General features: G+C 40.2%; 71 protein-coding genes, 4 tRNA genes and 2 pseudogenes (1 of these 77 cut by a window edge). 32 read left to right on the plus strand and 45 right to left on the minus strand.

Features of this window, described 5'->3' with window-relative positions:
* Positions 1–3,504 carry the 5' portion of an exodeoxyribonuclease V subunit gamma gene (locus tag I7H67_RS12520; RefSeq protein WP_198307994.1) on the minus strand. It extends 132 nt beyond the left edge of the window, so 3,504 of the gene's 3,636 nt are visible here — the first part of the coding sequence; its start codon is at positions 3,502–3,504; its stop codon lies off the left edge, out of view.
* 169 nt (positions 3,505–3,673) lie between these two features.
* Between I7H67_RS12520 and I7H67_RS12525 the strand changes: the two genes are divergently transcribed.
* On the plus strand, positions 3,674–4,180 hold the full coding sequence (locus tag I7H67_RS12525) for a hypothetical protein (RefSeq protein ID WP_005301888.1): 507 nt from the start codon (positions 3,674–3,676) through the stop codon (positions 4,178–4,180).
* A gap of 22 nt (positions 4,181–4,202) precedes the next feature.
* Here I7H67_RS12525 and I7H67_RS12530 read toward each other — a convergent pair whose 3' ends face one another.
* Positions 4,203–5,621, minus strand: a complete 1,419-nt coding sequence (locus I7H67_RS12530) for a phosphate--AMP phosphotransferase (RefSeq protein WP_151988897.1) — start codon at positions 5,619–5,621, stop codon at positions 4,203–4,205.
* Positions 5,622–5,828: 207 nt separating this feature from the next.
* Here I7H67_RS12530 and I7H67_RS12535 point away from each other — a divergent pair, with 207 nt between their 5' ends.
* From I7H67_RS12535 to I7H67_RS12605, 15 genes are all read left to right on the plus strand, one after another.
* On the plus strand, positions 5,829–6,536 hold the full coding sequence (locus I7H67_RS12535; protein ID WP_107880643.1) for an FFLEELY motif protein: 708 nt from the start codon (positions 5,829–5,831) through the stop codon (positions 6,534–6,536).
* Between the two features lie 147 nt (positions 6,537–6,683).
* Entirely contained in the window at positions 6,684–7,631 is a 948-nt protein-coding gene (gene ubiE, locus I7H67_RS12540; protein ID WP_198307995.1) for a bifunctional demethylmenaquinone methyltransferase/2-methoxy-6-polyprenyl-1,4-benzoquinol methylase UbiE, read from the plus strand.
* A gap of 11 nt (positions 7,632–7,642) precedes the next feature.
* The gene (locus tag I7H67_RS12545) at positions 7,643–8,311 is read left to right on the plus strand and encodes an SCP2 domain-containing protein (protein ID WP_151988898.1); all 669 of its coding nucleotides are present in this window, start codon (positions 7,643–7,645) and stop codon (positions 8,309–8,311) included.
* A gap of 12 nt (positions 8,312–8,323) precedes the next feature.
* Positions 8,324–9,943, plus strand: a complete 1,620-nt coding sequence (locus I7H67_RS12550; RefSeq protein ID WP_004794982.1) for an ABC1 kinase family protein — start codon at positions 8,324–8,326, stop codon at positions 9,941–9,943.
* A gap of 122 nt (positions 9,944–10,065) precedes the next feature.
* Positions 10,066–11,379 (plus strand): FAD-dependent oxidoreductase, encoded by a 1,314-nt coding sequence (locus tag I7H67_RS12555; protein WP_151988899.1) that lies wholly within the window; start codon positions 10,066–10,068, stop codon positions 11,377–11,379.
* 26 nt (positions 11,380–11,405) lie between these two features.
* A complete protein-coding gene (locus I7H67_RS12560; RefSeq protein ID WP_198307996.1) occupies positions 11,406–11,792 on the plus strand; it encodes a VOC family protein in 387 nt (128 codons plus the stop codon).
* Between the two features lie 174 nt (positions 11,793–11,966).
* The gene (gene hisIE, locus I7H67_RS12565; protein ID WP_005301863.1) at positions 11,967–12,740 is read left to right on the plus strand and encodes a bifunctional phosphoribosyl-AMP cyclohydrolase/phosphoribosyl-ATP diphosphatase HisIE; all 774 of its coding nucleotides are present in this window, start codon (positions 11,967–11,969) and stop codon (positions 12,738–12,740) included.
* Between the two features lie 9 nt (positions 12,741–12,749).
* Positions 12,750–14,252 carry a UvrD-helicase domain-containing protein gene (locus I7H67_RS12570; RefSeq protein WP_005301860.1) on the plus strand — a complete coding sequence of 501 codons (1,503 nt, stop codon included), beginning with the start codon at positions 12,750–12,752 and terminating at the stop codon, positions 14,250–14,252.
* A gap of 23 nt (positions 14,253–14,275) precedes the next feature.
* Entirely contained in the window at positions 14,276–15,667 is a 1,392-nt protein-coding gene (locus I7H67_RS12575) for an AAA family ATPase (protein WP_198307997.1), read from the plus strand.
* 316 nt (positions 15,668–15,983) lie between these two features.
* Positions 15,984–18,836, plus strand: coding sequence for a monovalent cation/H+ antiporter subunit A (locus I7H67_RS12580; protein ID WP_192455191.1), 2,853 nt, complete (start codon positions 15,984–15,986; stop codon positions 18,834–18,836).
* Positions 18,833–19,201, plus strand: a complete 369-nt coding sequence (locus I7H67_RS12585) for a Na+/H+ antiporter subunit C (RefSeq protein ID WP_003654595.1) — start codon at positions 18,833–18,835, stop codon at positions 19,199–19,201. Before I7H67_RS12580 ends, I7H67_RS12585 begins: the two co-directional genes overlap by 4 nt.
* Positions 19,201–21,012 carry a monovalent cation/H+ antiporter subunit D gene (locus I7H67_RS12590; protein ID WP_198307998.1) on the plus strand — a complete coding sequence of 604 codons (1,812 nt, stop codon included), beginning with the start codon at positions 19,201–19,203 and terminating at the stop codon, positions 21,010–21,012. The genes I7H67_RS12585 and I7H67_RS12590 overlap by 1 nt, the downstream gene beginning before the upstream one ends.
* 2 nt (positions 21,013–21,014) lie before the next feature.
* Positions 21,015–21,542 (plus strand): Na+/H+ antiporter subunit E, encoded by a 528-nt coding sequence (locus I7H67_RS12595; protein ID WP_005301847.1) that lies wholly within the window; start codon positions 21,015–21,017, stop codon positions 21,540–21,542.
* Positions 21,539–21,814, plus strand: coding sequence for a monovalent cation/H+ antiporter subunit F (locus tag I7H67_RS12600; RefSeq protein ID WP_004795001.1), 276 nt, complete (start codon positions 21,539–21,541; stop codon positions 21,812–21,814). The genes I7H67_RS12595 and I7H67_RS12600 overlap by 4 nt, the downstream gene beginning before the upstream one ends.
* Before the next feature lie 12 nt (positions 21,815–21,826).
* On the plus strand, positions 21,827–22,231 hold the full coding sequence (locus tag I7H67_RS12605; RefSeq protein WP_013199076.1) for a Na+/H+ antiporter subunit G: 405 nt from the start codon (positions 21,827–21,829) through the stop codon (positions 22,229–22,231).
* Between the two features lie 54 nt (positions 22,232–22,285).
* Here I7H67_RS12605 and I7H67_RS12610 read toward each other — a convergent pair whose 3' ends face one another.
* The 9 genes from I7H67_RS12610 to tpiA form a co-directional block, all read right to left on the minus strand.
* Complete coding sequence (locus I7H67_RS12610) at positions 22,286–22,687, minus strand: ribosome-binding factor A (protein ID WP_005301838.1); 402 nt, start codon at positions 22,685–22,687, stop codon at positions 22,286–22,288.
* A complete protein-coding gene (gene infB / locus I7H67_RS12615) occupies positions 22,687–25,386 on the minus strand; it encodes a translation initiation factor IF-2 (protein WP_005301836.1) in 2,700 nt (899 codons plus the stop codon). Before infB ends, I7H67_RS12610 begins: the two co-directional genes overlap by 1 nt.
* 10 nt (positions 25,387–25,396) lie before the next feature.
* Positions 25,397–26,881, minus strand: a complete 1,485-nt coding sequence (gene nusA / locus I7H67_RS12620; protein WP_003654584.1) for a transcription termination factor NusA — start codon at positions 26,879–26,881, stop codon at positions 25,397–25,399.
* Between the two features lie 36 nt (positions 26,882–26,917).
* Positions 26,918–27,445: a ribosome maturation factor RimP gene (rimP, locus tag I7H67_RS12625; protein WP_004795010.1), complete on the minus strand. Its 528-nt coding sequence runs from the start codon at positions 27,443–27,445 to the stop codon at positions 26,918–26,920.
* Between the two features lie 215 nt (positions 27,446–27,660).
* Positions 27,661–27,737: transfer RNA gene (locus tag I7H67_RS12630), tRNA-Met, on the minus strand.
* Positions 27,738–27,825: 88 nt separating this feature from the next.
* Positions 27,826–27,902, minus strand: a tRNA-Met gene (locus I7H67_RS12635).
* Between the two features lie 38 nt (positions 27,903–27,940).
* Positions 27,941–28,025 (minus strand) — tRNA-Leu (locus I7H67_RS12640).
* A gap of 56 nt (positions 28,026–28,081) precedes the next feature.
* Positions 28,082–28,411 (minus strand): preprotein translocase subunit SecG, encoded by a 330-nt coding sequence (gene secG, locus I7H67_RS12645; protein WP_004795012.1) that lies wholly within the window; start codon positions 28,409–28,411, stop codon positions 28,082–28,084.
* A 12-nt stretch (positions 28,412–28,423) separates the two neighbouring features.
* Positions 28,424–29,218 (minus strand): triose-phosphate isomerase, encoded by a 795-nt coding sequence (tpiA, locus tag I7H67_RS12650; protein ID WP_198307999.1) that lies wholly within the window; start codon positions 29,216–29,218, stop codon positions 28,424–28,426.
* Between the two features lie 291 nt (positions 29,219–29,509).
* Here tpiA and pilB point away from each other — a divergent pair, with 291 nt between their 5' ends.
* Genes pilB through coaE form a run of 4 tightly spaced genes read left to right on the plus strand, consistent with a single transcriptional unit; the run spans position 29,510 to position 33,934 of the window.
* Complete coding sequence (pilB, locus tag I7H67_RS12655; protein WP_151766787.1) at positions 29,510–31,222, plus strand: type IV-A pilus assembly ATPase PilB; 1,713 nt, start codon at positions 29,510–29,512, stop codon at positions 31,220–31,222.
* Positions 31,223–31,249: 27 nt separating this feature from the next.
* The gene (locus tag I7H67_RS12660) at positions 31,250–32,476 is read left to right on the plus strand and encodes a type II secretion system F family protein (protein WP_198308000.1); all 1,227 of its coding nucleotides are present in this window, start codon (positions 31,250–31,252) and stop codon (positions 32,474–32,476) included.
* Entirely contained in the window at positions 32,476–33,336 is an 861-nt protein-coding gene (locus tag I7H67_RS19775; RefSeq protein ID WP_198308001.1) for a prepilin peptidase, read from the plus strand. Before I7H67_RS12660 ends, I7H67_RS19775 begins: the two co-directional genes overlap by 1 nt.
* 1 nt (position 33,337) lies before the next feature.
* Entirely contained in the window at positions 33,338–33,934 is a 597-nt protein-coding gene (gene coaE / locus I7H67_RS12670; RefSeq protein ID WP_198308002.1) for a dephospho-CoA kinase, read from the plus strand.
* Here coaE and I7H67_RS12675 read toward each other — a convergent pair.
* The 4 genes from I7H67_RS12675 to I7H67_RS12690 all read right to left on the minus strand — a co-directional run bounded on the left by I7H67_RS12675 (position 33,931) and on the right by I7H67_RS12690 (position 37,446).
* Complete coding sequence (locus I7H67_RS12675; RefSeq protein ID WP_192834289.1) at positions 33,931–34,845, minus strand: DMT family transporter; 915 nt, start codon at positions 34,843–34,845, stop codon at positions 33,931–33,933. The two genes, coaE and I7H67_RS12675, sit on opposite strands and share 4 nt — an antisense overlap.
* Positions 34,846–34,880: 35 nt before the next feature.
* A complete protein-coding gene (gene rlmB / locus I7H67_RS12680; RefSeq protein WP_004795029.1) occupies positions 34,881–35,630 on the minus strand; it encodes a 23S rRNA (guanosine(2251)-2'-O)-methyltransferase RlmB in 750 nt (249 codons plus the stop codon).
* A 102-nt stretch (positions 35,631–35,732) separates the two neighbouring features.
* Positions 35,733–36,059: a pyrimidine/purine nucleoside phosphorylase gene (locus I7H67_RS12685; protein ID WP_004795031.1), complete on the minus strand. Its 327-nt coding sequence runs from the start codon at positions 36,057–36,059 to the stop codon at positions 35,733–35,735.
* Between the two features lie 76 nt (positions 36,060–36,135).
* Positions 36,136–37,446: a tetratricopeptide repeat protein gene (locus tag I7H67_RS12690; RefSeq protein WP_192835756.1), complete on the minus strand. Its 1,311-nt coding sequence runs from the start codon at positions 37,444–37,446 to the stop codon at positions 36,136–36,138.
* A 114-nt stretch (positions 37,447–37,560) separates the two neighbouring features.
* Here I7H67_RS12690 and recN point away from each other — a divergent pair, with 114 nt between their 5' ends.
* The 3 genes from recN to ruvX all read left to right on the plus strand — a co-directional run bounded on the left by recN (position 37,561) and on the right by ruvX (position 40,348).
* Positions 37,561–39,228, plus strand: coding sequence for a DNA repair protein RecN (gene recN, locus I7H67_RS12695; RefSeq protein WP_005301808.1), 1,668 nt, complete (start codon positions 37,561–37,563; stop codon positions 39,226–39,228).
* A 125-nt stretch (positions 39,229–39,353) separates the two neighbouring features.
* A complete protein-coding gene (locus I7H67_RS12700; protein ID WP_003654562.1) occupies positions 39,354–39,908 on the plus strand; it encodes a YqgE/AlgH family protein in 555 nt (184 codons plus the stop codon).
* Positions 39,908–40,348, plus strand: coding sequence for a Holliday junction resolvase RuvX (ruvX, locus tag I7H67_RS12705; protein WP_151988911.1), 441 nt, complete (start codon positions 39,908–39,910; stop codon positions 40,346–40,348). Before I7H67_RS12700 ends, ruvX begins: the two co-directional genes overlap by 1 nt.
* Positions 40,349–40,403: 55 nt before the next feature.
* Here ruvX and I7H67_RS12710 read toward each other — a convergent pair whose 3' ends face one another.
* The 4 genes and pseudogenes from I7H67_RS12710 to I7H67_RS12725 all read right to left on the minus strand — a co-directional run bounded on the left by I7H67_RS12710 (position 40,404) and on the right by I7H67_RS12725 (position 43,865).
* Positions 40,404–41,405: an HlyD family secretion protein gene (locus I7H67_RS12710; RefSeq protein ID WP_004795040.1), complete on the minus strand. Its 1,002-nt coding sequence runs from the start codon at positions 41,403–41,405 to the stop codon at positions 40,404–40,406.
* A gap of 39 nt (positions 41,406–41,444) precedes the next feature.
* Positions 41,445–41,651: a DUF1656 domain-containing protein gene (locus I7H67_RS12715; RefSeq protein ID WP_004795042.1), complete on the minus strand. Its 207-nt coding sequence runs from the start codon at positions 41,649–41,651 to the stop codon at positions 41,445–41,447.
* The gene (locus I7H67_RS12720) at positions 41,644–43,743 is read right to left on the minus strand and encodes an FUSC family protein (protein ID WP_192455195.1); all 2,100 of its coding nucleotides are present in this window, start codon (positions 43,741–43,743) and stop codon (positions 41,644–41,646) included. Before I7H67_RS12720 ends, I7H67_RS12715 begins: the two co-directional genes overlap by 8 nt.
* Positions 43,734–43,865: pseudogene (locus tag I7H67_RS12725) on the minus strand (hypothetical protein). Before I7H67_RS12725 ends, I7H67_RS12720 begins: the two are co-directional and overlap by 10 nt.
* 367 nt (positions 43,866–44,232) lie before the next feature.
* Between I7H67_RS12725 and I7H67_RS12730 the strand changes: the two are divergent.
* Entirely contained in the window at positions 44,233–45,006 is a 774-nt protein-coding gene (locus I7H67_RS12730) for an IclR family transcriptional regulator (protein WP_004795045.1), read from the plus strand.
* Positions 45,007–45,190: 184 nt separating this feature from the next.
* On the opposite strand, the gene I7H67_RS12735 is transcribed toward I7H67_RS12730, so the two are convergent.
* From I7H67_RS12735 to lpxO, 7 genes are all read right to left on the minus strand, one after another.
* Positions 45,191–45,802 carry an alpha-ketoglutarate-dependent dioxygenase AlkB family protein gene (locus I7H67_RS12735; RefSeq protein WP_004795047.1) on the minus strand — a complete coding sequence of 204 codons (612 nt, stop codon included), beginning with the start codon at positions 45,800–45,802 and terminating at the stop codon, positions 45,191–45,193.
* Positions 45,799–46,653 (minus strand): methylated-DNA--[protein]-cysteine S-methyltransferase, encoded by an 855-nt coding sequence (locus I7H67_RS12740; protein WP_005301791.1) that lies wholly within the window; start codon positions 46,651–46,653, stop codon positions 45,799–45,801. The genes I7H67_RS12735 and I7H67_RS12740 overlap by 4 nt, the downstream gene beginning before the upstream one ends.
* 125 nt (positions 46,654–46,778) lie before the next feature.
* Positions 46,779–47,366 (minus strand): CDP-diacylglycerol--glycerol-3-phosphate 3-phosphatidyltransferase, encoded by a 588-nt coding sequence (gene pgsA / locus I7H67_RS12745; RefSeq protein WP_004795051.1) that lies wholly within the window; start codon positions 47,364–47,366, stop codon positions 46,779–46,781.
* Positions 47,367–47,484: 118 nt separating this feature from the next.
* Positions 47,485–48,279 (minus strand): thioesterase family protein, encoded by a 795-nt coding sequence (locus tag I7H67_RS12750; protein ID WP_198308003.1) that lies wholly within the window; start codon positions 48,277–48,279, stop codon positions 47,485–47,487.
* Between the two features lie 120 nt (positions 48,280–48,399).
* Positions 48,400–50,199: an excinuclease ABC subunit UvrC gene (gene uvrC, locus I7H67_RS12755; RefSeq protein WP_198308004.1), complete on the minus strand. Its 1,800-nt coding sequence runs from the start codon at positions 50,197–50,199 to the stop codon at positions 48,400–48,402.
* 133 nt (positions 50,200–50,332) lie between these two features.
* Positions 50,333–50,863, minus strand: a complete 531-nt coding sequence (locus I7H67_RS12760; protein WP_198308012.1) for a CHAP domain-containing protein — start codon at positions 50,861–50,863, stop codon at positions 50,333–50,335.
* A 168-nt stretch (positions 50,864–51,031) separates the two neighbouring features.
* Positions 51,032–51,946, minus strand: coding sequence for a lipid A hydroxylase LpxO (gene lpxO / locus I7H67_RS12765; RefSeq protein ID WP_198308005.1), 915 nt, complete (start codon positions 51,944–51,946; stop codon positions 51,032–51,034).
* Positions 51,947–52,519: 573 nt separating this feature from the next.
* Between lpxO and fadB the strand changes: the two genes are divergently transcribed.
* Entirely contained in the window at positions 52,520–54,673 is a 2,154-nt protein-coding gene (gene fadB / locus I7H67_RS12770; RefSeq protein WP_198308006.1) for a fatty acid oxidation complex subunit alpha FadB, read from the plus strand.
* A gap of 12 nt (positions 54,674–54,685) precedes the next feature.
* Positions 54,686–55,858: an acetyl-CoA C-acyltransferase FadA gene (gene fadA, locus I7H67_RS12775; protein ID WP_004795064.1), complete on the plus strand. Its 1,173-nt coding sequence runs from the start codon at positions 54,686–54,688 to the stop codon at positions 55,856–55,858.
* A gap of 51 nt (positions 55,859–55,909) precedes the next feature.
* Here the strand turns inward: fadA and I7H67_RS12780 are convergent, their stop codons facing one another.
* Complete coding sequence (locus I7H67_RS12780) at positions 55,910–56,401, minus strand: hypothetical protein (protein WP_198308007.1); 492 nt, start codon at positions 56,399–56,401, stop codon at positions 55,910–55,912.
* 279 nt (positions 56,402–56,680) lie between these two features.
* Between I7H67_RS12780 and I7H67_RS12785 the strand changes: the two genes are divergently transcribed.
* Positions 56,681–57,397 (plus strand): hypothetical protein, encoded by a 717-nt coding sequence (locus tag I7H67_RS12785; RefSeq protein WP_005301771.1) that lies wholly within the window; start codon positions 56,681–56,683, stop codon positions 57,395–57,397.
* Between the two features lie 69 nt (positions 57,398–57,466).
* Here the strand turns inward: I7H67_RS12785 and I7H67_RS12790 are convergent, their stop codons facing one another.
* Positions 57,467–58,111: an RBBP9/YdeN family alpha/beta hydrolase gene (locus I7H67_RS12790; RefSeq protein WP_198308008.1), complete on the minus strand. Its 645-nt coding sequence runs from the start codon at positions 58,109–58,111 to the stop codon at positions 57,467–57,469.
* 71 nt (positions 58,112–58,182) lie between these two features.
* On the opposite strand from I7H67_RS12790, the gene I7H67_RS12795 reads away from it, so the two are divergent.
* A complete protein-coding gene (locus I7H67_RS12795) occupies positions 58,183–58,548 on the plus strand; it encodes a MerR family transcriptional regulator (protein WP_151823012.1) in 366 nt (121 codons plus the stop codon).
* A gap of 22 nt (positions 58,549–58,570) precedes the next feature.
* On the opposite strand, the gene I7H67_RS12800 is transcribed toward I7H67_RS12795, so the two are convergent.
* Positions 58,571–59,329 carry a hypothetical protein gene (locus tag I7H67_RS12800; RefSeq protein WP_198308009.1) on the minus strand — a complete coding sequence of 253 codons (759 nt, stop codon included), beginning with the start codon at positions 59,327–59,329 and terminating at the stop codon, positions 58,571–58,573.
* A 177-nt stretch (positions 59,330–59,506) separates the two neighbouring features.
* Here I7H67_RS12800 and I7H67_RS12805 point away from each other — a divergent pair, with 177 nt between their 5' ends.
* The 3 genes and pseudogenes from I7H67_RS12805 (at position 59,507) to I7H67_RS12815 (ending at position 62,733) form a co-directional block, all read left to right on the plus strand.
* Positions 59,507–60,208 (plus strand): DsbA family oxidoreductase, encoded by a 702-nt coding sequence (locus I7H67_RS12805; protein WP_198308010.1) that lies wholly within the window; start codon positions 59,507–59,509, stop codon positions 60,206–60,208.
* A 360-nt stretch (positions 60,209–60,568) separates the two neighbouring features.
* Positions 60,569–61,711, plus strand: a complete 1,143-nt coding sequence (locus tag I7H67_RS12810) for a hypothetical protein (RefSeq protein WP_151766802.1) — start codon at positions 60,569–60,571, stop codon at positions 61,709–61,711.
* A gap of 125 nt (positions 61,712–61,836) precedes the next feature.
* Positions 61,837–62,733, plus strand: a pseudogene (locus I7H67_RS12815) (selenocysteine synthase).
* 83 nt (positions 62,734–62,816) lie between these two features.
* Here the strand turns inward: I7H67_RS12815 and htpG are convergent.
* From htpG to I7H67_RS12840, 5 genes are all read right to left on the minus strand, one after another.
* Positions 62,817–64,736 (minus strand): molecular chaperone HtpG, encoded by a 1,920-nt coding sequence (gene htpG / locus I7H67_RS12820; RefSeq protein WP_198308011.1) that lies wholly within the window; start codon positions 64,734–64,736, stop codon positions 62,817–62,819.
* Between the two features lie 102 nt (positions 64,737–64,838).
* On the minus strand, positions 64,839–65,192 hold the full coding sequence (locus I7H67_RS12825; RefSeq protein ID WP_192455207.1) for a lysozyme inhibitor LprI family protein: 354 nt from the start codon (positions 65,190–65,192) through the stop codon (positions 64,839–64,841).
* Positions 65,193–65,381: 189 nt separating this feature from the next.
* Positions 65,382–65,963: an OmpW/AlkL family protein gene (locus I7H67_RS12830; RefSeq protein WP_151823017.1), complete on the minus strand. Its 582-nt coding sequence runs from the start codon at positions 65,961–65,963 to the stop codon at positions 65,382–65,384.
* Between the two features lie 328 nt (positions 65,964–66,291).
* Positions 66,292–67,716 carry a Na+/H+ antiporter family protein gene (locus I7H67_RS12835; RefSeq protein ID WP_151828286.1) on the minus strand — a complete coding sequence of 475 codons (1,425 nt, stop codon included), beginning with the start codon at positions 67,714–67,716 and terminating at the stop codon, positions 66,292–66,294.
* 101 nt (positions 67,717–67,817) lie between these two features.
* Positions 67,818–68,696 (minus strand): alpha/beta fold hydrolase, encoded by an 879-nt coding sequence (locus tag I7H67_RS12840; protein WP_192455208.1) that lies wholly within the window; start codon positions 68,694–68,696, stop codon positions 67,818–67,820.
* Between the two features lie 117 nt (positions 68,697–68,813).
* On the opposite strand from I7H67_RS12840, the gene I7H67_RS12845 reads away from it, so the two are divergent.
* A complete protein-coding gene (locus I7H67_RS12845; RefSeq protein ID WP_192455209.1) occupies positions 68,814–69,299 on the plus strand; it encodes a DUF4442 domain-containing protein in 486 nt (161 codons plus the stop codon).
* Positions 69,300–69,343: 44 nt separating this feature from the next.
* Here the strand turns inward: I7H67_RS12845 and I7H67_RS12850 are convergent, their stop codons facing one another.
* From I7H67_RS12850 to I7H67_RS12900, 11 genes are all read right to left on the minus strand, one after another.
* The gene (locus I7H67_RS12850) at positions 69,344–69,700 is read right to left on the minus strand and encodes a hypothetical protein (protein WP_004795095.1); all 357 of its coding nucleotides are present in this window, start codon (positions 69,698–69,700) and stop codon (positions 69,344–69,346) included.
* Between the two features lie 215 nt (positions 69,701–69,915).
* Positions 69,916–70,281 carry a hypothetical protein gene (locus I7H67_RS12855; RefSeq protein WP_005301737.1) on the minus strand — a complete coding sequence of 122 codons (366 nt, stop codon included), beginning with the start codon at positions 70,279–70,281 and terminating at the stop codon, positions 69,916–69,918.
* 180 nt (positions 70,282–70,461) lie between these two features.
* Positions 70,462–74,655, minus strand: a complete 4,194-nt coding sequence (rpoC, locus tag I7H67_RS12860) for a DNA-directed RNA polymerase subunit beta' (protein ID WP_013199106.1) — start codon at positions 74,653–74,655, stop codon at positions 70,462–70,464.
* Positions 74,656–74,741: 86 nt separating this feature from the next.
* Positions 74,742–78,830: a DNA-directed RNA polymerase subunit beta gene (gene rpoB / locus I7H67_RS12865; RefSeq protein WP_005301734.1), complete on the minus strand. Its 4,089-nt coding sequence runs from the start codon at positions 78,828–78,830 to the stop codon at positions 74,742–74,744.
* A 305-nt stretch (positions 78,831–79,135) separates the two neighbouring features.
* Complete coding sequence (gene rplL, locus I7H67_RS12870) at positions 79,136–79,501, minus strand: 50S ribosomal protein L7/L12 (protein WP_005037257.1); 366 nt, start codon at positions 79,499–79,501, stop codon at positions 79,136–79,138.
* Between the two features lie 48 nt (positions 79,502–79,549).
* The gene (gene rplJ / locus I7H67_RS12875; protein WP_004699170.1) at positions 79,550–80,056 is read right to left on the minus strand and encodes a 50S ribosomal protein L10; all 507 of its coding nucleotides are present in this window, start codon (positions 80,054–80,056) and stop codon (positions 79,550–79,552) included.
* A gap of 313 nt (positions 80,057–80,369) precedes the next feature.
* Positions 80,370–81,065, minus strand: a complete 696-nt coding sequence (gene rplA, locus I7H67_RS12880; protein ID WP_005301727.1) for a 50S ribosomal protein L1 — start codon at positions 81,063–81,065, stop codon at positions 80,370–80,372.
* 3 nt (positions 81,066–81,068) lie between these two features.
* On the minus strand, positions 81,069–81,497 hold the full coding sequence (gene rplK, locus I7H67_RS12885) for a 50S ribosomal protein L11 (RefSeq protein WP_001074682.1): 429 nt from the start codon (positions 81,495–81,497) through the stop codon (positions 81,069–81,071).
* Positions 81,498–81,606: 109 nt separating this feature from the next.
* Positions 81,607–82,140, minus strand: coding sequence for a transcription termination/antitermination protein NusG (nusG, locus tag I7H67_RS12890; protein WP_003654499.1), 534 nt, complete (start codon positions 82,138–82,140; stop codon positions 81,607–81,609).
* Positions 82,141–82,147: 7 nt separating this feature from the next.
* Positions 82,148–82,588, minus strand: coding sequence for a preprotein translocase subunit SecE (gene secE / locus I7H67_RS12895; protein ID WP_004795106.1), 441 nt, complete (start codon positions 82,586–82,588; stop codon positions 82,148–82,150).
* Between the two features lie 75 nt (positions 82,589–82,663).
* Positions 82,664–82,739: transfer RNA gene (locus I7H67_RS12900), tRNA-Trp, on the minus strand.
* Between the last annotated feature and the right edge of the window lie 88 nt (positions 82,740–82,827).

Here is an 82,827-nt window from a genome sequence, read left to right on the forward strand (position 1 = left end):
TTCATTTTGAGTCATATCCATTGTGGTAAATGACCCTGTCTCATTCCAGTATTTTAACAGCTCAGTGTAGCTCTTCTCATCCAGTTTTGCTTTTTCTGCCTGATTTGTTGTTTCCCACTGATATGCTTTGGCTTTTTCTAATGGCTTTAATAATAAGGCTGCTGGTAGAACCAATGGTTGTTGCTGTGCATGACGCCAGATTTTAAACCATGGCTGTAAATATTGCCGAGCTTGCTCAGAACTTACACCACTACAAATCACAGTTTGATCGCTAAAAATCACAATACGGCGCTTTTCAGCTCCTGCACTTCCCTCATTCAAATAAGCTAACCAAAGTAGGTGTTCCAACCAGACTTTGGCTCGTCTTTTTGCCCGAGCGCTTGAAGGTTCCATACTCACCCAATCCCGAGTTTCAGACTTTGGAACCGTAATATTCATATGAAGTTGTTTAGCAATTCGCCAAATACGCTGAGTCGTTGGTGTCACTGCTGGTGCATAATGGTGAAGGCGTTCAAGCAAACATTCTTGCTCAAACACACCTTGTTGCCATGCGCTATATTTGACTTTACCTACAGGCAGCTGATCAATTAATACTTCAGGTTGTGCGTGCTGGTCAGATTGTTGTAAAAAATGTCGGATCGCATAGCGCCCTAAACCATCTAATAATAACGGTTCATTTTGGTCGAGCACTCCGACACTTCCTAAGTTTTCTACCCCTAAAGTTTTCAAATATAAACGTGCAGGGAACGTCACATCCTGTATCCACTGCTGGCTCTCTAAAACCAGCATATCAGGAGCTTGTAGCGGATAGGTCGTATTTGCCCAAGGTTGGCGGTTTCCTGAGACTTGCTGAATTTGTGAAGCGACCTTAAACCAGTGATCTTGATAACGGATCACACTTTTTTCTACAGTAAAACCTTTCGGGTCGAAGGGCTGTAAATGATGTAGGTGATAGAGTTGTTTTAATTGTGATGGAATCTCAATCCCTTCCACAACTACATTGTCAGGTACATCGTCTTCAGCTTTCACAATCAAGGCAAGGTGTTCACGGAACTCTTGAAGAATACTAGATGGTTCTCGTACCTCACCATCATTCACATCAAAACCGTTATAAAACAGCCATAAATTGTCTTGGGCTAATAATAAAGCATCTAAAAACGCACCTTGATCATCTTCAAGTCGAGAGCGGTCACCTAACTGTTGACGCAGTGCATCCATTAAATCAAATGGAACGTGTGTATCACGGTTTGGAAATTGCCCTGCATCCAGATTTAGCATGACCATTAAACGATAAGGTAACGGCCGAATATGTCCAATTTGAGCAAAGGTAATCTGCCCTGTTGGTTCAGCTTGTGCACTTTGGCTTTCTAAAGTTCGCTGAATTTCTTCAATAATATAAGGCAGAGGTAAGGTAATTTTGCGCAAAGTTCCTGTTTCTGTCTCGGCGTAATAGCTTGCGAGCGTCAACATTCGCTCTTGTTTCTTAACAATTTCCCGAACAGCTTTTAAAGCAGCAACACCGACCTGTTCAAACTCAACAATATCTTTGCCCAATACCTGAAGCCAATATTCAACCGTGTAGACTTTCCCCTGTTCATGCAGAGTCAGCCAATCACGGCGCTCATTCAAATCTTGATAAATTTGAATGAGTGTACCAATCAGCTCGAAATCGCTCGGTTGGACTTTGGCATAACTCAACACCTGATTAAATGTCGCATGCACAGGCACGGCAATACCAAGAGCCAATCGCTCTAAGGCAAATTTAAAGCTATATCGGTAATCATCATCACCGTCACACAAACTTCGCTTGAGATGTTCTGCATCAAGCCCTCGTTTAAAGCCTGCATCGGCGAGTAAATTTAAAATTCGCTCAACCTGAACATATTCAAGTTCATAACGTTGCTGAGTCGCATGTAAGCATAACCAGTCAGCAAAATCATCAAAGCTAAAACGTCCCTGCATCAGTTGAATACGCCCAATCACGGCGCGCCATGCATTCAGTGCATCAAGTGATGCAACACCTGCGATTTTCACAGGCAAATGCACACCTTGCTCTGTGGCCGTAGCAGGAAATACACTTCGAATTAAAGGCTCTATGTCAGCCAAATTAGGAACTAAAACTAAAATATCGTTTGGTCTGCGCGGCTGCTCATGCGGTTTAGCCAGCCAACCAATCAATTGCTCTTTTAATACTTCAAGTTGACGTAGCGTCGAATGACAAACATGAATCTGAATAGAGTCATCATCGGAAGCAAGCTCATATTGTTTAGCTTGGGGCTCCACTAAATGCAAAATATCTGACTGAACTTTACCGAGTAAACTTTCTGGGAAATCATCCACAAAAGCATCAACCCACTTACCTTCTTCACCCGTAGACAAATTCGATAATAGTGAAAAGTGGTCGCGGGCTTGTTTACCCAATCTGGTTAAAAGCGGATGTCTAGACTCACGCGCTTCAGCATTAAAGTTGAGTGTAAATTTATTAAAGAAATCACTAATTTCAGCATCTGTAGCCTTCGGGTTTTTCGCAATAAAACGTTCTTTTACCCCTAGGTCATAACGCTGTTTCCACAGTGGATCGACACTATCGGCCCAATATTCTTGTGAAGGGTTATAGTGCAAAATCAAGACATCAATATATTGGCCTAAACGGCGCAAGAACTGTAACTGGCTTGGCGGTAAATCTAATAACGTAAAGATCACTACTTGATTAGGTAATCTTGAAATAGCGCGCTTACTGCGATCCGGATGATCTAACTCTTGCCAGAACAACGCATCAATTTGCTGCATCTGCACAAAATCATCATGAAAATGTTGCTGCCACAACCAACGCTGCCAGCGTTCTAACTCCTCAGTTTGGTGCAATGCAAAAGCAGTCACTTCTTCATCTTTTTGTACAATATATTTTTCAATATCGAGTGCTCGACCCTGCCCCCAAGCAGACAACCAGTTTTCAGGACAAGTGCAACTATTTTCACAACCACGCTGGCACTGTCCACGATAAATCATATAGTTGCTAAATAAATCAGCAACCTGCTCAGCGACCCAATACAGCATTTTTTGTTTTTTTAATTGTTTATCTATGCCTTGTTCGAGTCGATCTGCGCTGTCATAAATACGCTGAACAATAGAATGTAAAGGATGTGATGTGTCTATGCTCATCGTGTCAGGTTGAATAAACTCATGCAAAGCCTGATGAACCCGCCATTTAAAAATCAAACGTGGGATGTTGGCTTTACGGACCTGTTCTTTATGCGCAGTTAAAACTTGCTGGTAGGCATACCATTGGAAGCCACGTACTCGTTGGTGAAACTGGTAATTGGCACTCATGCCTTGCTGTTCTGCAAGTTTTTGTATCAGCCACTGCTCGACCGCAGGACTTGGAACAATAAAATGCTGGGTTTTCAAAACCTGTAATGGATGCGTTGAAGCTTGAGATGTAGACGCTAATACACCTTGCAACAACACATCAATACGTTGACTTTGAATAACATGGATCCCCATTTATTTCATTTCCTGCTTGCATAATTTATGCACAAAATCATAAACATTCATTACTATACAACTGAATCTGACTATGTCACGTTGGTTTAAACACAGCATAATTTAACTTCAGGTGTCACTTACACTTGGTTTGAATGACGCCATCAAGAAATTTATACAGGTAGACATTATGAAAATTGACAAGATTCCTGACTATATTGATCCTAGCCTAAATCTGGAACAAATTCGCGATGAGTGCCATGATCTCATCAAAAAAAGAGCTTACGTCTCAGCAGGGGCGGCAATTGTACCGATCCCTTTTTTTGACGTGGTGATAGATTTGGGAATTTTGTCGTACCTGATTCCAGATATCAATTCCCGTTTCGGTTTAGCCCCTGAACACGTAAGTGTCTATGACCCAAAAACTAAAACAATTCACTGGGATGAGCTACGTAAACGTGGTTTTGAATTTTCAGGCTTTGTAGTGGCACGCACGACCGTTAAAAAAACATTTAACGGCTTCTTTGGCAAAATCGTAACGAAACAAGTGACTAAATTTATACCACTAGGCGGACAAATTGTAGCAGCTAGTTTAGGCTATTTCATGATGAAAAAAATAGCAGAAACGCATCTTACTGACAGTTACAATCTTGCAAAACGTATTCAGCAAAAAAGCCGTACCACCATTGTAAATTAATCTATGCCTTATGGCTGAGAGCTTAATCTGCTCTCAGCTGTTTTAAAACCGCCCTTAATACTTCTAGACGTGCCGTATATTTATCATCAGTTGCAACAATATACCAAGGTGCGTAGTCAGTACTGGTTCGCTCAAACATATCTGCTGCGGCTTTTAAATAATCATCCCACTTATCACGATTACGCCAATCTTCTGCGGTAATTTTAAAACGTTTATGCGGTGTCTCTTCTCTGGCCTTAAAGCGCTGCTCTTGCTCATCTTTGCTAATCGCAAGCCAAATTTTTACTACAATCGTTTGGCTATCAAATAAATCTCTTTCAAAACGATTAATTTCGTCATAGGCACGCTGCCACTCTAAAGGCGAAGCAAAACCTTCAACACGTTCAACAAGTACACGCCCATACCATGTCCGGTCAAAGATTGTGATTTTCTCGGCTTCATTAATGCGGTTCCAAAAGCGCCATAAGTAAGGATGACGTGCTTCAAAGCGTTCAGGTGCTCCAATACAGTGAATATCATATTCACGTGGGTCTAGGTTTTTAACAATTCGCTTAATTGCCCCCCCTTTACCGGCAGCATCCATTCCTTCAAAAGCAATGACAACATTACGTTTATCGAAACGCATGGCATCAGCAATTTTTTTGCTTAATTTATCGAGCTCTTTTTTATATTCAGCTTTATCAAGTGGTTCATCAGCAGGTTTTAATAAACTCTCTGGAATTTTAGCCTGCTGCCATTTCCCTTTGACTTCGGTTTCATGATCAGGAAGTTGGCGCATGTGTTGTAAAAGGTATTGCGCAAAAAACTGATCACGCTGCTTTTCATCTTCGCCATCAATAATGTACCAGTCGTCGGTAAAGCGACGGCGTAACTTTTGCAAAGTGTCATATTGTTTCTTGTTACGCCAGTCTAGGCCATGGAGCTTATGCCAGTGTTGCTCAGATGGGTCAATTTTGTCTAAACGTTTTTGTAGTGATTTCCATGAAAGATCGAACCAGACTTTAACCACATCGACATAGTTATTTTTTAGATCTTGCTCAAATGCCCGCATATTTTCAACATAAGCATCAAAGCGTGCCTCATCTAAAGGTTCAGATACATGCGTTGCTGTAACGAGCAAATCGCTATACCAATTGCCAAACATCACCACAATTTGGCCTTCGGTAGGAATAAACTCCGAATAAGATTGCCAAAATGCTTCTGTATCTGTCAGCACACGTGGCGCATCTGCTTTTACTCGTAAGTATCGAGGGTCCAACCACTCGCGAAGCTGCTTAACAGCCTCGCCTTTTCCAGCCAGTTCAATACCACTCATTAAAATGAGTGTGCTTTTAGCGTTGGGTTTTCCCCGACTTTCTTTTAACGCATATTGTGCTTCAATCAAGTCAACTGAAAGCAGTTCTTCATCTCGAATTTCAAATTTTGGTTGTTGTTCACTCATAGTCCACGGCTCTAATATTTTATTGTTTAATTTCGATGATCTTTAACTTATGCGGTTAAATGATGAATTGCTATACAAATTATGTCATTGCGACAAAAATCTGTCTAAGAATTGACGCATGAATCATTTTTTTTACATCTTCTCGCCATAGTACAAGGTTACAATGCCTCTTATGATTTTTTGCAAATAGCCCAATTAGAGCCTTAAATGTCTAAACTCGCTGCTTTTGATGATCTTTTACAACAATATAAAACATTTAATTATCACGATAATCCAGTGCTTGCCCAGCGTTTGCAAGATGTACAAACATGGCTAAAAGAGCGGATGAAAGATACACATCACGACTTTTTTAACTTGCCTGAACATAAACTCATGTCAGAGTATTTTTTAAATCGTTTATATGGTGGTCCAGAGTTTGATGCTCTGGCGGCTCAAATTGAACGCTTATTGAAATATGCCCATAAAGCCGAAAAAGTATTGCCTGAAAATGCAATTAAAACTGGCACTAAATCGGTAAGTTTAGCTGTACTTGCAACTCAACTTGATGAGCAAGTAGCTATGCAGCTTCTTGAGGACTATCCGGCAGATACAGTACTCACTGATGAGATTATGCGTTTAACCTTAATCAAGCTTGATCAGGCAGAAGCTCGTTATCAACAGCTTGCTCTTCTTGATGATTTAGGCGCAGCACTCGATAAATACATGCGCTCATTTATGATGTTTACGGCCTTTAAAATGTGTAAAGGTATTGCCCAGAAATATCACTTCGAATTGATGTATGATTTTATCCAAGATGGTTTTAGTGCGATGAAACCGTTAAAATCAGCCGAGAACTTTATCAAGACTTTTACTGAAAAAGAACGCCAAATTATTGAAAATGTACATTCAGGGCATCCGAATCCGTTTAGAGTGTGATAAGGTCGGCACAGAGAAAAAATCAACCTCGCGAAGTTGAGATTTTATTCATTATATTTGCATGATGATGCCTGTAAAAATAGACAAAATCTGTCATCATGCAGAACTTATTCCGTTTCACTTGAGTTTGAGTCTAGGAGAGACAATATGTCTAACGAAAACCAAAAGCCAACATCTCCAACTGAGCAGGCACAAAGTTCAGACAAAGTTAGCCCATTCCTAAGCTCACCTTTACCGTCAGGTACCCCTCAAGGGCAACAACAATCTTTACAACAAACCTTAACCGACACACCTATTAATGGTTCTGTACCGAAATATAATTTACCACGTGGTGCTGGCAATACTGGCAACGTTGGTGAAACCACCCACTTCGGTTACTCAACAGTTAGAACTGAAGATAAAGCTCAAAAAGTTGCAGAAGTATTCCACTCGGTTGCAAGCAAATATGACTTGATGAATGACTTAATGTCATTTGGTATTCACCGTCTATGGAAACGCTTCGCAATTAACATGTCTGGCGTACGCCGTGGTCAACACGTGTTAGATATTGCTGGTGGTACAGGCGACTTAGCAAAAGTATTTAGCCGTGAAGTTGGTCCTCAAGGTCATGTCGTTCTTTCAGACATTAACGAATCTATGCTTAATGTTGGTCGCGACCGCCTCATTGACGCAGGCTGTACCAATGTTGACTTCGTACTTGCTAATGCAGAAACTTTAGAGCCTTTTGCAGATAACAGCTTTGACTTACTCACCATTAGCTTTGGTTTACGTAACGTGACAGATAAAGATGCAGCGCTTGCTTCTATGTTCCGTGTGTTGAAACCAGGTGGTCGTTTACTTATTCTTGAATTTTCTAAACCTGTATTTGAGCCATTCTCAAAACTTTATGACCTCTATTCATTCACTGCTTTACCAATTATGGGTAAATTGGTTGCGAATGACTCAGAAAGTTATAAATATTTGGCTGAATCAATTCGTATGCATCCAGACCAACGTACCTTAAAAGGTATGATGGAAAATGCTGGCTTCCAGAACTGTGACTATCACAACCTTACTGCTGGTATCGTTGCCGTTCACCGTGGCTTCAAACTGTAAGGGATAACGATATGTGGTCGATTCTGGCACTCGGTGCAGTCGAACGTATCATTCATCATCTGATCGATCTGGATGCGGTTACACGCATTCAGCTTAATCAGTTACAGGGCAAAATGTTGCGTGTTGTGATTGATAGTCCGCAGCTTTCTGTCGATGTATTCTTTGACCAAGAAAAAGTACGTCTTGAACCTACTGCAACAGGGCACAGTGAAAAGCCTTCTATTTTTGAACAACGCCCTTTTGATGCGCAATTCAAAATTTCTGAAGCAACAGCAACTTTGCATGTTAAAGATGTCGTCGAACTGATTAAATTATTGGTCAGCGATCCAGATCAGATTGGCAATATCCCATTGCAAGGTGATTACCACCTGCTACAGGATATTCAAAAGATTATGCAGCAAGCTGAACCAGATTTAGCTGCGCACTTATCAAGATGGGTAGGTCCTCAACTGGCCCACGAAATTGGCAAGATTCAACTTGCACCAAAACATTTAAAACGCTCTCTTCAAAGTCATCTATTTTTTGCAGAAGACGCATTAAAAGAAGATAGTGGTCTATTTGCCCCTCGTTGGGAAATGGATGATTTAACTCAAGCAACTCGCAAGCTTAATCAAGACATTGACCGTCTAGAAGCAAGATTGCAGCAACTCAACATACAACTACAACCCTCTCAAGATTAGGTAAGACCGTATATGATTCCGCACGTTTCACGTTTACTCGAACTTTGGCGTATTGCAGCGCACTATAGACTCGATACGTTGTTCCCTGCGGATGAATTACCAGTTAAAGCTCAACGTGCATTAAGTGTTATTAAAATGCACCCAGCTGCATGGTCTAGTCGCGAACGTAAAAATCCTTTAAAGCTCAAAGAAGCTTTGGAAGAGATGGGGCCGCTTGCAATTAAGCTTGGACAATTACTGTCAACTCGACGTGATTTAATTCCACCTGAAATACTCGCTCAATTGGTCTTACTTCAAGATCAGGTAAAACCTTTTGATAGCAATGTTGCCAAACAACGTATTCAAGAATCATTAAAAGCTGACGTAAATACCTTGTTTGCACGATTTGATGACCAGCCATTAGCAGCTGCTTCAATTGCACAAGTTCATACTGCTGCTTTGCACGATGGTCGAGAAGTTGTTGTTAAAGTGACTCGTCCTGACATTCGCAACCAAATTTTGCAAGACTTTGAAATTTTGGCATGGTTAGGCAACACATTAGAAAGTCGCCTTGAAGCTGCTCGTGCCTTACATCTCTCTGAAATTATTCAAGACTACCGTCAGATTATCTTAAATGAGCTGGACTTGAGTATTGAAGCAGACAACACCCGTCGTATGCGCCATTATTTTACTGGCTCAACCATGATGTATGTGCCTGAAGTCTACATGGACACCAAAGATGTCATGGTAGCAGAGCGCATTACAGGTGTTCCTATTTCAGATACGGCAACCTTTGACCGTCTAGGCATGGACCGTGCACAACTTGCAGAAAAAGGATTAACCATTTTCTTTACGCAAGTATTCCGCGATAACTTTTTCCATGCCGACATGCACCCTGGCAATGTCTTTGTAGAAACAATTAATCCAAGCAATCCACGCTTTATTGCACTCGACTGTGCAATTATGGGTGAGTTATCTAAGCATGACCAGATGACCATTGCCCGCATGTTGCTTGCTGTAATGAACAGCAACTTTATGCAGCTCATTCAAATTGTGCATCAAGCTGGTTGGATTCCACCGGGTACAGACCAAGATGCGCTATCGCGTGAAATGCGTCGCACCGTTGGCCCAATGGTATCTAAACCAATGGATCAACTTGATTTTGCTGGCATCTTGATTCAAGTGATGGATATTGCCCGTCGCTTCCATTTAGAGATTCCACCACAACTTATGTTGTTGCTAAAGACTTTAGTGCATGTCGAAGGCCTAGGGACCGATCTTTACCCGCAGCTCGACATCTGGAAATTGGCAAAACCAATTTTGACTGAATGGGTCAAAGCCAACATGAACCCAGTCAAAAATATAAAAGAGTTAGGACAGCAACTACCTGACCTGCTTTTAGGTGCTCAAGATTTCCCAAGCTTAATTGTCGATAGTTTAAATGGTTTAAAAAATCAGTCTGCTTGGCAAGACCGTCAGTTACGCGAAATGCAGCAACTTCGTTTGCAAATGGAACATCAACAACGCCGCAGTTGGATGTTCGGTAGTAGCATGCTGATTTTACTCACCATCGCGATTATTAGTCCTTGGTTTGTTTCTATTATTTTAATTGTGCTGAGTAGTTTATTAGCACTTTGGCGCATCTTGAAATAAGTTCTAAATCCCTTGCCAATGCAAGGGATTTTTTTTATAGCTAACTTTAATTTTTAAAAATATAGATCGCTTGTTCGTTCATTGCTAAATTAGCATTCATAAATGCTTGAAAAGAACAAACAATGAAAACACCTCATTTTGCGATTATCGGTGCCGGTACCGCAGGTTTAGCCACTGCAATTTTGCTCGCCCGTGAAGGTAATGACGTTACTATTTTTGAACAAGTTGATGAGTTATCTCCAGTAGGCGCTGGTTTATTACTACAACCTGCAGGCTTAGCAGTATTTGAACATTTAGGGGTGCTCGATAAAGCTCTGCCATTGGGTGCAAAAGTAACGGGCTTAGAAGGACAACTTCCCAACAAGCGTCTTTTAGTCAACAGCCACTATCACGAAGCATCCGCAAATCTTTATGGCCTAGGTATACACCGAGCCACTTTATGTCATGTACTCACTCAAAAACTTAGTGAATATTCGAGCCAAATTACTTGGTGTATGAACCATTCTGTTGAGAGTTTTGAAGAACATAATAATGAAGTTCGACTATTCGGAACTCATCAAAATCAAAAGTTTGATGCTCGGTTTGACTCCGTCCTTATTGTGAATGGTGCTCGTAGCCAATTACGCCCCAAAGCATGGGTCAAAGTTGATCAAGCCTACCCTTGGGGCGCTGCGTGGAGTATCGTGCCTGAGTGCCAAGTACTCGACTCTGAAATTCTGCATCAATTTTATGATCGCTCGAAAATCATGATGGGGATTCTTCCTACAGGAGCGATTCCAACAGAACCTCAACAGCGCCTTTCAAGTATCTTCTGGAGCTTACCTACCCCACAATTACAAAGCTTCTTGCAAGATGAGCAAGCTAAACAAACTTGGTTAAAGCAAGTCTCAGAGCGATGGCCCAAAGTTGCAGAATGGCTAAAAGAGATTTTATACGACAGTCAAACTCAGCCTAAATGGCTATCTGCAAACTACCGTGATGTCGTCATGACTCAATTTGGTCAAGGCAGAATTGGAGTGATTGGCGATGCCGCTCACGCGATGAGTCCTCAGTTAGGACAAGGGGCCAATATGGCATTATTGGATGCTTGGGCTTTCTCTCAATCGTTGCAACATGCCCAAAAGAATCAAAATATTGATTGGCCCCTGCTCTGGCAGCACTACCACCAGCTTCGCCACTCATCTACTCAGTTTTATCAATTTCTTAGTCGCTTACTGACACCCCTTTATCAATCTGACCATTGGTGGGCTGGAGGCTTAAGAGATTTAGTTTTCCCTTGGATGTATCAAATCCCCTATTTTCGAAAAGAAATGGCAATCACGATTTCGGGATTAAAGACTGGTCCATTTCAGCAAATTGATTATGATCAAGTCGCTCAAACGCCTAGAGAAAGCCGTGCTTTCAATTTAAAAAACGAATCTTTGTCTGACTATTAACCCAACTAAATGATAGTGAACAACACATGAAAATTAGCCATCTTGATCATCTTGTTTTAACCGTCTCAAATATTGAAATTACCTGTAATTTCTATCAAACCGTATTAGGGTTTGAGGTCATCACTTTTAAAGGTGATAGAAAGGCTCTACAGTTTGGAAATCAAAAAATAAATTTACACCAGCAAGGTAACGAGTTTGAACCTAAGGCATTACAGCCAACTCCTGGATCTGCCGACCTGTGTTTTATTTCAGAAACTCCCATTTCCGAAGTGATTGCGCATCTTAATCAATTAAATATTACAATTGAGGAAGGCCCCATTGAACGTACGGGTGCGGCGCATCCTATTCTTTCAGTTTATATTCGCGATCCAGATCAAAATTTGATTGAGATTTCAAATATCCTCACGTCTTAGCCATTTGAATAAGATACCGATTGGTAAGCGTTACAAGCTATTCATTACGCAGACAAAGACAAAAAGGACAAAGAATTTTTCCGCAAAGCGACGTTGATGCCGTACACTATACAAGCTATTTTTTAGCATCTGATTGAAATCAATTTATAGTTCATATTTCTTTGGTGATTCCTCATGAATAACACGCAATGGCTCGATGAAGTAAAATTTAACGAACAAGGTCTTATCCCTGCCATTGCTCAACATCATCAAACCGGACGTATTTTGATGGTGGCGTGGATGAACCGTGAAGCACTCGCGCTCACAGCAGAAAAAAATCAGGCTGTTTATTTCTCTCGCTCTCGTCAAAAACTTTGGCACAAGGGTGAAGAATCAGGCCATTTTCAAACAGTTTATGAAATTCGTCTGGACTGTGACGGCGACGTAATTATTCTACAAATTGAACAACACGGTGGTATTGCATGCCATACGGGTCGTGAGTCTTGTTTCTATCGTAAACTCACACCACAGGGTTGGGAAATTGTCGATGCACAATTAAAAGACCCTACTGCAATTTATGGTGACAAAGCTAAAACTGAAAGCCACGATCATGCTCACACCACAGAACAAGTCGATGTACTTGCTCACTTAGGGCAATTGATGCAAGAGCGTAAGCAAGCTGAAGCTGATACTTCATATGTTGCAAGCCTCTACAAAAAAGGTATCAATAAAATCTTAGAAAAAGTGGGTGAAGAAAGTGTAGAAGCAATTATTGCTGCTAAAGATTTTGCTGCACAGGATTCAGAAGCTCACTTAAACGATCTCGTTTATGAAACAGCAGATTTGTGGTTCCATACTATTGTGATGTTGGGTTATTTCGATCTTAATCCACAACTTATTATTGACGAATTAGCTCGTCGTCAGGGTTTATCTGGTTTAGTTGAAAAAGCTAACCGCAACAAGGTTTAAAATCACTCAGTGTCGAATATTGAAAAACCTAAAGCCACCTATGAGCAAGCCATTGCCATAGATAACGCACGTCTTGGGCAATCATTTAAAGTGATTGCCTATGCTGGCACAGGTAAAACCACCACTTTACAAATGATTAGCGATGCCATGCCTGAACGCCGTGGTATGTATCTAGCATTTAACAAAGCTATTGCTGGTGAAGCACAAAACAAATTCCATCGTAATGTAGACTGCCGTACTTTTCACTCGCTCGCTTTTCGGAGCGTGCCGCGCGGTGTGACTGATAAATTACGCTTGCCTCGTTTAAGTCCAAGTTTTATTGCTAAAGAATATCGATTAGAACCAATTACGTTACGACGTATGATGGGTGGGCGTTATGAAAAATATGTCTTAATGCCAAGTCGTCTAGCGAGCCTTGTCGCTAATGCTGTCAGCTATTTTTGCTCGACCAGCTCGCAATACCCTGCTCCTCGACATATTCAAGCGCCCAACTGGTTGCATCCAGACGATATTATCGAATTACAAAATCACCTTTACCCTGCTGTGGAGCGACGTTGGTTAGAGTCGATTGACCAAAACCATCAAGCTGGTATTGGACATGATATTTATCTCAAACTTTGGGCATTGTCTGAGCCAAACATTCCTACTGACTACGTATTATTTGATGAAGCACAAGATGCTGACCCACTAATGCTAGGCATTCTGCTTCGCCAAAAAAATACTCAAGTTATTTATGTCGGTGATGCACATCAACAAATCTACGCTTGGCGTGGTGCAATTAATGCCATGCAACAATTGCCCTTGCCAGAATCTCGGTTAACCACTTCTTTTCGTTTTGGCGAAACGATTGCCGATGTGGCCAATGCACTGCTTGGCGGTTTAAATGAAACTGTTCCCTTACTTGGTAATCCAAACCAGAAATCAAGCGTAGTGAATAAACCGCATACCAAAATGCGTGACGCGATTTTATGCCGCACCAATGCTCGTGCAATGGAACTTTTACTGGCAGGCTTAGTTCACGGCGATAAAGTGAGTTTGCAGGCGGATCATCAAAAGCTAAACCGTTTTGTAGATGCCGCAAGCCTTTTAAAACAAGGCAAACGAGTTACTGACGTTCCTGAATTGGCATGGTTTAACTCATGGCACGATGTACATGAATACTGTGAAACTAATGAAGGAAGTGATATTAAACCATTGGTTAAACTGGTTGATGATCACGGCACTGACCCGCTAAAAAAAGCACTTGCAAAGATTACTCCACTTGAGCAAGCTGATTATGTCATCTCCACAGCTCATAAAGCGAAAGGGCTAGAATGGAATCGCGTTCATATTGAAGATGACTATCAATTTAAAATTAATGGCTTAGAACACAAGATTAGTGATGAAGAGTTAAGATTACTTTACGTTGCCTGTACTCGTGCTAAAGTAAGTCTAAATATCCATCATCTTTATGATCTGATACAACAATTAAAACTAAGGGCGCCTTTAAGTCTTCGTCAATCAGTTGGTTGAAGCGCTCATAATTAGGTGAGCCTATGCAACTTGAATCTATCCAATTTAAACATATTGCTCTGTTTCATGATCTTAAAATACAGTTTCAATATGAAAAACAGCCGATTACCTTAATTTTAGGTGAACAAGCAACGGGTAAAAGTATGTTACTCAAACATACTTACCATGCTCTAACTTGGTTCCCTGCCCGTTTTAAAGATTTACGTAGTCCCGGTATTGTTATGCCTGACCAAGACATTACTCAATCGCGTTTACAGTCAAAAATCGAAGTGACCCTTCAAGTTCCACCAGAAATTGGCTCTTTACCAGAAAGTACTTCTGCACAAGAGGTAGATTCTTCGCTGTGTAGCTGGAAACTTTTTAAAACCCTAAATTCAAGTGGCATTGGAATCAGCCAAGTTGAAACTCAACAACTTGACCAGACTATGGCCCTTTATCAACAAGTCATCAAAAAAGATCCATTACAAGGATTACCCTTAATCGCTTACTACCCAGCCGAGCGATTTGTAAATGATATTAATCTGCTCAATAAAAATTTACCCGGCATAACTCAAGCCATTTCAGCCTATGATATTAGTCCGGTTCCGTTCACCACCTTCACTCGTTTTTTTGAATGGTTACGTGAAATTAGTGATATCGAAAATGCTCAAGCTGCACATTTAGTACAACGCATTAAATCTAAGCAATCAGATCCACAAGATCAGACAGAACTATTAAATGAACTTCAAAAAGAGTTATCTGGGCAGCCTAAACAGCTCACCGCACCTAACCTCTACGCTCTTAAAAATGCATTAAATATTGTTTTGCCTGAGCTCAAAGACTTATATTTACAATATCAGCCTAGGCTTCAACTTATGGCTGACTATGATGGCCAAACCCTACCTTTTCAGCAACTTTCCAACACTACAAAAACATGGATTGCTTTAGTAGGCGATATTGCCCGCAGGCTCTGTTTACTTAATCCGTTAAGCCTAAATCCTTGCCTTGAAGGTGAAGGAATTTTATTGATCGATCAAATTGACGCACAACTCGATGCACAGCATTGTTCAGAAATTTTAAACAAACTCCATCAAGCATTCCCACGCTTACAAATTATTGCAACTGGAAGTCGTGAAGAGTTACTAGAACATGCCTCGGCTTATCAATGTTTAAAATTAGAGCATGGTAAAATTAGCCATCTTGATTTAAATACCACCAAGCAACAGCTTGAACACATCTATACATTACTCCAGAGAAGCGAGTCATTAGTTCCACATATAGAAGCACAGCTTCCAAGCTTAATAGACCCTACTCCCTCTCCAGCACAGATTGATGTTTTATTTCAGCAAATTCAGGGTTTAAATGAACAACAAAAAAATGAATTGCTACGCATGATTCATTCAGGAGATACACCAGAAGAAAGCCCTTCTGTTTAAATTTTATAATCAATCGGCTCTCTTTTTATAATTAAAAAGCAGAGTCACAAAATATATGGTTAAGTCAGGTTTTTTAGCTTTAAAAATAACTAGATGTTGTTACTACATGTAATAACATCAGATTTTTACTGCTTTTTTAGTGTACAATAAATTTCATTTTGCGTTTTTATTCTTCAAGTTGCGCAATACAACTTGTTTCTCGCTTTATTTTCTAATTTGGTTGGGTTTTCAGAATAACAAAGTCTTGGAACTCTCTTTGAATTCCTATCTATTCTGAAATTAAAAATTCACCTTTAGGTTTCGGCCTAAATCACATATGGATACGAGTGTGCTACCGATAATTATCTTATTACCGTTAATATTAGGCACCACCCTTGTTTCATTGCTTCAACGGTTCTCGCGTGGAGTAACGGCTTTAGGGGCAATTGGAGTCAGTTTAACCAGTTTTGGTTTATTACTGACTCAAGCTAAAACTGTGCTTGGTGGTGCAAGCATTCAACAAAGCTGGGATTGGTTACCTCAATTAGGAATTAATCTAAGCTTTCGACTCGATGCTCTTGGTTTACTATTCTCTTTACTTATTACCGGTATCGGTACCCTCATTTATATATACGCCTATTACTATCTTGGCCCTAAAAACTCTTTAAGCAAACTCTATGCTTTACTCATGCTGTTTATGGCAGCAATGCTAGGTATTTCGCTCTCTAATAATCTTATTATTTTATTAGTCTTTTGGGAGCTCACCAGTATTTCATCTTTCTTGTTAGTGGGTTACTGGAGTCATTATGAAGCTGCTCAACGTGGCTCTCGAATGGCGCTCACCATTACAGGGATGGGCGGTTTGGCGTTATTGGGTGGATTTGTTCTATTAGGGCAAATCACAGGAACCTATGAAATTAGTGACATCATGGGGATGAAAGACGCCATTCAAGCCCATGCTCTATTTATTCCAATGCTATTGCTTATTTTGCTTGGTGCATTTACGAAGAGTGCTCAGTTTCCATTTCATTTTTGGTTACCAAACGCAATGGCTGCACCAACACCGGTGTCTGCCTACCTACACTCTGCGACCATGGTAAAAGCGGGGATTTTTCTACTTGCCCGCTTACTACCAATTTTTGTTGGCGCTGCGATCTATCACAATATCGTGACATTTATCGGCTTGTTTACACTTTGCATGGCCGCATGTTTTGCCATTTTTAAAGAAGATTTAAAAGGGCTATTAGCCTATTCAACGATTAGTCATTTAGGACTCATTGTTTGTTTACTTGGTATCGGTTCGCCTTTAGCAGTTGCTGCTGCTATTTTTCATATTATTAACCATGCAACATTTAAAGCTGCACTCTTTATGATTGCAGGCATCATTGACCATGAAACGGGTACACGTGATCTTCGAAAACTCAGTGGGATTTGGCAATTACTTCCTTTCACTGCCACATTAACCATGATTACCGCTGCCTCTATGGCAGGTGTACCGCTCACCAATGGCTTTATTTCTAAAGAGATGTTCTTTACCGAGCTATTGGCGAATCTTTCAGGTTCAGCAGTTATCTTTGCCAGCATCATTGCAACTCTTGCTGGTATTTTTGCAGTGAGTTATTCAATTCGCTTAGTACACGGCGTGTTTTTTGATGGTCCAATTGGTAAGCAAGTGCCAAATAAAGATGCACATGAACCGCCTATGGGCATGCGCGCACCAGCCCTTCTTCTTGCTGTGCTATGTATCCTAGTCGGCGTTTTACCTTCATTGTTGGTAGAACCACTGGTAAATAGCGTAACCAGAGCAAGCTTGATGCAACCAGAGTTTGCAGGAACTCATCTTGCGATTTGGCATGGATTTAATGCTCCTCTTGTGATGAGTATTATTGCTTTAGTAGGCGGCTCACTGTTCTATTTTGCTTTGGCAAAAGATGGCATGATTCGTAAAATTGACCTTGACCCACGTCTTGGTAGATTGCAAGGCCGTATTTTATTTGATTTATTTTTAAAACATCTGTTGCTCACTAGCCGAAAAATCAAACAAAAAACCGAAAATGGCTCATTGCAAAGTTACTTGTTTTTGATCATTGCTTTTAGCGTCATCATGGTCACTATGCCGCTACTTAATCAAGGGCTCACTACAGGCACACGTGAACTTACTCATGCCCCATGGATTGCCATCGTTCTCTGGCTAACCCTGTTCTCTGGTTGCTGGATGATGCTGTGGTTCCATCATGAGCGTATTAAAGCAGTCCTTATTAGTGGTGCAATTGGTCTAGTGGTAACGATGGTGTTTGTCACCATGTCAGCACCGGATTTAGCACTGACTCAAATTACCGTGGATGTTGTAACCACTGTTCTCTTATTAATGAGTTTATCTTTACTTCCACAGCTAACACCCTATGAATCTCTTCGCTCTAGACGTTTAAGAGATGCTGCTTTAGCGATTGTTGGAGGCTTAGGAATAGGCTGGATTGCATGGCTGATTTTAACCCGTGATCATAATTCGATTTCATGGTTCTTTGCGCAGCAGTCTTTACCACTTGGCGGTGGCTCAAATATTGTAAATGTCATTTTAGTTGACTTCCGTGGTTTCGATACTTTTGGTGAAATTACGGTGCTGGGCATTGCGGCTATTGGTTCACTTTGCCTCATGGATGGTATGCGTGTACATGGTACAACTATAACCCAAGGTCTCACCTATCGTTTTAATCCATCTCCACTCATGTTCCGTATTACAGCCTCTTGGGTATTGCCATTGGCGCTTGTCGTGAGTGTTTATATCTTTATGCGAGGCCATAACTATCCAGGTGGTGGCTTTATTGCAGGTCTAATCACCTCAATGGCGTTAATCATTCAGTATATTGCGCTAGGCCAAGACCAGACAGAACAATTACTTAAAGCAAAATCAGGTCGTCTTTACGAAGTGTGGATTGGTTCAGGTTTAACCATTGCTGGGCTTACTGGTGTAGCTGCATGGTTCTGGTTACGCCCCTTCCTAACTAGCGCGCACGTCTATGTTGAATTACCAATTTTAGGAAAACTACATTTGGCTTCGGCTGCGAGTTTTGACTTAGGGGTTTATATCACCGTGGTTGGTGCAACGATGTTGCTCATCTCGGTATTGGGAGACTCTCGCCACTCAAGTATGTCTGGTCCTGTAGTACCACATCGGGAGGAATCATCATGATCAGTTTAGAATTCTTATTGGCTTCTGCAATTGGTTTACTTGTTGCCACAGGTATTTATCTGATTTTACGTGCTCGTACTTTCCCTGTCGTGCTTGGATTAGCGGTAATTGGCTATGCTGTAAACCTATTTTTATTTGCGATGGGCCGATTACAAATTAGCTCACCCGCGATTTTAACCGAGACAACAAAAATAACCGATCCACTTCCTCAAGCACTGGTGTTAACAGCCATTGTGATCGGTTTTGCAACCACCGCTTTTATTGTACAACTGGCACTGCGTAGCCGTTATGAATCAGGTAGTGATCATGTTGATGCTAAAGAAGACATCTCTCCAACATACGACCCACGTGAGGATGAGCCGTAATGTTTGATTTTTTATCTTTCTGGCAAGAACATGCGCCGATTTTTAGCATTCTCATTCCGGCATTTACTGCTTTTATCTTATTACTGCTAGGCAACCCAGGTGCAGGTGCTTTAAAAGATGACTGGCGACAACCATGGCGTCGTGGCATTAGTCTTGTTTCTGCAATTGCTGGATTAGTTACCGCAATTGTATATTTAAGCTTTGCAAGCACAGGTCAAATTACTACTTACCAGTTGAGTGAATGGTCAGCACCGTTTGGTATTGTGCTCGTATTAGATCGCCTTTCGGCTTTTATGCTGGTACTGACCTATGCATTAGTCGTTCCAGTTTTATGGTATGCAAGCGACAATTGGGATACCCGTGGTCGCTATTTCCATGCCATGGTGCATTTCTTATTAATGGGTATCTGCGGAGCATTTTTAACAGGCGATTTATTTAACCTTTTCGTCTTTTTTGAAATCTTGTTGATGGCTTCATATGTTTTGCTTTTACATGGGCAAGGCAAACCACGTTTTCAACTTGGTGTTCACTATGTCATTATCAATCTTCTAGCCTCTGCCCTATTCTTAATCGGCCTTGGTATGATTTATGGCAGTGTGGGTAGCCTCAACATGGCTGATGTTTCACGCCTTATTCCGACACTTGAAGCAGATCAACACAAATTAGCCGTAGCAGGTGCCCTACTTTTATTTGTAGTGTTTGGCATTAAAGCAGCGATGCTTCCCGTAGGTTTTTGGCTACCAAAAACCTACGCTGTTGCAAGTACACCGGTGGCTGCAATATTCACCATTATGACCAAGGTCGGGATCTATTCGATTTTGCGTGTAAATGGAACAGTATTTGACGATGCGCTTAGCCAAGAAATCTTAAAAAGCTGGTTACTTCCGATTGGTTTGATTACCTCACTATACGGTGTGATTGCAGCAATTGGAGCAGATCGTTTACGTCGCTTTGTCGGCTTTATGGTACTTTCTTCAATTGGTACATTGCTCACAGCAATTGCCATGTCAAATACACAAGCATGGTCTGGTGCTTTGTATTACTTAGTGCACAGTACGCTGATTGGCGCGGCTTTTTATCTATTTTGTGGATGGATAACTTCACAACGTGGAGATTTTAAAGATCATTTAAAAGTTGCCCCAAGAATCAAACAAGAAAAAGCAGCTATGGCGACTTATTTCTTGATTGCCATGATGCTCGCGGGTTTACCACCTTTTAGTGGTTTCCTTGGAAAGGTATTTATTTTACAAGCAACAGTCGAAGCCAACTACCAAGGTTGGATCATTGGTGTTGTGCTTGTTGTGAGCCTATTAAGTATTATTGCTCTAACACGAGTTGGTTTTATCTTGTTCTGGCGAGCAACACCACCAGAGGAAGATCCAATTCATCCGGCTTATATTCTTTATCGAGCATTACCAGAACGAGCACCACCACGTAATGATCAAGTGATTTATGTGTTACTTGCCGGCTTAATCGCTTATGTCGTTTTTGCTGCACCTATTCAGCATTACACATTAAGTACTGCCCAGCAGATTCAAGACCATGCACTTTACCAACGCACTATTCTTAAAATGGATAAAAATGGTGAAACTATCAGCGTTCAACCATTTGACCCTGCTTACCTACCAGAAACTAAATATGGTGGTGAGGTTGAAGATCATAATGCTTACCTCGTTCCAGATATTATTTCGAAAGATACCTTCAATGGTGAACATATTTCGGAATATAAACTTCGACAAATTCAGCAACAGGACAAACTACAAACGCCTACCATTGTTGATGAAAGTCAATTGAAACCTATGGAGCCATAAAAATGCAGTTATCTCATTTGCTTGAACGCTGGTTTCCACATCCATTTGTTTCCGTTCTTATCATTTTATTTTGGCTGATGCTTTCACATAGTCTTGATGCTAGTGACATTCTGACGGCAGTACTGCTGGGTTTAATTATTCCTCGTTTAGTCAAACCTTTTATCACCCGTACACCGCATATTCACTGGAAACCAGCTATTAAATTATGCTTTGTAGTTCTTTGGGATATTGTCATTTCTAACTTTCGCGTGGCAAAACTCGTTTTAGGACCTACCAAAAATTTACATCCTAAATGGTATCGTGTGCCATTAGAAACGGAACATGAGCAGGTTAATACTTTACTGGCAATGATCATCACGACAACACCTGGTACGGTTTCTGCGGGTATTGATCAGGAACGTGGAGATATTCTGGTTCATGCTTTGAGCACAGATAATACCGAATCTGATATTGAAGACATCAAACAACGTTATGAAATTCCACTTATGGAAATTTTTGATGTAAAAAGCAAAACGGAGGCAAGTGCATGACCATCCTACCCTATGCTCTAGGTATTAGCTCAATTGCCATTACGATTTCTATGCTACTTTGCCTCTTCAGATTGGTCATCGGCCCATCAATTGTAGATCGGCTTTTAGCACTTGATACTCTCTTCTTAAATGCAACTTGCCTCATTGTTGTTTTAGGCATTTATTGGATGACGACCTCTTTATTTGAAGGAGCCCTCCTGGTTGCAATGCTAGGTTTCGTATCTACAGCAGCCTTAGCACGTTACTTCACAACCGGTCATGTAATCGATTAAGGAGAGATCAAAATGCAATTTACAATGGAAATTATTGTTTCGGTCTTTCTGGTTTTTGGTGCTTTCTTTATGTTAGTCGGCTCGATTGGTATGGTGCGCTTGCCTGACTTATTCATGCGCTTACATGCACCTACAAAATCAAGTACATTAGGATTAGGCAGCTTTTTGATTGCGTCTATGATCTTTTTTGCTTTTCAAGGCCGCTTTGGTTTTGCCGAGCTACTGATCACACTTTTAGCTTTTATCACCGCACCGGTTTCAGCAAATTTAATTGCTCAAGCTGCGCTACATTTACGTTTGCGCTCATTGAGTGGAGAAGTTCCTGAGTCAATTGAACGTCCCTTGCCGTGGGACCGTTATAAAATTGGACAGCGTTTCTCGCAAAATAAACCGCCTATGGACCCTCCTAAAGATTAGGAAAAAGCCCACCAATAAAAAAGCCACCCGAAGGTGGCTTTTTTATTTTTTATATTACTGTTCTTCGTCTGAATCGCGTTTCGGTAAATCATTTACCGCTTTTTCGATCAAACCAAACATATAGTTACCATAAGCATTCGTCTTGTCATAATGGAAACGCAATCTTGGCGTAATACGTGTCTTGATACGACGGCTCAATTCATGACGCAAGAAACCAGAAGCTTTATTTAATACATCTAAAGTTTCTTTATTTGCTGCTTCACTTTGCTCATCGCCAAGCTCACGTCCCATTACGGTGACATAAACTTCAGCATAACCCATGTCTGCACTGACTTTCACCGCAGAGATGGTCACTAGACCACCTAAGCGAGGATCTTTAAGCTCTTGACGAATCAGCTCAGACAACTCGCGTTGAACTGAATCCGCCATGCGCTTTAAGCGTTGGCTACCCGCCATTAAAGACTCCGTTTAATCAATTGAACATCATAGACTTCAATTTTATCTTTCACTTTGATGTCTTTATAACCTTTCACCGCAAGACCACATTCCATACCGGCACGAACTTCTTCAACCACTTCTTTATAGCGACGAAGAGATTCAAGCTCACCTTGGAACACAACCACGTCATCACGTAATACGCGAATCGGTTTATTACGATGCAATACACCTTCAAGTACCATACAGCCTGCTGCTGCGCCAAACTTACTTGAGTGGAATACTTCACGTACTTCAGCAACACCCAAGATAGTTTCACGATGTTCAGGAGCAAGTTTACCGCTCATGGCATCTTTCACATCATCAATCAATTCATAGATGATGCTGTAGTAACGAATATCGATACCGTCTTGGTCACTTCTCTGACGAGCAGTCGTATCAGCACGAACGTTAAAGCCTAACAATACAGCTTCTGAAGATTCAGCAAGAATCACATCAGACTCAGTAATCGCGCCAACACCCGAACTAATTACACGAACTTTTACTTCATCAGTAGATAATTCATGTAAAGCTGCATTCAATGCTTCTAAAGTACCACGTACGTCTGTTCTTAAAACAACGTTCACTGTAGGAACATCTTTTTTGCCCATTGACGACATGATATTTTCAAGACGCATTGCGCTTTGACGATCAATACGTTTTTGACGTTCACGGTCAGCACGAGCATCAGCAACTTCACGTGCTTTCTTCTCGTCATTTACAACAAGAACTTCATCACCTGCCATTGGAGCATCTGGAAGACCCAGAATTTCTACTGGAATAGATGGTCCTGCTGATTTAATCGGCTTACCATTTTCATCAGACATTGCACGGACACGACCATATGACGAACCTGCAAGAACAAGGTCACCAATGTTTAATGTACCGTTTTGAACAAGAATAGAAGTTACTGCACCACGGCCTTTATCAACACGCGCTTCAATAACAACACCTTGTGCAGCACCTTCAGCAGATGCTTTTAATTCCATCAATTCTGATTGAATAAGAATTAAGTCAAGGAGTTCATCAATACCTTGTCCACTGTGTGCAGAAACCTTAGCAATCGGAACATCACCACCCCATTCTTCTGGAACGATTTGTTTCGTTGTTAATTCATTTAACACACGGTCTGGATCAGCAGATTCTTTATCCATTTTGTTGATTGCAACAATAATTGGAGTTCCTGCTGCACGCGCATGGTCAATTGCTTCTGCAGTTTGTGGCATTACACCGTCATCTGCCGCAACAACCAATACAACGATATCCGTTGCTTTAGCACCACGTGCACGCATTGAAGTAAATGCAGCATGTCCCGGTGTATCAAGGAATGTAATGATTCCTTTGTCTGTTTCAACGTGATATGCACCAATATGCTGGGTAATACCACCTGCTTCACCTGCCGCCACTTTCGAACGACGAATACGGTCAAGCAATGATGTTTTACCATGGTCAACGTGACCCATAATGGTAACAACTGGCGGACGAGTTGTTTGCTCACCACGAGCTTCTTCAGCCGCTTCAAGCAAGTTATCTTCCGCTTGAGTATCAGAAACTAAAACAGGGTTATGGCCCATTTCTTCAACAACAAGTGCTGCTGTATCTTGGTCAATAGCTTGTTCCTGATTAACCAACTCACCCATTTTCATAAGTGTTTTGATAACTTCACGTACTTTAATCGCCATTTTTTGAGCAAGATCGGCAACAACAATGCTTGAGCCAATTTCTACATCATAAACTTGCTTTTTAACTGGTTTTTCAAATCCGTGCTTATTAGCTTGGCTTGATTTTAAACCACGTTTGTTATGGTTAACAAAGCTTTGCTCTTCTTGACCACGACGACCACCTTTTTTACCCGCACGAGGGTTAGTGGTTGCGCCACCGCGTTTAATTTCACGGTCTTCTTGCTTAAATGAATCCTCATAAGCTTGGCCTACTAGACCTGAAGCAAGTGGAGAATCATCAATCACACGAATTGTGGTAGTAGCTTCGTCACTTGAATACTTAGACGCCATTTTGCGCATTTGTTCAAGTGTACGTTGCTGAGCTTCTTCAGCCGCTTTACGACGCGCAGCCTCTTCAGTTGCTTTCAACTGAGCTGTTTGTGCTTCACGTGCTTTCTTTTGCTCTAATGTTTCTGCTGGTTTTGGTGCAGGTTTTACTGTACCACCACCACGTTTTTTCACTACTACAGCAGCTTTAGGAGCTGTCTGAGCAGCGCTATCTTGTTGATGAGCAGCACGCATTGCATCTAAAGTTGCTTTTGCTTTTTGCTCTGTTTGAAGACGCGCGTTTTGCTGTGCAGTGTCACGCGTTTGCTGTTCTACACGTGCTTTAGCTTCAGCTTCTGCACGTGCTTTAGCTTCAGCTGCAATTTGTTCAGGGTTTGGTTTAGCAAAAACCTGTTTTTTACGTACTTCTACGTTAATTGTTTTTGCTTTACCTGAAGTACTTGCAACTTTAGCGGTACTGGTTGTTTTACGTTTCAACGCAATTTTTCCTGTGTTACCACTTTCCTGACCATGCACTTTTTTCAAATGATTGACTAAAGTATCCTGTTGTTCAGTGGTAATAATGTCGTCTGCTGTACGTTGAGGCAAACCTGCTTCACGAGCCTGTTCTAGGAGCTTCTCAACAGGACGTTCTACACTGAGAGCTAACTCTTTAATCGACTTGTCCGTCATATTTCATCTCCTAGTTAAACCATGATTCGCGAGCTTTCATGATCAATTGACCTGCTTTTTCATGATCAAGTCCTTCAATATCAGAGATATCGTCAGTAGCTTGATCTGCCAAATCATCGACAGTAATAATACCGCGAGCGGCAAGCGAGTAAGCGATCTCAGAAGTCATGCCTTCCATAGTGAGAAGGTCTGCGCTCGGTTCTTGAATATTTTCTTGCTGTTTCAAAGCATCAGTAAGTGCTGCTTCTTTTGCACGACTTTGCAATAACTCAACCAATTCAGCATCAAGCTCAATTTCGTCAAAAGTTTCAGCTGGAACATAAGCAATCTCTTCTAAAGAGGTAAAGCCCATTTCCACCAATGCCATTGCTAAATCTTCTTCAATATCGAGACGTGATACAAACATATCAAGATATTGCTGAGCTTCATTTTGCTGACGAGCACGATACTCTTCTTCAAGCATCATGTCGAGTTTGTAGCCAGTTAAATCAGAAGCCAAGCGAACATTTTGGCCTTGTGAGCCAATCGCGCGAGCCAATTGATCGCTGGTTGCAAAAATAATATCGGCACTTCTTGCATCTTCATCAAGCACGATGCCTGAAACATCAGCTGGTTCTAATGCACTTGCAATGTACTGAGCTGGATCATCAGACCAGACCACTACATCAATACGTTCACCGTTTAACTCTTGTTGTACTGCTTGAATACGCGTACCACGCATACCAATACAAGCACCTACAGGGTCAATACGATGGTCATTTGTTTTCACTGCGATTTTAGCACGAACGCCTGGTTGACGTGCCGCTGCTTTAATTTCAATAATTTCTTCAGAAATCTCAGGAATTTCTTTTTTCATTAAAGCAATTAACATTTCAGGCTTAGCGCGTGATAACAATAACTGAGCGCCACGACCTTCACGGTTCACATTGTATAAAATAGCGTTCATACGTTGTTTCGGACGAAGAATTTCTTTAGGAATCATTTCTTCGCGCGCAAGATAAGCTTCAGCATTGTCGCCTAAATCGATAATAAAGCCGTCTTTGGTTTGTTTTTTCACTTCACCGTAAATTAACTCACCAACTTTAGACTCGTATGCATCAGCAACTAAAGCACGCTCAGCTTCACGAATTTTTTGTACGATAACTTGTTTTGCAATTTGTGCAGCGATACGACCAAACTCAATAGATTCTACTTCGAGTTCACGAACATCACCAATTGACCATTTAGATGGGTCAAGGTCAGAAATCGCATCTTGGCAAGCTGGCATTTCATGATCTTCATCTGCCACAACAGTCCATTGACGGAATGTGCTGTAATCACCAGTTTTACGATCAATTTCTACACGAAGCTGAGCTTCTTCAGCATGCGTACCTTCGTAAAATCTTTTCTTCGTTGCAGCAACTAGAGCTTGTTCTAAAGCCTCGAAGATCGCTTCACGACTAACACCTTTTTCATTACTAACCGTTTCAACAACGGTAAGAATTTCGCGGCCCATAAGTCACCTACCGATTTCTTATAAAATTTAATAAATTTAATCTTGATAGATCAAGTTTGCTTTATCGATATTGTTGCTGTCGATCTCAAGCACGTGCTTCCCATCAACTTCAACCTGAATTTCTTCATTTTCAAGGTCTACTGCAATAAGCTTTGCTTGAAATTTACGACGGTTTTCTACTGCTGCAATCAAACGCAAAGCAATTTGTTGTCCGATGTAACCTTGTAACTGTTCTAGTTGAAAAAATGGACGATCCCAACCTGGTGAAGAAACTTCTAATGAATACTCACCTGAAATTGGATCATGAACATCCAGCATTGCGCCAACTTGTTGTGTTACACGCACACAATCTTGTACACCAATACCACGGCCTAGTTCTACTTCACCATCTTCATTAAGTACTGGCTCAGCATCTTCTTCACTTACCGCTTTGTCGATATAAATACGCAATAATGAACGTTTACCTTGTGGGAGAAACTCGATTCCCCAAAGGTCGACACCACATGCTTGTACTGCAGGAACAATTAAGTCATGCAATGCTTGGGATTTATTTGATAATTTCATTTACTCTCGTCATTCTCGTGCGATTCAATCGGTTGTTTTAACCGACACAGACCTACTATAGTGAAGCATGACTATTTGACCAATTGATGTCGAAACTACACGATAGCGATACGATAACCAATAAAAAAGGGCGTTAATCGCCCCTATGTAGCACAGAAAACAATAGTCCACTGTGCAAAAAGGCCCACTTGTCTGTGAGCCTCTTTTAAGAAACTTGGTAGCGGGAGCTGGATTTGAACCAACGACCTTCGGGTTATGAGCCCGACGAGCTACCAGACTGCTCCATCCCGCATCAACGTGCAAAAATTATATACAAATATCAAATAAAGTCAATGTAAACTTTCTAGATACTGTCTGATTAAGTTGCACCTTAATCAATTTGGTAGCGGGAGCTGGATTTGAACCAACGACCTTCGGGTTATGAGCCCGACGAGCTACCAGACTGCTCCATCCCGCATCAAAAAACTGCTTGCACTCAACTTTCTGGTTCAAAGTTGGTGCGGAAGGGGGGACTTGAACCCCCACGCCCGAAGGCACTACCACCTCAAGGTAGCGTGTCTACCAATTCCACCACCACCGCAGCTTGTGGGACGCATTCTAGTCCTTCCAATTATAAAAGGAAAGCCCTATTTCGAATTATTGACCCGTTTTTGGTGCATTTGGTGAAGTTTCAGGCGATGTTGTTTGAATTGGTGCTGTTGTTTGTACAGATTTCAAACTATATGCCTCAGTCGTCTGTTTTTTTGCAAAAACAGCCAAGGTTAAACTCGTCACAAAAAACAGTGCCGTTAAAATAGCAGTAAGGCGAGTAAGGAAATTAGCTGAACCCGATGCGCCAAATACGGTTGCTGCTCCACCACCACCGAAAGAAGCACCAGCATCCGCACCTTTACCGTGTTGGACTAGAATCAAGCCAATCATCAGTACCGCTAAAATAATATGTACGATCAGTACAAAAGAGTGCATACCCTATCCTCGTTATTTACTTTGTGCAAAGGCATGTACGATTTGATAAAAAGATGCTGCATTTAACGAAGCACCTCCAACCAACGCGCCATTAATATCTGGACATGCTGCCAACTCGACTGCATTCTCAGCTTTTACACTACCGCCATATAAAATCGCAATGTCTGAACCCGCAGAAGTAATCTGACTTAAACCTTCACGGATTTTAGCATGCATTGCCTGTGCATCTTGTGGTGAAGCAGTTTTACCTGTACCAATTGCCCAGATTGGCTCATAAGCAATTACAATTTGCTTTTGCCATTGCTCTGCAGTCACTACAGGAGCTATATCACAAATTTGTTGCAATACAACCTGCTCTGCCAAATCTTGTTCACGTTGTTCGAGACTTTCACCCACACAATAAATGACAGTTAAGCCTGCATTTAAAGAATTTTGGAGTTTTGCCTTCAAAATTTCAACGTTATCACCTAACAAATCACGGCGTTCAGAGTGACCCACCAATACAAAATTAATTTGGCTATCTTTTAATAATTCTGCACTGACTTCACCAGTATAGGCGCCTGTACCTGCTACACGCGATACATCTTGTGCAACTGTATATACTGTTTTTGCAGCATCTTGCAATTGTGTTTGTACCATTGCAAGTGCAATAGAAACCGGAGCAACTCCGACATGGCAGCTTTCATCTGCAATTTCGTTTTGTTGCAATAGTTGTTTAAATTCTTCTATAAGTTGTTTGGCATTGGCACGCATTGGGTTCATTTTCCAGTTGCCAACTACCCAAGGCGTAATCGTCGAACCCGACATACGGCTCACCTTTCATCAAAAATGCAGCACATTCTACACGCATTTCTACAAATTTCAGATACTTTTCTTTAACGGCTTTGCTCATATCTTTTCTACTATTTGAAAACAGTAATAAAACTTTATTAAGACTAAAGCTCCGCATTTTAAAAATTAATGAATAAAAACTTCGACTGGTTCAAGCTTTAATATACGGATCAAGACGAGAGCATCATTTTCTCAGGTAGTAATTTTAGATAACAAAAGTATAATTTTTTATATACCAATTATAAACATATGAGCACAGGTAGGCAGATGTCAGTCATACATACATCTCCAAAATTTTCGGGGTTTTTTCGACGATTAGTCGAAGAAAAACATGTGTCGGCAGCGACCATGCAAGCAGCATTAGATGCAGCAAAAAGAGCTAAACAGGATACTGTTGCGTACCTGATTGAAGAGGTTAATCTCTCCCCTTCTTTATTAGCTGAGACAATTTCTATTGAATTTGCTGAACCATATTTTGATCTGGACGTTTACGATACCAGCCAGATTCCTAAAGATTTGGTCGATCAGAAACTGATTTTAAAACATCGGATCTTGCCTCTCGTACAAAGAGGACAGATTTTATATGTTGCAACCAGTAATCCCAGCAATATTGATGCTATTGATGCTATTCGCTTTAACAGCAAGCTTATGGTTGAGCCTGTTATTGTCGAGCACCATAAACTCGAAAAAATTCTGGTACAGCAATTTACTGAAGAAAGTAACTTCGAGTTTAGTGATGAAGAATTTGATCTAGATGTAGATCTTGATACCTCAGCTGCTCCAGAAGAGGATGAGGATACTCCACAAGGCGATGAAGCACCTATTGTTAAATATATTAACAAGTTATTAATTGATGCGATTCGTATGGGGGCTTCTGATTTACATTTCGAACCTTATGAAAAATCGTATCGGGTCCGTTATCGGGTCGATGGCGTTTTGCGTCAAATTGCAAATCCGCCTTTGCAACTTGCTAATCGTTTAGCTTCACGCTTAAAAGTGATGTCTCAAATGGACATTTCTGAAAAGCGTGTCCCTCAAGATGGTCGTATCAAGCTCAAGCTATCAAAATCTAAAGCAATTGATTTTCGTGTGAACTCTCTTCCGACCTTATTTGGTGAAAAGCTAGTTCTGCGTATTCTCGATCCATCGAGTGCTATGCTGGGAATTGATGCTCTAGGATATGAAGAAGAGCAAAAAGCGCTCTTTATGGAAGCATTAGATAAGCCACAAGGTATGCTTTTAATCACAGGTCCGACAGGTTCTGGTAAGACTGTATCTTTATATACAGGCCTCAATATATTAAATACTGAAAGTTCTAATATTTCTACTGCCGAAGATCCAGTCGAAATTAACCTTGAAGGCATTAATCAGGTTAACGTGAACCCTAAGGTAGGTCTGACTTTTTCAGCTGCACTTAAGTCATTTTTACGTCAGGACCCTGACATTATTATGGTCGGTGAGATTCGTGATTTAGAAACAGCTGAAATCGCGATTAAAGCGGCTCAGACAGGTCATATGGTGATGTCCACGCTACATACCAACAGTGCTCCTGAAACACTGACTCGTCTACGCAATATGGGAGTTCCATCTTTCAATATTGCGACATCGGTCAATCTGGTCATTGCTCAGCGTTTGGCACGTCGACTATGTTCTCAATGTAAAGTACCTACTGACATTCCTAAACAAAGTCTATTAGAAATGGGTTTTACCGAACAAGATCTGACACATCCCGATTTTCAAGTTTTTCAACCAGTCGGTTGTCCAGAATGTCGTGAGGGTTACAAAGGTCGAGTTGGTATTTATGAGGTAATGAAAGTCACACCTGAGATTTCCAAGATTATTATGGAAGATGGCAATGCTTTAGAAATCGCTGCCGCTTCTGAAAAACTGGGGTTTAATAATCTACGTCGCTCAGGTTTAAAGAAAGTTATGCAAGGTGTTACTTCTTTACAAGAAGTCAATCGCGTAACCAGTGAATAAAAGACAATTTAAAATAAGGATAATGTCATGACTGTCAAAAAGGCACAATTGATGCCGACTTTTGCTTATGATGGGGTTGACCGTAAAGGCGTAAAAATTAAGGGGGAACTTCCGGCTAAAAATATGGCTTTAGCTAAAGTCACCCTACGCAAACAAGGTGTAACTGTTCGTAATATTCGAGAAAAGCGTAAAAATATTCTTGAAGGTTTATTTAAGAAAAAAGTATCAACGCTCGATATCACGATTTTCACGCGACAACTTGCCACCATGATGAAAGCTGGTGTCCCACTGGTACAAGGCTTTGAAATTGTAGCAGAAGGTCTAGAAAACCCAGCTATGCGTGAGGTGGTACTCGGTATTAAAGGTGAAGTTGAAGGTGGTAGTACTTTTGCCTCAGCTTTAAGAAAGTATCCTCAGCACTTCGATAAACTGTTTTGCTCTCTTGTAGAGTCTGGTGAACAGTCTGGTGCGCTTGAAACCATGCTGGACCGCGTAGCAATTTACAAAGAAAAGAGTGAATTGCTTAAGCAGAAAATTAAGAAAGCTATGAAATATCCAGCAACGGTTATTGTGGTTGCGGTGGTTGTTACCATTATTTTGATGGTTAAAGTAGTTCCCGTCTTCCAAGATCTGTTTTCTTCCTTTGGCGCAGATCTACCTGCTTTTACACAAATGGTCGTAAATATGTCGAAATGGATGCAGGAATACTGGTTCATTCTGATTATTGTGATCGGTGCAATCATTGCCGCATTTCTGGAAGCTAAAAAGCGCAGTAAAAAATTCCGTGATGGTTTAGACAAACTTGCCCTGAAACTACCTATCTTTGGTGATCTGGTTTATAAGGCGATTATTGCCCGTTACAGCCGTACTTTAGCAACAACTTTTGCAGCTGGTGTTCCTCTCATCGATGCGCTTGAATCAACGGCTGGTGCAACTAACAATGTCCTTTACGAACAAGCCGTCATGAAAATTCGTGAAGATGTTGCAACAGGACAACAACTCCAATTTGCGATGCGCGTTTCAAATCGTTTTCCATCTATGGCTATACAAATGGTCGCAATTGGTGAAGAATCTGGTGCACTAGACAGTATGCTCGATAAAGTTGCAACGTACTATGAAAATGAAGTTGATAATGCCGTTGATGGCTTAACTTCAATGATGGAACCTTTAATTATGGCAATTTTAGGGGTACTCGTAGGCGGTCTGGTGATTGCTATGTATCTTCCAATTTTCCAAATGGGCTCAGTTGTATAATGCAAGAAATTATTGCTTATTTTATTCAAAACTTAACTGCACTTTATATTGCAGTTGCATTATTGAGCCTATGTATTGGTAGCTTTCTGAATGTGGTGATTTATCGCACCCCAAAAATGATGGAACAAGATTGGCAGCAAGAATGTCAAATGCTACTCAATCCTGAACAACCAATCATTGATCATGAAAAACTGACATTAAGCAAGCCTGCTTCATCATGTCCAGAGTGCCATCAACCCATCCGTTGGTATCAAAATATCCCAGTCATCAGTTGGTTAGTTTTAAAAGGTAAATGTGGTTATTGCCAGCATCCTATTAGCATTCGCTACCCAGCCATCGAACTACTTACCATGCTATGTTCATTGGTGGTGGTTATGGTGTTTGGTCCAACCATACAAATGCTTTTTGGACTCGTCCTCACATGGGTATTGATAGCACTTACCTTTATTGATTTCGATACACAATTATTGCCTGATCGCTTTACCCTACCTTTAGCTGCGCTTGGTTTAGGCATTAATACCTTTAATATTTACACCTCACCTAACTCAGCCATTTGGGGTTACCTGATTGGTTTTTTATGTCTTTGGATTGTGTATTACTTATTTAAAGTCATTACAGGCAAAGAAGGCATGGGCTACGGTGACTTTAAGTTGCTTGCCGCATTAGGCGCGTGGATGGGACCATTGATGCTGCCATTAATTGTGCTATTGTCATCTTTACTAGGTGCAATTATTGGCATCATTTTATTAAAATTACGCAATGACAATCAGCCCTTTGCATTTGGGCCCTACATTGCCATTGCAGGTTGGGTTGCCTTTCTATGGGGTGACCAGATTATGAAAATCTATTTGGGAGGTTAAGATGGCTTTTATTCTGGGAGTCACAGGTGGTATTGGTAGCGGAAAATCTGCTGCAACACAATGGTTTGAATCCCAAGGAATACAAGTCGTCGATGCCGACATCGTTGCTCGCGAAGTGGTTGAAAAAGGTCAACCTGCGCTTCAAAAAATCCAACAAACTTTTGGAGACTGGGTGCTTCAATCCGATGGTAATCTCGATCGTCGTGCCCTACGCGAATATATTTTTCAAACCCCTGAAGCAAGACAAACACTTGAACAAATTACGCATCCAGCTATTCGCCAATCTATTATTCAGCAGTTGCAAAACCCAAAAAGTCCTTATGTGATTCTAGTTTCACCCCTACTTTTTGAAACCAACCAGCATGAATTGGTGAACCACACCTTATTAGTTGATGCGAGTGAACAAACTCAAATTCAGCGTGCAAGCCAACGTGATGGGCAAAACCAAGAACAAATTCAGAAAATTATTGCAGCGCAAATGCCACGCGAACGTAAACGCGAACTTGCCAATGATATTGTGTTTAATGATGGATTACTCGAACATTTACATCAGCAATTAGAGCCGTTACATCAAAGTTATTTAAAGCGTACAAACTAATTTGATTTATTTTGCTGCTTAATTTGTTGTGCCAAGCTATCTGGTCGGAACCATCGCCAAGGTTGTAAGGCACCGATTCCCATTCCGACCAAGCCCACAACAATAGATGGACTTAATGCTTCACCGAGTAAAGGTACCGCTAAAATGGCAGCAATAAACGGCGCCAAAGTTACAATACTTCCTGTTTTAAAAGCGCCAAGTCGCTGAATCGCTGCCACATAAGTCAGAGTTGCAATAATAACCACAAATACACCATGGAAAATGCCCTGTATCGCTAAATGGACAGGACTAACTTCCATAAAATGCTTTGGTAAAAATAAAGCATAGATGGGCAAGTAAATAATTGCAGACCAAATCGCAACACTTGCCATAGAGTGCCATGCAGAAAGTTTCCACTGTTTAAGTAATACAGTGAAAATACCCCACCAAATCGCACTAATAAAAAGAAGTAAATCACCCACGCCAAAAGCAGAAGCATTACCTTGCAACATCAACACGCTCATGAGCGTCAAGGCAGTAATCATAATTACCAGACTCACCCATGTATGCTTATCAAACGGTTGCCTAAATAAAATGTATGCTGCAAACGCAGTACAAATTGGGATACAACCATTTAAGAAAATTGCAGCATGCGCAGCGGGAGCATAGAGAAAAGCGGTATAGACGGTGAGACAATAAATGACCCCGCCAATCAAGGCCAAAATAACAGCATGCTTACTCCATAAAAAAGCGAGATCTTTTTTATAGATTAAAATGGGCATTAAAATTAGAAAGGCTATAGCGAAACGCAATGCGGCTATGTCCCAAGCACTGATATGCCACTGTGCATTTAAACGGGCAAAAAGCGTAAACCCGCCCCAAATACACATGGTCACCAATACAAAGAAATAACCTTGCTTACGGGGAGACATATCAAGATGACTTAAAAACTAAAAAGGCAGCGAGATTATACCTCAGAACGCTGACGGCAAGCCTCATAAAGTGCCATACCTGTCGCTACGCTGACATTTAGACTTTGTAGATTTCCTGACATCGGAATATAAACTTTATGATCACACTGCGCCTGAGTAATAGGACGCAAACCAGTGTCTTCAGCTCCCATTACAATCACAACGGCGCCAGAGAAATCACATTTTTGAAGTGGTAATGCACTTTCATCAAGCATAGTGCCAATTACGCGTACATGAGTTGTTTCTTTAAGATGAGCTAATGTACGAGCTAAATTTGTAACTTGAATAAATTTAACTTTCTCGGCTCCACCTGCTGCCACCTTACGAGCAGTTGGTGTCAAACTAGCCGAACGATCACGAGGCACAATCACGGCTTGCACACCCATCGCAGCGGCGGTACGGATACAAGCCCCTAAGTTATGTGGATCTGTCACCTGATCCAATGCCAACAACAAGGCATCTGGAGTTTCTCTTAAAATTTGATCAAGATCTTGCTCATTCAAGACAGGATGTGGACGTACTGCGGCAACTACACCTTGATGAAATGGTAAACCTGCAAGTTTCTCAAGGCTATCGCGGCTTGCTTTTTGTACACTGATTCCAAAAGGCTCTGCCAATTGCAAAATCTTTTGCAAACGCTGATCATCCCGTCCTTTTAAAGTAAACAGGGTTAGCACACGCTCCGGCTCAAGTTCTAACAATGACTCCACTGAATGAACGCCATAATAATATTCCTGTTTTGCCATGCATGACCTCTAACAACGTTTGAGCAAAAAAATAAAAATCCTGCAAAGCCAACTTCACAGGATTTCTTTGGGCATAGTGTACCCGATTTGAACAGGAATTTCTTAGCCTTCTAAATGGCATACATAATCGAGTACTTCGTCAGTTTCGATTTTAAAAAGACTGTTGCCCGGTACATAAAATGATTGGCCTGCACGGAACAATTCACTTTCAGTGCTGTCTGCAATTGTTACGCGACATTCGCCTGAAATAATTTCCATACGCTCAGGAACATGTGTTTCAAAAGTTAAAGCTTGCTCAGTCGGCAAAATAACACCTAATGTTTTTTTAGTTCCATCTTCAAATTGCACGGTATGGCTGATACATGCTCCACCAAAATAAACGTTTGATTTTTTGATGACCGTTACATGATCAAATTGGGTTGAACTCATGCAGATTCTCCAGATAATGCCGTATTTATATAAATTATGATGAATGTAGTTTAATTGTGCCTAAATAACTAATCAATCAGTTTTCATACGGATAGACTTGTAATTTCCACTGCTGTGCCTGAATTTTTTTGGCAAAAGCATAAGGTAAGTTAATCTCAATATTTCGACTATTCGACACAATTGCATCGTATCTGCAAACTTCGACCTGATTTTCATCTAGGAGTATCCAACACACTTTTTGCGCCGTTGGATGGACAACTGCTGTAGCAATTACCGGTGAACCGTCATTCATTCCTACATGAAAATTTTCACTGTCGTTTTGCATTAACGCCAGATCATAAGCTGGAAAATCGATAGCATCTGAATCGAATTGCTGACTATCGTGTATAAGCACACTTTGTTTTAAAGTCGGCCAAATACAGTAGCGTAAATAATGCTGATCCATCACCCGATTATCCAGATAACGTCCGGTGGCAACATAATCCCTGATATGTGCTTCAATATTATGAAAAATCCCTATACATCCACCCCACATTCCAGCCAAAATCAACTCAGTATGAGAATAATTATCGCGCATTAAATGAAACCATTTATCACTCTTGAGCCATACATCTACAGCAGCCTTTTCGCGGTACGACACAATTGAGTCAGCATCACGTATTAGAAAGCGCTTAATTGTAGGATCATCCATCACAAAAAAGCGCCAAAACAGTCCAGATAGTTGTTTTTGAGTATCTGTAACTTGGATGACTTGCGCGCCCTTTTCTTTTAACCGCTGTTGCACAAGTACTGGCACCGTATCATCAACATAAAATCGACACGTCCATTCTGGATAAATCTGTTTGGCTAGCTGAGTATTTAAAATAGAGGTTTCACAATAGCGAGGATTTGCCCCAAATAATGAGAAGGCAATAATATTTTCTGCAGGGTTTGTACTAAATGCTGGTGGTGCATGATCTGGAATCGATAAAATAGGTTCGCTCTTGGCTAGCTCTTTTTTTGTTGTAATTGCTAAGCGTCCAAATTTGATTGTTTCTTCTTTTTTATTTAAATGATGACAAACCTCTGTGAGTCCATCATATAAGTTTGTATTTACATTAGTTCCACTCACCTGAATCGCTTGTAAATAATGTTGATAGGCCTCGTTATAACGGCCTAAGCGCAATTCGGTATAAGCCAAGTCAGATAAAGCTCCCGGATGCTTAGGAACTAAGCTAACAGCTTGTTTAACATGTTGATAAGCTTTGGCATAATCACCTTGTGCAGCTGCTTGTTTAAATGCATTAAAATGTTGATTTAAAATTTTATTCATTTCTGCAGGATTGTTTTTTTTATGACGATTGACCATCCCTATGGGTGGTTTCGGTAAGCTGAATGTTTTTTTCATTGTAAATATCCGCAATCTTGCTGTTCTATAATTTCAGTTAGAATAATAGATCACTTGTAGCAAATTCAAAACTTCTCTATCTTTAACCCATAATTTGGCGCGTTGGATGCGTTTATGCTCACACATTTAACTTTAATTAATTTTGCATTAGCTGATCATTTAGCTATTGATATAGAACAGGGATTTAATGTTCTAACAGGCGAAACAGGTGCCGGAAAATCATTATTACTGGATGCACTCTCTGCCTGCCTAGGGGAACGTACAGATACAAATTATGTCCGTTATGGTTCGGACAAAGCGGATATTACCGCGGTTTTCACCTATCAGAATAATAGTCCTGAAGCAAAATGGCTCCAAGACCACGAGCTAGATGATGATTCTGGGGAAATTCATTTACGTCGTGTTATTTTTGCAACTGGCCGTAGTAAAGCATGGGTTAATGGACGCCCGAGTAGTCTATCTGAACTTAAAGAGTTAGGGCGTTTGCTGGTTCAACTCTATAGTCAGCACAGCCAGCAGCAGCTGCTTGAACCGCCTTATCCAAAGCATTGGCTAGACCGTTATAACAATTTTTATGCTGAAGCGAATGATGTCCGTGAAGCCTATAGCTCATGGCAACGTACCATTCGTTTGCACCAAGCAGCCCTAGATGCACAAGCAACCCGTCTACAACGGATTGGTACTTTAGAGCATCAAATTGAAGAACTCGAAGAGGTCATTCAAACCGACTATAAAGAAATTGAGCAAGAGTTTGATCGACTTAGTCATCATGAACATATCATGCAAGACTGTAGCTTTAGCTTAAATGTCTTAGATGAAGCTGAGCAGAACATTACTCAAGAAATATCTTCGATTATTCGCAGATTAGAGTCCCATGCGGGGCGCAGCGAACAACTTTCTGAGATCTATAATTCTTTACTGAATGCTCAAAGTGAAATAGACGATGCAACGGCAAACTTGCGTCAATTTATTGATCGCCAAAGTTTTGATCCCGAGCGAATGGAAGAACTAAACTCCAAATTGGAAGTTTTCCATCGTCTGGCACGTAAATACCGCACTCAACCGGAAACACTTAAAGAAGAATACGAAACTTGGCAAAGTGAGCTTGAGCAATTGCATCAACTTGAAGACCCAGAAACATTGGCAGAACAAGTTGAAAAATCGCATGAGGAGTTTTTAGAAAAAGCTCAGCATTTAGACAATATTCGTCGTGAAGCTGCCGCTCCGCTTGCGAAACAATTAACTGAACAAGTGAAACCTTTAGCACTACCAGAGGCACACTTCGAGTTTAAGTTCGAACCATTAGAGCAACCAGGTGCAGAGGGTTTAAGCTTTATTCAACTTTTATTTACTGCCAATAAAGGTATTCCTCCACAACCATTGGCACGAGTGGCCTCAGGTGGTGAACTTTCTCGTATTGCCCTCGTCATGCAAGTCATGAATGCAGAAAAAACTGAATCTGAAGTTTTGGTGTTTGATGAGATCGATGTCGGAATTAGTGGTGGCACCGCAGAAGTTGTAGGACGTTTACTTGCTGACTTGGCACAACATGTCCAGCTCTTATGTATTACTCACCAAGCACAAGTTGCTGCACAATCTGATCAGCATTTATTAGTGAAAAAACAACAAACTGACCCAGCCAGCAGTACAATTGTAGAACTTGATGAAAATCAAATCATTTTTGAGTTAGCTCGCATGTCAGGTGGGGTTGAAATTAATGAAACAACCTTGCAACACGCAAAACAATTACGCCAACTTAAATTTCAGGCTTCTTCAAATTAATAAAGAAAATGAGAGAAAAAGATTGGCGAAATCCGATTAACTCTTGTATGTTGATAAAAAGAACCTATATAGATAAAAGGGTCGAGAGGCCCTCTAGTGACATTTTTTGAGGGAGAACCGCTTAGGTGACCAAACAATATCTGACTCACCGTTGTCTGATTGCCCCGCCAGAAATGGCAGATGACTTTTTCGCAAACACTGTAATTTATCTTGCCCGTCATGATGAAGAAGGTGCTCAAGGCATTATTATTAATCGTCCTTCTGGTATTCAAATTAAAGAATTACTCAATGATCTCGACATTGAAGCAGACAATGTAAATCCACATGCGGTTTTACAAGGTGGGCCATTACGTCCTGAAGCTGGATTTGTTCTTCATACTGGACAACCAACATGGCATTCATCTATTGCTGTAGGTGAAAATGTTTGTATTACCACCAGTAAAGATATTCTAGACGCGATTGCCCATAATGAAGGCGTAGGTCGATATCAGATCGCTTTAGGCTATGCGAGCTGGAGCAAAAATCAGTTAGAAGACGAAATTACGCGTGGTGACTGGCTCATTTGTGATGCCGATATGGATCTGATTTTTAACCTGCCTTATGACGACCGTTGGGATGCAGCTTATAAAAAAATTGGTGTAGATCGTGCGTGGCTAGCATCTGAAATCGGACACGCTTAATGACCGAAACACAATCAAAATCGATTATGGCTTTTGACTTTGGTACTCAAAAAATGGGAATGGCGATTGGCCAGTCTTCAATTGAAAGTGCCAACCCTCTCCCTCTATTTGTTATGAAAGATGGTATTCCAAATTGGGATCAACTCTTAAAAATTGTGAAAGAATGGCAACCCAATTTATTTTTGGTTGGCCTGCCATTAAATATGGATGATAGTGAGTCAGAACTCTCTATACGTGCCCGCAAATTTGCGAGACGTTTACGTCATCAAACCAACATAGAAACGTTGATGGTAGATGAGCGCTTAACTACACGTGAAGCGAGAGAAGAGCTAGGTTTTTACCAAGAACAAGGTCGAGCAAAAAAACTCTCGGCTGATAGTTTTGCTGCTGCACTACTCATTCAGAGTTGGTATCGAAATCCAGTTGGATTAACGCCATAAAACAAAAAGCATGTAATTAAAACTACATGCTTTTTTTAATTAAATCACTTCGATTTTATTTTTCAACGATATGCACAGTCGCAGTTCGTCCAGAAACAAAAGCAAGTTCATTCTTCGGTGTTTCATCTAATACAATCTTCACAGGTACGCGCTGTGCTAAACGAACCCAACTAAAAGTTGGATTTACATTAGCAAGAAGCTTAGAACTGCTTGAGCGCTCACGATCTTCAATACCCGATGCAATACCTTGTACATGACCTTTAATTTTCTGGTTATCACCCATTAATTGCACAGTAGCCTGATCGCCTACATGAATACGATTTAACTTCGTCTCTTCAAAGTAACCCACCACATAGAGCTGTTTACGATCAAGTAATGCTGCAACAGCCTGTCCCACTTGAACATAGTTACCTGGGCGCATATCAAAGTTAGATAACGTACCATCAGCTGGAGCAATTACCGCAGCACGATGCATATTAAGTTCGGCTAAATGCAAATTGCTCGTTGCAACCTCAATGAGGGCCTGTTGTTGCTTAACAGTTGCTTCTGCCTGCTGAATTGCTGCTTGGAGTTGCTCATGCTCTGCAAGGGATTGATCACGTGTGGCAAACACTTGGTCTTGTTCTTGCTTAGAGATAGCGCCATCCATTAGGTTCGAGTAACGACCGGCATTTTTCTCGGCCAATTTGATATTACTAGCTGATTTAATCAAGTTCGCTTTTGCTTGTGCCAAACCCGCCTGCGCTTGAGCAAAGGCTGCATTTGCTTTTGCTAAATCCGATTTGGCCTGCTCTACATCTAAAGCTCGACGAGAAACATCAATTTTAAAGAGAACCTGACCTTTTTTTACAGTCTGGTTATCTTGAACCAATACTTCTGTGACAAGGCCAGCGACATCCGAAGATACTTGAATAACATCACCACGCACTCGACCATCGCGTGTCCACGGCGCTGCATTATAGTAGTTCCACAAATGCACAATGGTATAGACCGCCACCATTAATGCGACAATCAAAATTACTGGACGGATGACCTTTTTCAAATCCACCTGATTCATTTCACTCACCTAACTCAATCTTTAATTTCGCAATCATCTCTATGCACCCACCCCAACAAAAATTTGATGTATTACCAAAAGCAATAAAAGGTAAAAGCACAAATTGAAAATACTAGGTAATGCAATCCAGCCTTGTGCAATCCACTTGTTGGTCAAAGGACTTAACCCACGAAAACATATATATGCCAAGAGGGCTTGAACGAGCAAAGAAGGCACGTAAATACCATAAACATTAAACTCACCCATTTGCTGTCGCTCCTCTCAAGGTACTGTTCTCATTCATTTGATCTGATGAAACATGACACATGCTATAAGCAATATTGTTAAGTGAAATGAGTAATCTTTGTCGCATCGTCATATCTTCAATATTTGAAGCAAGCTGTTTTAATTCAAATAAACCGTGATGGATTTGCTCAACCAAAGCCACCGTATTATCTACATCATTTTCTTTGGCTCTAAACAATTCATCTAGATTTTGTTGCAAATTTCCGATGTGATGAGCCAGTTCTGAATTTTGCGGAGACTGATTTGCCAGTTCTTGTAATCTACTTAAATCGACAATACTGCTCGACTCAATCAATGCTTGATGAATTGAGGTTTTAATCTCATTAGATTGCACTACTTTACTGTTAAGAATTCCAATTCGGTCCAGCATACTGCGTAGGTGAACTTTAAAATCAAGACCATAAGGCAAATAGATCGCTTGTCTCATTGCACGATAATGCAAGGCCAGAATACGGCTGGCACTCGTGTCTGGAGACATTGCACGAACAACGTCGATAACAACTAAAGACACTAAGACACCTAAAATCATGGCAAAAGAACCATCAAGATAAGACACCGCATCCATGCTATAAGCATTGTGTAGATTCAGGCCCATCATGGTATTAATACCCAAGACCATGCCTACTGGCATAAGCATTTGATTGGCCATCATAGACACAGCAAACAGGAACATCGGCAATAGAACCAGTCCAAGTTCCCAGAATGTGGTGACATGAGGGAAAATACCAAATGCATAAACAAAGACTAAAACTGCTGAAGCAATACTGCCCCAGATAAAAATACGTAAAACCGGAACGGGATTATCTAAGGCCGTTAAAATACAGGCTGTTACTGCGCCCATTTGCGCCATCATAAATCCAGCTTTCCAGCCTGAAATAATCCAGACCCCAGTCACAATAAATGTAATAAGGACTGCACTAATGCCACCTCGAATAGCCACACCATGGTCACGGTGTAAACTTGGGTATTTAGTGGTCATTGGCGTAATGTTGTCAGGGATTTCTTTATTGCCTTGCTGAATTCTTTGCCACAAGACTTTAACCGCTAAAACATTGCTAATGAAATGGCGTACATCCATTTTCATAGCAGCGACCAAAACTTGCTGATGTGTAGAAGCCGATTCCATTAAACTCAAGAAATCACTTTCAAACTCATCTGGCAACTGCAAAATATTTTCATCAATAATTAATTCTTTTTGCTCCAGAAAATGTACAACATGAGCTGAAAGTTGTTGCAGTTTTTCTGAATGAGTTTCGATAAACCTAAGTTCTTGAAGCTGCTTAATACGTTCAGATAAAGCAACCAGATTCGCAACGACCATTGAGATTTGATGCAGCATTTCCTGCAAGGGTTTGGTCATGCCATGCAACTCACCTTTCTCATAACTCAAATGTACTGCCAAAGCATGAATATCTGTGGTATCACGAGTGATAGTGGCTAAAAGTTGCGTATTGTTCTGCTGAGGGTCAGCAGTTAATAAATTAGCAAACAGATTTTCTGTATCTTTAAGCGTTTTAATGACGCGCTGCTTAATCGCAGAACCAATGTGCATTGGAAGAATCGTGGCAGAAACCACAGCACTTGAAATCACCCCAATCGAAATCTCAATGACCCGAGCTAAAGCAATATCAAAAATATTGTATTGATCAATATACGTAATCGCATTAAAGACAATCATGGCTGTCGAGTAACCCGCCAGCATAAAAGCATAACTGCGTGGAGTCCGGTCAAGTAAAGACACATAAAGTGCAAAACCCACCCACAACGACAACACCACGGTAAACAACCAAGGTGTATTAATGAGATGTGGCGTTAGCGTTAAGGCAACTACTGCCCCACCCATCGTTCCTATAACACGATAGACACACTTAGAGGACACCATTCCTGAATAAGGATTGGCAATAATCAGGACTGTACCAATCGACCACATCGGGTTAATCAGATCTAATTCAAATGAAACAAATAACGCCAACATTCCGGCAATAAATGTTTTTATTGCAAAGATCAGATCAAGCCTACTCGGGCGAAACGCCAGTATTTGCTTTAATAACATGAACCCATCTCAAATACAGATTTGAACTGATGAGCATGCCCTTCAATGTTCAATTGTCTTTCTAGAGACAACAAAACTTTGCCATTTGCCTAAAAGCAAATGAGATGAGGAGCATCCTTCAATACAATGATTTTTCCACATCCTGCCTGATTGGCCCAGATGATTTCAATTTGGGCGCTATTTAAACGGCCAAACTTTGGAAAGAAGAGGTATCAAGAAATTCGCCTAGAACCGACTAATTTCTCGATTAGATATTTTGTTTGGCAATTTTTTCAAAATAAAGCAATTTAGTCAACTAAAATATCTCTATTTGATAATTTGATATGTTTTTTAATTATCGTATATGATGTATTAGCCAAGAGAAGTTTTCTCTTTGTCAGGGTAAAATACTCAAATCAGGCATTTATTTTAGAATTGAGACAAATTCTCTTTTTTTCTGTTATAAAAACTCAAAGATGACTCATTGTTAAAGGATACGAACAAGACACTATGGCAATTTCAAGTTTTGGCAAAATTTTAACCGTACTGGACTTATTTTCAGTTTCGCGTCCAGTCATTAATGTCGATATTATTTGCGAAGAACTTGGCTTGTCTAAACCAACCAGTTACCGTTACCTCAAAGAATTAGTGTCTACTGATCTATTAAAACGCATTAATGGGACATCTGGCGATTATACCTTAGGCTCAAAAATTGCAGTTCTTGACTACATATCTCGCACAACAGACCCATTAGTTCAAATCAGCACACCGTTTATGCGAAATATTGTAGAGCGCACCGAACTGTGCTGCTTGCTCACCTATTTAAATGATGACTATTGCATCGACATTCATCATGAAATATTTAAAGACACTGAACTGCTCTCGTATGGTCGAGGCTGCCCAAGACCGATTTACGTTGGGTCATCTCCAAAAACGATGGTTTCGCATTTAAGTAAACAACGGATGCAAGATTACTATCATCGTTATCAACAAGAATTAAAACAATCAGGTTTTGCTGAAGATGAACCGAGCTTTATTCAGCGTATGCGAAAAATTAAAAAACAAGGCTTCTATTTCTCACAAGGTGAGATTGACCCAAATGTTTCTGGGCTTGCCGTTCCAGTACGTTTTTCGAACAAAGAAGTGCCTTTAGCTTTAACTCTAGTTGCCTCTAAAAATCGTTTTGATTTTTTAAATGTTGAAAAGCTCATCGAAATTTTACAAGAAAATGCAGCACTTATTGAGCAGCGTTTTATGGAGTTATCTGAAAAAGGTGAAATCTAAAACTCCACCTTATGATAATTTAACCTTTTCTTACACTTTAAAATATTGAATATCTCACAATATTCTCATATTATGATTTTAGCTCCTATTGGTGATTCTTTTCATCAGCAGCTCATCAATAGAAGCATCCCCCTCAGAGGAATAAGCTCATGTTGCCATCATGGGCTTTTTTCTTATCCAATTTTTATAAGAACTGAAATTGCCGAAAAGTAAGATTAATACGTGGTTGTAAAATTTTTGTTGAGCGATTTAAACGGTGTTGCCAATATTGTTGCGTCTCTCCACGCATCACAATGAGTTGACCTGGTTGGAGCCACAATTCAACTTTCTCTTTACTTTGAATGTGCCTAAAAGAAAATTTTCGGGTAGCTCCAAAGCTTAAAGAAGCAATTGTTGTGGTTTTTGCCAAAGACACATCCGAATCACTGTGCCAAGCCATACCTTGAGTTCCATCTTCATAGAGATTTGCTAAGCAAGAATTAAATTTCTCTGAAAGTATTTGCTCTACCTGTTGTTTTAATTTGGCGAGTGCTTTGTCCCACGGCAACGAATCACGTGCGACACCCGAATATTTATATTGATAATAGTCATCTCCATACCATGCAACTTTTCGAGCTGTAATAAAGTGCTTGCCATACAATTTAGCCTCGTCATGTTTCCACGCGAGGTGCTGGTAAAGATAGTGAAAATATTGTTCAGCTTCTTCTGGGCTTAAAATACAACCATAGTCCTGAACTTCACCATCGTAGGGTAATAAATTCTCACAAGGCTCTGGAGAAAATAAATCCAAGGTCATACGGTCTCTCCATGTTGCTTTGACATCTCCCAAGCTAACAATGCCAATTTACGCCCCTTTTGCCAATGATATTCTCCGACCATTCCTGTTGCGCGGATCACTCGATGACAGGGAATCAAATATGCAATTGGATTTTGTCCAATTGCTGTAGCAACGGCTCTGACTGCTTTAGGTTTGCCAATTTGCTCCGCAATATCTTGATAAGTCCGCAATTGACCTTCTGGAATAGTCAGTAACGCTTCCCAGACTTGCAACTGGAATGGGGTTCCCGCCAAATTAAGAGGAAGTTTCTGCTGTAAGTGTTCTGAAAAATCTTGTTCGAACCATTCTGCAACTTGTTTATGCCAAATCGGTGACTGATTTTTCAATTGGGCTTTTGGGAAATACTGCTTAATTAAATCTTCAATATTCTCATGAGTTTCGATAAACCGTATAGAACATATACCCTTTTCACTACTTACCACCAACAGCTCACCGAAGGGGCTTGTCTCAACCGAATAATTAAGAATCACGCCTTCGCCTTGCTGTTTATACTCACCAGGTGTCATCCCTTCGAGCTGAATAAACAGATCATGTAAACGACCAGTACCCGACAAGCCTGTGTTTAAAGCAGTTTCTAATAAGCTTCGCTTTTGCAGCAAATAATATTTAGCCTGCTGCAAACTCATATATTGGACAAATTTTTTCGGGCTAATCCCCACCCATTCCTGAAACTGACGTTGGATATAACCTGAACTTAAATTCATATGGCTCGCAACATCGTCCAGACTCGGTTGTTGGTCTAGATGTTCATATAAATATTCAATTACATTGGCAATTACAGCAAATTGCCGAGAAGAAAGCATTTGCATGTGTCACCTCCTTAGCACTTATATCTTACATTAAAGTAGCTAAAGCCCCATGACGACCCGATTCTTGCACTTTTGAAAATAAAAAAGCCTTTCATTATAGAAAGGCTTAATCATTCAATATGTGCTTAAGGTTGCTTTAAATACGGCCAAGCTGCTTTAAGGTAAATAAACATTGACCATAAAGTTAAAATGACTGCTGTATATAACAACGCGTAAGCCAACATTTCTAAAGGTTGCCAATTGAGTAAGAACACACTAATGGCTATCATCTGAAAAGCTGTTTTATATTTACCTACTGTCGATACAGCCACACTCGTTCTTGCGCCAAGTTCTGCCATCCACTCACGTAAAGCAGAAACTGTAATTTCCCGTGAAATAATAACAATTGCCGCAAAAGCCATGGAAATGGTTGGATTCCACTGCACCAAAACAATCAGTGCTGCCGCCACCATGAGCTTATCTGCAACTGGATCTAAAAAACGGCCAAATGCTGAAGTCTGGTTTAAAGTTCGTGCCAAATAGCCATCAAACCAATCGGTAATAGCAGCCAACACAAAAATAGCCGTCAAGATAATATGACGACTCATATTTCCTGCTTGCTCACCAATACCCATTGCAGGCGGCCAATACGCAATCACCAAAAATACAGGAATAAGCGCGATACGCGCCAACGTTAGGATATTTGGGATATTCAGGATTCGCCCTGTGGTCATAAACACCGCCAATTTAGTCTTCATGCATCTTGTAACAGACAAAAATACATTCTTCAATATTGTATCTATCTGTAACAGCCACTTTATACGAAATATACGAATCGAGGAAGTGGACTGCTTAGGTAAATACCGTAACAGTTTGCCGTAAAATTGCAATTAAACGATCATTTTGGTCCCAAAGATGGGCATATTCCGTGGAATAACCTTCACCAGCATATTCAGTCACCACTTTATATTTAAACCAGTCACATAATTGATGTGGAAATGGATGGACATAGGTAATGTGCCAAGTTAAAGAACTTGCAGGTGCAACTTGTTTAAACATCGGCAATACACCAGGTGGCCAAATATCCATCAAAACAATTAAATCTGGCAATGTCATTTGACGATTTTCATGCTTCTCTGGAGAGAACCTTGACCATCCTCCAAAGTCAGCATACTGACTTCCTGTAACAGGATAATGACCTTCTGCCCAGCATACATCAAAATGTTGATAGCATTCTGGCATTTGTCTAGCAAAAGGAATCGGCTGTAAATCTTCAGGTGGTGCATAAACTGGCACAATAGGTTCTTGCCGTACTTCAATATTCGACGCACGAGGTACACCAAAGCTTGCGACCAAAATAGTTTTTACCGCACCATCTTGCCATAAACGGGTTTCAAGTGTAGTGACCGACTTCCCTTCCCTTAAAATTTCAACAGTCAATTGAGCAGGCCCCTGCTGTACAGGTCCCACAAAAGTAACACTACAACTTAATAATCTTTTATTTGGATCTTGAATATTGGCGCACGCTTTTTGCATCAGTAATCCCGCAACAAGACCGCCAAACACTGTCCGTCCTTGCAGCCACCCTTCAGGTATTTCAATCCATTCCTTTTGTTTTATTTCTTCAAACAATTGCAGCAAAGACATTCCTTTCCCTAAAACAAAAGTGTTATTAGGGACGATCTTTCCTCATTTTGATTGGAATGTGAATGGTCAATCCTTTAGTAATTGGCGAGCTATTTTGTCACTCCGCCTTTAAAACGATGCTTATTCATGCAGAATTTTATAAATCGTTCTTGCCATCATTTCACCAAAACCAGGCACAAGCGTGAGTTCTTTTTCAGATGCTTTTAAAACACCTTGAATCCCACCAAAATGAGTTAATAAATCTCGACGGCGCTTTGGACCCAGTCCCGGAATCGCTTCTAAAACTGAAGTGCTACGGCGTTTATCACGTTTAGCTCGGTGTTTAGTAATTGCGAAGCGATGGGCTTCATCACGCACCTGTTGAATTAAATGTAATGCTTTATGATCTTCTGGTAACTGGATTTTTGTGCCATCTGTAAAATGCAGGGTTTCAAGACCCGGTTTACGCCCTTCGCCTTTAGATACCCCCACCATAAAAGCATCAAGTCCAAGCTCTTGCATAACTTCCATTGCCATGTGAAGTTGACCTTTACCACCATCAATCAACAGCAAATCAGGCAATATGGCTTTTTTATAACGGCGTGTTAAGGCTTGGCGCATCGCTGCATAGTCATCGCCAGCGGTAATGTCTTGAATGGCAAATTGACGATAGTCACGCTTACGAGCACCGCCTTGGTCAAACACCACACATGAAGCAATTGGAGCTTCGCCCATGGTATGGCTAATATCAAAACATTCGATGCGATCAACGGGTCTTCCAATCACTTGCTCTAACTGATGGAAGCGTTCATTGAGTTCTAAATGGTTACTCAACTGCCCCTTAATCGCATGTTGAACATTCATTTCAGCTAACTCTAGCCATTCGGCACGAGTTTCTCGAACATTACTCTTAATCTGAACCTTTTTGTCAAACTGCTGTGCCAATGCTTCTTCTAATTCTTTACGGTCAGGCAATGCAATGTTCACAATCAGTTCATTGGGTACTTCATCTGCAACCTGAAAGTAAAAGTTTGCCATAAAGTCACTCAGCATTTGCCCAAGATCATCACCAAGCATGTCAGGGAAATAACTTTTCCCACCTAGCATCCGCCCATTGCGCACATACATAATCTGCACGCATGTCACGCCAGCCTGATAAGCAATCGCCAGAATATCCGCCTCACCTTTGACTTTAAACACAGCTTGTTGTGCTTGAACTTCACGCAGTAAAGACAATCGGTCACGGTAAAAAACAGCTTTTTCAAATTCAAGTTCAGCCGCCGCTTGTTCCATTTTTGCAATGAGCTCTTGATTAAGCTCTTTGGTATCACCTTGCAAAAAGCGAATACTATTATTAATGTCTTCTTTATAATCTTCGGGTGAAATCAGCCCTACACAAGGTGCAGAACAACGCTTGATCTGATATTGCAAACACGGGCGCTTGCGCTGTGCAAAGTAGCTATTTTCACACTGACGTACATTAAAAAGCTTTTGTAGAACGAGTAAAGTATCACGGGCACTATAGGCACTTGGATAAGGTCCAAAGAACTTACCAATTTGGTGCTTCCCTTTGCCGCGACCACTAGCAAGTCGAGGATAGGGCTTATCTGCCGACACAAAAATATAGACATATGACTTATCGTCCCGCAGCATAATGTTATAAGGCGGACGATGTTGTTTAATTAAATTTTGCTCAAGGAGTAGTGCTTCAGTTTCTGAACGAGTGACTAAAGTTTCAATATCATAAATTCTGGCAACTAAAGCCTGAGTTTTAGGATGCTCAATGGTTTTAACAAAATAACTCGATACCCGATTCTTTAGGTTTTTCGCTTTGCCGACATATAACAATTCTCCCTCTTTCCCTAGCATTTTATAAACGCCTGGAAGTTGGGTCATATGGGCTAAAATTTTTTCAATATGGGGACGAGCGTTTTGATTCACTATTGGCAGACATGGCTTAATACTGAATATCTAATGTGATGTTTTCAACCTGAGTTTTCAAGTGCTTTACTGTGCCAGAAGCCAAATTTGGAAACAGATTTGGATATGTCCCGACAGACTATGTCGTACTCGCTTAAGAATCGAGGCGATAGTAGCTATATTTCACGTCTTTTTCTTTATAGACCGCATAAGTTTTTTGGCGAAAATCTGAGAACCACCCATTCCCTGTATATCCCGCAATATGACCATATGTATGACCACTTGTTCGCTCAATAATATAAATATCGCCTTCTTGAGGACGATTAAAAGCAGGTTTAATTTTCTTATAACCGTTCTTCTCAAGTGTATGCCCCCAGTCTGAAGCTGCTACCGGATGCTTAGATACATCGGCGCCTGCTGCTTGTAAAGCAATGCGAATATTCTTGGCACATTTCTCTTTACTATGGTTGGCAGATATACTTTCAAGCTTACTTGAGAACTTATGCAAATTAATATTTTGATCTTCAGATTGATGACTTTTCACATCAGATTTTTTATGTTTTTCAGTCGTCGAAGCTGTTTGTCTTAACATCACTTTCATTTTTAAATCATCTTGAGAGCTTTCTTCTTTTCTCTCTTCGATATGATGAACATGTGCATGAACTGCGTGATGAGCATGAGCCATTTTAAAACCTACTTCCGCTAACCAGTCTTCGAAAAAACCGCGCCATTGTAGAATCAAAATTGGTCCTTGGCTTTTAATAGTTGTAACAAATTGCCAGCACTGTGAAATAAGTCACAAAATCTATTAAGTACTGGTGAGCATAAAAAAACGCCCTTTCGGGCGTTTTAATTAAAATACATATGGTCGAACAAAAATCAGGAAGAAAATCCCAAGCATTAATAACCATTTTAAGAAGTAATACAACTTACGGTTTTTAGCTTTTAATGCTTTAGCTTTAATGCGAATTTGATAAACATAACCAAAAGCTTTATTTAAACCACCAGTTTGGTCACCTGTTTCATTCGGTGAACTTGCCGCAGTCATCACTTTACGACCAAACCAATGATTGAAACGTTCCATCCATTTCACTTTCATTGGACGTTCAACATCTGCAAAGAAAATAATGCGGTTTTGATCCGTCTTATTTTCAGCATAGTGAATATAGGTTTCATCAAACACGACACTTTGACCATCACGCCAAGAGTATCTTTCACCATCAACATCAATAAAACAACGATCATCATTTGGCGTAATTAAACCCAAATGATAACGCAGTGAACCTGCATATGGGTCACGGTGTCTTACCAAACGGCTGTCAGGTGCAAGCTCTGTAAACATTGCTGCTTTAATTGTCGGCAATGTTTTAAGAAGTGCTGTGGTTTTAGGGCAGAGCTCAGCAGCAGACGGATGACTCGATTCGTACCATTTGAGGTAAAAACGCTTCCAACCTGTTTTAAAGAATGAGTTAAAACCTAAGTCGTTATATGTACTTGAAGCTTTGATCCCACCTTGATCATATAAAGCTTTCGCTTCATCACGAATCATTTCCCAATTTTCATCCAACACTTTTAAATCTTTAAAATGCTGGGTGTCGATATAAGGTTGATTCGGCACCTTTGAAAAGATGTACATTAAAAAGTTAATCGGTGCGAGCAAGGTTGAATGGTCAAAAAATTGACGATAAAACGAGTGACGCACTTTGCCGCGATGCTGGATATACAATGCTGATATCACAAAAATCGCTAATATGATCCACTTAATCATATTGCTACTCTTTCAAAAGATTAGGGGCAACTTCACCTTATATTTAAGGTAATAGAAACCGGAAGTTTATTTAATTGGCACAAATTTTAACAAAATTGACTTATAAAAAGCGAATGTAAAAAAAATAAGTCAAATAATAGGTCTCATATTTTTATAAGAAATAAAAGAAGCCTCGGTGTTTTTTCAGCACTTTAAAAAGTTAAAACTTGTTGTTATTTTTATTCGCTTTTTTAAGATAAAAATTGAACAATTGACTTTTTTGACAAAAAATTAACTTTTGAATTTTCTTATTTTTTATAAGAAATCTTGATAATTCCAGAGCTTTATAAAGAAAAATTTAAAGCAAAACAAAAGCCTTGGATTAGCAGCTATCTTTATGATTTCTTTTATGCATTTAATACAGATGAATTGAATAATAAATAAGATGACCCTTGCGTCACGGCTTGATACAACTTGTCAGGTTTTTTTTAGATATAGTTATCGTAAGATTAGCGAAGCATAAATGTGTACCAAAGCTGTGCACACGCTTCATAACATCAACTTAGAAGTCCTCCAAAACCAAGGAGATCAGGCATGATCCACGCTGGCAATGCCATTACCGTCCAAATGCTTTCGGACGGAATTGCAGAATTCCGCTTTGACTTACAAGGTGAGTCGGTCAATAAATTTAACCGTGCAACAATTGAAGATTTCCAAGCTGCTATTGCTGCGGTAAAAGCAAATAACGATATTAAAGGCTTAGTTGTTACGTCGGGCAAATCAACATTTATTGTTGGGGCAGACATTACCGAATTTGGTGAAAACTTCGCTCAAGGCGAAAAAGCGATTGTTGACTGGCTTATGCCTGTTCACGAAATCTTCAATAGCTTTGAAGATTTAGAAATTCCAAAAGTTGTTGCTATTAACGGAATGGCGTTAGGCGGCGGTTTTGAAATGTGTTTAGTGTGTGACTATCGTGTGATGTCAGAAGCTGCACAAGTGGGCTTACCAGAAATTAAACTTGGTATTTACCCAGGTTTTGGCGGTAGCGTACGTTTAAGCCGTCTTATCGGTATCGACAACGCGGTTGAATGGATGGCGATGGCTGCTCCTAAAAAACCGGCTGCTGCCCTTAAAGATGGTGCTGTAGATGCGGTTGTAGCTGCTGATAAATTACTTGAAGCTGCAACTGACTTAGTTAAGCAAGCAATTTCTGGTCGTTTGAACTGGAAAGCTAAACGCCAAGAAAAACTTGATGCTGTAAAATTGAACCCACTTGAACAAATGATGGCGTTCAACACAGCAAAAGGTGCTGTACTTGCTAAAGCAAATCCTGCTCAGTACCCTGCTCCAAAATTATTACTTGATTCATTACAAGCAGGTGCAAGCCTTACGCGTGATGAAGCATTAAAAGCTGAAGCTGAAGGTTTTGCAAAAGCAGCGATTACTCCACAAGCTGGTGCATTGATTGGTTTATTCCTCAATGACCAAGTTGTTAAGAAAACTGCTAAAAAACATGAAAAAGGCGCGCACCCTGTAAACCAAGCAGCCGTACTTGGCGCTGGTATCATGGGTGGTGGTATTGCTTACCAAGCGGCAAGCAAAGGCACACCAATCATCATGAAAGATATTGGTAACCCACAACTTGCACTAGGTATGTCAGAAGCGAACGGCTTGTTAACTAAACAAGTTGAACGTAAGAAAATGAAACCTGCGCAAATGGGTGAAACCCTTGCACGTATCCGCCCTACTTTAAGCTACGATGAGTTTAAAGAAGTTGATATCGTGATCGAAGCGGTTACAGAAAATCCAAAAGTTAAAGAAATCGTTCTTGCAGATACTGAAAAGCATGTTCGTGAAAACACGATTATTGCGTCTAACACGTCTACAATTTCAATTACGCGTTTAGCAAAAGCATTACAACGTCCTGAAAACTTTGTAGGTATGCACTTCTTCAACCCAGTTCACATGATGCCGCTTGTAGAAGTTATTCGTGGTGAAAAGACTTCTGAAGAAGCGATTGCAACTACTGTAGTTCTTGCTCAAAAAATGGGTAAAACACCAATCGTTGTAAACGACTGCCCAGGGTTCTTGGTTAACCGTGTATTGTTCCCTTACTTTGGTGCGTTTGACCTTCTTGTAAAAGACGGCGCAGACTTCCAGCAAGTTGACAATGTAATGTCTAAGTTTGGCTGGCCAATGGGTCCTGCTTACCTCATCGACGTTGTTGGTATCGACACGGGTGTACACGGTGCAGAAGTCATGGCTGAAGGTTTCCCAGACCGCATGAAGCCAGACTACAAAGGTTCAATCCAAGCAATGTACGAAGCTAAACGTCTTGGTCAAAAGAATGACGTTGGTTTCTACAAATACGAACTCGATAAGAAAGGCAAGAAAGCAAAAACTGTTGATCCAACAGCATATGAAATCATTGCTCCTTTCGTAACGGGTGAAAAACGCGAGTTTGATAACCAAGAAATCATTGACCGCATGATGCTTGCTTTCTGTAACGAAACAGTTCGTTGCTTAGAAGACAACATCGTTGCAACTGCTGCTGAAGCAGACATGGCAATGATTATGGGTGTAGGTTTCCCTCCATTCCGTGGTGGTCCATGTCGTTATATCGACCAGACAGGTGTTGCTGAATATGTTGCGCTTTGCAACAAATATGCACACTTAGGTAAGGCTTATGAAGCGCCACAAATGTTGCGTGACATGGCTGCTAACAACAAAAAATTCTACGGTTAAGGAGCAACGTGAATGGCTACTTTAAATCCACGTGACGTTGTCATCGTTGATGGCGTACGTTCTGCAATGGGTAAAACCAAAAACGGTATGTTCCGCAATGTACGTGCTGACAGCTTATCTGCTGAGTTAGTTCGTGCACTCGTTGCTCGTAACCAATTTGACACCAATGAAGTTGAAGACCTGATCTGGGGCTGTGTAAACCAGACTTTAGAACAAGGTATGAACATTGGTCGAAACATCGGCTTATTGGCTGACTTACCAAAAACTGTAGCAGGTCAAACTGTTAACCGTCTTTGTGGTTCTTCTATGCAAGCACTTCATACTGCTGCTGCACAGATTGCAACTAACCAAGGTGATATCTTCATTATTGGTGGTGTAGAGCACATGGGCCACGTAGGTATGATGCACGGCATCGACCTAAACCCAGAAGCATCTAAACACTATGCTAAAGCATCTAACATGATGGGCTTAACTGCTGAAATGTTAGGTCGCATGAACGGCATTAGCCGTGAAGAGCAAGACGCATTTGGTGTTGAATCTCACCGCCGTGCTTGGGCTGCAACTCAAGAAGGTCGTTTCAAAAACGAAATCGTTGGTGTTGAAGGTCACGATGCAAATGGCTTTAAAATCCTTTGTGACATCGACGAAGTAATTCGTCCAGATGCAAACCTTGAATCATTCAAAGCACTACGTCCTGTATTCGATCCAAAAGGCGGTACGGTAACTGCTGCTACATCTTCAGCGTTGTCTGACGGTGCTTCTGCAATGTTACTTATGTCTGCTGAGCGCGCACAAGCATTAGGTTTAAAACCACGCGCTGTGATTCGCTCTATGGCAGTTGCAGGTTGTGATGCTGCAATCATGGGTTATGGTCCAGTTCCAGCAACTCAAAAAGCGCTTAAACGTGCTGGTTTAACGATGGCTGATATTCAAACTATCGAATTAAACGAAGCGTTTGCTGCTCAAGGCTTATCAGTAATGAAAGGCTTAGGTATTTATGACAAGCAAGACATCATTAACTTAAATGGTGGTGCGATTGCTTTGGGTCACCCACTAGGTTGTTCTGGTGCGCGTATCACCACTACGTTGTTGAACGTAATGGAACAACAAGATACTCAAATTGGTCTTGCGACCATGTGTATCGGCCTTGGTCAAGGTATTGCAACAGTGATCGAACGTGTTTAATTAACACCAAGATAAAAAATCCCCGCTCAACTCAATGCGGGGATTTTTATTTTAACGGCTTTTTAAACCGTCTTGAATTTGCTGCTGTAAATTTATGAGGTCATTAAGGTTTACTTTCATCGTACCTTCACGATAAGCATCGACATTACTTCGATTAATATTCAAAGGTCTTAACATTTCAAAGATACCATTGGTTGGATCAGAAGACTGTATTCCACCCGCTACCGCTAAAATGTATTGTTGTAAGAATGGAGAAAGTTGAGACAAATCAGGCTGTGCCATCACTGGCTGATAATCTACCGTAGTCATGCCTTCAGGGACTAAAGCATTTTGTATATCATAATGCGTTTTATACTCATGATGTTGCAGAGCTTGACGCACTTTTTTATCTTCTTGGAAGGGTACAAATCCCACCTCTTCACGTAGCTCAGATTCAGCCATTACACGAATTGTTGGTAAAGTAGCCACTTCTTCTGCTTGAACAGTCGGTAAACCCATAAAAGCAAATGCAGCAATAAAGGCTGATTGTTTTAGAAAGTTCATAACTTGCTCCAAAAATCACTCACCCTATTTCAATTAAAAGATGATGATTAAATTAAAAGTATCTATAAATAGGCTACAACAAAGTCGAATTTGATTCAGTAATGCTCAGATAAACGGTAAATATAATTAAATTTTTTAATGTGATAGTAAGGGACTTCATAAAAATATTGTAGAAATTAGTCTGAATGTGGCTAGGTCAAATCATATTGTTAGATTTAAATACTACGATTTTTTGTTTATAGTCAGCCTTTTATAAATCTATTGAATTCAACAGAAATAATGAACTTTAAAATATTAAATCAGAATATTCTTATGAGCTGCCTACTTGTCAGTTTCTTTCTTACTGGTTGTGCAAGTAATCGAATTATTGGTGAAAACACGCGAGAGCTATTTACAAAATATGACTCAGGTCATGAATGGATCAATTTAGTTGAAGATGATGTAATCGCATTCGGTAAACCATCAATATCTCTCCCTAATGAACCAGAGGATAGTATTGTCATCGCAGGGAAAAAATATAGTTATGTGATTAATAAAGGCGGTACCGATTTTATTCAATTAATTAGCCAGCTAAATCCACAATATATTCAAATAAGTAATCAGCTAGATTTTAATGCCCCAGCTTCGAATAGTAACCGTTTTTACGGACATATTAGATTTTCTTACACCCCACCTAATGGTAAATTGAACGAGAAAGAATCAGCTTTATTTAAAAAATATGGTGTAGTGCCATGTGGCTGTGCAAAGAAATTAGAACCGCATAAATTTGATTTAAATATTGAAGGAACTGTTTATCCTCCTGTAAACAATCTTAAAACAACAACCCCTTTATCTAAGCCATATCACCTTAAAATCCAATATCTTCACGATAAAAGCGGAAAAGTGCCCTTATCAACTAAGGAGAAGCTAGCAAATTTACCACTGCTTCCGTTTACCTTAACTTTCGATATTATCGCTTTACCTGCGAAAGTCATGGGTATCATTTACCAACCTTAATAGACTACGCATAAAAATTACAAATTTTCAGACAGAATTTAAAATCCCCGCTCAATACGGGGATTTTTATTAATCATTTAACATCCCTTTTAAAGAATTCACGACTTGTGGAAACGTCGTATAACCTTCCCTTCCTAAAAAATGCCCGCCATTAGGTACTGTAATGTACGGCGCATCAATTTCTTTCGCTAATTCAATAGTGAGTTTAGGCGGAACCAAACCATCATTATCAGATAAATACACCAACTTTTTCTTTATATTCTTAAAGTAGTTCGTATCGACTTTACTTTTTGTTATATAGGCATCGAGTGGAGAAAAATCTGAAATTGGACCAGAAAATCCAGATACTAAAATCATTCCACCAATATTCTGATAATCATGTCTTTGCAAGAAGTGAAGTAACGTAATCACCCCTAAACTGTGCGCAACAAAATAGGTATTTTCATTAACAGTAGGAATCTGCTGATCTAAAACCTTTTGCCAAGCATCCACATCTGGATGCTCAGAATCTGGAAATGGAATTAAGGTAACAGTCGTATGTTCTTCTTCTATTTTATGTTTTAAATCTAAAAACCAATGATCATCTATAGAAGCAGAGTAACCATGGAGCACAAATATTTGACGCATGTTCTTCTCCTGAAGTTCAAGTGTTTTGGCATTTGCAACAAATGACATTAATCCGAATAACACCAATAAAATGAGTTTTCTGATCATGGAACAAGTACCATTTTGAAATATACAAACATGCTAAACTATGACACCACTGTTAAGGTCAACCCTATTTTATGAACCTTGCCAAAGTTGCCGAACTCACAAAAGTCAGTCCGCGTATGCTGCGTTATTACGAAAGTTTAGGACTTATACAGCCTCATCGGGCGAGTAATAACTATCGAAGCTATACACAAAAAGACATTGAAAATATTAAGAAAATTAAAATATTAAATGATGCAGGCATGCACTTAAAAGACATTCAAGCCTTACTGCCTTGTTTTGATTTAGATGAACGCGTATTTACGCTGTGCTCAGTGGTTCAAGAAAAACTGCAAACTGAACTCATGCATGTGTCTGAACAATTAAACAAACTACAAACTTCTCAAAGTTTATTACAAACTTTTTTAACCAAAGGAAAAGCCGAGAGCACCAAACCATAATTTTTTGATGCTCATGCCACGCTTATTCTTTTAAATCTCCTTCGAGTGCAGCTACATTCTTTTTCTTAATTTTTTCAATTTTTGCATTTAGCTTTAGAACGTCTTGATAAAGTCCATTAAACTTTTTGACCTGAGCATTTTCATGGAAAAGAATCATCTGATCTTTCTTCTGCCATTCATAATTTTTTAGAAGTTTAAACATTTCTTCTGCTTTATCTAAAATTTGTAGCTCAATCATAAAAATTGCATGATCTTGATCAGCTTTTTGCTGAGTTCCCAATTTCATTTCAAGGAGTTGTCTCATCTCTGCATCAACAGATAATTCTTGAACCTTTGCTAAGAAAGTTTTATGAATTTTTTCATATTCAGTTTGATACTGATCTGAAGCCATCCTGACATCAGCTAGCATCTTTTCGGTTTCTACAAACTTTTGCTTTTTATCAAGATCTAAACGATCAACATTTAAAAAAGTATCCCATTTTGCTGCCTTTAACTCTCTTAAATATGCATTTCGTGCATTAATATTTTGAATCCAATAACTTAAAAGAAATTCTGAAATTTGCTTATAGTGTCCTGCTAACCGTTTATCGTGAATATCAAGCTCGACGGGTTTAGACCAGTCTTGCGCTTGCTCATAAAGCTGATTCATTTTTTCAGTCATGACGACATCAAACATTTGACTACTGTCTTTGGCCTGCTGCTGTTTGATATGTTGATAGGTGAAAAAAACAATGCTTGTGATAACAATCAGACTTGCAATTGCAATCAAAACTCGGCGCATACACACCTCCTATTTCCCTTCTTATAGTTTTGCTCTTTATAGTTATAAAATAGAGCTTATTCTTCTTTATATGCCATTTATTTCACAATACGCAACACTGTATTCGCTACTCAAAGCTTTAAATCCTTGTGCATCATCCCTATTATGATGGGTAATTAAAATTTATGAGATTCTCCCATGCGTGTTGATGTCTGGTCTGATGTAGTTTGCCCTTTCTGTTATATCGGTAAAAAACGCCTTGAACATGTAGCTGCCGAAGCAGGTATTGAGCTTGAAATTCACTGGCATAGTTTTGAATTAGATCCTGATGCGCCAGCAAAACATGACACATCAAATACAGAACGTTTGGCTAAAAAATACGGCCGTACCTATGAAGAGATGGAAGAAATGGAGCGCAATATTGCAGCCATGGCTGCCTCTGAAGGTATTGATTTCCAATGGCAAAAGGCTAACTCTGGCAATAGTTTCAATGCACACCGTATTATTCACCTTGCGCAAAGCAAAGGTTTAGGCAACCAAGCAAAAGAAGCTTTTTTCCATGCTTATATGACTGAAGGCCTGGCAATTGGCGAACGTGAGGTTGTTGAAGAAATCGCTTCTCGTATTGGCCTTGATAATGCCGAAGTTGAATTTGTATTAGATACAAATGAACTATCTGACTTTGTTCGTCATGATGAAAAAATTGCGAAAGAGCAGTTAAATGTTACTGGCGTGCCATTTTTTGTATTTGACCAAAGAATTGCGCTCGCAGGTGCTCAACCACGTGACGTCTTTTTAAAAGTCTTAGAGCAAGCACAACTTAAAGCAAATGCTGAAGCTGTTGAGCAAGATGAGGCTGCTGTTTGTGATGATGAATCATGTGATATTCCACAGAAATAAATCAACACAATTGAAAATGTGATGAAATCGTATGTTTTATCACCATTTTAGCAATAGAGCGTTCTAAAAAAAGAACTATCTAATTGTTTAAAATCAGTTTATGATTGCTTCTTAGAATATTCGCGCTGTAATGTTCTGTTTTTTATGTGTTTAATGATCGGAATTTGAAGTTTCCTTGATCTATCATCCCCCTTAATTGGGGGATTTTTTTTGCTTAAAAATAATCGCTACTAGCATAAACTTTTTCATTTATTTCAAATATGTAAAAAAAGTTAAATTTACTTAACTTTTGTGTCGTCCTCTTGATTTTATTAGAAAAATCAACAAAAGTGGAAACAACAACAAAACATAAAGATAGATATGAAAACATTTCACGTAATGCCTTATCGGCAGCTTTTTGCACTTTTAACTCTTGGATTCGGTTCGGTATGCATTGCTCATGCAGAAACGAGCTCTTCCTCTCAAAACCAACAAGTAGAAGGTTTGTCATCTGGAGTTCAAACCGAAGCTACAACAGATGAAAATCTGTTAGATCAGATCCCCCGTTGGGTAGATGCGACCCCAACCATTTTTCCTGAGCAGTCTAGTCAACCTATTGTTCCCCCTACCGAACAAACAGAAGATCAAACGTGGGTTGACCGTAAGCAAAAGAAAATTCGTAATTGGGCCGATCGTACTTCTGAAAAAATTGATAACTGGTTTGGAGAAGTCGATCCACAGAAACCTGCTACTGCAACCATTCGCGTAATGGTCGATAACTATTGGAATGAATACGATAATTTTGAAATTAAGCCCAGAATACGAGGCAGGATTAAATTACCAACGCTAGAAAAACGTCTAAGTGTGGTATTTGGTGATGACTCTCTCGATAACGAATTTAATAACAGTCCGGCCAATATTAACCAAAACCCAAATCAAGACTCCAATAAGAAGCTAAATGGTAAACAAACAAGAGATGACAACAGTTCTATTGCTTTACGTTGGTCAGACTTCTCAAAAAAATTGCCTTTTGAAACAGATGCTGACTTAGGTATCCGTTCTGGAGACGATATTTATGTTCGTTTAAAAGCATCAAGAAATTGGCAACTCCGTAATGATTTTAAATTTTATGCTGAGCAAATTTATCGTTACGGCATAGATAGCGAAAACTACTTACGTACCAATCTTGAACTTACCCATGCCAGACCAAATCAACCGATTTTATCAAATCAGTTCAGCTTAACTTATGCCGATGATCAAGATGATGATTTAAGTTGGGAAAATAGGGTTTTCCGTGAACATAGTTTCTTTGCAAATAACCGTTTTAACTATGGTATTTATACAGGTGGTTATTACAACGACAATGACTTGCGTTTAAATAGTTGGGGACCATTTGTTTCATGGCGCCAACCTGTTTTACGTGAATGGTTCTTTGTTCAAGGAGATGTAAATTACTTTAATGATCACCGTGAAGATCGCAACCATTTCGTCAGCACCTTCTTGCGCTTAGAAGCTCTTTTTTAAGCTGCCAAACATCACCTTGGAACCCACCCAAGGTGATGAATAATAAAATACTTTTAAATAAAATTTTAAGCTTAGCCTCTTAAAGTACTGTTCTAATTTTTATTTTTGATTCCTTCTCTTTAAAAATGAATCAATTCTCACCTTTTTCATTTCAATACAAATCAGCTGCCTTAGTTTGTATTTATAGTTTAGGCGTATTGGCTTTAATTCCGCATACTCAATTTTTTTATAATACGTTCAAGCACCAACGGTCACGGCGTTATCCTTATTCTTCTACGAGTTTTACTAAAGTAAAAAGACAATCACTTTCACTCTCTCCTTGTGAAATAGAGACAAATAATGCTTTACCTGATGACACCTTAATTCAAGAACTAATGGCTGTATTTGGAAATGATACGTTATGGAAACGTGCGACTCAGCCTGAACTAACTTATAAAACCTTTGGTAAGAAAAAGAGGAAGAACTCTTCAGCTCAGGTTTCGACAACTAACCCACTGAGTGCAAGCTGGGCGACTATTTCAACCTGGATGCCTTTTGAAAATAATCTTGATTTAGGTTCAAACTCAGAAAACGATGTTTATGTACAATTTTTGGCAAAGAAAAAATGGAATTTAAGACATAACATTAGTTTGGATACAGAACAGGTATTTCGCTACGGCTCTACTAGCCGGAACTACACCGAAACAACGCTAAACCTAACGCAAAAAATGCAAGACAACACTCTTTTCGCTAATAAATTTAATGTGAATAAGAGTGAAAATGAAGATTATATTTGGGGAAATTGGACTTTCCAGCAGTATCAATTTTTAAAGGATAATCATCTTACTTACGGTGTCTATAGTGGTGGCGTATATACCAAAAATGACATTCGACTAAATAGTTGGGGGCCTTATATTTCATGGCGGTAGCCTGTGTGGCGAAATTGGCTTTTTATGCAAAATGACCTTAACTTTTTTAACCATATTGATGATGATTCGAAACATCAGCTCAGTGTTCAAATGAATCTCGAAGCTAATTTTTAATCAAAAAATATCAAATTGTGGATAACTCTTTCTTTATCCACAAAAAAAGCCCCTGATAGTTCAGGGGCTTTTTTTAAACTGAATTATTTCAGCAATAAGCTATTAATACGTTTTACATAAGCTGCCGGGTCTTCCGGTAAACCACCTTCAGCAATAACAGCTTGATCAAAAATGACATTAGCCAAGTCATCAAACTGTTCTGAACTTTCGAGTTTCTTCACCAATGGGTGCTCAGGGTTAATTTCTAAAATTGGTTTGATTTCTGGTACTGACTGTCCTGCTTGTTTAAGCATACGAATAAGTTGAGGTGATAATTCACCTTCACTTGTCACTAAACATGCAGGAGAATCAACTAAACGCGTTGTTACACGCACTTCTTGCGTTTTAGCTTTCAATGAGTCACTTAGTTTCTCAACAACAGGCTTAAACTGTTCAGCTGCTTGCTCAAGTGCCTTTTTCTCTTCAGCATCTTGTAAGTCACCTAAATCAACCGCGCCTTTAGAGACATTCTTTAATGGTGTACCGTCAAACTCTTGAACAAAATTCATTGCCCATTCGTCAACACGTTCAGCCATTAATAATACTTCAATGCCTTTTTTCTTGAACAACTCAAGCTGTGGTGAGTTTTTCGCTGCCGCTAAGCTGTCAGCAGTCACATAGTAGATGGCTTTTTGGCCCTCTTTCATACGTGCCTTATAGTCAGCGAAAGAAGTTGTCACTTCATCATTTGTTGATGTCGCATAACGTAATAATTTTAAAATACGTTCGCGGTTACCAAAGTCTTCGCCCAAGCCTTCTTTAAGTACTGAACCAAACTCACTATAGAATGTCTTGAATTTTTCTTGGTCTTTTTCATCTTCCGATTTAGCCAAGCCATCAAGTACAGTTAATACGCGGCGTGCATTACCTTCACGAATCGTTTTAACATCACGGCTTTCTTGCAACAACTCACGGCTGACATTCAGTGGTAAATCAGCACTATCCACTACACCTTGAACAAAACGTAGATAATTTGGAATTAAATTATCCGCATCATCCATAATAAAGACACGTTTCACATAGAGCTTAATGCCCGCTTTTGCTTCACGAGTAAAAATATCATGTGGTGCTTTACTTGGAATATAAAGTAGCTGTGTATATTCGGTACTACCTTCAACACGGTTATGCGCCCAAGCCAGTGGCGCTTCAAAGTCATGCGTTAAGTTTTTATAGAACTCAACGTACTGCTCTTCCGTCACTTCGCTCTTGTTACGTGTCCATAAAGCGCTGGCTGAGTTAATTGCTTCCCACTCGTCAGTTTTGACCATTTGGCCGCCTTTAGGCTCTTCACCTTCAGCAACCTCTTCTTCTTGCCAAACTTCTTTTTGCATTTCAATTGGCAAGCTAATGTGGTCAGAGTATTTATTAACGATCTGCTTAACTTTATAAGATTCTAAATAATCAAGCGCATCATCACGTAAGTGCAGAATAATGTCGGTACCACGTGAAGCCTTATCAATTTGCTGAACTTCAAACTCGCCTGTACCACCACTAATCCAACGCACCCCTTCAGATGCATCTAGACCTGCACGGCGTGATTCCACGGTAATTTTATCGGCAACAATAAAACCTGAGTAAAAGCCAACACCAAATTGACCAATCAACTGAGCATCTGCTTTTTGATCGCCAGTCAATTTTGACATGAAATCTTTAGTACCCGATTTTGCAATCGTACCTAAGTTATCAATCGCTTCTTGCTGATTTAAGCCAATACCGTTATCAGAAATCGTTAAAGTTTTATCTTCTTTATTTAAAATGACTCGTACATGTAAATCGGGATCATTTTCATAATATTCAGGATGATTAATTCCTTCAAAACGCAACTTATCACATGCATCTGATGCATTAGAGATCAGCTCGCGTAAGAAAATCTCAGGGTTAGAATAGAGAGAATGCGTCACTAAATGTAAAAGCTGTGCAACTTCCGCTTGGAAACTATAATTTTGTGATGCTTGTTCACTCATAAATCACTCCTTAAATTTTGAAGTCTGGTTGTTCTCGAATGCTTTATGAATGGAGTACTTCTAGAATTTTTCAATCCTGAATATTAAAAATTTTTACTCTAATTAAAATGGACCGTGGCTTAACACTCTATCTTGCAATATTGCATCTAGCTGCTTTTGTCGTTGTTGATAAGCTTTACTAATACAACTTACACCAGCTGCACAGGCATTTCTTTTTTTCAGCCATTGTTGCTGAGCATCTTTTTGATTGTCCCGCCCGCCCATTGGTAAAGCATGTAGAACAATTTGATAGGTCGTCGCCATTTTCACATCAGCATCATTTAAAGAACGGTTTTTACAAATACTTTTTTCCGTTTTCGTTTTTGCAGCGTCACATGAGAAACTTGCGGCTTGCAAACTCTGTGTAAAAGCAATACCACTAAAAACAGCCAAACACATCGCTAATTTTTTGTTCATGATTTTATTCCCATGTTTTGTAATGAATAGAAATTAGTTTAGAAAAAAATTGGCATAAGATATGTATAAAACTGTCTGTTTTATGCTTTTTTTAGTGCAAATAAAATCCATAAAAAAACCTCACATAAAATATATGTGAGGTGCCTGAGTCTAGGTTTATTATTATATTTTTTCTATTTATTATTATGCTTAAAATTTATAGCTATAACCTAAAGTGTAAACAAACGGATTGATATCAAGATCAAATTTATAATCATTTGTTAAAGTAACTTCCGGACTAATATCCATATAACGAACATCTACAAATACTCCCCAGTTTTTAGCATCCGCAGGTTGGAAGTTAAAACCAACTTGTCCTGCCACACCAAAATCTTCTTTAACTTTTACCGCTGCTCCTTGTTCATCCCAAGGAATAAATGCTGTAGCACCAACACCAATATACGGCGTAAAACGAGTCGAATTTTTAAAATGATATTTAGCAGTAATCGTTGGTGGCAACTGTTTAATACGCGCTACATTTTTACCATCTAACAATACGTCATGATTAATAGGTGCTGCTAATAATAATTCTGCCGAAAATGGAGACTGGCCAAAAAAGTATTCTACCGATGGTGTAAATGCATATTCATGATCTGCTTTTACCACGCCTAAAGGTGTTGTTGTATCTTCTGATGGAGCAATAACACTACCACCAAATTTCACTTGCCAGTTACCAGCAAAAGTAAAAGAAGACATCCCCATTAATGCAACAACCAAAGCTTTTTTGAACACTTTAATATCTCCAACCTTATTTATATTTATAATAAACATGTATTTTAAAATCATGCAATACGCATTATAAAATTAATTTATCATTTATTTTTAAATAACTGTTTTAAATAAAAATATATATTAACCAACTATTTTAATAGGTTTTTATTCCAACCTTATTAATCAAGATTATTTTATATTACCAACTATTTTAATATACTTTTTAATTCTGAGTATTTTAATATAATTTATTTTAAATACATCTTTTATTTAACCAATAAAAAACCTTCTTAATTTAAATCCAAAGATCATCATTAAGAAGGTTAATAATTTAATATTTTATAAAAAACTATAAAACCATTGCAGCAATCCAGCCAAAAATTAATAGCGGAATATTAAAATGAATAAATGTAGGTACAACCGTATCCCATATATGGTCATGTTGCCCATCTACACCTAAACCAGCTGTTGGGCCTAAGGTCGAATCAGAAGCTGGTGAGCCTGCATCACCTAATGCTGCTGCTGTCCCAATAAGGGCAATCGTCGCTAATGGTGAAAATCCGAACTGAACGCATAACGGTACATAAATAACAGCTAATACAGGCACACTTGAGAAAGATGAACCAATACCAATCGTGACAAATAAACCAATACAAAGCATTAAGAAAGCTGCAAGTGCTCGATTATCCCCAATGATTTCAACCACACCTTTGACCAGTTGATTGATATCCCCTGTATGCGTCATTACCGATGCAAAGCCCGCAGCAGAAATCATAATGAAACCTACCAAGGCCATCATTCGCATACCTTGTACAAAGACATCATCTGCATCTTGCCACTTAAAAATTCCGGCAGTAGATAGAACAGCAAAACCGACTAAACCACCCAAAATCATTGAACCCGAATAGAGCTGTGCAGCCAGTGTCAAGCCAATTGCAAGCAATGCCATATAGATCGTTTTCTTTGCAATTACGGGCGCTTGCTCTGCCTCATGCTTTAACTCTTCTGCATCTGCTTTTAAGTCAGCTGTTTCATCTTGCGCTATTGCACGAAGAGGCTTATCTAAATCAATCGTTGTAGTTGGTGTAATAGCGCGATCAGCATAAATTCTTGGTTTACGGTAGCTAATAAATACCGCAACCAAAGTACCTAAAACCATTCCCAGAACTGGAATAGCCATGCCAATTGACATCATGCCACGCTCTACATGTAAGCCATACGCTGCGCCAACTTTGTTGATATTCCCCATCAAAATTTGTTCAAGGAAAATTGCACCAAATCCAACCGGAAGAAAAATATAAGTTCCGACTAAACCTAGCGTAAGCACACAGGCTGCTGCTCGACGATCTAACTTTAAATGATTCATTACCCGTAATAATGGCGGAACGAGTACAGGAATAAAGGCGATATGAACCGGGATTAGGTTCTGAGAGAAAATAGCAGCGATGAGTAAAATACCCAACAGTAGATATTTCACTTTCGTTTCGCGGCTTTTTCCAGCTTCCATTCCCAACAAACCAATCAGTTTATGGGCAAGTAAATCAGGTAAACCAGATTTTGAAAGTGCCAGAGCAAATGCCCCTAACACAGCATAGGCAAGTGCAACTTCAGCACCATCGCCAAGACCAGCGTTAAAAGCATCAACGGTTTGAGAAAGGCTTAAACCTGCTACGAGGCCACCTACAATGGCAGAAACCACTAAAGTCAGTACGACAGAAACGCGCGCCAGTGATAATAAAAACATCACTGCAATCGCAATAACGACAGCATTCATGAATAAATTCAGAGCAAAACAAAAGGCGACATTCTAACAGATTCAGACCTATGAAGCCGAAAATATCGCCGAATTAACAGTTTTATGCAGTCACTCAATGATTAAGCTTGGACCTTAATAAACTGACGAATATGATCCGCAATTTTTGCCGGCTCACTTAGAATTGCCCAGTGATTTGCTTCAAGCTCTACATATTCAAAATTTTCCACCCACTTTGGCATAGCCTCAGTAATATATTCAGGGCTCACAAAAGTATCATATTTTAAAATAACGGCTTTAACTGGACATTGAGCATAACGCTGACGAGGGCCAGTTAAACGAGGAATAAAATTTGCTCGATATAAATTAATGCCATATTTCCCATCTGCATTAATATTATTATTTAAAGGTAAATTACTTTTTCTCTCCAGCTGAGTCAGGACTTTCCCCCATTTTTCAGGGCTAAAAAGAGACCATACTGTTGGTGCTAACAAAGGAAGATGGAATGCACCGATATACCAAGATTTGGTTAATATTTTTAGGATCTGAGCTGGTGAAGATTTAAATTTATCACGTAAAAATAAAGCTGCATGGTCAAGACATGGTCCAGAAATGGTTGTGTATGATAATAACCGTCCTTTAAATTTAGGCTCAGTTACCGACTCCCAAGATTGAATTGAACCCCAATCGTGTGCAGCCATATGGAATTGACGATTTGGTAATAATTCATCAACCACTTCTTGTAAATCTAGAGATAACCGCTCTAAACGGTAATCGCGTATGCGTTTTGGTATAGACGACAAACCCGCCCCACGTACATCATAAGTGACAATGTAAAAGTCATTGATCAAATGTTCAATGATTGACTCCCATACTTCTTGATTGTCAGGATAACCATGTACTAAAACCAACGGTGTATTTTTTTCGTCGCCCCATGTTTTGGCACAAAGGGTTTGTTGGTCACTTGTTGTTACTGTATGAACTTTTGGCTGCATAATCATTTCCTATCTTGTTTTTCAATCGATCATGTCGTTAGTCGGATAGAGCATTGCCATCAATATAAAAAAGATGATACTTATCTAGTATGAATACTGTTTCAATAAAAAAAATTGACTATTATGGCTATTTTAAGAAGACTTCAGAACAATCCTACGATTTCAAAATTTCTATTTAATCACTACCCACCTTATCGTGGCGCAGGGATTTGTATTGAAATCATGAATTTAGAGCTTTGCCATGTACGTGTGAAAATGCCTCTGACCTGGAAAAACCAAAATTTGGTCGGAACACACTTTGGGGGTAGTCTTTATTCAATGGTTGATCCATTTTACATGATGATTCTGCTGCATCATCTCGGATCAAAATATATTGTCTGGGATAAAGCTGCTGAAATTAATTTTCTTTCCCCGGGTCGAAGTACGGTACATGCAGACATTCGAGTAGATTTAGCTGAGATTGAGCAAATACGTGAGCTTGCCGAAAACTACGAGCCTGTTTTAAGAACTTATCATCTAAATATTTTTGATGAATCGGGGGTAAGAATTGCTGAAGTAAAAAAAACACTTTACATCAGACGTAAAAAAGCAAAACCTTTCCCTCAATGAAAATAAGCGCTAAAAAGCGCTTATTTTATTCACTCAATAGAGTGTTATCTTTTTTCTTCAATCGCCGCACCAGCACCACCACCAATCGCACCGCCAATTGCAGCACCAGAGTCACCACCCAATATTGCTTTACCTACCACAGAACCAATACCAGCTCCGATTGCGCTCTTAGTCGTGGTTTGCTTACTACCACCTTGGCTATTTGAACCAACACCAGCACCGACTGCTGCACCTAAGCCAGCACCAACACCACCGCCTACATGGTTACCTAAGCCACCACCTAGTGCTCCACCTGCTGCTGCTGCACCAATACGCTGGTCAGACGGACTCATATTTTGACAACCCGTAATCATAAGCGTAGACAACATTAAAGCAGAAACTAATCCTATTGTTTTTTTCATGGCCATACTCCTACTACCTGTTCTAATAAAAAGAATAATCCTCTTTTATGAGGAATTTGATCAGATTGTGTTATTCATCTGTCCTAATCGATTGATATTTTGTAAAGCTCTTCTATTTATGATCATCAAGCAAAATTTTAATTATAAAAAAGACATAAAAAAGAAGTCTCTAACAGGTTAAAGACTTCTAGGCTTAAACATTATTAGGAATAATTTTAGTACTTCCCTTTCTTCTCTTCATAAGCTGCGCCCGCACTACCACCCAGTGCTCCACCTGTAGCAGCACCGGCATCGCCACCAATGATTGCACCACCTAACACCGCACCAACACCGGCACCAATTGCACTATTACGCACGGTTTTACTACTAGATCCTTTTGCATTAGCTGCTACGCCAGCACCGAGAGCCGCTCCTAAACCTGCGCCAATATTACCGCCCACATGTTTACCTACTGCACCACCTGCACCACCACCAATCGCAGCTGAACCAATACGTTTACTCTCTGGGCTTGCATTCTGGCAACCAACAAACAAAGTTGTTGACATCAGGCCAACGCTCACAATCATCATCATTTTTTTCATTAGATTTACTCCAGTCTTCATAAGCATGTAGCCTAATCTGTTTTTGTGGAGCGTTTATCCCGCTTAAGTAATAAAATAATGGCTCTTTAATATGTTTATGTAATTACCACTTTTAATTGTTATAAATAAATATAAATAAAAAAGGCACCCTGAGGTGCCTTTTTTAGTGCCAGTCTAAACTTAGAATTGTTCTGAGTTTAATGCTTGGCTAAATGCTTGGTCTACTTCGCTGAAGTCATTGTGAAGCTCATGTTCAGCAGCTTCTGCTTCTTGACGACGACGTTCTAAGTGGTATGCAAGACCAGTACCAGCTGGAATCAAGCGACCCACTACAACGTTTTCTTTCAAGCCACGTAAATCATCTTCTTTACCTGTTACAGCAGCTTCAGTTAACACACGAGTTGTTTCCTGGAACGATGCAGCAGAGATGAACGAGTCTGTAGAAAGCGATGCTTTCGTAATACCCATCAATTGACGCTCAAACTTCGCAGGGAACTTGTTCTGAGCCAAGACAGCTTGGTTCTCTTGAACAACGCGGATGTAATCCACTTGCTCACCTTTGATGAAGCTTGTATCGCCACCATCAGTGATATCAACTTTACGCAACATTTGACGTACGATAACTTCAATATGTTTGTCGTTGATTTTTACACCTTGGAGACGGTATACGTCTTGAACTTCGTTCACGATGTAGTTAGTTAATGCAACTTCACCTTTCAAACGTAAGATGTCGTGCGGGTTTTGTGGACCATCAGAAACTGTTTCACCACGGTTCACATGCTCGCCTTCGAACACGTTGATTTGACGCCATTTTGGAATCAATTCTTCGTAAATCTCAGAACCGTCATCTGGGGTAATTACTAAACGGTTTTTACCTTTAGTTTCTTTACCGAAGCTTACAACACCTGAAACTTCAGCAAGAATTGCATGTTCTTTCGGTTTACGTGCTTCGAACAAGTCAGCTACACGCGGAAGACCACCGGTAATATCACGAGTACGTGATGTTTCTTGTGGTACACGACCAATAACGTCACCCACACCAATCGTTTCGCCATCGCGAACAGTTACGATTGTGTTTTGTGGCAAGAAGTAGAACTGTTCGCCGCCATCTGTTGTATCCAATACGATTGCAGGACGTAAATCTTTACCAGAAGCAGGACGAGCTGTTACAGGCAAGATTTCAACAGTAGTCATACCAGTTGCATCATCAGTTTTCGATGTTGCAGTTACACCATCAGCGATTTGGCTGAAACGTGCTTTACCAGCAACTTCTGTTACTAATGGATGTGTATGCGGATCCCAAGTCGCTACGATGCCGCCAGCTTCTACAGCTTCACCATCTTTCAACAAGATGCTTGCACCGTAAGGAAGTTTATAACGCTCGCGCTCACGGCCTAAATCATCGGCAATACCAATTTCACCTGAACGTGAAACTGAAACCAAGTGGCCTTTTGCATGTTGTACAGTTTTCACATTATGGAAACGTACAGTACCTTTGTTACGTACTTGAACACTGTTTGCAGCAGAAGTTCGGCTCGCAGCACCACCAACGTGGAACGTACGCATCGTTAACTGTGTACCTGGTTCACCAATAGATTGTGCTGCCATTACACCAACTGATTCACCTGGGTTAACCAAGTGACCACGTGCAAGGTCACGGCCATAACATCTAGCACATACACCAAAAGCAGATTCACAAGCAATTACTGAACGTACTTTGACTTCATCCACACCCGCTTCTTCAAGATGAGCTGCGATTTTTTCGTCAATTAACGTACCACGAGGTAATACAACTTCATCATCAGATGCACGACGTACGTCTTCAGCAGTTACACGACCTAATACGCGGTCACGTAATGGCTCAATGACATCACCACCTTGAATGAATGGAGTCATTACCAAACCACCAGCTGTACCACAGTCAGGTTCGGTAATTACTAAATCTTGCGCTACGTCTACAAGACGACGAGTCAAGTAACCAGAGTTCGCAGTTTTTAATGCTGTATCGGCCAAACCTTTACGCGCACCGTGTGTTGAAATAAAGTACTGAAGTACTGTTAAACCTTCACGGAAGTTCGCTTTAATCGGTGTTTCGATAATCGAACCATCTGGTTTTGCCATCAAGCCACGCATACCAGCAAGCTGACGAATCTGCGCCGCACTACCACGGGCACCAGAGTCAGACATCATATAGATGCTGTTGAATGATTTTTGTTTCTCGTCTTCACCTTGTTTGTTTTTCACAAGTGTATAAGACAAGTTATCCATCATCGCTTTAGCAACTTGGTCGTTTGTACGCGCCCAGATATCGACAACTTTGTTATAACGCTCACCAGCAGTTACGAAACCTTGTTCGAACTGTTGTTCGATTTCACGAACTTCTGTTTCAGCTTTATCAATAATTGTGTGTTTAGTAGGTGGAATTAACATGTCTTCCATACCTACAGATACACCTGAACGAGTCGCTTGACGGAAGCCCAAGTACATTAATTGGTCAGCAAAGATAACAGTATCTTTCAAACCAAGTTTACGGTAGCAAGAGTTGATTAACTTCGAGATATTCTTTTTAGTCATCTCAAGGTTGATCATGTCAAAGCTTAAGCCTTGTGGAACAACTTCCCAAAGCAAACAACGACCTGGTGTCGTATCAACAATAATAGTTCCGTGTTCACGTTCACCATTTTCATTGATAACAGTTTGATGCACACGTACTTTAACACGAGCATGGATCGCAACCTGACCAGTTGCAAGTGCACGGTTTACTTCGTGAGTATCAGCAAACACCATGCCTTCGCCTTTAGCATTTACTGCATCACGCGTGATGTAGTAAAGACCCAAGACAACGTCCTGAGAAGGAACGATGATCGGCTCACCATTCGCTGGTGACAAGATGTTGTTTGTTGACATCATCAATGCACGAGCTTCTAACTGTGCTTCAAGTGTCAATGGAACGTGTACCGCCATTTGGTCACCATCGAAGTCGGCGTTAAACGCAGCACAAACGAGTGGGTGAAGACGGATTGCCTTACCTTCAATAAGAATAGGTTCAAATGCTTGAAGACCTAAACGGTGAAGTGTTGGCGCACGGTTCAACATTACTGGATGTTGACGAATTACAGAAGCAAGAACGTCCCAAACTTCTGGAGTCTCGCGCTCAACCATTTTCTTCGCAGCTTTAATGGTTGTTGCTTGACCTGAAGCTTGTAGTTTCGCAAAAATAAATGGCTTGAATAATTCAAGTGCCATTTTCTTCGGAAGACCACATTGGTGAAGACGTAAAGTAGGACCTACAGTAATTACCGAACGACCAGAATAGTCAACACGCTTACCAAGTAAGTTCTGACGGAAACGACCTTGTTTACCTTTGATCATATCTGCCAAAGATTTTAATGGACGTTTGTTAGAACCAGTAATTGCACGACCACGACGACCGTTATCAAGCAATGCATCCACAGACTCTTGTAACATACGCTTTTCGTTACGTACGATAATGTCTGGTGCTGCAAGATCAAGAAGACGCTTCAAACGGTTGTTACGGTTAATGACACGACGATATAAATCGTTCAAGTCAGAAGTCGCGAAACGACCACCTTCAAGTGGAACTAATGGACGTAAATCCGGTGGAAGTACAGGAAGTACATTCATCACCATCCATTCAGGCTTGTTGTTTGAATCGTTGAATGCTTCCATCAATTTCAAGCGTTTAGACGCTTTTTTCAACTTCGTTTCAGAAGTTGTTTGAGGAATTTCTTCACGTAAACGTGCGATTTCAGCTTCAAGATCGATATCTTTTAATAAGTCCTGAATCGCTTCTGCACCCATTTTCGCAGTGAATTCATCACCGTGCTCTTCAAGTGCATTGAAGTATTCTTCGTCTGTTAAAAGTTGGTACTTTTCAAACGGAGTCATACCAGGATCAGTTACAACGTATGATTCGAAATACAATACGCGTTCGATATCACGAAGCGTCATATCAAGTAATAAACCGATACGAGATGGTAACGATTTTAAGAACCAGATATGTGCAACTGGAGAAGCGAGTTCAATGTGACCCATACGTTCACGACGAACTTTCGCTGTAGTTACTTCAACGCCACATTTTTCACAAATGACGCCTTTGTATTTCATACGCTTGTATTTACCACACAAGCATTCGTAATCTTTTACTGGACCAAAAATTTTGGCACAGAACAAACCGTCACGTTCTGGTTTAAAAGTACGGTAGTTAATTGTCTCAGGTTTTTTAACTTCACCATGAGACCATGACTTAATCATTTCTGGTGACGCAAGACCAATACGGATACGGTCAAACTCAATTGGTGCATGACCATCTGAGTCCGTTTTCTTACGCATGATATCGAGCAAGTCTTTCAATTTTTTTCTCCGTGTGTCGGGAAGCAACGCTTACCCGACTGGGTCACAAATATTGTTTTTTCCTAAAAAATCGTGAGTCTTACGACTTAGTCACCATTTTTCAGTTCAATGTTGATACCTAAAGAACGGATCTCTTTGGTCAATACGTTGAACGATTCAGGCATACCCGGATCCATATAATGGTTACCATCTACAATATTCTTATAGATGCGTGTACGACCTTCAACGTCATCCGACTTAACAGTTAACATCTCTTGAAGAGTATATGCTGCGCCGTAAGCTTCAAGTGCCCAGACCTCCATCTCACCGAAACGCTGACCACCGAACTGTGCTTTACCACCAAGCGGTTGTTGTGTAACAAGTGAGTAAGAACCAGTTGAACGTGCATGCATTTTGTCATCAACCAAGTGGTTCAATTTGAGCATGTACATGTAACCTACAGTTACAGGACGATCAAACTGTTCACCCGTACGACCATCAAACAATACTGTTTGACCAGTACGTGAAATGTCAGCTAATTCAAGTAAATCTTTAATTTGGCTTTCTTCAGCACCATCAAATACAGGAGTAGCTAAAGGCACACCAGCACGTAAGTTGCCAGAAAGAGCTAAAACTTCAGCATCAGTTAAGCTATCAAGATCTTCTTGCTCGCCACCAACTTTGTTATAAATCTTGTCTAAGAATTCGCGAAGTTCTAAAACTGTACGCTGTTCTTTCAACATTTTTTCGATTTTATCGCCAAGCCCTTTAGCCGCCATACCCAAGTGAGTCTCAAGAATCTGACCCACGTTCATACGAGATGGTACACCCAATGGGTTCAATACGATATCTACTGGTACACCGTTCGCATCGTGTGGCATGTCTTCAACAGGTAAAATGTTAGATACAACACCTTTGTTACCGTGACGACCAGCCATTTTATCACCAGGCTGAATACGACGTTTAACTGCTAGGTAAACTTTAACAACTTTCAGAACGCCTGTTGTTAACTCATCACCAGTCGAAAGCTTACGTTTCTTCTCTGCAAACTTCTCATCAATTTCTGCGCTCTTCTCTTTCAAGAACACTTGAATTTGAGATAAACGTTCAGCAATTGCTTCGTCTGTAGGTTGGATTTCAAGTAAGTCAACAAGCTCTAAACCAGACAACATATCTTCAACAAGTTTGTCGCCACGTTTAGTCGAACCACCACCGTTAGATTCTTGGCCTTTAAGCAAACGAATTACACGCTCACGAGCTGCTTCTTCAAAGATCTTGTATTCTTCTTTCAAGTCTTTACGGTAAGAGTCAAGCTGTGCTTTTTCAATTGCTAACGCACGGTCATCTTTCTCTAAGCCATCACGAGTGAAGACTTGAACATCGATAACTGTACCTTTAGTACCAGATGGAACACGTAAAGACGAGTCTTTAACGTCAGCTGCTTTCTCACCGAAGATTGCACGAAGCAATTTTTCTTCAGGAGTTAACTGAGTTTCACCTTTAGGCGTTACTTTACCAACAAGGATGTCACCAGCAGTAACTTCAGCACCGATATAAACGATACCTGATTCATCAAGTTTAGAAAGTGCAGCTTCACCTACGTTAGGAATATCGGCAGTAATTTCTTCTGCACCTAACTTAGTATCACGTGCTACACATGATAATTCTTGAATATGAATAGAAGTTAAACGGTCTTCTTGAAGTACGCGCTCAGATAACAAGATCGAGTCTTCGTAGTTGTAACCATTCCACGTCATGAACGCTACACGCATGTTTTGACCAAGCGCAAGCTCACCCATATCTGTTGACGGACCGTCTGCCAAAATGTCACCGCGAGCAACTTTGTCGCCCAAATTCACGATAATATTTTGGTTAATACAAGTGTTTTGGTTAGAACGTGTATATTTAATGAGGTTGTAAATATCTACACCAGCCTCACCTGCAATCATTTCATCTTCGTTTACACGAATAACGATACGAGAAGCATCTACATATTCAATCGCACCACCACGGTTTGCGATCACACATACACCAGAGTCACGTGCTACGTTCGCTTCCATACCTGTACCTACAAGCGGTTTATCCGCACGTAGAGTAGGAACCGCCTGACGTTGCATGTTTGAACCCATTAATGCACGGTTCGCGTCATCGTGTTCAAGGAATGGAATAAGCGATGCAGCTACAGATACAACCTGCTGTGCAGATACATCCATATGCGTCACTTTTTCAGGTGGAATACGTACGAATTCACCTTGATGACGAACAGAAACAAACTCTTCTGTTAAGTTACCATCTTTATCTACAGCAGAATCGGCCTGTGCAATAACAGTACCTACTTCTTCAATAGCAGAAAGGTATTCAACAGCATCAGTTACTCGGCCATCTACCACTTTACGGTAAGGTGTTTCCAAGAAACCAAAATCATTTGCTTTTGCATAAACAGAAAGCGAGTTGATCAAACCAATGTTTGGACCTTCAGGCGTTTCAATTGGACATACACGACCATAGTGAGTTTGATGTACGTCACGTACTTCAAAGCCCGCACGTTCACGCGTTAAACCACCAGGTCCAAGCGCTGAAACACGACGTTTATGTGTAATTTCAGATAATGGGTTGTTTTGATCCATAAACTGAGACAATTGGCTTGAACCAAAGAATTCTTTGATTGCAGCTGCAACTGGTTTTGCGTTAATGAGATCTTGCGGAGACAAATTATCTGTTTCTGCTTGGCTTAAACGTTCTTTAACAGCACGCTCAACACGAACTAAACCAACACGGAATTGATTTTCAGTCATTTCACCAACAGAACGTACACGACGGTTACCTAAGTGATCGATATCGTCGACTTCACCTTTACCGTTACGGATTTCAACTAATGTACGTAATACATCGATGATATCTTCGTGCGATAAAATACCTTCTACTTCACGTGACTTCTGGTCAGTACCAACTTCGTATGGACGACCCAAACGACGGTTGAACTTCATACGACCTACTGGAGATAAGTCATAACGTTCAGAAGAGAAGAATAAGTTATTAAATAAGTTTTCAGCAGCTTCTTTTGTTGGTGGCTCGCCTGGACGCATTACTTTATAGATTTCAACTAATGCTTCTTCACGACCAGATGTTGTGTCAGCACGTAATGAGTCAGCAACAAATGAACCACGGTCAATATCGTTCGTAAACAAGATATTGAATTGTTTAACGCCGCCTTCTGCTAGTTTCACCATAACTTCATGGCTTAACAATGTATTTGCAGCAATCACATCACCATTACGTAAAGTAATGTCTTCAGCAGTGATACGCTCATACAAGTACTCATCAGGAACTGATAGCTTAGCTAAACCAGAAGCTTCCATTTGACGTACGTGACGTGCATTAATACGTTTACCTTGTTCAACAATGATTTTACCGTCATTGTCAGCAATATCAAATTGCGCCATTTCGCCACGCAGACGATCCGGAACGAGGTCAATTTGATAGCTACCCATATCAAGATATACAGGCACTTTCTCATAGAACAAATTCAAGATTTGTTCATTGTTATAACCCAATGCACGCAACACAACAGTTGCTAATAATTTACGACGACGGTCAATACGTACATAAACTAAATCTTTAGCATCAAATTCGAAATCTAACCATGAACCACGGTAAGGAATAATACGTGCAGAATAAAGTACTTTACCACTTGAATGTGTTTTGCCTTTATCGTGATCGAAGAACACACCAGGTGAACGATGTAATTGAGATACAATTACACGCTCAGTACCATTGATAACAAAGGTACCATTGTCTGTCATAAGTGGCATTTCACCCATGTAGACTTCTTGTTCACGTACGTCTTTAATAGATTTAGTTTCGCGATCTTTAATAATCAAACGAATTTTTACGCGCATTGGTGCCGCATAAGTCGAACCACGTAAAATACATTCACGCACATCAAACTCAGGCTTACCAAGGCTATACTCAACAAATTCTAAAGCAGCATTGCCAGAATAACTTTCTATAGGAAAAACTGAACGAAATGCGGCTTGGAGACCGATATCTTCGCGGTTTTTTGGAGATTTGCCGCCTTGTAAGAACGTTCTATACGAATCGACCTGAATCGAAAGTAAGTACGGTGCTTCCATTACTTGGGGCAATTTACCAAAATTCTTACGGATCCGTTTCTTTTCGGTATATGAGTATGCCATCTGGAGTCCTCGGAAAGTAAACCAAGCCCGCCTGCAGAACGGGCTCAGAAGGAATTACACAGGCCGATATGGCCACCACTGTTTACAAATGCTGCAATTTTTAGTGGTATTAAAACGCTTAACAATATTTTTTAAAAAGAAAAATATTGGTAAGCATTTGAAATTACTTTGATTCTTCTGAAATATAACAGTTATTGTACAGAACAAACAAAAATCGAGCCGATTATTGTAACGCAAAAAGGCTGATGACCCAAGAGCCATCAGCCATTTTATGGAGCCGATTTAAAAACCGACTCCTTTTACAATTACTTAAGTGTAACTGTAGCACCAGCTTCTTCAAGTTTCTTCTTAAGTTCTTCGCCTTCTTCTTTAGAAACGCCTTCTTTAAGAACTTGTGGAGCACCTTCAACTAGGTCTTTAGCTTCTTTAAGACCAAGGCCAGTTGCTTCACGAACTGCTTTAATTACAGCTACTTTGTTAGCACCAAAAGAAGTCAACTCAACGTTGAATTCAGATTGTTCTTCAGCAGCAGCAGCAGCAGGAGCAGCAGCTACAGCTACAGCAGCAGCAGATACGTTGAATTTTTCTTCAAAAGCAGAAATAAGTTCAACAAGTTCAAGAACAGTTTTTTCAGCAACTGCGTTTAGGATTTCTTCGTTTGTTAAAGCCATGAGATTAACTCCAAATGGGTATTGAATGGTGTGGAAGTAGATTTAAGCTTAAGCAGCTTCTGACTCGTTTTTCTCTTGAAGCGCTGTAAGTAAGCGACCCAATTTCGAAATAGGAGCTTGAAGAACAGATGCGAGCATAGTAAGCGCTTTTTCTTGGTTTGGAAGGTTTGCGATAACGCTAACATCAGCACCTTGATAAAGTTTGCCGTCAAATGCAGCAGCTTTTAATTCAAATGCTTTGTTAGTTTTAGCAAATTCTTCAAACAAGCGTGCAGCTGCACCCATATCGTCTTCAGAAGTTGAGAATGCTAAGATTGTTGGGCCAACAAGGTTGTCATTCAAGATTGCAAATTGCGTATCTTGAAGAGCACGTTTAGCCAAAGTGTTACGTACAACACGTGTAGCAACACCTAGTTTACGAGCTTCAACACGAAGAGTAGTTAATTGCTCAACGGTTAAACCTTGATAGTCAGCAACAACGGCAGCGAACGCTGTAGAAGCAGTTTGAGCCACTTCAGCAACGATCTGTTTTTTGCTTTCAATAAGAAGAGCCATTGTAAAACCTCCTAACGGTGATTTATGTACTCAAAAAAGTACACTCCCAATTCGCAAGTCAATAAAGATTTGACTTGCACGCGGAGGAGGAATAAATCACACCACCGCGTCTACGCAGGCTGGGCTATTAAGAAGATATTCAAAAGAAATCTCTTCGCCTGTGGTCTTTGACGCTGATAAATTTACATTTACCAATTCAAAGTCCGCCTGATGAGTGAGGAAACAAAGCAATACTTTGAAAGGGTATAAAAACCTATGATTTTTATACCCTGCCCTCAATCAGGACTTTAAAATTCTTGACTAAGTTTTAAACTTAGTTAGAAACGTTGCTTACATCAACAGTAAGACCAGGACCCATAGTTGAGCTCAAAGTGATCTTTTTGATGTATACACCTTTAGAAGTTGCAGGTTTTAACTTTTTCAAGTCAGCAACTAAGGTTTCAACGTTTTGACGGATAGCAGCAGCTTCAAAGCCTAATTGACCGATCGCAGCATGGATAATACCCGCTTTGTCTACACGGTAACGAGCCTGACCAGATTTAGCGTTTTTAACAGCATTCGCTACATCAGGAGTTACAGTACCAACTTTAGGGTTTGGCATTAAACCACGTGGACCAAGAATTGTACCGAGCTTACCAACAACACGCATAGCGTCAGGAGCAGCGATTACAACATCAAAGTCAAGGTTTCCACCTTGGATGCTTTCAGCAAGGTCATCAAAACCTACAACATCAGCACCAGCTTCTTTAGCAGCTTCTGCTTGCGCGCCTTGAGCAAATACAGCTACACGTACAGTTTTACCAGTACCTGCAGGTAATGTAGTTGCACCACGAACAACCTGATCAGATTTACGTGGGTCTACACCAAGATTTACAGCTACATCCAAAGATTCTTTGAACTTTGCAGCAGGTAGGCTGTTAAGAACTTGCACTGCTTCTTCCAAAGTGTAAACTTTGTTTGCTTCAACAGCAGCAGCAATGGCTTTTTGACGTTTAGTTAACTTTGCCATGTCTTATAGCTCCACTTCCAAGCCCATAGAACGCGCAGAACCAGCAATGGTACGTACACGTGCGTCTAAATCAGCACCAGTTAAATCTGGTTCTTTAGTAGTCGCAATTTCTTCTAACTGAGCACGAGTCAACTTACCAACTTTAGTTTTGTTTGGTACAGATGAACCCTTTTGGATACCAGCAGCTTTCTTAAGAAGAATAGAAGCTGGAGGAGTTTTCATGATGAATGTGAACGACTTGTCGTTGTACACAGTAATCACTACAGGAATTGGAAGACCTGGTTCAACTTTTTGTGTAGCAGCATTGAATTCTTTACAGAATGCCATGATGTTTACACCACGTTGACCTAATGCAGGACCAATTGGTGGAGATGGATTTGCTTTACCAGCTGGAACTTGCAGCTTGATATAGCCGTCAATCTTCTTAGCCATTTTAAAATACCTCTGGGTACAAACGCCGCTAGGCTCCCCAATCTTTACGCAACACTACTGTTACAACAACAATGCCCGATAAAATCGGGCGCTTTTCAACCAATTAAGATTAAATCGTTTTTTCGACTTGGCGAAATTCGAGTTCAACCTGAGTTGGTCGATTAAATACATTAATCGTCAACGTTAAACGTGACTTTTCGTATTGAACTTCTTCCACCACACCTTTAAAGTCTGTGAATGGACCGTCAATAACAAGTAATTCTTCACCAGGCTCAAACATCGTCTTAGGACGTGGTGCTTCACCTGTATTACGTACACGCGCCAGAATCGCATCTGCTTCGCGCTGAGTGATTGGTGCTGGTTTTTCAGGTGTACCACCAATGAAACCTAGAACCTTTGGACATTCTTTAACGATATGCCAAGTATCATCATTCATTTCCATTTCGACTAATACATAGCCAGGAAAGAATTTACGCTCAGATTTACGTTTCTTACCATCCTTCATTTCCACCACTTCTTCGGTAGGAACAAGGACATCACCAAAGCTATCAGCAACAGCGCTACGCTGGATTCGTTCTGTAAGCGAACGCAACACTTGTTTTTCATAGCCAGAGTAGGCATGAATAATGTACCAACGTTTCATAGCTCTTTTACCCGATAATCAACTTAATTAACCAACCCAAACCATAGTCAAAGCACCATAAAACCAATGATGCAACAACTACAACCAATAGAACCTGCCACGATGTAGTGACTGTTTCTTGTTTTGTTGGCCAAGTTACTCGACGCAATTCGACTCGTGCATCTTTTAGCAAACGAACGAAGCCTTTACCTTGATGGGTGGCGTATAATAAACCTAAAGCCACAACGATACAAGCAAAAATTGCCCCAACGCGCACCCAAATATTATTTGCAGGCGCCCAATACGCTGGTAAATACTGATTCACCATAGTAGCTAAAAGCAAGAATGCAATTGCAATCACCCATAGAACAATATCTAGAGGCGAACCAGAACGAACAACTTCAGCAGAATTATTTCTTTGAGGAATTGGCGCGTCGCTCAATGCGTCACGCGATTTATCATTCGACATTTTTGTACTCGTCGTAGAACTCGCGACTTATTATATGAACAACTAAGCCAGCATCAAGCTTTTTATTTCAAAATATGGCAGGTCAGGAGGGACTCGAACCCCCAACATTCGGTTTTGGAGACCGACGCTCTACCAATTGAACTACTGACCTATAATGCAAGTTGAGAGCCAAAGCCCTCAACCTGAGACGTAATCCGTCACTATATTATGCTTATGCAGTTACTTTCGCAACAACACCT

The organism is Acinetobacter sp. ACIN00229 (genome assembly GCF_016106645.1).
Taxonomy (GTDB): domain Bacteria; phylum Pseudomonadota; class Gammaproteobacteria; order Pseudomonadales; family Moraxellaceae; genus Acinetobacter; species Acinetobacter oleivorans.

Bases quoted from the DNA above. Each gene is read 5' to 3' on its own strand.
- I7H67_RS12525 (WP_005301888.1), top strand. From the start codon at position 3,674: ATGAAAATTGACAAGATTCCTGACTATATTGATCCTAGCCTAAATCTG.
- I7H67_RS12530 (WP_151988897.1), bottom strand. From the start codon at position 5,621: ATGAGTGAACAACAACCAAAATTTGAAATTCGAGATGAAGAACTGCTT.
- I7H67_RS12535 (WP_107880643.1), top strand. From the start codon at position 5,829: ATGTCTAAACTCGCTGCTTTTGATGATCTTTTACAACAATATAAAACA.
- ubiE (WP_198307995.1), top strand. From the start codon at position 6,684: ATGTCTAACGAAAACCAAAAGCCAACATCTCCAACTGAGCAGGCACAA.
- I7H67_RS12545 (WP_151988898.1), top strand. From the start codon at position 7,643: ATGTGGTCGATTCTGGCACTCGGTGCAGTCGAACGTATCATTCATCAT.
- I7H67_RS12550 (WP_004794982.1), top strand. From the start codon at position 8,324: ATGATTCCGCACGTTTCACGTTTACTCGAACTTTGGCGTATTGCAGCG.
- I7H67_RS12555 (WP_151988899.1), top strand. From the start codon at position 10,066: ATGAAAACACCTCATTTTGCGATTATCGGTGCCGGTACCGCAGGTTTA.
- I7H67_RS12560 (WP_198307996.1), top strand. From the start codon at position 11,406: ATGAAAATTAGCCATCTTGATCATCTTGTTTTAACCGTCTCAAATATT.
- hisIE (WP_005301863.1), top strand. From the start codon at position 11,967: ATGAATAACACGCAATGGCTCGATGAAGTAAAATTTAACGAACAAGGT.
- I7H67_RS12575 (WP_198307997.1), top strand. From the start codon at position 14,276: ATGCAACTTGAATCTATCCAATTTAAACATATTGCTCTGTTTCATGAT.
- I7H67_RS12580 (WP_192455191.1), top strand. From the start codon at position 15,984: ATGGATACGAGTGTGCTACCGATAATTATCTTATTACCGTTAATATTA.
- I7H67_RS12585 (WP_003654595.1), top strand. From the start codon at position 18,833: ATGATCAGTTTAGAATTCTTATTGGCTTCTGCAATTGGTTTACTTGTT.
- I7H67_RS12590 (WP_198307998.1), top strand. From the start codon at position 19,201: ATGTTTGATTTTTTATCTTTCTGGCAAGAACATGCGCCGATTTTTAGC.
- I7H67_RS12595 (WP_005301847.1), top strand. From the start codon at position 21,015: ATGCAGTTATCTCATTTGCTTGAACGCTGGTTTCCACATCCATTTGTT.
- I7H67_RS12600 (WP_004795001.1), top strand. From the start codon at position 21,539: ATGACCATCCTACCCTATGCTCTAGGTATTAGCTCAATTGCCATTACG.
- I7H67_RS12605 (WP_013199076.1), top strand. From the start codon at position 21,827: ATGCAATTTACAATGGAAATTATTGTTTCGGTCTTTCTGGTTTTTGGT.
- I7H67_RS12610 (WP_005301838.1), bottom strand. From the start codon at position 22,687: ATGGCGGGTAGCCAACGCTTAAAGCGCATGGCGGATTCAGTTCAACGC.
- infB (WP_005301836.1), bottom strand. From the start codon at position 25,386: ATGACGGACAAGTCGATTAAAGAGTTAGCTCTCAGTGTAGAACGTCCT.
- nusA (WP_003654584.1), bottom strand. From the start codon at position 26,881: ATGGGCCGCGAAATTCTTACCGTTGTTGAAACGGTTAGTAATGAAAAA.
- rimP (WP_004795010.1), bottom strand. From the start codon at position 27,445: ATGAAATTATCAAATAAATCCCAAGCATTGCATGACTTAATTGTTCCT.
- secG (WP_004795012.1), bottom strand. From the start codon at position 28,411: ATGCACTCTTTTGTACTGATCGTACATATTATTTTAGCGGTACTGATG.
- tpiA (WP_198307999.1), bottom strand. From the start codon at position 29,218: ATGTCGGGTTCGACGATTACGCCTTGGGTAGTTGGCAACTGGAAAATG.
- pilB (WP_151766787.1), top strand. From the start codon at position 29,510: ATGTCAGTCATACATACATCTCCAAAATTTTCGGGGTTTTTTCGACGA.
- I7H67_RS12660 (WP_198308000.1), top strand. From the start codon at position 31,250: ATGACTGTCAAAAAGGCACAATTGATGCCGACTTTTGCTTATGATGGG.
- I7H67_RS19775 (WP_198308001.1), top strand. From the start codon at position 32,476: ATGCAAGAAATTATTGCTTATTTTATTCAAAACTTAACTGCACTTTAT.
- coaE (WP_198308002.1), top strand. From the start codon at position 33,338: ATGGCTTTTATTCTGGGAGTCACAGGTGGTATTGGTAGCGGAAAATCT.
- I7H67_RS12675 (WP_192834289.1), bottom strand. From the start codon at position 34,845: ATGTCTCCCCGTAAGCAAGGTTATTTCTTTGTATTGGTGACCATGTGT.
- rlmB (WP_004795029.1), bottom strand. From the start codon at position 35,630: ATGGCAAAACAGGAATATTATTATGGCGTTCATTCAGTGGAGTCATTG.
- I7H67_RS12685 (WP_004795031.1), bottom strand. From the start codon at position 36,059: ATGAGTTCAACCCAATTTGATCATGTAACGGTCATCAAAAAATCAAAC.
- I7H67_RS12690 (WP_192835756.1), bottom strand. From the start codon at position 37,446: ATGAAAAAAACATTCAGCTTACCGAAACCACCCATAGGGATGGTCAAT.
- recN (WP_005301808.1), top strand. From the start codon at position 37,561: ATGCTCACACATTTAACTTTAATTAATTTTGCATTAGCTGATCATTTA.
- ruvX (WP_151988911.1), top strand. From the start codon at position 39,908: ATGACCGAAACACAATCAAAATCGATTATGGCTTTTGACTTTGGTACT.
- I7H67_RS12710 (WP_004795040.1), bottom strand. From the start codon at position 41,405: ATGAATCAGGTGGATTTGAAAAAGGTCATCCGTCCAGTAATTTTGATT.
- I7H67_RS12715 (WP_004795042.1), bottom strand. From the start codon at position 41,651: ATGGGTGAGTTTAATGTTTATGGTATTTACGTGCCTTCTTTGCTCGTT.
- I7H67_RS12720 (WP_192455195.1), bottom strand. From the start codon at position 43,743: ATGTTATTAAAGCAAATACTGGCGTTTCGCCCGAGTAGGCTTGATCTG.
- I7H67_RS12730 (WP_004795045.1), top strand. From the start codon at position 44,233: ATGGCAATTTCAAGTTTTGGCAAAATTTTAACCGTACTGGACTTATTT.
- I7H67_RS12735 (WP_004795047.1), bottom strand. From the start codon at position 45,802: ATGACCTTGGATTTATTTTCTCCAGAGCCTTGTGAGAATTTATTACCC.
- I7H67_RS12740 (WP_005301791.1), bottom strand. From the start codon at position 46,653: ATGCAAATGCTTTCTTCTCGGCAATTTGCTGTAATTGCCAATGTAATT.
- pgsA (WP_004795051.1), bottom strand. From the start codon at position 47,366: ATGACCACAGGGCGAATCCTGAATATCCCAAATATCCTAACGTTGGCG.
- I7H67_RS12750 (WP_198308003.1), bottom strand. From the start codon at position 48,279: ATGTCTTTGCTGCAATTGTTTGAAGAAATAAAACAAAAGGAATGGATT.
- I7H67_RS12760 (WP_198308012.1), bottom strand. From the start codon at position 50,863: ATGGCTCATGCTCATCACGCAGTTCATGCACATGTTCATCATATCGAA.
- lpxO (WP_198308005.1), bottom strand. From the start codon at position 51,946: ATGATTAAGTGGATCATATTAGCGATTTTTGTGATATCAGCATTGTAT.
- fadB (WP_198308006.1), top strand. From the start codon at position 52,520: ATGATCCACGCTGGCAATGCCATTACCGTCCAAATGCTTTCGGACGGA.
- fadA (WP_004795064.1), top strand. From the start codon at position 54,686: ATGGCTACTTTAAATCCACGTGACGTTGTCATCGTTGATGGCGTACGT.
- I7H67_RS12780 (WP_198308007.1), bottom strand. From the start codon at position 56,401: ATGAACTTTCTAAAACAATCAGCCTTTATTGCTGCATTTGCTTTTATG.
- I7H67_RS12785 (WP_005301771.1), top strand. From the start codon at position 56,681: ATGAACTTTAAAATATTAAATCAGAATATTCTTATGAGCTGCCTACTT.
- I7H67_RS12790 (WP_198308008.1), bottom strand. From the start codon at position 58,111: ATGATCAGAAAACTCATTTTATTGGTGTTATTCGGATTAATGTCATTT.
- I7H67_RS12795 (WP_151823012.1), top strand. From the start codon at position 58,183: ATGAACCTTGCCAAAGTTGCCGAACTCACAAAAGTCAGTCCGCGTATG.
- I7H67_RS12800 (WP_198308009.1), bottom strand. From the start codon at position 59,329: ATGCGCCGAGTTTTGATTGCAATTGCAAGTCTGATTGTTATCACAAGC.
- I7H67_RS12805 (WP_198308010.1), top strand. From the start codon at position 59,507: ATGCGTGTTGATGTCTGGTCTGATGTAGTTTGCCCTTTCTGTTATATC.
- I7H67_RS12810 (WP_151766802.1), top strand. From the start codon at position 60,569: ATGAAAACATTTCACGTAATGCCTTATCGGCAGCTTTTTGCACTTTTA.
- htpG (WP_198308011.1), bottom strand. From the start codon at position 64,736: ATGAGTGAACAAGCATCACAAAATTATAGTTTCCAAGCGGAAGTTGCA.
- I7H67_RS12825 (WP_192455207.1), bottom strand. From the start codon at position 65,192: ATGAACAAAAAATTAGCGATGTGTTTGGCTGTTTTTAGTGGTATTGCT.
- I7H67_RS12835 (WP_151828286.1), bottom strand. From the start codon at position 67,716: ATGAATGCTGTCGTTATTGCGATTGCAGTGATGTTTTTATTATCACTG.
- I7H67_RS12840 (WP_192455208.1), bottom strand. From the start codon at position 68,696: ATGATTATGCAGCCAAAAGTTCATACAGTAACAACAAGTGACCAACAA.
- I7H67_RS12845 (WP_192455209.1), top strand. From the start codon at position 68,814: ATGGCTATTTTAAGAAGACTTCAGAACAATCCTACGATTTCAAAATTT.
- I7H67_RS12850 (WP_004795095.1), bottom strand. From the start codon at position 69,700: ATGAAAAAAACAATAGGATTAGTTTCTGCTTTAATGTTGTCTACGCTT.
- I7H67_RS12855 (WP_005301737.1), bottom strand. From the start codon at position 70,281: ATGAAAAAAATGATGATGATTGTGAGCGTTGGCCTGATGTCAACAACT.
- rpoB (WP_005301734.1), bottom strand. From the start codon at position 78,830: ATGGCATACTCATATACCGAAAAGAAACGGATCCGTAAGAATTTTGGT.
- rplL (WP_005037257.1), bottom strand. From the start codon at position 79,501: ATGGCTTTAACAAACGAAGAAATCCTAAACGCAGTTGCTGAAAAAACT.
- rplJ (WP_004699170.1), bottom strand. From the start codon at position 80,056: ATGGCTCTTCTTATTGAAAGCAAAAAACAGATCGTTGCTGAAGTGGCT.
- rplA (WP_005301727.1), bottom strand. From the start codon at position 81,065: ATGGCAAAGTTAACTAAACGTCAAAAAGCCATTGCTGCTGCTGTTGAA.
- rplK (WP_001074682.1), bottom strand. From the start codon at position 81,497: ATGGCTAAGAAGATTGACGGCTATATCAAGCTGCAAGTTCCAGCTGGT.
- nusG (WP_003654499.1), bottom strand. From the start codon at position 82,140: ATGAAACGTTGGTACATTATTCATGCCTACTCTGGCTATGAAAAACAA.
- secE (WP_004795106.1), bottom strand. From the start codon at position 82,588: ATGTCGAATGATAAATCGCGTGACGCATTGAGCGACGCGCCAATTCCT.